The organism is Bacillus sp. PDNC022 (assembly GCF_016919285.1).
In the GTDB taxonomy this organism is placed as follows: Bacteria; Bacillota; Bacilli; order Bacillales; family Bacillaceae; genus Bacillus; species Bacillus safensis.
The window spans coordinates 1,094,548-1,209,890 of record NZ_CP070345.1 but is presented as its reverse complement, the minus strand read 5'-3'; the positions used below and the strand labels follow the sequence as shown (position 1 = coordinate 1,209,890).

The 115,343-nt window shown below is 40.5% G+C and carries 115 protein-coding genes (2 of these 115 only partly in view); 99 read left to right on the top strand and 16 right to left on the bottom strand.

Going from position 1 to position 115,343, the window contains the following annotated elements:
- The 12 genes from nusA to JVX94_RS06275 all read left to right on the top strand — a co-directional run.
- A protein-coding gene (nusA, locus tag JVX94_RS06330) for a transcription termination factor NusA (RefSeq protein ID WP_024424140.1) crosses the window boundary here: on the top strand, positions 1 to 624 show its 3' portion. It extends 492 nt beyond the left edge of the window; only the last 624 of its 1,116 coding nucleotides appear in the window; the start codon falls outside the window, past its left edge; its stop codon occupies positions 622 to 624.
- 15 nt (positions 625 to 639) lie between these two features.
- Positions 640 to 924: an RNase P modulator RnpM gene (gene rnpM / locus JVX94_RS06325; protein ID WP_095408688.1), complete on the top strand. Its 285-nt coding sequence runs from the start codon at positions 640 to 642 to the stop codon at positions 922 to 924.
- Positions 917 to 1,219, top strand: coding sequence for a YlxQ family RNA-binding protein (locus JVX94_RS06320; RefSeq protein ID WP_024424138.1), 303 nt, complete (start codon positions 917 to 919; stop codon positions 1,217 to 1,219). The genes rnpM and JVX94_RS06320 overlap by 8 nt, the downstream gene beginning before the upstream one ends.
- Positions 1,220 to 1,238: 19 nt before the next feature.
- Positions 1,239 to 3,359: a translation initiation factor IF-2 gene (infB, locus tag JVX94_RS06315; RefSeq protein ID WP_095408504.1), complete on the top strand. Its 2,121-nt coding sequence runs from the start codon at positions 1,239 to 1,241 to the stop codon at positions 3,357 to 3,359.
- Complete coding sequence (locus JVX94_RS06310) at positions 3,356 to 3,634, top strand: DUF503 domain-containing protein (protein ID WP_024424137.1); 279 nt, start codon at positions 3,356 to 3,358, stop codon at positions 3,632 to 3,634. Before infB ends, JVX94_RS06310 begins: the two co-directional genes overlap by 4 nt.
- A 17-nt stretch (positions 3,635 to 3,651) precedes the next feature.
- A complete protein-coding gene (gene rbfA / locus JVX94_RS06305) occupies positions 3,652 to 4,002 on the top strand; it encodes a 30S ribosome-binding factor RbfA (RefSeq protein WP_007499525.1) in 351 nt (116 codons plus the stop codon).
- A gap of 68 nt (positions 4,003 to 4,070) precedes the next feature.
- Complete coding sequence (truB, locus tag JVX94_RS06300) at positions 4,071 to 5,000, top strand: tRNA pseudouridine(55) synthase TruB (protein ID WP_205184982.1); 930 nt, start codon at positions 4,071 to 4,073, stop codon at positions 4,998 to 5,000.
- Between the two features lie 17 nt (positions 5,001 to 5,017).
- Positions 5,018 to 5,983: a bifunctional riboflavin kinase/FAD synthetase gene (gene ribF, locus JVX94_RS06295; RefSeq protein ID WP_144485222.1), complete on the top strand. Its 966-nt coding sequence runs from the start codon at positions 5,018 to 5,020 to the stop codon at positions 5,981 to 5,983.
- 140 nt (positions 5,984 to 6,123) lie between these two features.
- A complete protein-coding gene (rpsO, locus tag JVX94_RS06290) occupies positions 6,124 to 6,393 on the top strand; it encodes a 30S ribosomal protein S15 (protein ID WP_008354438.1) in 270 nt (89 codons plus the stop codon).
- A 181-nt stretch (positions 6,394 to 6,574) separates the two neighbouring features.
- The gene (gene pnp / locus JVX94_RS06285; protein ID WP_095408507.1) at positions 6,575 to 8,692 is read left to right on the top strand and encodes a polyribonucleotide nucleotidyltransferase; all 2,118 of its coding nucleotides are present in this window, start codon (positions 6,575 to 6,577) and stop codon (positions 8,690 to 8,692) included.
- A 124-nt stretch (positions 8,693 to 8,816) separates the two neighbouring features.
- Positions 8,817 to 9,770 (top strand): polysaccharide deacetylase family protein, encoded by a 954-nt coding sequence (locus JVX94_RS06280; RefSeq protein ID WP_144470516.1) that lies wholly within the window; start codon positions 8,817 to 8,819, stop codon positions 9,768 to 9,770.
- Between the two features lie 33 nt (positions 9,771 to 9,803).
- Positions 9,804 to 11,036: a M16 family metallopeptidase gene (locus JVX94_RS06275; protein ID WP_205184981.1), complete on the top strand. Its 1,233-nt coding sequence runs from the start codon at positions 9,804 to 9,806 to the stop codon at positions 11,034 to 11,036.
- A 50-nt stretch (positions 11,037 to 11,086) separates the two neighbouring features.
- Here the strand turns inward: JVX94_RS06275 and JVX94_RS06270 are convergent, their stop codons facing one another.
- Positions 11,087 to 11,350, bottom strand: coding sequence for an acyl carrier protein (locus JVX94_RS06270; protein ID WP_048654556.1), 264 nt, complete (start codon positions 11,348 to 11,350; stop codon positions 11,087 to 11,089).
- 169 nt (positions 11,351 to 11,519) lie between these two features.
- Here JVX94_RS06270 and JVX94_RS06265 point away from each other — a divergent pair, with 169 nt between their 5' ends.
- The 3 genes from JVX94_RS06265 to JVX94_RS06255 all read left to right on the top strand — a co-directional run bounded on the left by JVX94_RS06265 (position 11,520) and on the right by JVX94_RS06255 (position 16,098).
- Complete coding sequence (locus JVX94_RS06265; RefSeq protein WP_240193808.1) at positions 11,520 to 12,440, top strand: aminoglycoside phosphotransferase family protein; 921 nt, start codon at positions 11,520 to 11,522, stop codon at positions 12,438 to 12,440.
- Between the two features lie 173 nt (positions 12,441 to 12,613).
- Positions 12,614 to 14,383 carry an ABC transporter ATP-binding protein gene (locus JVX94_RS06260; protein WP_186318635.1) on the top strand — a complete coding sequence of 590 codons (1,770 nt, stop codon included), beginning with the start codon at positions 12,614 to 12,616 and terminating at the stop codon, positions 14,381 to 14,383.
- On the top strand, positions 14,380 to 16,098 hold the full coding sequence (locus JVX94_RS06255) for an ABC transporter ATP-binding protein (RefSeq protein ID WP_205184980.1): 1,719 nt from the start codon (positions 14,380 to 14,382) through the stop codon (positions 16,096 to 16,098). The genes JVX94_RS06260 and JVX94_RS06255 overlap by 4 nt, the downstream gene beginning before the upstream one ends.
- Here the strand turns inward: JVX94_RS06255 and JVX94_RS06250 are convergent.
- Entirely contained in the window at positions 16,095 to 16,346 is a 252-nt protein-coding gene (locus tag JVX94_RS06250; RefSeq protein ID WP_186318636.1) for an acyl carrier protein, read from the bottom strand. The two genes, JVX94_RS06255 and JVX94_RS06250, sit on opposite strands and share 4 nt — an antisense overlap.
- A 101-nt stretch (positions 16,347 to 16,447) precedes the next feature.
- Here JVX94_RS06250 and JVX94_RS06245 point away from each other — a divergent pair, with 101 nt between their 5' ends.
- Genes JVX94_RS06245 through JVX94_RS06230 form a run of 4 tightly spaced genes read left to right on the top strand, consistent with a single transcriptional unit; the run spans position 16,448 to position 20,404 of the window.
- On the top strand, positions 16,448 to 17,461 hold the full coding sequence (locus JVX94_RS06245; protein ID WP_205184979.1) for a hypothetical protein: 1,014 nt from the start codon (positions 16,448 to 16,450) through the stop codon (positions 17,459 to 17,461).
- Between the two features lie 19 nt (positions 17,462 to 17,480).
- Positions 17,481 to 18,059, top strand: coding sequence for a CYTH domain-containing protein (locus JVX94_RS06240; protein ID WP_275891462.1), 579 nt, complete (start codon positions 17,481 to 17,483; stop codon positions 18,057 to 18,059).
- A 6-nt stretch (positions 18,060 to 18,065) separates the two neighbouring features.
- Positions 18,066 to 19,211 carry a nucleotidyltransferase domain-containing protein gene (locus JVX94_RS06235; RefSeq protein ID WP_205184973.1) on the top strand — a complete coding sequence of 382 codons (1,146 nt, stop codon included), beginning with the start codon at positions 18,066 to 18,068 and terminating at the stop codon, positions 19,209 to 19,211.
- Between the two features lie 23 nt (positions 19,212 to 19,234).
- Positions 19,235 to 20,404 carry a phosphoenolpyruvate carboxykinase (ATP) gene (locus JVX94_RS06230; RefSeq protein WP_197197856.1) on the top strand — a complete coding sequence of 390 codons (1,170 nt, stop codon included), beginning with the start codon at positions 19,235 to 19,237 and terminating at the stop codon, positions 20,402 to 20,404.
- On the opposite strand, the gene JVX94_RS06225 is transcribed toward JVX94_RS06230, so the two are convergent.
- Positions 20,401 to 21,483 carry a serine hydrolase domain-containing protein gene (locus JVX94_RS06225; RefSeq protein WP_205184971.1) on the bottom strand — a complete coding sequence of 361 codons (1,083 nt, stop codon included), beginning with the start codon at positions 21,481 to 21,483 and terminating at the stop codon, positions 20,401 to 20,403. The genes JVX94_RS06230 and JVX94_RS06225 overlap by 4 nt on opposite strands.
- A gap of 109 nt (positions 21,484 to 21,592) precedes the next feature.
- On the opposite strand from JVX94_RS06225, the gene JVX94_RS06220 reads away from it, so the two are divergent.
- The 54 genes from JVX94_RS06220 (at position 21,593) to mutL (ending at position 86,184) form a co-directional block, all read left to right on the top strand.
- Entirely contained in the window at positions 21,593 to 22,822 is a 1,230-nt protein-coding gene (locus JVX94_RS06220) for a methionine adenosyltransferase (RefSeq protein WP_205184969.1), read from the top strand.
- Between the two features lie 5 nt (positions 22,823 to 22,827).
- The gene (locus JVX94_RS06215) at positions 22,828 to 23,862 is read left to right on the top strand and encodes a hypothetical protein (protein WP_205184967.1); all 1,035 of its coding nucleotides are present in this window, start codon (positions 22,828 to 22,830) and stop codon (positions 23,860 to 23,862) included.
- A gap of 13 nt (positions 23,863 to 23,875) precedes the next feature.
- Positions 23,876 to 24,031 (top strand): AAA family ATPase, encoded by a 156-nt coding sequence (locus JVX94_RS06210; protein ID WP_205184965.1) that lies wholly within the window; start codon positions 23,876 to 23,878, stop codon positions 24,029 to 24,031.
- A gap of 4 nt (positions 24,032 to 24,035) precedes the next feature.
- Complete coding sequence (locus JVX94_RS06205) at positions 24,036 to 24,428, top strand: P-loop NTPase family protein (RefSeq protein ID WP_205184963.1); 393 nt, start codon at positions 24,036 to 24,038, stop codon at positions 24,426 to 24,428.
- A gap of 4 nt (positions 24,429 to 24,432) precedes the next feature.
- Positions 24,433 to 25,422: a phosphotransferase enzyme family protein gene (locus tag JVX94_RS06200; RefSeq protein WP_205184961.1), complete on the top strand. Its 990-nt coding sequence runs from the start codon at positions 24,433 to 24,435 to the stop codon at positions 25,420 to 25,422.
- Entirely contained in the window at positions 25,419 to 26,147 is a 729-nt protein-coding gene (locus tag JVX94_RS06195; RefSeq protein WP_205184959.1) for an SDR family NAD(P)-dependent oxidoreductase, read from the top strand. Before JVX94_RS06200 ends, JVX94_RS06195 begins: the two co-directional genes overlap by 4 nt.
- A 14-nt stretch (positions 26,148 to 26,161) precedes the next feature.
- The gene (locus tag JVX94_RS06190; RefSeq protein WP_205184955.1) at positions 26,162 to 26,935 is read left to right on the top strand and encodes an SDR family NAD(P)-dependent oxidoreductase; all 774 of its coding nucleotides are present in this window, start codon (positions 26,162 to 26,164) and stop codon (positions 26,933 to 26,935) included.
- Between the two features lie 15 nt (positions 26,936 to 26,950).
- Positions 26,951 to 27,757, top strand: coding sequence for a histidinol-phosphatase (locus tag JVX94_RS06185; protein ID WP_095408523.1), 807 nt, complete (start codon positions 26,951 to 26,953; stop codon positions 27,755 to 27,757).
- A gap of 24 nt (positions 27,758 to 27,781) precedes the next feature.
- Positions 27,782 to 28,864, top strand: a complete 1,083-nt coding sequence (locus JVX94_RS06180; protein ID WP_034281869.1) for an inositol-3-phosphate synthase — start codon at positions 27,782 to 27,784, stop codon at positions 28,862 to 28,864.
- 3 nt (positions 28,865 to 28,867) lie between these two features.
- The gene (locus JVX94_RS06175) at positions 28,868 to 29,719 is read left to right on the top strand and encodes an HAD hydrolase family protein (RefSeq protein ID WP_205184952.1); all 852 of its coding nucleotides are present in this window, start codon (positions 28,868 to 28,870) and stop codon (positions 29,717 to 29,719) included.
- Positions 29,720 to 30,856 (top strand): aminoacyl--tRNA ligase-related protein, encoded by a 1,137-nt coding sequence (locus JVX94_RS06170; RefSeq protein ID WP_205184950.1) that lies wholly within the window; start codon positions 29,720 to 29,722, stop codon positions 30,854 to 30,856.
- Positions 30,843 to 31,973 (top strand): nucleotidyltransferase family protein, encoded by a 1,131-nt coding sequence (locus JVX94_RS06165; RefSeq protein WP_205184947.1) that lies wholly within the window; start codon positions 30,843 to 30,845, stop codon positions 31,971 to 31,973. Before JVX94_RS06170 ends, JVX94_RS06165 begins: the two co-directional genes overlap by 14 nt.
- Positions 31,974 to 31,977: 4 nt before the next feature.
- Positions 31,978 to 33,234, top strand: a complete 1,257-nt coding sequence (locus JVX94_RS06160; RefSeq protein WP_205184946.1) for an ATP-grasp domain-containing protein — start codon at positions 31,978 to 31,980, stop codon at positions 33,232 to 33,234.
- Positions 33,221 to 34,531 (top strand): type III PLP-dependent enzyme domain-containing protein, encoded by a 1,311-nt coding sequence (locus JVX94_RS06155; RefSeq protein WP_205184944.1) that lies wholly within the window; start codon positions 33,221 to 33,223, stop codon positions 34,529 to 34,531. The genes JVX94_RS06160 and JVX94_RS06155 overlap by 14 nt, the downstream gene beginning before the upstream one ends.
- Positions 34,497 to 35,690, top strand: a complete 1,194-nt coding sequence (locus tag JVX94_RS06150; RefSeq protein WP_205184942.1) for an acyl-CoA dehydrogenase family protein — start codon at positions 34,497 to 34,499, stop codon at positions 35,688 to 35,690. Before JVX94_RS06155 ends, JVX94_RS06150 begins: the two co-directional genes overlap by 35 nt.
- A 25-nt stretch (positions 35,691 to 35,715) precedes the next feature.
- Positions 35,716 to 36,711 (top strand): hypothetical protein, encoded by a 996-nt coding sequence (locus JVX94_RS06145; protein ID WP_095408531.1) that lies wholly within the window; start codon positions 35,716 to 35,718, stop codon positions 36,709 to 36,711.
- A complete protein-coding gene (locus JVX94_RS06140) occupies positions 36,680 to 37,234 on the top strand; it encodes a hypothetical protein (RefSeq protein WP_197197865.1) in 555 nt (184 codons plus the stop codon). Before JVX94_RS06145 ends, JVX94_RS06140 begins: the two co-directional genes overlap by 32 nt.
- 12 nt (positions 37,235 to 37,246) lie before the next feature.
- The gene (gene asnB, locus JVX94_RS06135; RefSeq protein ID WP_205184940.1) at positions 37,247 to 39,214 is read left to right on the top strand and encodes an asparagine synthase (glutamine-hydrolyzing); all 1,968 of its coding nucleotides are present in this window, start codon (positions 37,247 to 37,249) and stop codon (positions 39,212 to 39,214) included.
- Between the two features lie 62 nt (positions 39,215 to 39,276).
- Positions 39,277 to 39,549, top strand: coding sequence for a YlmC/YmxH family sporulation protein (locus JVX94_RS06130; protein WP_008344726.1), 273 nt, complete (start codon positions 39,277 to 39,279; stop codon positions 39,547 to 39,549).
- A gap of 123 nt (positions 39,550 to 39,672) precedes the next feature.
- Positions 39,673 to 40,575, top strand: a complete 903-nt coding sequence (gene dpaA, locus JVX94_RS06125; protein WP_205184938.1) for a dipicolinic acid synthetase subunit A — start codon at positions 39,673 to 39,675, stop codon at positions 40,573 to 40,575.
- On the top strand, positions 40,572 to 41,165 hold the full coding sequence (dpaB, locus tag JVX94_RS06120) for a dipicolinate synthase subunit B (RefSeq protein ID WP_048239799.1): 594 nt from the start codon (positions 40,572 to 40,574) through the stop codon (positions 41,163 to 41,165). The genes dpaA and dpaB overlap by 4 nt, the downstream gene beginning before the upstream one ends.
- A 139-nt stretch (positions 41,166 to 41,304) precedes the next feature.
- A complete protein-coding gene (asd, locus tag JVX94_RS06115; RefSeq protein ID WP_024424127.1) occupies positions 41,305 to 42,324 on the top strand; it encodes an aspartate-semialdehyde dehydrogenase in 1,020 nt (339 codons plus the stop codon).
- Positions 42,325 to 42,416: 92 nt separating this feature from the next.
- Positions 42,417 to 43,631 carry an aspartate kinase gene (dapG, locus tag JVX94_RS06110; protein WP_205184936.1) on the top strand — a complete coding sequence of 405 codons (1,215 nt, stop codon included), beginning with the start codon at positions 42,417 to 42,419 and terminating at the stop codon, positions 43,629 to 43,631.
- A gap of 30 nt (positions 43,632 to 43,661) precedes the next feature.
- Positions 43,662 to 44,528: a 4-hydroxy-tetrahydrodipicolinate synthase gene (gene dapA, locus JVX94_RS06105; protein ID WP_024427012.1), complete on the top strand. Its 867-nt coding sequence runs from the start codon at positions 43,662 to 43,664 to the stop codon at positions 44,526 to 44,528.
- 171 nt (positions 44,529 to 44,699) lie between these two features.
- Complete coding sequence (gene rnjB / locus JVX94_RS06100; RefSeq protein ID WP_012010007.1) at positions 44,700 to 46,367, top strand: ribonuclease J2; 1,668 nt, start codon at positions 44,700 to 44,702, stop codon at positions 46,365 to 46,367.
- Positions 46,368 to 46,691: 324 nt separating this feature from the next.
- Entirely contained in the window at positions 46,692 to 47,420 is a 729-nt protein-coding gene (locus tag JVX94_RS06095; RefSeq protein WP_024424124.1) for a ClpP family protease, read from the top strand.
- Positions 47,417 to 47,653, top strand: a complete 237-nt coding sequence (locus JVX94_RS06090) for a YlzJ-like family protein (RefSeq protein WP_008344712.1) — start codon at positions 47,417 to 47,419, stop codon at positions 47,651 to 47,653. Before JVX94_RS06095 ends, JVX94_RS06090 begins: the two co-directional genes overlap by 4 nt.
- Before the next feature lie 110 nt (positions 47,654 to 47,763).
- A complete protein-coding gene (locus tag JVX94_RS06085; protein ID WP_144485259.1) occupies positions 47,764 to 50,136 on the top strand; it encodes an FtsK/SpoIIIE family DNA translocase in 2,373 nt (790 codons plus the stop codon).
- A gap of 164 nt (positions 50,137 to 50,300) precedes the next feature.
- Entirely contained in the window at positions 50,301 to 51,026 is a 726-nt protein-coding gene (locus JVX94_RS06080; RefSeq protein ID WP_095408538.1) for a GntR family transcriptional regulator, read from the top strand.
- Positions 51,027 to 51,128: 102 nt separating this feature from the next.
- The gene (gene bcbE, locus JVX94_RS06075; RefSeq protein WP_240193830.1) at positions 51,129 to 52,358 is read left to right on the top strand and encodes a bacillibactin exporter BcbE; all 1,230 of its coding nucleotides are present in this window, start codon (positions 51,129 to 51,131) and stop codon (positions 52,356 to 52,358) included.
- Between the two features lie 311 nt (positions 52,359 to 52,669).
- The gene (locus JVX94_RS06070) at positions 52,670 to 55,786 is read left to right on the top strand and encodes an MMPL family transporter (RefSeq protein WP_205184930.1); all 3,117 of its coding nucleotides are present in this window, start codon (positions 52,670 to 52,672) and stop codon (positions 55,784 to 55,786) included.
- 145 nt (positions 55,787 to 55,931) lie between these two features.
- A complete protein-coding gene (gene yfmF, locus JVX94_RS06065; protein ID WP_144485263.1) occupies positions 55,932 to 57,212 on the top strand; it encodes an EF-P 5-aminopentanol modification-associated protein YfmF in 1,281 nt (426 codons plus the stop codon).
- Positions 57,209 to 58,501, top strand: coding sequence for an EF-P 5-aminopentanol modification-associated protein YfmH (yfmH, locus tag JVX94_RS06060; protein ID WP_111290998.1), 1,293 nt, complete (start codon positions 57,209 to 57,211; stop codon positions 58,499 to 58,501). The genes yfmF and yfmH overlap by 4 nt, the downstream gene beginning before the upstream one ends.
- Positions 58,502 to 58,652: 151 nt before the next feature.
- Positions 58,653 to 59,129: a MarR family winged helix-turn-helix transcriptional regulator gene (locus JVX94_RS06055; RefSeq protein ID WP_095408543.1), complete on the top strand. Its 477-nt coding sequence runs from the start codon at positions 58,653 to 58,655 to the stop codon at positions 59,127 to 59,129.
- A complete protein-coding gene (locus tag JVX94_RS06050) occupies positions 59,107 to 62,226 on the top strand; it encodes an MMPL family transporter (RefSeq protein WP_111291000.1) in 3,120 nt (1,039 codons plus the stop codon). Before JVX94_RS06055 ends, JVX94_RS06050 begins: the two co-directional genes overlap by 23 nt.
- 28 nt (positions 62,227 to 62,254) lie before the next feature.
- Complete coding sequence (gene ymfI / locus JVX94_RS06045) at positions 62,255 to 62,986, top strand: elongation factor P 5-aminopentanone reductase (protein WP_095408545.1); 732 nt, start codon at positions 62,255 to 62,257, stop codon at positions 62,984 to 62,986.
- A 73-nt stretch (positions 62,987 to 63,059) separates the two neighbouring features.
- Positions 63,060 to 63,317, top strand: coding sequence for a DUF3243 domain-containing protein (locus tag JVX94_RS06040; RefSeq protein WP_095408546.1), 258 nt, complete (start codon positions 63,060 to 63,062; stop codon positions 63,315 to 63,317).
- Positions 63,318 to 63,448: 131 nt separating this feature from the next.
- A complete protein-coding gene (locus JVX94_RS06035; RefSeq protein WP_003211480.1) occupies positions 63,449 to 64,240 on the top strand; it encodes a DUF3388 domain-containing protein in 792 nt (263 codons plus the stop codon).
- A 23-nt stretch (positions 64,241 to 64,263) separates the two neighbouring features.
- Entirely contained in the window at positions 64,264 to 65,163 is a 900-nt protein-coding gene (locus JVX94_RS06030) for a helix-turn-helix domain-containing protein (RefSeq protein WP_205184927.1), read from the top strand.
- A 75-nt stretch (positions 65,164 to 65,238) separates the two neighbouring features.
- Positions 65,239 to 65,820 carry a CDP-diacylglycerol--glycerol-3-phosphate 3-phosphatidyltransferase gene (gene pgsA / locus JVX94_RS06025; protein ID WP_047202208.1) on the top strand — a complete coding sequence of 194 codons (582 nt, stop codon included), beginning with the start codon at positions 65,239 to 65,241 and terminating at the stop codon, positions 65,818 to 65,820.
- A 16-nt stretch (positions 65,821 to 65,836) separates the two neighbouring features.
- Positions 65,837 to 67,087, top strand: coding sequence for a competence/damage-inducible protein A (locus JVX94_RS06020; protein ID WP_144470564.1), 1,251 nt, complete (start codon positions 65,837 to 65,839; stop codon positions 67,085 to 67,087).
- A 178-nt stretch (positions 67,088 to 67,265) separates the two neighbouring features.
- Complete coding sequence (recA, locus tag JVX94_RS06015) at positions 67,266 to 68,309, top strand: recombinase RecA (protein WP_047202210.1); 1,044 nt, start codon at positions 67,266 to 67,268, stop codon at positions 68,307 to 68,309.
- A gap of 143 nt (positions 68,310 to 68,452) precedes the next feature.
- A complete protein-coding gene (locus JVX94_RS06010; protein ID WP_205184925.1) occupies positions 68,453 to 69,628 on the top strand; it encodes a serine hydrolase domain-containing protein in 1,176 nt (391 codons plus the stop codon).
- A gap of 233 nt (positions 69,629 to 69,861) precedes the next feature.
- Positions 69,862 to 71,424: a ribonuclease Y gene (gene rny, locus JVX94_RS06005; RefSeq protein WP_003211958.1), complete on the top strand. Its 1,563-nt coding sequence runs from the start codon at positions 69,862 to 69,864 to the stop codon at positions 71,422 to 71,424.
- 89 nt (positions 71,425 to 71,513) lie between these two features.
- Positions 71,514 to 72,308, top strand: a complete 795-nt coding sequence (locus JVX94_RS06000; RefSeq protein ID WP_048239828.1) for a TIGR00282 family metallophosphoesterase — start codon at positions 71,514 to 71,516, stop codon at positions 72,306 to 72,308.
- Between the two features lie 202 nt (positions 72,309 to 72,510).
- The gene (gene spoVS / locus JVX94_RS05995; RefSeq protein WP_003211281.1) at positions 72,511 to 72,771 is read left to right on the top strand and encodes a stage V sporulation protein SpoVS; all 261 of its coding nucleotides are present in this window, start codon (positions 72,511 to 72,513) and stop codon (positions 72,769 to 72,771) included.
- Between the two features lie 202 nt (positions 72,772 to 72,973).
- The gene (locus JVX94_RS05990) at positions 72,974 to 76,018 is read left to right on the top strand and encodes an efflux RND transporter permease subunit (protein WP_205184923.1); all 3,045 of its coding nucleotides are present in this window, start codon (positions 72,974 to 72,976) and stop codon (positions 76,016 to 76,018) included.
- A 173-nt stretch (positions 76,019 to 76,191) separates the two neighbouring features.
- Positions 76,192 to 77,256 (top strand): L-threonine 3-dehydrogenase, encoded by a 1,065-nt coding sequence (gene tdh, locus JVX94_RS05985; RefSeq protein ID WP_205184920.1) that lies wholly within the window; start codon positions 76,192 to 76,194, stop codon positions 77,254 to 77,256.
- Positions 77,253 to 78,434: a glycine C-acetyltransferase gene (locus JVX94_RS05980; protein ID WP_205184917.1), complete on the top strand. Its 1,182-nt coding sequence runs from the start codon at positions 77,253 to 77,255 to the stop codon at positions 78,432 to 78,434. The genes tdh and JVX94_RS05980 overlap by 4 nt, the downstream gene beginning before the upstream one ends.
- A 149-nt stretch (positions 78,435 to 78,583) precedes the next feature.
- A complete protein-coding gene (gene miaB / locus JVX94_RS05975; RefSeq protein WP_034281907.1) occupies positions 78,584 to 80,110 on the top strand; it encodes a tRNA (N6-isopentenyl adenosine(37)-C2)-methylthiotransferase MiaB in 1,527 nt (508 codons plus the stop codon).
- A 1-nt stretch (position 80,111) separates the two neighbouring features.
- Positions 80,112 to 80,546 (top strand): regulatory iron-sulfur-containing complex subunit RicA, encoded by a 435-nt coding sequence (ricA, locus tag JVX94_RS05970; RefSeq protein ID WP_047202216.1) that lies wholly within the window; start codon positions 80,112 to 80,114, stop codon positions 80,544 to 80,546.
- A gap of 471 nt (positions 80,547 to 81,017) precedes the next feature.
- Positions 81,018 to 81,563: an outer spore coat protein CotE gene (gene cotE / locus JVX94_RS05965; protein WP_003212450.1), complete on the top strand. Its 546-nt coding sequence runs from the start codon at positions 81,018 to 81,020 to the stop codon at positions 81,561 to 81,563.
- Positions 81,564 to 81,687: 124 nt separating this feature from the next.
- Positions 81,688 to 84,267: a DNA mismatch repair protein MutS gene (gene mutS / locus JVX94_RS05960; RefSeq protein ID WP_144470572.1), complete on the top strand. Its 2,580-nt coding sequence runs from the start codon at positions 81,688 to 81,690 to the stop codon at positions 84,265 to 84,267.
- Positions 84,268 to 84,288: 21 nt separating this feature from the next.
- A complete protein-coding gene (gene mutL / locus JVX94_RS05955; RefSeq protein WP_205184915.1) occupies positions 84,289 to 86,184 on the top strand; it encodes a DNA mismatch repair endonuclease MutL in 1,896 nt (631 codons plus the stop codon).
- A 35-nt stretch (positions 86,185 to 86,219) separates the two neighbouring features.
- Here the strand turns inward: mutL and bslA are convergent, their stop codons facing one another.
- Positions 86,220 to 86,744: a biofilm surface layer hydrophobin BslA gene (bslA, locus tag JVX94_RS05950; RefSeq protein WP_095408556.1), complete on the bottom strand. Its 525-nt coding sequence runs from the start codon at positions 86,742 to 86,744 to the stop codon at positions 86,220 to 86,222.
- A 123-nt stretch (positions 86,745 to 86,867) separates the two neighbouring features.
- Positions 86,868 to 87,275, bottom strand: coding sequence for a hypothetical protein (locus JVX94_RS05945; protein WP_205184913.1), 408 nt, complete (start codon positions 87,273 to 87,275; stop codon positions 86,868 to 86,870).
- A gap of 572 nt (positions 87,276 to 87,847) precedes the next feature.
- Between JVX94_RS05945 and JVX94_RS05940 the strand changes: the two genes are divergently transcribed.
- From JVX94_RS05940 to JVX94_RS05930, 3 genes are all read left to right on the top strand, one after another.
- On the top strand, positions 87,848 to 88,321 hold the full coding sequence (locus JVX94_RS05940) for a CarD family transcriptional regulator (RefSeq protein ID WP_048239848.1): 474 nt from the start codon (positions 87,848 to 87,850) through the stop codon (positions 88,319 to 88,321).
- Positions 88,322 to 88,630: 309 nt separating this feature from the next.
- Entirely contained in the window at positions 88,631 to 89,380 is a 750-nt protein-coding gene (locus JVX94_RS05935; RefSeq protein WP_095408559.1) for a poly-gamma-glutamate hydrolase family protein, read from the top strand.
- A gap of 163 nt (positions 89,381 to 89,543) precedes the next feature.
- The gene (locus JVX94_RS05930; protein WP_095408560.1) at positions 89,544 to 90,692 is read left to right on the top strand and encodes a Rap family tetratricopeptide repeat protein; all 1,149 of its coding nucleotides are present in this window, start codon (positions 89,544 to 89,546) and stop codon (positions 90,690 to 90,692) included.
- A 90-nt stretch (positions 90,693 to 90,782) separates the two neighbouring features.
- Here the strand turns inward: JVX94_RS05930 and JVX94_RS05925 are convergent, their stop codons facing one another.
- Positions 90,783 to 92,108 (bottom strand): S8 family peptidase, encoded by a 1,326-nt coding sequence (locus tag JVX94_RS05925; protein ID WP_205184911.1) that lies wholly within the window; start codon positions 92,106 to 92,108, stop codon positions 90,783 to 90,785.
- 584 nt (positions 92,109 to 92,692) lie between these two features.
- On the opposite strand from JVX94_RS05925, the gene JVX94_RS05920 reads away from it, so the two are divergent.
- Positions 92,693 to 93,427, top strand: coding sequence for a poly-gamma-glutamate hydrolase family protein (locus JVX94_RS05920; RefSeq protein WP_144470582.1), 735 nt, complete (start codon positions 92,693 to 92,695; stop codon positions 93,425 to 93,427).
- A gap of 76 nt (positions 93,428 to 93,503) precedes the next feature.
- The gene (locus tag JVX94_RS05915) at positions 93,504 to 93,953 is read left to right on the top strand and encodes an OsmC family protein (protein WP_144470584.1); all 450 of its coding nucleotides are present in this window, start codon (positions 93,504 to 93,506) and stop codon (positions 93,951 to 93,953) included.
- Positions 93,954 to 93,999: 46 nt separating this feature from the next.
- On the opposite strand, the gene erbB is transcribed toward JVX94_RS05915, so the two are convergent.
- From erbB to JVX94_RS05895, 5 genes are all read right to left on the bottom strand, one after another.
- Complete coding sequence (erbB, locus tag JVX94_RS05910) at positions 94,000 to 94,368, bottom strand: SMR family multidrug efflux transporter EbrB (protein WP_048239858.1); 369 nt, start codon at positions 94,366 to 94,368, stop codon at positions 94,000 to 94,002.
- Positions 94,369 to 94,383: 15 nt separating this feature from the next.
- Positions 94,384 to 94,701 carry an SMR family multidrug efflux transporter EbrA gene (gene erbA / locus JVX94_RS05905; RefSeq protein WP_095408565.1) on the bottom strand — a complete coding sequence of 106 codons (318 nt, stop codon included), beginning with the start codon at positions 94,699 to 94,701 and terminating at the stop codon, positions 94,384 to 94,386.
- A 2-nt stretch (positions 94,702 to 94,703) separates the two neighbouring features.
- Complete coding sequence (locus tag JVX94_RS19560) at positions 94,704 to 94,832, bottom strand: hypothetical protein (protein WP_240193829.1); 129 nt, start codon at positions 94,830 to 94,832, stop codon at positions 94,704 to 94,706.
- 57 nt (positions 94,833 to 94,889) lie between these two features.
- Entirely contained in the window at positions 94,890 to 95,246 is a 357-nt protein-coding gene (locus JVX94_RS05900) for a TetR/AcrR family transcriptional regulator (protein ID WP_240193807.1), read from the bottom strand.
- 112 nt (positions 95,247 to 95,358) lie between these two features.
- The gene (locus JVX94_RS05895) at positions 95,359 to 95,637 is read right to left on the bottom strand and encodes a spore coat protein (RefSeq protein ID WP_095408567.1); all 279 of its coding nucleotides are present in this window, start codon (positions 95,635 to 95,637) and stop codon (positions 95,359 to 95,361) included.
- A 104-nt stretch (positions 95,638 to 95,741) separates the two neighbouring features.
- Here JVX94_RS05895 and JVX94_RS05890 point away from each other — a divergent pair, with 104 nt between their 5' ends.
- From JVX94_RS05890 to JVX94_RS05850, 9 genes are all read left to right on the top strand, one after another.
- Complete coding sequence (locus JVX94_RS05890) at positions 95,742 to 96,143, top strand: YmaF family protein (protein WP_095408568.1); 402 nt, start codon at positions 95,742 to 95,744, stop codon at positions 96,141 to 96,143.
- A gap of 70 nt (positions 96,144 to 96,213) precedes the next feature.
- Positions 96,214 to 97,170 (top strand): tRNA (adenosine(37)-N6)-dimethylallyltransferase MiaA, encoded by a 957-nt coding sequence (gene miaA / locus JVX94_RS05885; RefSeq protein ID WP_111292936.1) that lies wholly within the window; start codon positions 96,214 to 96,216, stop codon positions 97,168 to 97,170.
- Between the two features lie 25 nt (positions 97,171 to 97,195).
- The gene (gene hfq / locus JVX94_RS05880) at positions 97,196 to 97,417 is read left to right on the top strand and encodes an RNA chaperone Hfq (protein WP_024424088.1); all 222 of its coding nucleotides are present in this window, start codon (positions 97,196 to 97,198) and stop codon (positions 97,415 to 97,417) included.
- A 162-nt stretch (positions 97,418 to 97,579) separates the two neighbouring features.
- Positions 97,580 to 97,897, top strand: coding sequence for a YmzC family protein (locus tag JVX94_RS05875; protein WP_203129836.1), 318 nt, complete (start codon positions 97,580 to 97,582; stop codon positions 97,895 to 97,897).
- Positions 97,898 to 97,976: 79 nt separating this feature from the next.
- A complete protein-coding gene (locus tag JVX94_RS05870; RefSeq protein WP_003212415.1) occupies positions 97,977 to 98,189 on the top strand; it encodes a hypothetical protein in 213 nt (70 codons plus the stop codon).
- A gap of 265 nt (positions 98,190 to 98,454) precedes the next feature.
- A complete protein-coding gene (gene nrdI, locus JVX94_RS05865; RefSeq protein WP_008360380.1) occupies positions 98,455 to 98,847 on the top strand; it encodes a class Ib ribonucleoside-diphosphate reductase assembly flavoprotein NrdI in 393 nt (130 codons plus the stop codon).
- Positions 98,807 to 100,909, top strand: coding sequence for a class 1b ribonucleoside-diphosphate reductase subunit alpha (gene nrdE, locus JVX94_RS05860; protein ID WP_048239869.1), 2,103 nt, complete (start codon positions 98,807 to 98,809; stop codon positions 100,907 to 100,909). The genes nrdI and nrdE overlap by 41 nt, the downstream gene beginning before the upstream one ends.
- Positions 100,910 to 100,926: 17 nt before the next feature.
- Positions 100,927 to 101,907: a class 1b ribonucleoside-diphosphate reductase subunit beta gene (gene nrdF / locus JVX94_RS05855; protein ID WP_034662137.1), complete on the top strand. Its 981-nt coding sequence runs from the start codon at positions 100,927 to 100,929 to the stop codon at positions 101,905 to 101,907.
- Positions 101,908 to 101,995: 88 nt separating this feature from the next.
- Complete coding sequence (locus JVX94_RS05850; RefSeq protein WP_205184910.1) at positions 101,996 to 102,613, top strand: hypothetical protein; 618 nt, start codon at positions 101,996 to 101,998, stop codon at positions 102,611 to 102,613.
- A gap of 67 nt (positions 102,614 to 102,680) precedes the next feature.
- Here JVX94_RS05850 and JVX94_RS05845 read toward each other — a convergent pair whose 3' ends face one another.
- Complete coding sequence (locus JVX94_RS05845) at positions 102,681 to 103,439, bottom strand: N-acetylmuramoyl-L-alanine amidase (protein ID WP_095408571.1); 759 nt, start codon at positions 103,437 to 103,439, stop codon at positions 102,681 to 102,683.
- A gap of 320 nt (positions 103,440 to 103,759) precedes the next feature.
- On the opposite strand from JVX94_RS05845, the gene spoVK reads away from it, so the two are divergent.
- The 5 genes from spoVK to glnA all read left to right on the top strand — a co-directional run bounded on the left by spoVK (position 103,760) and on the right by glnA (position 109,296).
- Entirely contained in the window at positions 103,760 to 104,719 is a 960-nt protein-coding gene (gene spoVK / locus JVX94_RS05840) for a stage V sporulation protein K (RefSeq protein WP_048239875.1), read from the top strand.
- Positions 104,720 to 104,840: 121 nt separating this feature from the next.
- Positions 104,841 to 106,112 (top strand): GTPase HflX, encoded by a 1,272-nt coding sequence (gene hflX, locus JVX94_RS05835; protein ID WP_144470588.1) that lies wholly within the window; start codon positions 104,841 to 104,843, stop codon positions 106,110 to 106,112.
- A 6-nt stretch (positions 106,113 to 106,118) separates the two neighbouring features.
- Positions 106,119 to 107,399 (top strand): methionine gamma-lyase family protein, encoded by a 1,281-nt coding sequence (locus tag JVX94_RS05830; protein WP_205184908.1) that lies wholly within the window; start codon positions 106,119 to 106,121, stop codon positions 107,397 to 107,399.
- Positions 107,400 to 107,490: 91 nt separating this feature from the next.
- A complete protein-coding gene (locus JVX94_RS05825; protein ID WP_095408575.1) occupies positions 107,491 to 107,901 on the top strand; it encodes a MerR family transcriptional regulator in 411 nt (136 codons plus the stop codon).
- Between the two features lie 60 nt (positions 107,902 to 107,961).
- Positions 107,962 to 109,296 (top strand): type I glutamate--ammonia ligase, encoded by a 1,335-nt coding sequence (glnA, locus tag JVX94_RS05820; protein WP_025093273.1) that lies wholly within the window; start codon positions 107,962 to 107,964, stop codon positions 109,294 to 109,296.
- Between the two features lie 111 nt (positions 109,297 to 109,407).
- Here the strand turns inward: glnA and JVX94_RS05815 are convergent, their stop codons facing one another.
- Genes JVX94_RS05815 through JVX94_RS05805 form a run of 3 tightly spaced genes read right to left on the bottom strand, consistent with a single transcriptional unit; the run spans position 109,408 to position 111,980 of the window.
- Positions 109,408 to 110,562 (bottom strand): site-specific integrase, encoded by a 1,155-nt coding sequence (locus JVX94_RS05815; protein WP_205184906.1) that lies wholly within the window; start codon positions 110,560 to 110,562, stop codon positions 109,408 to 109,410.
- 21 nt (positions 110,563 to 110,583) lie between these two features.
- On the bottom strand, positions 110,584 to 111,642 hold the full coding sequence (locus JVX94_RS05810) for an ImmA/IrrE family metallo-endopeptidase (protein ID WP_202734478.1): 1,059 nt from the start codon (positions 111,640 to 111,642) through the stop codon (positions 110,584 to 110,586).
- On the bottom strand, positions 111,639 to 111,980 hold the full coding sequence (locus JVX94_RS05805) for a helix-turn-helix domain-containing protein (RefSeq protein ID WP_202734477.1): 342 nt from the start codon (positions 111,978 to 111,980) through the stop codon (positions 111,639 to 111,641). The genes JVX94_RS05810 and JVX94_RS05805 overlap by 4 nt, the downstream gene beginning before the upstream one ends.
- Positions 111,981 to 112,075: 95 nt before the next feature.
- Here JVX94_RS05805 and JVX94_RS05800 point away from each other — a divergent pair, with 95 nt between their 5' ends.
- From JVX94_RS05800 to JVX94_RS05780, 4 genes are all read left to right on the top strand, one after another.
- Positions 112,076 to 112,312, top strand: a complete 237-nt coding sequence (locus JVX94_RS05800; RefSeq protein WP_202734476.1) for a helix-turn-helix transcriptional regulator — start codon at positions 112,076 to 112,078, stop codon at positions 112,310 to 112,312.
- Between the two features lie 108 nt (positions 112,313 to 112,420).
- A complete protein-coding gene (locus JVX94_RS19555) occupies positions 112,421 to 113,194 on the top strand; it encodes a phage antirepressor KilAC domain-containing protein (protein WP_240193806.1) in 774 nt (257 codons plus the stop codon).
- A 13-nt stretch (positions 113,195 to 113,207) separates the two neighbouring features.
- Entirely contained in the window at positions 113,208 to 113,519 is a 312-nt protein-coding gene (locus JVX94_RS05785; protein ID WP_106072732.1) for a MerR family transcriptional regulator, read from the top strand.
- A gap of 40 nt (positions 113,520 to 113,559) precedes the next feature.
- Positions 113,560 to 113,805, top strand: coding sequence for a hypothetical protein (locus JVX94_RS05780; protein WP_205184905.1), 246 nt, complete (start codon positions 113,560 to 113,562; stop codon positions 113,803 to 113,805).
- On the opposite strand, the gene JVX94_RS05775 is transcribed toward JVX94_RS05780, so the two are convergent.
- Positions 113,802 to 114,179, bottom strand: a complete 378-nt coding sequence (locus tag JVX94_RS05775; RefSeq protein ID WP_202734474.1) for a DUF2513 domain-containing protein — start codon at positions 114,177 to 114,179, stop codon at positions 113,802 to 113,804. The genes JVX94_RS05780 and JVX94_RS05775 overlap by 4 nt on opposite strands.
- Before the next feature lie 62 nt (positions 114,180 to 114,241).
- On the opposite strand from JVX94_RS05775, the gene JVX94_RS05770 reads away from it, so the two are divergent.
- From JVX94_RS05770 to JVX94_RS05760, 3 genes are all read left to right on the top strand, one after another.
- Complete coding sequence (locus JVX94_RS05770; protein ID WP_202734473.1) at positions 114,242 to 114,511, top strand: YqaH family protein; 270 nt, start codon at positions 114,242 to 114,244, stop codon at positions 114,509 to 114,511.
- 257 nt (positions 114,512 to 114,768) lie between these two features.
- The gene (locus JVX94_RS05765) at positions 114,769 to 115,323 is read left to right on the top strand and encodes a host-nuclease inhibitor Gam family protein (protein WP_205184902.1); all 555 of its coding nucleotides are present in this window, start codon (positions 114,769 to 114,771) and stop codon (positions 115,321 to 115,323) included.
- A 3-nt stretch (positions 115,324 to 115,326) separates the two neighbouring features.
- On the top strand, positions 115,327 to 115,343 hold the start of the coding sequence (locus JVX94_RS05760; RefSeq protein ID WP_205184899.1) for an AAA family ATPase. It continues 922 nt past the right edge of the window; the window shows 17 of its 939 coding nt (coding positions 1-17); the start codon lies at positions 115,327 to 115,329; the stop codon falls past the right edge of the window.

Here is a 115,343-nt window from a genome sequence, read left to right as displayed (position 1 = left end):
GAACAAATGCCAAATGAGGAATACAAACCGCATGACCGCATTAAAGTGTTCATTACAAAAGTGGAAAAAACAACTAAAGGACCGCAAATTTATGTGTCTAGAACACATCCAGGTCTTTTAAAGCGTTTATTTGAAATTGAAGTGCCAGAAATTTATGATGGTACTGTAGAGCTTAAATCGGTTGCTAGAGAAGCTGGGGACCGTTCTAAAATATCTGTTCGTACAGATGATCCTGATGTTGATCCAGTTGGCTCATGTGTTGGACCAAAAGGTCAGCGTGTACAAGCAATTGTCAATGAGCTAAAAGGCGAAAAAATTGACATTGTCCATTGGTCTAATGACCCGGTTGAATTTGTTGCCAATGCGCTGAGTCCATCAAAAGTACTTGATGTCATTGTGAATGAAGAAGACAAGGCGACAACAGTCATTGTCCCTGATTACCAGCTGTCATTAGCGATTGGTAAAAGAGGTCAAAATGCTCGTCTTGCAGCAAAGCTGACTAGCTGGAAAATTGACATTAAAAGCGAAACAGATGCAAGGGAACTCGGTATTTTCCCAAGAACTGAAGACTCTGAATCTCTTTTCTTAGAGGCTGAACCAGTAGCTGAGGAATCTGACGAATAAGAGGTGATGTTAAAGGTGAATAGCCGAAAAAAAATCCCGCTTAGAAAATGTGTCGTGACGGGAGAAATGAAACCAAAGAAAGAACTGATCCGTGTTGTTCGTTCTAAAGAAGGTGAAGTGTCTGTTGACGCAACCGGAAAAAAGAACGGACGCGGAGCTTACCTTTCTCTCGATAAAGAAACCATTCTTGCGGCAAAGAACAAACGCAGTTTACAGCAGCAATTTCAGACACAGATTGACGAACACATATTTGAAGAATTACTAGAACTAGCTGAAAAGGTGAAAAAACCAAATGAATGAATCTGAATGGTATCCTTTGCTTGGTCTAGCAAATCGAGCTCGTAAAGTCGTGTCAGGAGAAGATCTGGTGATCAAAGAAATTAGACATGCGCGTGCTAAGCTGGTTCTTCTTGCAGCAGATGCCTCATCTAACACAGAGAAAAAGGTATCTGACAAATGCAAATTTTATAATGTTCCGGTTAGAAAAGTTGAAGACCGTTCCGTTCTCGGACGTTCTATTGGGAAAGAAGCTCGCGTAGTTGTCGCTGTCACTGACCAAGGCTTCGCTAAGAAGCTCATAAGCTTGCTCGATTAATTTATTTGGGGGTGAACGAATGGCTAAAGTGAGAGTATATGAATACGCAAAAGCCATAGATGTTTCAAGTAAAGATATTATAGCAGCGCTTAAGGATATGAACGTGGAAGTGAACAACCACATGGCGACGCTTGAAGACGACACTGTGAAAAAGCTAGACGCTATCTATAAAAAAGCCAAAGCAAAAGAGACAGCTAACGAGAAACCCGCAGAACAAAAAAAACAATCATCTAACAAAAACAATGATAGAAAGAAGAATGACGTGCAGAATAATCAATTTAATAAAAACAAAAAAAACAACAACCAAAATAAAAACAAAAACAAACGCGGTGGAAATAACAAACCGCAGCATCAGCAAGCTAGACCTGTGAAGCCTAAAAAAGAGCTTCCTGAAAAAATTGAATTTACAAATTCAATGACCGTCGGCCAGCTGGCTGATGAGCTTGGAAAAGAAACAGCTGAAATCATCAAAAAGCTGATGATGCTTGGTGTCATGGCAACGATCAACCAAGAACTTGATAAAGATACAGTTGAATTAATCGCTTCTGAATATGGTGTTCCAGTTGAGGAAGTCATCATTTTAGAAGAAACTGAACTTGAAAAGTATGAAGTTGAAGATAAAGAAGAAGATATGCAAGTACGCCCTCCAGTTGTGACGATCATGGGACACGTTGACCACGGGAAAACAACTCTTCTTGACAGCATTCGTAAGACAAAAGTCGTCGAAGGCGAAGCAGGTGGAATCACGCAGCATATCGGTGCATATCAAATTGAAGAAAACGGCAAAAAAATTACGTTCCTTGATACACCTGGACACGCAGCATTTACAACGATGCGTGCACGTGGTGCCGAAGTAACGGATACGACAATTCTAGTCGTTGCAGCAGATGATGGTGTTATGCCGCAAACAATTGAAGCCATCAACCATGCAAAAGCGGCAGAAGTGCCAATCATTGTCGCTGTCAACAAAATTGACAAACCAACAGCGAACCCTGACCGTGTGATGCAGGAGTTAACTGAGCATGGTCTTGTACCAGAAGCTTGGGGCGGTGAAACGATCTTCGTTCCACTATCTGCAAAAACAGGTGAAGGCATTGACGAATTGATCGAAATGATCCTTCTTGTCAGCGAAGTTGCAGAACTGAAAGCCAACCCAAATCGTGCGGCAAAAGGGACTGTCATCGAGGCTGAGCTTGATAAAGGAAGAGGTTCTGTTGCAACCCTCCTTGTTCAAACAGGTACACTTCATGTAGGTGACCCAATTGTTGTTGGAAATACATTTGGCCGTGTACGTGCAATGGTCAATGACATCGGCCGCCGCGTGAAAACAGCAGGACCATCTACACCTGTTGAAATCACTGGTTTAAATGATGTACCGAATGCAGGGGATCAGTTCCTCGTATTCAAAGATGAAAAAACAGCTCGTCAAGTCGGTGAGGCGCGTGCTTCTAAGCAGCTGGACGAACAACGTTCAGATAAAGCGAAATTATCTCTAGACGACCTATTTGAGCAAATCAAACAAGGTGAAGTAAAAGATATCAACTTAATCGTAAAAGCAGACGTACAAGGTTCTGCTGAAGCATTGACGGCAGCTCTTCAAAAAATTGAAGTAGAAGGCGTAAAAGTGAAAATCATCCATACGGGTGTTGGAGCGATTACAGAATCAGATATCATTTTAGCAAGTGCTTCTAATGCCATCGTGATCGGTTTTAATGTACGCCCTGACGGAAATGCGAAGAGCACAGCTGATACAGAGAACGTAGATATCCGCTTGCACCGCATTATCTATAAAGTCATCGATGAAATTGAAGCTGCGATGAAAGGGATGCTTGACCCTGAATATGAAGAAAAAGTTATCGGTCAAGTTGAAGTTCGTCAAACGTTCAAAGTATCTAAAATCGGTACAATTGCAGGCGGCTATGTGACTGAAGGAACGATTACAAGAGATAGCGGAATCCGCTTAATCCGTGACGGCGTCGTTATTTTTGAAGGCGAAGTTGACGTGTTAAAACGATTTAAAGATGATGTGAAAGAAGTTTCACAAGGCTATGAATGTGGTATTACCATTAAGAAATACAATGATATCCGTGAAGGTGATGTTATGGAATCATTCGTTATGCAAGAAATTGAAAGAAAATGATCGGTTATACCGAATGTGAGTGTATGATCTATGATGCATCCTCACTGAAGGAAAAACGTGCGGTTCTTCAGCGTATATTGACAAGAACGCGTCATAAATTCAATGTAACCATTGCTGAAATGGATTACCAGGATACATGGCAGCGTACATCAATCGGAATCGCCGTGATTTCCTCATCTCGGGTTCAAGTGGAAAAGGAGCTTCAGCGTGTATTAAGCTTTATCGATTCTTTTCCTGAAATTGAACGAACGATCACGAAAACTGAGTGGTTTTAATTAGAGGTGATAAGATCATGAGTATGAGAGCAACCCGTGTGGGTGAGCAAATGAAAAAAGAATTGGGCGACATCTTAGGCAGAAAGCTAAAAGATCCAAGAATCGGCTTTTTGACTGTAACTGATGTCGAAGTATCCGGTGATTTGCAAATTGCCAAAGTCTACATTTCTGTTCTTGGCGACGAGAAGAAAAGGGAGGAAACCTTAAAAGGCCTTGCAAAGGCCAAAGGGTATATCCGCTCTGAAATTGGCAATCGAATCAGACTTCGCAAAACACCAGAACTGCATTTTGAATTCGACGAATCCGTAGATTACGGAAACCGAATTGAAAGCCTGATTGCTGAATTAAACACAAAAGATCACGAATAAGACGTTGAAATAAGGATAGGCGATGATCGTCTGTCCTTTTTCATCGTTTATGAAAGGAGAGAACGCAGATGATAAATGGTGTTCTTTTATTACATAAAGAAAGAGGCATGACCTCTCACGACTGTGTGTTTAAAGTAAGAAAGATCTTGCACACAAAAAAAGTTGGACATACAGGCACCCTTGACCCAGAGGTTTCAGGTGTTCTGCCTATTTGTATCGGAAGAGCAACGAAGATCGTAGAATACTTAACAGATAAATCGAAAACGTATGATGCGGAAATCACGATTGGCTTTTCTACAACAACAGAAGACCAAACAGGTGAGATCGTAGAAGTGAAAAAGGTGGAAAAACCGATCTCAGAAAAAGAAATTGATGCGGCGCTGAAGCAGTTTGAAGGAACCATTGAACAAATTCCTCCCATGTTTTCTGCTGTGAAAATTGGCGGGAAAAAGCTCTATGAATATGCAAGAGAAGGCATTGAAATCGAGCGGCCGAGCCGTGAAATTACCATTCACCGTATCGAGCGGACAACACCTGTCACATATAAGGATGGTAGCGTGTCATTTAGATTCACCGTTCTATGCTCAAAGGGAACGTATGTGAGAACTTTAGCGGTTGATATCGGGAAGAAACTAGGGTTTCCAGCTCACATGTCACATCTCATTCGCACAGGGTCTGGCGATTTTACACTTGATGAATGTATCACGCTGGATGAGCTGCGAGATATAAGTGAGGATGGAACTGTAGATGAGCACCTTGTCCCGATCGAGCGTGCGCTCAATCATTTGCCGAAATGGGAGATAAATGATACATTAGCAAGTAAAGTGGAAAACGGTGCAGTCCTGCCAATGCCTGATGAATTTGCTCATTTCGCAGAGGAGGATCGTGTCGCTGTATTTGCTCCTTCAGGTCGTTGTCTGGCGATATATATGAAGCACCCGACCAAACAGAACCTGATGAAGCCGGCGAAGATCTTATCTCAGGACAAGCAATCTTAAAGAAAAGGTGACATCTCGTGAAGACTATACATATTTCACACCCACATACATTGAATCAAAAGAATCAAGTCCCATCTGTCATGGCTTTGGGCTACTTTGACGGTGTTCACCTCGGGCATCAAAAAGTCATTGATGAAGCAAAAAGCATTGCGAAAAAAGAAGGATTGGTCTTAGCGGTTATGACCTTTCATCCGCACCCATCACATGTTTTGCAAAAGGCACGGGAACCAAAAGACTTAATTACACCGCTTGAGGATAAAATTGATTTCATCGAACAGCTGGGCGCTGACTATTTATACATCGTGCAATTCAGCGAGAGTTTTGCAGCACTATCTCCTCAAGAGTTTGTGGATCAATATTTGGATGAACTGAATGTGAAGCACGCAGTAGCGGGGTTTGATTTTACGTTTGGCCGTTTTGGTGCAGGCACAATGGAAACGTTCGATGAATACGGAAAAGGGCGTATCACGGCAACTATTGTACCTAAGCTTTCCAATCAAGACCGAAAAGTCAGCTCCACTCTCATCCGTTCCGCATTAAAAAATGGGGATGTAGAATATGTGAGCGAGCTATTAGGAAAACCTTATCAGCTTCGTGGTATTGTCATCCATGGAGACAAACGCGGACGGACGATCGGTTTTCCGACAGCTAATGTCGGCTTATCTGCTGAATACATTATTCCGCCAACAGGGGTATATGCAGTAAGAGCAGAAGTGAAAGGCAAAGAATATGACGGCGTTTGTAACGTTGGCTATAAACCAACATTCTATGAAAAGCGTCCTGATCAGCCTGCCATTGAAGTAAACCTTTTTGATTTTAATGAAGAAATATATGGCCAGCCGATTAAATTACAATGGTTCAAGCGCATTCGCAGTGAACGAAAATTTAACGGAATCCAGGAGCTGACGGCTCAAATCAGCCAAGATAAAGAAGAAGCGATTCAGTTTTTTCAAGATCAGCTAAAACAAACAAAAAAATCATAGAAAAACTGCTCTACCATTTGCAAATTCAGCATATTTTTAGTATGATTATTCCTGTAGCTTTAAAACCACTTACTTGGCAAACCGACTTCACCGACGGTTGCGAGGTAGATGGGGCTAACATGATTTGGAGGTGAAACAGGATGGCAATTACTCAAGAGCGTAAAACGCAATTAATTAATGAGTTCAAAACACACGAATCTGATACTGGATCTCCAGAAGTTCAGATCGCTGTCCTAACAGAATCAATTAACAACTTGAACGAGCATTTACGTACTCATAAGAAAGATCACCACTCACGTCGCGGTCTTTTGAAAATGGTAGGTAGACGTCGTAATCTTCTTACGTATCTACGTAATAAAGACGTAACTCGTTACCGTGAGTTAATTAACAAACTAGGCTTACGTCGATAATCGTAAAAAGCGGGAGGATTCCCGCTTTTTTATCGTATAATCACTAATATTTTATGGTTAAAATGTTGAAAGAATGGCAAAAACCCTTCTACATACAGCTTTCACATTGATATGTGAAAATCATTTTGTTCATAATAAGAACTAACTAAAACTTTACGATAAGAGAGGAGTTTATCTCAGAATGGGACAAGAGAAACATGTCTTCACCATAGACTGGGCTGGACGTCAACTGACAGTTGAAACTGGCCAGCTTGCAAAGCAAGCAAACGGAGCGGTCCTCGTACGCTACGGAGATACGGCTGTGCTTAGCTCAGCAACAGCTTCTAAAGAACCAAAACCACTTGATTTCTTCCCGCTCACTGTGAACTACGAAGAAAGACTATACGCAGTAGGTAAAATTCCTGGCGGCTTCATTAAAAGAGAAGGCCGTCCAAGTGAAAAGGCTATCCTTGCGAGCCGCTTAATTGACAGACCAATTCGTCCGCTGTTTGCAGATGGATTTAGAAACGAAGTACAAGTCATTAGTATCGTCATGAGTGTGGATCAAGATTGCTCATCTGAAATGGCTGCAATGTTTGGCTCATCTTTAGCTTTATGTGTGTCTGACATTCCATTTGAGGGACCAATCGCCGGCGTTACAGTAGGACGAGTGGATGGAAAGCTGATCATTAACCCAAATGTGGAGCAGCTTGAACAAAGTGACATCAATCTTGTGGTTGCCGGAACAAAAGATGCGATCAACATGGTAGAAGCTGGTGCTGATGAAGTACCGGAAGAAACAATGCTTGAAGCGATCATGTACGGTCACCAAGAGATCAAACGCTTAATTGAATTCCAAGAAGAAATTGTGAAGGCAGTCGGTAAAGAAAAAATCGATATTCCTTTATATGAAGTTGATCAAACGTTAGCAGACGAAGTAAAAGCACTTGCTGAAGCTGACCTGCTGAAAGCGATTCAAGTACATGAGAAGCATGCGCGTGAGGATGCAATCAGTGCTGTGAAAAAAGCTGTAGTAGAGAAGTTTGAAGCAGAAGAACGTGACGAAGCGACGATTAAACAAGCGAAAGATGTCTTAAACAAGCTTGTCAAAAACGAAGTTCGCCGTTTAATCACTGAAGAGAAAGTACGTCCAGATGGACGCGGCGTAGATCAAATCCGTCCACTTTCTTCAGAAGTAGGACTTCTGCCAAGAACGCACGGTTCAGGCCTATTTACAAGAGGACAAACACAGGCGCTCAGTATTTGTACTTTAGGTGCACTTGGCGATGTGCAAATTCTTGATGGTCTAGGTGTTGAAGAATCAAAACGCTTTATGCACCATTACAACTTCCCGCAATTCAGTGTTGGTGAAACAGGTCCAATGCGCGGTCCAGGCCGTCGTGAGATCGGACATGGCGCACTAGGTGAACGTGCACTAGAACCAGTCATTCCATCCGAAAAAGATTTCCCTTATACGGTTCGCCTCGTTTCAGAGGTATTAGAATCAAACGGATCTACTTCACAAGCAAGTATTTGCGCAAGCACACTTGCGATGATGGATGCGGGTGTTCCAATTAAAGCACCAGTTGCAGGGATTGCAATGGGACTTGTGAAATCTGGTGAATACTACACAGTGTTGACAGACATTCAAGGAATGGAAGATGCACTTGGAGATATGGACTTTAAAGTGGCAGGTACATCAAAAGGTGTAACAGCACTTCAAATGGACATCAAAATCGATGGTCTATCAAAAGACATCTTAGAAGAGGCTCTTCAACAAGCGAAAAAAGGGAGAATGGAAATCTTAGACAGCATGCTGTCAACGCTTCCTGCTTCTAGAGGAGAATTGTCTCGTTATGCACCAAAAATCTTAACGATGACGATCAATCCGGATAAAATTCGCGATGTCATTGGACCAAGCGGTAAACAAATCAATAAAATCATTGAAGATACCGGTGTGAAAATTGATATCGAACAAGATGGTACAATCTTTATTTCTTCTACAGAAGAAGATATGAACCAAAAAGCGAAGAAAATCATTGAAGATCTTGTGAGAGAAGTTGAAGTAGGACAGCTTTATCTAGGTAAAGTAAAACGCATTGAAAAATTCGGTGCCTTCCTTGAAATCTTCAGTGGAAAAGATGGACTTGTTCATATTTCTGAGCTTGCGCTTGAGCGTGTGGGCAAAGTAGAAGATGTCGTGAAAATTGGCGATGAATTACTTGTCAAAGTCACTGAAATCGATAAACAAGGCCGTGTGAACCTTTCTCGCAAAGCTGTTTTACGTGAAGAAAAGGAAAAAGAAGAAAAGCAGTCTTAATGAGATCAAATAAAATGTGTTAGAAGCCAGGTATCCGTGCCAGGCTTCTTTCTTTTCTTGCGCTAACAATAGTTCTAGCTTGTTTCTCCCCATCATAATTTGTGGTAAAGGGGAGGGACAACCATTGAAAAAAACGTTACCATTCATTGTGTTTGTATTTTTACTGCTCGTGTCTTATCAAACGATGAAGCAGCCGGCTGCTGTTACATATATTGAATCAATGAAAGAGCATGCCGAGGTTGCATCTGTTTCAAAAGATATTTTATATCAGGAGATTGAATCGAAGTCTTCTGACTATGAAGTAAAGGCGCAAAATGCTAAGATTGATAAAGTGTGGAAAAAGATGCCTGGCTTAAATGGACAGACAGTCGATATCGATGCTTCTTACGAAAAAATGAAGAAACAAGGAACATTCGATGAAAAGCTGCTTGTGTTGAAAGAAACAAAGCCATCTACTCATTTACATGAGCTTGGTGCTGAGCCCATTTATAAAGGGCATCCAGATAAAAAAATGAACGCATTCTTGATCAATGTGGCTTGGGGTGACGAGCATTTAATCAACATGTTAAAGACGCTCGAAAAGCATCAAGTCAAGGCGACCTTTTTCTTAGAGGGCAAATGGGTGAAAAAAAGCACAGAGCTTGCTAAAAAAATCGTGGCAGATGGTCATGAAATTGGAAATCATTCATACAATCACCCAGATATGCGCACACTGACAAGAGAACGAGCATTAGAGCAGATAACGAAAACAAATCGCCAAATTGAAGAATCCCTTGGGAAGAAACCAAAATGGTTTGCGCCTCCAAGCGGCAGCTTTAAAGATGAAACAGTCAAGCTTGCCAAACAAGAAGGCATGGAAACCATTATGTGGACAGTGGACACGATCGACTGGCAAAAACCATCACCGGCTATTTTACAAAAGCGGGTGCTTGGGAAAATTCACAATGGGGCGATGATATTAATGCATCCAACAGATGCAACGGCGAAAAGTCTTGACGCACTTATCACTCAAATCAAGGAAAGAGGATATGAATTAGGGACGGTTTCAGACCTCCTAAGTGAAAAAAGACATCCGTGATGCGATCTGTTTGTTGAATAGGAGGAGCAAAACTTGGTCAAAACGTATACTTGCCAAAACGGAGTAAGAATTGTACTCGAAAACAATCCCACTGTAAGGTCTGTCGCAATTGGCGTCTGGATTGGAACAGGCTCTAGACATGAGACACCTGAAATTAATGGGATCTCACACTTTTTAGAGCATATGTTCTTTAAAGGGACAAAGACAAGATCTGCACGTGATATCGCAGAATCCTTTGACCGCATTGGTGGTCAGGTGAATGCCTTTACATCAAAAGAATACACTTGCTACTATGCAAAGGTGCTTGATTCACATGCTGGCTATGCCCTCGATGTATTAAGCGACATGTTCTTTCACTCATCTTTTGATGAAGAAGAGCTGAAAAAAGAAAAAAATGTGGTGTACGAAGAAATTAAAATGTATGAGGATACACCTGATGACATCGTTCATGATTTATTAAGCAAAGCCATTTATGGTGATCATTCATTAGGATATCCGATTTTAGGAACAGAGGAAACACTCTCAACCTTTAACGGAGACTCACTTAGAAAATATATGGATGAATTCTATACCCCGGACCGCGTCGTGATCTCTGTTGCAGGGAACGTAGATGAGACCTTTATTCGTGAGGTTGAAAAGCTATTTGGCTCTTATGAAGGAAAAGGGAAAAAGCAGCCTGTAGAAGCTCCAGCATTTCATTATGACAAGCTCACACGCAAAAAGGAAACGGAACAAGCGCACCTCTGCCTGGGCTTTAATGGCCTTCCAGCTGGAGATAAGGGCATCTATGACCTAATCGTCTTAAATAATGTTCTTGGCGGAAGCATGAGCAGCCGGTTATTCCAAGATGTAAGAGAGGACAAAGGACTTGCTTATTCTGTCTTCAGCTATCACAGTTCATTTGCAGACAATGGAATGCTGACGATTTATGGCGGAACTGGAGCGAAGCAGCTTAACCTGCTTTCTGAGACCATCTTACAAACATTAGACGTCTTAAAGCGTGAGGGAATCACGCAGAAAGAACTAGAGAACTCTAAGGAGCAAATGAAAGGCAATCTCATGCTCAGCCTTGAAAGCACAAACAGCAAGATGAGCCGAAACGGTAAAAATGAACTGCTCCTTGGTAAACATCGGACACTCGATGAAATTATTGACGAAATCAACAACGTCACATTAGACGGCGTGAATAACTTATCTAAACGCATATTTACAGAAGATTATGCGCTCTCGCTTATTAGTCCGACGGGTGATGTACCTTCTGCTTAAACAAAAAAGGCATGTCTTTTAAAGAGATGCCTTTTTTTCATGCAAAAAGATTAATCAGCTAACTTGTTTTGCAGCTGATGAACAATTTTATTGATTGTCGAAAAGTGCTCTGTCAGTAATTCCTCATCTGCAAATTGAATATCAAAAACCTCTTCTAATTCCAAAATGAGTGAAACTGCTTTAATCGAATCGAGACCGTGATTTGTTAATTCTTCATCTGCACCAATAGAAACCTTGCTGCTATCATCCAAAGAACGCAGAACCAAATCTTTTACTTGACTTGAAAGTGAAAGGACATCCGTCGTTTCTTTCATCTGCAACGCTCCCTTTTACAAATTTTCTATCATTTACATAAATTAACTATATTAGAATGGAAAAACATTGTAAAGCAGTTTCGACATAAATAGGAATTGTTGATCATTCTATTCAAATGAAATATTTGGTAGAGTGAGAAGAAAAGAGACTGGAAGGATGAATCAATCCATGAATAAAACAGACCTTATGCAGCACATTCCCTTATTAAAAGAAGCAGTCATCATAGACCAGATCGATAAAGGGTATTCTCGGGATGAAAAATGGGTCATGACTACGGTATCAGGTGAAAAATATGTCCTTCGATTCACAGATCAAGACCAGTATGGCAAAATAAAGACGCAGTTTGAGCTGCTATATGAATTAAGACGTCACGGTGTTCAGTGTGCTGATCCAGTGGACATCGGTGTTCTAGAAGCAAAACAGCAAGTGTACTATATTTTATCGTTTATAGAAGGCCAGGAAGCAAAAGAAATCATGAGTCAGTTAACGGAAGAAAAGCAGTATGCTCTCGGGGTAAGTGCAGGTCAGGATTTACGAAATATGCATAAATATCCGGCACCTTCACACATCGAATCTTGGGAAGATCGTGTCATGAAAAAGCATCATCGATATTTAACGGCTTATCGGGAAAGCGGTATCTCCCTTGAAGGGGATGAAAAAGTGGCTCAGTTTATAGCAAAGCACATAGATATTGTGAAAGGCAGGCCTAATCAATTTCAGCACGATGATTTTCATTTAGGGAACATTATTGTAAACAATAATAAATATGCAGGTGTTATAGATTTTAACAATTTTGATTGGGGAGATCCCATTCACGATTTTTATAAAGTAGCTCTTTTCAGCAGAGAAACTAGTGAAGCCTTTTCGGCTGGTCAAATCAATGGATATTTTGATGGGAACATTCCAGATGACTTTTGGCTGCTTTACTCTGTTTATGTCGCAATGAGTATCTTTTCATCGATTATGTGGGTCATTAAATTCGATCCGGGTCAAATGGATGAGATGATTGAAAGACTAGAAAATGTGCTAAAAGATCATGATTATTTTAATCAAATAGAGCCTGAGTGGTATGCGCGTATCACTAGATAACAGTGAAATATAGGACGATTAGGCAGTGATGGAAGTCACTGTCTTTTTTGTTATAATGATACAAATTACACATTGTCATGACTAAAAACATTTTATATAATCCAAACAAGGATCGAAAAAGATGTAAAAAAATTCCGTTTTTTGTTGAAAAAGAGCAAAAGGCTGGTGATGGATTGAAACAAATCGACAAGGGTTCAAAGCAGTTATGGCGTGTTTATTTATGGACACTTTCATTCTTAAAGCCTTATACAGGTAAAGTGATTCTAGTTATTATGAGTGGTTTCGTTATTACCTTGAGCGAGCTCATAATACCGAAATTTATTCAATATTTTATTGAGACCATTTTGCCAGCAAAAGACTTTTCAAAAATGAATGGTTTATTGTTAGGACTGACTGGCTTAATTGTACTTGGTATTATACTGACAGCCGCACGAAATTTATGGCAAAGAAAATTAATTGAACAAGCCTCAAGAGATTCACAATTTGCTGCCTTCCAGCAAATTCGTCAACTTGGTTTCTCATACTACGAACAACATTCTGTTAGTGAAACACTCTCCTTTGTTAACACACAGACACGAGCTGTACAAGAAATTTACAGACGATACTTCCCACAATTTATCAATCAGATATTATTTATCGCCATCTCACTTTACTTTATGATAAACATTTCTATTTTTCTCACACTAATCATCATTCCAAGTTTTATACTCTACTATGTCTTCGGACCATGGCTTGAAAAAAAGGCAACGATCTACGGTAGACAAAGTGCGGAAGGTTTTCGCACGCTGCAAACAAAATTATACGAAAGTCTTGCTTCGATGGAAGAGCTTAGAATTTTAGGCTATATGAAATGGGATATGGAACGGATTCAAACATTACATGAAAAAGTGCGCCAAGATCATGAAAAAAATGTTTTTTTCGCCTATTTACGAGGAAGCAACCGCAGGTTGACTTATTATATTGGTGCTCTTGCCACTTTTGTTATCGGTGTCCACCTTGTAAAGACTGGACAGCTAACGACAGGTGGTTTTGTGGCATATATACTATATTATTTTTCAGCGATGCATATGCTTACTTCCATTGTCACACTTTTAACAGAACAACGAATATTAACCTTTCAAATTGAACCTTTATATCATTTTATGAAAAAAACACCTGATATTAAAGAGCCTCAGCAGCCGGTGCACCTTGATCGTGTAGAAGGCGATATCGTCTTTCATGACGTCGATTTTCATTATCCAAATCATCCTCCTTTATTAAAAGGGATGAATCTACATATTCGGCAGGGGGAAAAAGTAGCGCTGGTCGGTACGAGCGGCGGAGGAAAAACATCGCTTCTTAAGCTAATTGGACGTTTTTATGATCCCTCATCAGGGGTGATTACAATGAATGGAGTCGATTTGCGCCGTTTATCTACTAGTCAAATAAGAGATGCGATGGGATTTGTTTTTCAAGAAACGTTCTTATTTAACATGAGTGTAAAGGACAATATTCGTTTTGGAGATACAAGTCTTTCAGATCAACAGATCATTGAAGCCGCAAAAAAAGCAGACTGTGATTCATTTATAAAAGAATTAGAAGATGGATACGACACCATACTCGGGGAAAGGGGATTAAAACTTTCCGGCGGGCAAAAACAAAAAATAGCGATTGCCAGGCTATTTGCTAAGAATCCAAGTGTTGTATTACTCGACGAAGCCACAGCATCTCTTGATAATGTCAGTGAGCAAAAAGTCCAGCAGGCATTACACCAAACATTTAAGGAATCTACTGTCATTGCAGTTGCGCATCGTTTATCAACGGTCAAACATTTTGACAGAATTATTTTGATAGAAGATGGTTGTGTGTTAGAGGCTGGACAATTTAATGAATTGATGAGGAAAAAGGGGCATTTTTACCAATTAGCGTCTGACCGCTCAGAAAAGGAGGCAGGTGTAACATGAGAAAAAATTGGCTGTTTCTTTTGATCACAAGGCAAAAATGGATGCTCATCCTTGCTCTTTTACTCGTTTTGATTGAAGCAGCAGCTAATTTAGCCATGATAGGACTGCAAAAGTGGCTCATTGATGATGTTCTTTTGCATAGTGGTATCAGTCAGCATTTCTCCCAAATCTTGATGCTGTTTGCCATTATATTTTTTGTATATGTTGTGATGTTTGTTGCCAGCCCATATGTGATGCATAAAAACTATCTGACTATCCACCATTCATTGCAGAAAATGATGTTAGATCAGCTTCAGCAAGTATCCATGAGATCATATAAAACTCACCCTGTTAGTTTTTATTTACACAAGCTGAATCAAGATGTGAAGACAGTTGCTGTTACGGCTGCTTTACATATACCGAAAATTGTACAAACGATTTTTATGGCCGTTGTTTTATCTATCATTTTACTATCTGTGAGTTCTGTCTTATTTTTCTTGCTTCTTTTTGCAAGCGCTTGTTATTTCATAGTCGGTAAAAAAATGGCGAAAACGGCAACAAACATAGCAAAAGATGTGCAGGAGAGAAAATCAGACCTATTCGTGCATGTGGAAGAAGGAATTTCTTCTACAAGGGAAGTTGTCGCATTTGATCGACGCAAGTGGGAAATCGGTTTGTATGAAAAGCTATTTAACAAAATGATGGATCGTGTCATGAAGGAAGGAAAGTTTCAAAACAAGCTTCTTTTTTTAACAGAGCCATTGAAATGGTTTGGGATCCTATCAGTTCTAGTGTTTGGCACATATCAAGTAGCAGCAGGAAGCATGTCCATCGGTTTATTTGTCGTCATTTACCAATACGCATCTCAATTAATGAAGAGTTATCAAGAGTTATTCCAGTATGTATTTGAATTTTTCCAGCAGCGTGCATCTGTTCATCGAATCGCAGAAGTACTGCAAATGGAAAACGAAGAAAAAGGAACAAAACGAATAGATGCTGTAGAAGACGTGGTGTTTGAAAATGTTTGCTTTTCTTATGAACAAACATCTAAAGGCGCTTTAGACGGCTTGAATCTTCATATTCCAAAGGGAAGGAAAGTGGCGATTGTTGGAGCGAGCGGCAGCGGGAAATCGACAATCTCAAAGCTTACACTTGGACTTTACCAGCCAGATAGCGGGGGAATTTTAGTGAATGGGGTTGATCTATCAGAGATAAAGCCATCTCATTTATTAAAGCGAATAGCCGTTGTCCCGCAAGAGCCCTATTTTTTCCCAGACACTATACGCCTGAATTTAATCATGGGATTAAATGATGTGACCGAGGAACAACTTGAACAGGCTTGTGAAGTTGCACAAATTCTTTCCTTCATTAAAGGGCTTGAAAAAGGTTTTGACACAGTCATTGGAGAGAGAGGGATTTCCCTCTCAGGAGGACAAAGACAGCGATTAGCTATCGCCAGAGCACTTTTAAAACAGGCTGATTTACTTATATTAGATGAGGCGACCTCCGCGCTAGATCGGCAGACAGAAAGGAAGGTTCAACAAGGGATAGACGATGCCAAAGGGGGCGGAACCTTGCTTGTTATTGCACACAGATTATCGACCATACAAAATGCAGATATGATCTATGTACTTGAAGGCGGTGCTGTTCAAAGCTGCGGTACTCATGAGGAGCTGATGGAAGCCTCCTCGCATTACCGCTCTTTATTTATGGCCCAGGTGATTACAGCGTCTTAAGTCAGTTTGTTTTTAACCAAAGTGAAGAGTCGATCTAAGGTGCGGAAGTGATCGGGATGTAATTCTTCGTCTTCAAAGGCAATATGAAAGGTGTCCTCTAATGAAATAACAAAAGAGACGATTTGGACAGAATTTAATCCTAAAGCTTTTAAACTATCATCCCGGCCTGGCTGCTCATTGAGAGACAACTTATTCATGACAAGCTGGACAATTTTTTCTTCAACTTCAGTTATTGTCAATTCATTCATGCCGCGGCTCCTTTCTAAGAGATTGATATATGTTACATTTTGGTTGATGTAGGAAAAAAATGCAATTGTTTTTATAAATCTATCATAAGGGGTGGCATCCATTGTCATATGTAAGCTATCAAAAAAATGATGTTCGGGTCGTATTAGGTGCAGATGAATCAGTTCAGAATTTAGTTATAAGTAAAGTGCATCCCTATATTGATTGCAGCAAAATAACAGAAAAACATAAAGGTGACGTTTGGACGATTTTAACCAGTGAATATGCACAAGAAATTCAAAAAGAAATACCGCTTAAAGAAGTCTTTTACGAAACGAAGATGGAGCCCCGCTGCCGTTACCTGTATGACGGAGAGAAAAAAGTCATAGTGATAGATGAACCAAAAGATGTCAGATGGACAGCCCAGCATGCGCTTCGGTTAATAAGAGTTTTGCTTCGCCTTTTGTGTTATCAGGATGGACTCATCTATTTGCATGGGGGCATGATGGAGATGAATAAAAAGGGAATTGCCCTAGTAGGCGGATCAAGGGCAGGGAAAACGTCCACCATTTTATCCTTATTATCATTAACCGATGCCCAGTATATCACCAACGATGATATCGGTGTTTCATATACGAACTCCGAGTACACAGGAACTGGCTGGCCGAGATCTATGAGTATTCGGAAAGATTCGTTTGAAGCCATTGAAAAGCTTGGTACCCCATACAGACTCCAAACATCGAGTCATCCATTTAACGAGGATGATAAAAGCTATCATTTTGTATATCCAGAGGAGTTAGAAAAATGGTTTTCACGTGAAGTCAAAACAATGGGGAAAATCGATGTGATTGTGTTTCCTGAATTTTTACCTCACGGGCAAACTGGTGCAGAACTTTCGAAAATGACTCCAGAGGAAGCAGCGGAACGTTTGAAGCAGCATGCAGTCATTAATCCTGGAAGACATAATGAATTCTTATTACCGTATTTCACATTGCCAACACCCGAAGGGCTAGAGCCATTTCTTAACGCACTAGCGGAAAAGGTGCCTTGTTACTCATTAAAGCAGGCATTTACTTCTTTAGAGAAAGGCACTGCCCTCATTCAAGAGCTTATTGAACAATCCGACATTGTCGTATAAGACTTTTTGGAGGTGAGTTATGGTTGAGCAGGAGTACAAATATTTGTTGTCACAAGCAGATTTTCAGCACATATATGACATGTTCATTCAAAGTCATACCCCTACTTATGTACTTAATTTCAATTACTATTACGACACACCAGATTTTTTATTAAAACGATTTGGTTATACCGTACGTATCCGTCAAATCAGCGGCAAACTAACACTTGAAATCAAACGCCCCAGTCAAACGTCTGGCTATAAAAGAGTAAGAGAAGAAACGTCATTACCTATTGAGGAGTTACCGCAAAAACTAGATATACAGAACATCATGACGTCTTTACCGATAACAATCACTCAACAGCCAGAATTGTTAGGGCTATTAGTCACTGAACGAACAACCTTTTACATTGAGAAAGGCCTCAAAGTCGATTTGGATCAAAGCAGCTATCTTGGCATCACAGATTATGAACTGGAAATTGAATATGACAGTGAAAAAGCATATGAGGCAGATCAATTGTTTCAAACACTAACTGATGATTTGGACATGCCAGACAATCGAAAAGGGAAGCGCTCTCGTTTTATCACTAGATTTCAATCGTTTTACGGGAAGGAGTAGTCAAACATGCGGGCTGTTTTGGATCAATCCACTCTCTCAAACGAGCAGAGGCTGTTATTACTTAGCTCACGTATTCAATTAAATGAACAAGAAGAAGAGTCTATTAGAGCTCTATTGAAAGATGGCATCGATATGCCTAAATTAATTGGGCTGGCATCAAGACATAAGGTGCTTCAGCTGATGACGCCTCATTTGATTCGCCTTGATGATGAAAAAAGCATGACGACAACATACAAATTTTTGCTTCACTATCACTATATAGGGAATCGGCAAAAAAATGTGGAGAGATTCAAAGAATTCAAGCGTCTTTTACAAACATTCCGAAATGCAAAGCTGAAAGCGGTTCCCCTTAAAGGTGCTATTTTAACCCCGCTTGTGTACAAAGATTATGGACTGCGAATGATGTCAGACCTTGATTTCTTAATTCATCCAGATGACCGGAAGAGTGCCTCTTCATTGCTCAAGAAGGAAGGGTTTATCATCGGGAAATATGACTGGGCAGCCGATCAGGAAATACCGATTGAAAGAGAAGAAGAAATGATGTGGAGAATGAATGCCGGGAATCTTTATTCACATATTAAAAGAAGCGGTGAAGATTTTTTAAAGGTACACCGGGTCGATTTCTCATATGATGTTGAGCTGAAAAAAAACTACGAAGCCACAAATGCTTTACTGGATGCCGCTGAAGAAAAATCCTTTTTTCAAACAGATGTCTATTTGCTTCAGCCGTTAGATTTTCTTATCCATCTTGCCTTTCATCTATATAAGGAGGCAACAAACGTACAGTATGTCTACTTACATGCAGATCTTAATTTGATTAAGTTTTGTGATGTAAGGGAGTACGTCATGTTTGCTGAAGAGCAAAATCACCTTGATTGGCATGCTTTGCAAGAAAGAGCGAAGGAATTAGGGGCCGAGAAAGCACTTTTTTACACGTTTACGTTTTTAGATTTATTGTATCAAACGAACTATATTGACCAATTGAATCAGCTAGATATGAGTGACCAATCATTCTTAGAAGCCTATGGAGAGAATGATTTCGGTTCTTTGAAAATATGGAAAAAATCCTTTATGGAACGTTTTTTCAGCTTGGATAATCGCGATGAGCTTGAAGAGGAGCCAGCGATACAGCTATTTCCTGAAAGGCAATAGCAAATTGAAGAGGAGGATTCGATATGGATATAAAAGCGCTTTTTGAAAAGCCGAAGAACGATTTTCCTTATGAAAAATCATTTGTGTTTGCAGGTATTCATTTTCATATTCTATCAATGGAATTGCTGGCGATTGAAGATATTGAACACTATATCCCAAAAGAATTGGATCGCCGTGAGGGAGATATCCCTTCACAGATTGAAATACGGTTTATTATTGATCCGGAGCTTGAACAGTCTGTTCGCAGTGCTTGCTTTCAAAAGGGTGAAACCATTACAGCAAAAAGGAAGTTTACCTACAAACGATTAAAATTAGACGGTCAAGTATTATTTGCCTCACATGAAGGTGACGAGCCGCACAGTGTGGCGGTCAATAAAGGGCGTTATGCTGTGATTGGAAAAAACAATAATGAATCTGCGATACGCTGTCCACTGCGAATCGTTCGAGAAATTGCCCTTAGAACATTAGAAAATCAAGGTGGATGTTTTACACATGCTGCAGCTGTCTCTTTTGAAGATGGCCAAAAAGGAGCGCTCATTATCGGCGATAAAGGTGCCGGGAAGTCAACTACTATGTGGCAGTTTTTGCATCATGGAGGAGCAGATTTTATCACAAACGATCGTTCCATTTCAGTGCTTGAAGATCAGGAACTTACTGTGTATGGATGGCCGATGTGCTTGGCGCTTGGAGTAGGAACTGTTCAAGCCACAACAAATATACAGGAACTGAAAAACAAAAAATTCAGCCGGTCTCAAGATAAAAGAATATGGGATGAAACCATATCAACAGAGGAAGAGGCAAAAGAAAAATGGGCGAGCGGCTGTAAGTTTGAAATTACACCAAAAGAAGCTGCTGAAATGACAGGAACAACGATTAGAAGCTCTACGAAAGTAGATATGGTGATTTTTCCATCACTCAAAATAGGTTCTGGTGAGATTAGGCTTGTGCCGGTAAAAAAAGATGATCAAAGAGCAAAAGACATTATGGCAGCAAATATAAGAGAACCAGAAGATCCCGACTATTTAAAAGGCTGGCTCGGACTTCGGCATGTGTCAGATACCTTTCTGGAGCAAAAGGCATCTGAGCTTATCCATCACTTGTTTAACATGCCATGCTTTTATTTAGAGGGTGATCCGCGTCACCTGCAAGAAGCCATTCCAGATCTGTTAAACAAAAAAGTCAGTTCGATTTAAAGAGACGATTGTCTAAACATTCGTTTGAGCCGGTCTTCACGTTTTTTCATTTGCTCGTGATCTGCTGGCAGCAAAATTTGAAAGAGCATTTCGGCAATTGGCCGTGCGAGCCTTTGGTCAGAGTTCAATAGAATGCAAACACCTAATTTTCTCTTTGGAATGAATCCAATATAGGAGGTGAACCCTTTAATTTCTCCGCTATGTTCAGCTAAGGTGAATCCGTTAAAAGGTCTCAAAAACCATGAAAGACCAACACCTCTGCTGAAATCTTCTTCAACCATAACGGGGCTTTGCATTTCTTTTAGTGAATGCTGATGAAGCAGGCTGTTTGCACCGTATTGAGCTTGAATGAATTGAATCAGATCATCTGCTGTGGAGATTAGTCCGCTTGAACCATCCTCCCAAGATGGTGTTTCAGTACTTGGATAGGATACGCCGGACAGGCCTGAGGAAGAAACTGTATACCCTTTGGCTGTGGATGCTGTTTCAATAAATCCAGTTTGCTTCAAATCGAGCGGTTTTAGTATATGGGTGTGCACTAATTCTCTATATGGCTGATGACTCACCTTTTCTAGCACTTTACTTAATATAGAGTAGCCAAGACTAGAATAATTGATGATAGACCAAGGCGGTGTGAAAATAGTGAGTATTTCAATACACTGAGCTAGAGTCATATCTCGTAAATGAACGGCTTTGTCGAGTGCTTTGGGCAGGCCTGAGATATGAGAGGCAATCATTCGAAAAGTGAGTGGAATTGGTTCAGACAAGTGACTTTTTATGAAAGAAAGTAGTGGTTCGTAAGTATGAATGGGTGCATCGAGTTGAATAGATCCTTCCTCTCGCAATTTCATCATAACCATTGCAGTAAAAGGCTTAGTCACAGAACCAATTCGAAAGGTTGTGTCTTTTGTAACAGGGGTGCCGCTTTCAATATCAGCGAGGCCCGCATGCCATGACCAAATGTGCTCATCTTCATGAGAAATACAAATGGAACAGCCGGGAATTTGATGTTGTTCTAATAATTTCCTTATATCGGTGGTTGTATCTTGCAGACGCTGCACGATCGATTCATTGATCAAAATAGACACCTCTTTCATACAGAATATATATATATTACCAAATGTTTCATGTTGTTTTAAGATGAATGATTAATATTTTTATATTTTAAAAGAGAGCGGGCGATAGATAATGAAAACCATTCAAAAAACCATTCTTGATATTTTAAAAGGTGATGGACAAGATATCGAACAAATTCCATATGAGCTTGTGGAACGTAAAGGTGTAGGACATCCAGATACGATGTGTGACGCTATAGCAGAAAGAGCTTCTCAATACTATTCTCAATATTGCATGGAGCATTTCGGCAGAGTGGCACACCACTGGTTTGACAAAGTCATGCTTCTTGGCGGAGATGCTGATGTTTCGTATGGGAAAGGGACAATGGTCAAACCGTATCAAGTTGTGTTTGCTGGAAAAGGCGCATACGCATACGGCGATGAGCCCATTCCTCTTAAAAAGATTCTTTTCGATGCGGCAAAGGATGTGTTATCAGAGGTGACAACAGGATTTGATCCTGAAGAACATCTCGTCATTGACTGCCGAATCGTTGATCATCAGGGGGCAGGCCGCAAAAATTCACGATATCGTCCGATGGTTGAAACGGACATGATTGAAATCGGTGATCCAAAGCTTGTGTCAAACGACTGTAACTTACTGCATGCTCATGCGCCATTAAGCCGTCTTGAGAAACTGGTTCTTTATACAGAGCGTTATGTGAATGGACCAGAATTTAAAAAGGTCAATCCAGATACCGGCTGGGATGTAAAAATATTTGGAAGCAGACGTCATGAAGATTTTAAACTCATTGTGAACATGCCATTTTTAGCTAAAGATATTCATAGTCTTGAGGAGTATTTTGCCCGCAAAAAAGAATGCCAAGATCAAATCGCTCACTATATTCATGAAACGTTAGGCCTCACGCCTGACCTCATGCTGAACGCTACAGATCGCAATGGGCGTCCGTACTTAACAGCACTAGGTTCTGTAGCAGATACCGGCGATGTAGGAGTTGTTGGAAGAGGAAATCGATTAAATGGACTGATCACCCCAATGCGGTCTATGAGTATAGAAGCGCCGGCTGGGAAAAATCCGCTTGATCATACCGGAAAATTATATGGGGTGCTCGCACAACGGCTGGCAGATCAAATTTTTGAGACCATTCAAAAGCCAACAGAAGTGCATATCTTTACTTCAAAAGAGGCACCGCTCCACAACCCGGATGAAATTTCCGTTCGTATTCAGCAGTGGGATGGAAATGAAGTGGATAGAAAAAGAATTGAAGACCTCGTCATGAATGCGGTTCATTCAATGGGCGATGTGACAACAGATTTAATTTTTAAAGGCGTGACAATGTGGTAAAAAGGATGAAAAAAAGAGTCATTGATGCCGTTCATGCATGTATTCATACAAAAGAACCTTTGGCAGTGACCATTCATCCATATGAAATTGGAAAACAACAACAATTGAACCAGCACCATCTTCTGTTGATGCTAAAGCCTGAATTAACAAGCATCAATAAAGGTGTACAGCTTGATCTAATACTAGATGAACTTCTCCACCGATTAGATGATCGTGATGTAGAAATAGGAGCTGTGCGCGTTATATCATCCTTATATTTGAAAGAAAAGAAAATAATTGAAAACCAATATGGGACGCTAAATAAAATTTCTAAAAACGGTCTGATTGAAGTGTCAGATGCAGCAAAAAAGATGCTCGCTTTGAAATACCCAGAGTTTAAAAAGAAGGAACACTTCATATATGGAGGCCATCAATTTTTACAAAAGTACAAAGAGCTCACGCCATTTGGTTTAGAGCTTTTAACCCGAAACGTCAAGGTAGACAAGCTGGGTGCAGGCACATATGCCATAGAGGCCGAGGTGGATGGAGAAAAAATGCTTCTGCTCAATTCATTCCACCCTTGTCAAATCGAGTGGTTCACTGCACCTGCAAAGTCTATTATCGTCATTGAATGTTTTTCAAAGCAGCCAATGAGGATGTTGAGAGAAGATTTCATCGGTGCGACGGATCCTAAAGAGGCTAAAGCGGGTTCTTTTAAACACATGCTGCTGTCGGAGCAAAAACGGTTTGGTTTATCTAACGTGTGTACTCGGTTTAATGGCATTCACCTGTCACCGGGTCCTGTAGAAGCAATGGCGGGAATGATTCACTATTTTAGTACACCTGATACAAGACTGACTCCCGCGCATACACTTTTTGGCCAGCTGTTAAAGGAAAACGGCTTTTCGGCGGAAGCATTAGATCTATTATGTAAAGATGTGTCCATTCATTCAAGCGAAACGCCCGTATTTGAATTAACAGAAAACCTAAATTGGGATGAAGCACTTGATCTGCTAGTAAAAGTGAGAAACGACATTCAAAAGTATCAATGTGTTCTGTAACGGAGGGAACAACTTGAACAATAAAGGAGCTAGCCAGCGAATTTGGATTGTCGGTCCGCCTGGATCTGGAAAAACAACCCTTGCACATCAATTGAAGCAGGAGTTAACGTTACCTCACTATGAGCTCGATGCCCTATTCTGGCAAGCGAACTGGAAAAAAAACAGATAAGCCGGTGTTTATCGATAACGTCAATGAAATTGTTAAACGAAAGAAATGGGTCGTTGATGGTCAATATTCATCTGTTCACCACATATTGGCTGAATATGCTGATACGATCATTTGGCTTGATATAAAGAGAAGACAGACATTCCCCCGTCTCTTGAAAAGGACATTCAAACGGCTCATCACAAGGGAGAAACTTTGGAATGGAAATAAGGAGCGAATGGGGAACGCGCTCCAATTTTTCTCATATGCATTTCAAGTCTATCCAGAGGTGATTCATCAAAACGAAAAGCTTTTTCACAAATTAAAAGAACAATCTCATGTGAAATGCTTGCGCATAGACAAACGGGACGAGGCAGACCAGGTGATAATGAAAATCAAAAACCTTGAGAAAAAGGGGTGAGGACATGACGACATTAGATGATGCTAATAATGTCCTGAAATATTGGTTTTCGGAACAGCCGATTCGTTTAACACCTTTAAACGGAAGAAGCCCTAATGAAGGATGGCTTGTCGAAACGATCAAAAACCGTTTTGTCTTAAAAAAATGTGCGAGAAATCATGATGCGGAGTGGCTTCAATATTTAGAGGAATTAACAGATGCTCTGCTTGATCATGGCTTCCCGATTCAACCTATGATGGAGGCAGAAGACCGTCGTAAGACCATTTTATTCAAAGAACACTTTTGGCAGCTGCGGCCCTATTTCGAAGGAAGACCATATGAAATGGGAAATCGTTCAGATGAACAAGAAGCCATCCGTGTATTAAAACAGCTCCATTCATTGAAGAACTTACCGAAAGGACCTGTGAATCCAAACTGCGAATTGAAGAACTGGATTACTTCTCCGGACGAAACGCTCGGTAAGACGGCTTACGCCCTAAAAAAGGTTGTTTCTTCTAAAAAGGCTGCTGCTTTGCTCAAAGTATATGAACGGGAACTAATGAATATCATCACGCTGCTAAACCCTAGTATATATGAAGCATTACCTCATGCTGTTACACATGGTGACTTTCATTCTGGCAACCTGTTAATTCGTAACAAAAAGCTTGCCATGGTTCTTGACTTTGATACAGCAGGCTATAGACCGCGAGTATATGATGCAGCCATATCTGCTTTTTTGTTAACGAGAATCAAGAGAGGAACGTTTCAACTAGATATTGTGAAAACGATTCAATTTTTAAAGGCATATGCAGATGACTTATCCGAATATGAATGGCGTTCAATATCTGCTTTTATCAGACTTTTATATATTCCAACAGAGCGGTATTTAACACTGCTGCACACCTATACACCTCACTTACTAAACTGGTATATTGATTGGTCTTTCGAAGCACTAGAATCTGCATCGAACCAGCTGAAGGAAGATTGGTATCTCCAAAAGGAGATGAGAATATGAAGGTCGCTGTTGTTACTGGCGGAAATAGGGGCATAGGCAAAGAAGTATGCAGACAGCTAGCGCAGTGTGGAATGCTTGTTATTTTAACTGCACGGCAGCTTGAAAGTGCCAAAATAGCTGCGTCTGAAATGACTGAGCATGTTGTGCCATTTCAGCTGGATGTAACAAATGAAGAATCGGTTGAACGTTTCTCAGCATTTATGAAGGATTCGTTCGGGAGGGTGGATGTGCTCATTAATAATGCCGGTGTCTTTCATGACAACATAAAGGATCACACATTTCCATCTTTTCTAGATCTTCCTGTATCGACACTCCAAGAAACGATGAATGTGAATGTGTATGGTGCAGTCAGAATGACCAAGGCGGTTTTCCCTTACATGAAAGAGGCTGGATATGGACGAATTGTCAATGTATCTAGCGGTATGGGAAGGCTCTCTGCGATCTACGCTTCAGGCGATGTCAGGCGTGACGGAAAAAGCGGTCCTTACTACCGGATGTCAAAAGCGGCGCTGCATGTTTTCACAAAAGTCACAGCTTTAGAGGGAGCACCCTATTCTATCCTTGCGAACGCAGTATGTCCTGGCTGGGTACAAACGGACATGGGGACATCTGAGGCTGTTAAAACCATACAGGAAGGTGCATCAGGAATCGTGTGGGCGGCACAGCTGCCCCGAGATGGACCAACAGGAGAATTGTTGAGAGACGGGCAAAGACTTCAGTGGTAAGAGGAGGCAGCTACATGCGAGGTATGAAAGGAAAGACGGTTATTGTGACAGGCGGAGCTCAGGGGATTGGATATGCGGTCGCAGAACGAGCCGCACAAGAAGGTGCACAAGTCGCCATTGCTGATCACCATGTAGATTACGGAATTGCAGCAGAAAAACAGCTCAAAGCAAATGGATATGATGTTTTGTTTATAGAGGCTGATATTGCTGATGAAGCATCAATTGTTTCAATGATCGAAAAAACAGCCAATCATTTTGGGGAAATTGACATGCTGGTGAATTGTGCAGCCGTTTTTATCATGCGGGGTCTTGAAGCAACCGTTGAAGAATGGCGGCGCATCATGGACTTGAATATTATGGGACAAGCGCTTTGTGTCAAACATACTGCGCCTTACATGGAGAAAATAGGAAAAGGATCGATTGTAAATATTGCATCCATTTCAGGCCACATTGCCCAGCCAAAATATTTAACATATAACGCGACAAAAGCAGCTGTTGTCAATATGACGCGGTGCATGGCAATGGATTTGGCGGATGCAGGTATTCGTGTAAACGCAGTGAATCCAGGCACGGTGTGGAACAAAAATAACGAGCGGTTCCATTTAGAAGAGCTTGGATTGACAAGAGAGCAAGCAAATCAGCATCCTGATATTGGCGGGATGCACATGTTGAAACGAACTGCTGATCCAGAAGAGATCGCATCTGCTGTCATCTTCCTTCTTTCAGAGGAAGCGAGTTTTATTACAGGAGAAAATTTGATGGTTGACGGCGGCTATACTGCCATGTAGAGGAGTAAAAATTGCATGAAATTTGATCTGCACACACATCATCAACGCTGTGGTCATGCGGAAGGGAACATCAGAGAATATATCGATGAGGCTGTCAAATTAGGTCTGGATTTTATTGGAATATCAGATCACTCCCCGTTCTTTGGTGAAGAGGCTGACCACTTTAAACCCTGGGTAGCGATGGCTAAAAGTGAATTTCAATCATATATAGAGGAAGTCCTGCAGTTGAAAAAGGAATATGACGGAAAAATTCACGTGCTGTTAGGTGTCGAATCTGACTATTTTCCAGAACACGAGGCCCTTTACCGAGACGTGTATCGACATTATCCATTTGATTATATCATTGGCTCGGTTCATGTCAGTAATGGATATGACCTATTTAACCGGAAACGGTGGGAACGAATCACAGAGCAACAAGCCATCATTGAAAAAGAAACGTATTACGAGTTAATTAAAATGTCTGCTGAGAGTCAAATGTTCGACGTTTTAGGCCATATTGACGCCTTAAAAGGTTTTTATCCAGAGATTGCTCATGTCAAAACACAAGCTGTCGATGATGCACTGCAAGCAATTGCGGAGAGTGGTTCTGTCATTGAAGTGAATACCTCTGGCAAAACAAAAGACTGCGGCGGCTGGTATCCATCATTGGATCTATTAGAGCGAGCCAAATTTTACGGTGTGGATGTCACGTTTGGCTCAGATGCACATCAGCCAGCCCGAGTAGCAGATGATTGGCTGAAAGTAAAACAGACTCTGAAGGAACTAGGTTATCAGGAATGGTATATCTTTCAATCTCGTCAAAAGCGAAAATTGGCTCTATAAATTCTAAAAAAAGGGGTTATGAAAATGACAAAAGTTCGCGTAGCAATTGCAGGAGTAGGATCATGCGCTTCAAGTATCGTTCAATTTGTAGAATTGGCAAAGGAAAAGATGGATACGCTCTCCGGTGTTATGCATGATGTCATTGGAGGTTATCACTTGTCTGATGTGGAATTTGTTGCAGCTTTTGAAGTAGATCAAAATAAAGTAGGAAAAGACTTATCAGAGGCTATTTTTACTAAACCAACGGCTGCAGTAAAACATATTGATGTTCCGTTTTTCCAAGTACCCGTTGAAGCAGGTCCTTTATGTGATGGTCTTGAAGGAGATTTGTCCAACTGCATTCAGCCGCATGAACATTCATTAAAAATGAACACACATGATGTGACGCAAAGATTAAAGGACGTTCAGGCAGATGTACTAGTCTGCTTCTTACCGACTGGTTCATTTGAAGCTGTTCGAGTATATGCAGAGGCGTGTGCACACGCGCAAACTGCCTTTATTAATGCGACACCTGAACCGGTGGCAAATGATCCTGAATTTGTCAAAATGTTTGAAGAGTCGAATACACCGCTCCTTGGAGATGACTTAAGAAGTCATTTAGGTGCCACAACACTGCATACAGCGTTAATTGAGCTATTAAAATCCCGAGGGATTGACATTACCAATACGTATCAATTGAATGTCGGAGGCAATACAGACTTTTTAAACCTTGCCAACCCAATGAGATCAACGAGTAAACAAAAATCGAAGAGAAAAGCATTATTTGCCTCTGGTATTGATGCCAGCGAAGTGGCAGCAGGTCCAAATGGCTATGTCAGCTACTTAGGGGATCATAAAGTCTGCTTCCTGCGATTGGAAGGAAATTCTGTTTTAGATTCAGACATTTCGCTTGAAATCCGTTTACAAGTAGAAGATTCTCCGAATTCAGCTGGTGTTATCGCTAACGCAATGCGTGTAGCAAAAGCAGCTAAAGACATGAATCACAGCGGTGTCATACATGACGTCTGCCCGTTCTTATTCAAAAGCCCTCCAATTGGACAAGTAGATTCAGAGTCATTACGTCTATTCAATGAATATGTAGCAAATGCTGAGCTGAAAAAGGTGTGATCAGTGGAAGCAGAACTAAATCTTTGCGAGATAAAATTTGCCGCTTTTGACTTGGATGGAACATTAATTGATGACAGAGGCAGGCTTATTGGTGATGTCCATGGCGCAGTGAACATGCTGCGCCAAAGAGGCATTATTTCAATTATTGTCACAGGCAGAACCTATGATTCTTTCTTCTCTTTGAACTTAGATCCATCTTTACTCGATTTATTTCATCATGATGTTTTGCTAAATGATGGAAATGTGATTTGTCACCATCAAAAGAAAACATTTGACGTGAAACAATATCTAGATGCTGCTATATGCCAGCAGGTCATTTCATCACTTGATGGTCAAGCTGAATTTGTCATTGAATCACACGGGAAGCATGTGGCATCAAGTAAAAGCGCTAAGTTGAAATATTGCATGCTTTACACATTTCCACGAGAAAAAATAGAGGTAGGTCATCAGAAAGAATTCAAATTTGACCGTGTGACAAAACTATTTATTTTACCGAAAGTAAAAATAGATATCGCTCATCTATTAAGAGATTATCATTGTGATGTTGCGGATGCCCAGTTTTTAAATGCACAAGTGATATCCCCGAAAGGAATTTGTAAGGCAGATATGCTTGGGCAACATTTATTAGATTGTTTTGGAGAAAGTGATTTAAATCGTGTGATTGCTTTTGGAAATGGTCATAATGACAGACTGCTGCTGAAGAAGGCGAGGTGGGGGCTGGCAGTTCAAGATAGCCATCCATCGGCGATTGAGTTATGTGATGTACATCTGGGGGAGCCAATTTATGACTATCTTAATAAAGTTTTACAACCATTAGAAGCACCAGAAGTGATCAATGAAAAGGGAGGAATTTAGTTGAGAACCCTTCAGCTGCCTTTACCAGATGCGCTAGAAGATACAATGATACCTGATTTTGTGGAAAGAGTTTCTTTTCTATCAGCCCATATTTTGCACGTTGATCTTCTTGAAGAGGAATCTGTTATTGAAGTAACAGTCGATCATACGGGAGATGCAGAGGCAATATCAGCTGCGTTTTTAAAGTTATCGTCAAATGTAGCTCAACTGCGGAGGTTTCGTGAAAAGGAAATGAAATCAAATATTCATTTAAAAAGTGAGCCTGTTCATTCGAAACTAAGCGGGGATGACCAAAAGAGAACCTTCTACGATGAAATTGAAATGGAACTCGCACACTATTTTGATCAATTATTCTTAAATATGGGGGCTTCACTTGGAGCCAAATTAAGAAGATACCCTTCTACGATGAGTAAAGAATTAATGGAAAAGTGTAAATACCATACGAATTTTCCGCAAAATATTTATTCTGTCTTTGAAATACCTCATGATTACCAGGTTATTGATGACATTCGAGAAAAGCATCATGGTTTTCTTCCTGAACACTTCCAGCAAGCAGGCCGATTTTTACAACCGTGCATTTGTTATCATTGCTACGAGGAATGGGAAGGGAAGACCTATACAGACAATCAAATGATGACAGCAGCGGGGCAGTGTTTTAGACATGAAATTTCTTGGAAAGTAGATCCGCTAAGGAAACTAGAATTCAGTATGCGTGAAATTGTCTTTATCGGTGATAACGAATACATCAACGAAACGAGAAAAACACTTCTTGAACACACATGGCAATGTTTTCATCAGCTTGGCCTTAGTGGAAAGGTCACCACCGCAAATGATCCCTTTTTCTTTTATGATGATATGGATAAAGCGAATTATCAATTAATGGCGAACAGCAAATATGAGTTAGTAGCTGTGACAGAAAAGAAAGACGTTTCGATCGCTTCATTTAACGACTGTGGAGAGATGCTTTGTGAAAGGTTCCAAATCAAGGGAGAAGATGATATGCCGCTTTATTCAGGTTGTGCCGCATTTGGTATCGATCGATGGGTGCAAGTATTTTTACAAACATACGGTCGAAATCGAAAGAATTGGCCGGATGAAATGCTTCATATAAAGGAGGGTCAATATGCTGCAAAGTAATCTGACTCAAGAAGAGCACACAGCCCTCATTTTATCTAATCCTTTTTTAGAAGACAGCCAGATAGAAGAGATGCAGGAGCTTCTATATCAGCAGCAAGACTGGAATGTCATTCTTGGAATGCTGCATGTTCACCGGACAGCCGGTATTGCATGGAAAAATATTAAACGTTACGCCATTCATTTAAGAAAAGATTTTAAAGCAACTTATTTTTTAAAGTCATTAGAGATTATGTATAAGGGGCAATTAGAAACGGCACGAGACAATATCAAGTTAAACGATCAGTTATTCCAAGCACTTGATCAAAAAGGAATTGAGTATGCCATTGTAAAAGGAAGTGTGATTGGTCAGTGGGCATACGGCGATGTAGGGCTTCGCTTATTTGGGGACAACGATCTCTTTATCTCACAAGATCAGCTGCAAGAAACTGGACATGTATTAAAAGAATTAGGCTATATTCAAGGTTCTTGGAATTATGAAACGGAGACAGTCACACCTGCGAAACGAAAAGACATTCTTTACCTCATCATGAACTCACATCAAACCTACACCTACATGAAACCTACACCAGAATGCCGCTTTATTGATTGTCATAAAATCGATGTTCAGTTTTCAGTTGACCTCATGACAGGAAACCGGACAGATTCAATTGTCCAAGAAATGCTGTCTAGACGAATTCAAACGTCTGTTGAGGAGCACCTTGTATGGTCATTAAAAGAAGAGGATATGTTGATTTTCTTATGTATTCATTTTTACAAAGAGGCGATTTATTTAAATGAAGTCGAGTCAATGAAAGATTTACTGCTTTATAAGCTGCTTGATATATATGGGATGTTTATGAGAGAAGGCCTATTGGATGTGGAGTTGTTTGTCCGTCGAACGAAAGCGTATGGCTTTGAAAAGATGGTCTATTTTGCTTTGCATTATGTGAATGAAGTCTTTCCTCATACGATTCCTGATCTTGTCATGGATGCACTTCAGCCTGAATCACTTGCTTATTTATCCGAAGTACTGGATGCAAATGATGTCGTTCATACCTGGAATCAGCCCATTCGCAAACGTTTCTTTCACATTAATCGGTCTTTAGAAATACAAAAGCATTCTGTTCATAAGGAGTAGTGTGATGAAAGATCCGGCAGCGCTATTTGATTTTAAGGGAAGAAACGACGTCATATGGTTTGGGAATATGAATCAAGAACAAAGCTGGGATCAAACAAAGGCTTTACCTGTTATGACAGACCATGTTCAAAATGAACTGGTTCTTCAGCAAGAACAACAACTGCTTTTGATTGCTTCTAAGGATCATCATGTCATCATGCATCATCAGCCTGAACCTGCTTTTTTAGCCTATTTGGAAAGGCAAGGTGTCAAGCTTCCGCATATGGTTCAAAAAGAAGATGGCTTGAAATTAAAGGGACTCATTGTACCTTATCTTTTAGATGAATCTGTTGAACAAGCATCATCGGTTGAAAAAAGAAAGATTTATGGCTCAAATTCAACACTCGTAAAGCGATTCAATCATAAGATTTCGACTAGAAAATGGGCAGAAGAACATCAGTTTACCGTCACGTGTGGTGCTGTTTGTCAAAATACTGACGAGTTAAAAAAGACGTATGAAGAATTAAGGGCGAATCATTTCTCAAAAATGGTTCTGAAAATGCCTTATGGATCATCTGGTAAGGGACTTCGTATTTTAAAAAACGAGAGAGAATTCAAGCAGCTAGTGACCTTTATTGAAAGAAGAAAAATCCAAACAGACCTTCTCTTAGAAGGGTGGCATCCGATTAAGCGATCTTTAAATGCTCAATTGCTCATTCAAGAGGAAGGATCACACTTACTTTCAATTACAGAACAGAAAATTAATGAGGACGGCATCTACTTAGGGACCGATTTTGCGCCTATTTATGAACAGGACAAAAAACGTGAATATGAAGTAAGCATGCATCGAATCATAGAGCTTCTATATGAAGAAGGGTATCGTGGCGTGGTTGGCGTTGATTCGATCATTGATATAAATGAACAGCTCATACCGATCATTGAAATAAATGCCCGGTTCACGCAGGTTACTTATTTACTCCCAATCATTTGTCGTTTTTTTTCAACCTACGAATATATTGAAAGCCGCTTTAAAAGATTCTCATGCAGTGCCGATCTGCCGTTTGAAGATGTGTTAACGGAGGTAACAGAAGCACTCGATCCGGGAGAAGATGGTGGGTTTTTTATTTATACTTTCGGTAAAACGAGAGCGGATGATATGTGGCACTATCGACTGTTTATATTGTTTTACCATATGAAGAAGGACAAGCAGATTCATATGCTGACAAAGTTTGATGATATGGCATTTTCAGCAGAAAGGGGGAGAGAATTTGCCGAAAAATGACTCTACGCTCTTAGAGAAAGCGAATGGTTATGGGACGCCGATGTATGTATACGATGGAGATGCATTGAAAGATCACTATGATCACATTACAGCATGGCTCCATCAATCAGCTGAGGTGTTCTTTTCATTTAAGTCCAATGGAAATGTCTCGATTGCGTCATTGTTACAGTCTTTTGGGGCTGGTATAGAAGTGGCTTCTGCAGGAGAGCTCCTTATGGCTGTAAAAGCAGGTTATTCCCCGGAGCAAATCATTTTTTCTGGCCCTGGTAAGCAGAAGCAAGAGATCGATGTCGCGATCCAGCATGAGATCTATTGTATTATCGCAGAATCAAAGGAAGAGCTTATTTATATCGCTGAGTCTGCAAAGCATCAGGATAAACAGGCATCAGTAGGCATTCGGATTAATCCTGAATCCATTGAGTCACGAGCAAAAATCAAAATGGGCGGAGTCCCAAGTCCATTTGGGATAGATGAATCCAAACTGAAGGACGTATTTGACCTATTTCAGAAGTATGATCATTCGCTCGTATTTAAAGGGGTTCATATGTATTTGGGAACTCAAGTTCTTGATGAAACATCGCTTTTATCATCGTTTGAATACACGCTCAATACAGCTGTTCGAATCAAGAAAGAATATGGACTAACATGCCAGATGGTTGATTTAGGCGGCGGGTTTGGTATTCCGTATTTTCAGCATGAGACACCACTAAATGCCGAACGGTTATTTCAAAACGTAGCGGAATTGATTCGAGCGTACGAAACTGAGCTGGAATCTCCGAGATTTATTATTGAGATGGGGAGATTCCTTTTAGCGGAATGTGGTGTTTATTTAACAACTATACAATATGTAAAAGAATCAAAAGGGCAGACGTTTTTAATTGCAGATGGAGGAATGCATCATCATCAAGCGATGACGTTTAGAGGCAGGCTGCTCCGCAATAATTATCCGATGCGGCTCATTAAACCTTCTAGCAAGCCCTCGGCTGTAGTGAAACAATCGATTGTGGGTCCACTATGTACTCCTGAAGACTTAATTGGCCGGCAGGTAAAGCTTCCGCAAGGCGATGTAGGTGATCTTCTTTGTATTGAGAAATCAGGGGCATATGGACTCTGCTACAGTCCAACCTTATTTTTAGGTCATTCTTCTCCGCTAGAGCTGCTTTTGTTTGATGGAAACGATTATGTCATTCGAGACAGAGGGACCCCGGATGATCTTTTATTGAAACAAAATAGATTATTCTTTAGACAAAGGAGGGATGAATATGACACTGACGGAGCTACGACAAGAAACGATTGATCGTCTTGTTTTGCAATTTTCGGAAAGAGCGCGTCAGCTTGATGATGAATTTCAGTTCCCGCATCAAAATCTAGACGAGCTGATTAATTGTGGATTACATGTCGCCAATATGCCGCAACAAGACGGGGGTCTTGGATATGGATTTGAAGAAACGGTGACTCTTTTGTCACACATATCTAAAGGGTGCGCGTCGACAGGACTCATTATGGCGATGCATTACTATTCGCTCGGCGCATTTTCTGAAGTGCTTACAATTGAGCAGCAGGCCGCAATTTTTGAAGATATTCGGCGTTCAGGAGAACTAATCGCTTCTGTTAGCGATCCGAATGTGATTTTTATTTATCAGCGTAAGCAAATGGACGGGATTCCGACCATTACCGCAGAGAAAACAGATGGCGGATATCTTGTGAGTGGAACTAAATTCACAGTGACTGGAGCACCGCGCATTAAATATTTACCGATTTATTGTCAGTATGCACCGTCGTCATGCACATCTCAATATGGAATGACTGCGCTCTTAATGACATTACCGAGTGAAGGCGCTGCGATTGAGGAATCGTGGAATTATTCGGGTATGAGAGCATCGATGAGTCATCACATTCATTTTGACCAAGTGTTTATACCCGATCATCAGCTCATCGGTCGGGAAGGCTACGCAATAGAAGATACTGAAAATTTAATCTATTGGTTTCGTCTAGCTGTTACAGCTGTTTATTATGGCATTGCAAAATCAGCATATGAACATGCCCTCGGTATGGCATATAAAAGAAATGATCGAATTTCCAAGAAAAAATCAGCCTTTTTACCAGGCCAGCAATTTCGTATTGCAGATATGAAAATTAAATTAGATGTTGCACATTCTCAGCTTATGGCCTGCGCTCAGCAAGCAGATCAAGAAAAGAAACAAAATCATTACACAAGTGATTTGTATACGAAGACGCTGATTACAAAACTTGTTGTTACGCAAGCAGCAGAAGAAATCGTACAGCTAGCTTCTCAGGTCGAGGGTTTTTCTTCATTACAGCAAGGATCTTTGCTTGAGCGTTTAAGCCGAGATGTGAAAGCGGCAAAATTTCATCCGCCTTCTGAAGATTTATTAAAAGAAGTGATTGCGAAAAAAGAGCTGGGCATTATCCCGTTAAAAAATCGCTGGGTATGATGGCCAGAAAAAGGAGGAGACATATGTGGCTACTGCAGCACCTATTTACCGGAACAATTACTTAAACTGTTCTCAATTAACGATTGCAGCCATGCTTCTTAGAAAAGGGATTGAAATTGATAGGGTTTGGAGGCAGGCAGGCCTTGTTTATAGACCTCAAGACAAAGGATTTGTTTTGATCGGTTCCTTTAAACATTTTCGTGAGGATATTCTCCATCATAATGGCATTCATTTAGAAGAAATTTTTTACACGGAAGAGGAATTAGACCTCTATATCAACCGTGTGTTTAAACAGCATCCAAGCGCAGGGACTGTCTCTGTTTCCTTAGATATATTTGAATTACCGTACTGTCCATTTTACGAAAGAGAACATGGGTACCACACATTGGAAGTACTTGAGGTAAATGATGATCATGCAGTGGTCAGTGACCATGCTTACTCCTATCATGGCACATTGAGTAAAGACCATTTGATGAAAGCTGCCCGCTCTGTATATGAACATACACCTCGAACCGAGAATCGTTATAAGTGGATCAAACATGTGGAACTTCAGAAAGAACCGGATGTGCTGGTGATATTAAAGGAGCATGCTGCCATCTTAGAAGGAGCACCGCCGCATTTTGATTTGCCTGGAGCTGTCACAGGGCTAGGTGCTATTTCAGTCATTCAAAAGGATTATATTGATAGTATCAAAGACAATGAAAATGGTAATTTATTAGACAATGTTTATTTTGAAGGACTAAAGGATGTGGCCAACTCCAGAAAACATATGGTGACATTCTTATCTTCTTATGAAAATGAGCTTTTACATCCCCTTATTCAAGCGTTTGAAGATGCTTATCAAAGCTGGACAGTGCTCGCCAATTTTACGGCTAGAGTAGGCCTCAGTAAAAATCCTCGCAGTATGATAGACAGGACGGCGAATCGGTTTCAAAAAACATTAGAAGTGGAGACCAGCCTGCTTACAGAACTAAACGAGGTGATTCAAAATGAAGACCTATCAAACTCTCTCTCTTCATGATTATGTCAATAACAGAGGCATCACATATCAAAATGAATATGAAAAAGGCCAATTAACAATTGGCGGAGCTTCTTTGCCGGCTGAGTTAATCATGAACGTGCAAGATCCTATTATCGAAGGGATTCCTTTTCAGTTCATATATCAAGATCAAGGAGACAATATTGAATTAGAGGGACAGTCTCTTCGTTTTCCGCCACTTGAAGCAGAAGCGCTTCATGTCGTAGGCTGTTCATCCAATGGCAATCTTTACGAAGAGATTTCATTATTACGAGAGGGGAACGTTGTCTGTGAGACTCGGCTTTCATTAACGGATGTGATTGAACGTGAACCAGCATTTCATGATCGAGCGGCATATGCATTTGATTATATTCATACGGTATCCGGCATTAATCATCATTTGACATCAAACCTCTGGCTTGATTCGCTCACCTTTTCGCAAAAAGTAGTTTTTGATGAAATTCGCTTTCAAGATAATCCATTTATGCATATTTTCGCAATGACGATTCAGCAGTCAGATCATTAATGGAAGGGAGCCATGTCTATGTGCGGCATTGCAGGCTATTGTCATTTTAACCAAGCACCACTTGATCCTCACATCTTACTGAAGATGAAAAGCGCACTTGCTGTGCGTGGACCTGATGATAGTGGTGTCTATCAAGATGACTCAGTTGGTCTGGTTCATACGCGGCTTTCAATTATTGATATTCAATCTGGGCCGCAGCCAATAACAAATGAAGATGATTCTATATGTGTGATTCTAAATGGAGAGATTTATAATTTTAAAGAATTAAGAGAGAACTTATGGAATAAAGGCCATTTGTTTCGCACAGAGACAGATACAGAAGTGCTTGTTCATGGCTATGAAGAATACGGAATTTCCTTTGTTGAGCAATTAAACGGAATGTTTGCAGCTGCGATATGGGATAAAAAGAAGAAAGCACTTTATTTGTTTAGAGACCGTTCTGGGATTAAACCGCTGTATGTTTCAGAATGCCGGGGAGGGCTTATTTTTGGATCGGAAATGAAGGCCCTTTTTCAGCATCCAGACATACAAACTGCTATTGAGCCGGACGCTGTTCTTAGTTATTTATCCTTCCGTTATTCGATCGGCGAGCAGACTTTTTTTCAAGGAATTCAAAAATTACCCCCAGGTGTCATCTTGAGAATAGATGAAACAGGCATAACAAAAGAGACCTACTGGCAATATCCGCTCCCAGCTGATGGGATCGATCGGGGAGAACGTTATTATCAAAAGGAATTGTTTGAATTAATTCAAGATAGTGTGCAAAAACAGATGATGTCTGACGTGCCTGTGGGAGCTTTTTTGAGCGGGGGAGTGGATTCGACTTCGATTGTCGCTTTGATGTCCAAATACAAAAACGAGAATATTCATTGTTTTTCGACCAGCTTTGAAGAGGAAGGCTTTTCTGAAGAAAGCTATGCCAAACTCGCGGCAGATCAATACAATGTCAAGCTACACTCACATCGAATGAGTGAAGAAGAGTACTTTCAATTATTGCCTGAAGTTGTGAAGCGAAGAGATCATCCTCTTTCTATTCCTCATGAAGTCGCTTTTTACCATATGTCACGGGAAGCAAAAAAGCACGTGACGGTGGTTCTATGTGGTGAAGGAGCGGATGAATTGTTTGCAGGTTATGGACGTGTCTTTAGGAGTCCAGCAGATTGGCGGAAAATTTTATGGCTTCAAAAAAACCGAAAACTGTCCTCCATTCTTTCGAAGGTATTATTTGAACCATCCTTTCAGCAGCAGGTACATCAATTGATCGACCTTGAAGGTGAGATGGATCATTACAAAAAAAGGTATGCATGGTTTACTGCTGGCGAAAAAGAGCAGCTTTTAAGTCGGCACGCTGGTTCAATTGACCCTCCTGACTCACACATGAACCAGTTTATTGCCCATTGCTTTCAAAAGATGGAGGGTGCGTCGTATGAAAATAAACTGCTCTATTTATTCCAGCAGATTCATTTACCAAATCTGTTAGACCGGCTTGATATGATGACGATGTCACATGGACTAGAGGCGCGTGTTCCATTTCTTGATCATCGCATCATCCAATTTGTCAATGACATGCCCTTCAAATATAAGCTTCCTTATAAAGGACTGCCTAGCAGGCTGCAAGCATTTTTTCAGTCGAGTCTCAAAACGAGTGAGGTACAAGACATTCCGAAATATATGTTAAAAAAGACAATGGAGCAAACAGTGGATAAGCGTATATTATATAGAAGAAAAATGGGTTTTCCGGTTCCAGTGTATCATTGGATGAGCAAACGAATGAAAGAAATCGAAGAGAAGCTTCTTGATCAACAAAGCTTTGCAACAGAACTGTTTCAAAGAAAGCCACTAGAACAATTTTTACGAAATCATTCGAATCAGAAAAACAAAAATGGAGCGGATCAAAAAGTCTGGATGCTGTACAACTTGGAATTATGGCATGATCACTACATGAAAGGGACGCAGCTTTCTCTCCAAACGAGTCATTAAAGAGATCCGGTCTATTCCCTTTGTCTGCTGCATATATGATACGGAAGGGAAGTGATGCGATTTTGAGGCTGAGTGAACTGTCGGGAAAAGAGATTGTCGATATTAAAAGAGCGGAGCGGCTTGGCGTGCTTGGACAAACTGATCTTGAAATCAATGAACAGGACGGTCAAATTACAGCACTCATTATACCTTCCGTGAAGTGGTTTGGCTTTCGAAAACAAGGAAATGACATCCGCGTCCCGTGGAATCACATTCAAAAAATAGGATCAGATATGATCATTCTCGATGTGCCTGAAGAACTTCAGCCGCACGGAGAAAAAGAGCACCCGTCATAAACGGGTGCTCTTTTTCTTTTCTCTCTCTGATTCGTTCACAGGCTGAATCCTCTCCTCATATGCTGAAAGGGAGATTCAGAAAATATTACAGACTTTTTTAAATAAAGAAGGTGAACGGTCAGTATGTTGAGCGGTTTAACGGTTGCGGTGATCGGGGGAGATGCAAGGCAGCTTGAAATTATTCGCAAGTTGTCACAGCAGCATGCCAAAGTGTTTTTAGTCGGATTTGATCAGCTGGACCATGGATTTATTGGCGCTGAAAAGCTGAAAATGTCTGAACTTCCATTCGAACAAGTAGACAGTATGATCCTGCCAGTATCAGGGGCAACGGATGAAGGCGTTGTTGCAACTGTTTTCTCAAATGAGCAGGTCTTGCTGGAAGCAAAATATTTAGAAAGAACCCCTGCCCATTGTACCTTGTACTCAGGTATTTCAAATACGTACTTAGACAATCTGGCAAAGCAGGTGAACCGGAAGCTTGTGAAGCTGTTTGAGCGAGATGATATTGCCATATATAACTCTATTCCAACAGTTGAAGGGATTATCATGATGGCCATTCAGCAAACGGACTATACGATTCACGGTTCTCATGTCGCTGTTCTCGGACTTGGAAGAACAGGACTCACGATTGCCCGTACATTTCGGGGACTAGGGGCAGACGTAAAAGTAGGGGCGGCAGACACAGCACATTTAGCGCGGGCCTTTGAGATGGGGCTTGATCCATTTTCAATGGACCGGTTAAAAGAAGAAGTAACAGACGTTGATATTATCATCAATACCATTCCAAGTCTAGTATTAGATTCATCAGTCATCGTCAGCATGACACCAAAGACACTCATTTTGGATATCGCCTCCCGCCCAGGCGGAACAGACTTTGACTTTGCACAAAAGCACGGAGTAAAGGCACTTCTTGCACCAGGACTCCCGGGGATTGTTGCACCAAAAACAGCAGGACAAATCATTGCAAAAGTGCTTTCCGGGCTTTTATGTGAACTTGCGGAGGAAAAAAGGGGGATGGAATCATGACATCATTAAAAGGAAAAAGAATCGGCTTTGGTTTAACAGGTTCCCACTGTACGTATGAAGCTGTTTTTCCGCAAATCGAAGCGCTTGTAAAAGAAGGGGCAGAGGTGCGTCCAGTGGTGTCGTACACGGTGCAGAGCACGAATACGAGATTTGGAGATGGAGCTGAGTGGATCGAGCGGATTGAGAAGCTGACTGGATTTAAGGCGATTGACTCAATCGTTAAAGCAGAACCGCTCGGACCTAAGCTGCCGCTTGATTGTATGGTCATTGCTCCTTTAACTGGAAACTCAATGGCGAAATTTGCAAATGCCATGACAGACAGTCCTGTTTTAATGGCTGCTAAAGCAACCATTCGAAATCATCGTCCTGTCGTTTTAGGTATCTCAACAAACGATGCGTTAGGCTTAAATGGTACAAATCTGATGAGACTGATGTCGACAAAGAATATTTTCTTTATTCCATTTGGCCAGGACGATCCATTCAAAAAACCGACCTCGATGGTCGCAAACATGGATCTGCTATCTCAAACAGTAGAAGAGGCGCTCCAGCATAGACAAATTCAGCCGATTTTAATTGGACCAAACGAATAATAGTTTCACTAGAAAATCATGAAAGATTCAAAAAAGATGCTTCAAGCCTTGCTTTTCTATGGTAAAATAAAATGTAAAAAGTCATAGGATGGCCATCCGAAAGAAAAGAATCATGGATGGGTCGGAAGGAGTTTTACTGATGGGAAGAGGATTGCATGTAGCTGTAGTTGGAGCGACTGGAGCTGTCGGTCAACAAATGTTAAAAACACTAGCTGACAGAGATTTTGAAATGGATACACTTACTCTACTATCCTCAAAACGTTCTGCTGGAACAAAAGTGACATTCAGAGGTCAGGAGTACACTGTTCAGGAAGCAACACCTGAAAGCTTTGAAGGAGTAAACATTGCATTATTCAGTGCTGGAGGAAATGTTTCCAAGGCGCTAGCTCCTGAAGCAGTCAAACGAGGTGCGATTGTTGTTGACAACACTAGTGCTTTTCGTATGGACGAAAACATCCCTCTTGTCGTACCAGAGGTAAACGAAAAAGATTTGCATGATCATCAAGGGATCATTGCAAACCCTAACTGTTCAACGATTCAAATGGTAGCGGCATTAGAACCGCTTCGTCAGGCGTATGGAATGAAAAAAGTCATTGTCTCTACGTATCAAGCAGTATCAGGTGCGGGACATGAAGCCATTGACGAACTATACAGCCAATCACAAGCTATTTTAAATAAAGAAGATGTAAAACCAGAAGTCATGCCTTATCAAATTGCATTTAATGCGATTCCGCAAATTGATAAATTCCAAGACAATGGTTATACATTCGAAGAAATGAAAATGATCAACGAAACGAAAAAAATCATGCATATGCCAGAGCTGGAAGTAGCGGCAACATGTGTGAGACTTCCAATTGAAACAGGTCATTCAGAATCTGTTTACGTCGAACTAGAATCAAATGATGCAACAGTGGAAGACCTTAAATCAATTCTAAAAGATGCACCGGGAATTACGCTGCAAGATGATCCGTCTCAGCAAATTTATCCAATGCCTGCAGATGCTGTTGGGAAAAACGACGTATTTGTCGGCCGCATTAGGAAAGATTTGGACCGTCCAAACGGGTTCCATATGTGGATTGTATCTGATAACCTGCTTAAAGGTGCTGCATGGAACTCAGTTCAAATTGCAGAAAGCTTAAAAGCATTAAAATTAGTTTAACATTTAATGGATGTTGAGGACGAACAGAAGAGAGTTAGGCATCTTTCGCCTGCTCTCTTCTGTTACGTCAGAATGAACTTGGAGTGAAAACAGTGAAAATAATTGTCCAAAAATTTGGCGGTACATCTGTCAAAGATGATCAAGGTAGAAAAAGGGCACTTGCACATATCTTATCTGCAAAAGAGAAAGGCTATAAGTCGGTTGTCGTCGTTTCTGCAATGGGACGAAAAGGTGATCCCTATGCGACAGATACGCTGCTCGGTCTGCTTTACGGCAGCGCGCAGAACATGACAAATCGAGAAAAAGACTTGCTTGTTTCCTGCGGAGAGAATATATCAGCTGTTGTGTTTTCAAGTATGCTGAATGAAAACGGGCTAAAGGCTGTAGCGATGACTGGAGCTCAGGCGGGCTTTGTGACAGATAAGGAGCATACAAGTGCGAAAATTATTGACATGAAGTGCGAACGTCTGGAGGCAGCACTGTCTGAACATGATGTTGTCGTTGTCGCTGGGTTTCAGGGAGCTGCGAAAAATGGAGACGTGACAACAATCGGACGAGGTGGCAGTGATACGTCCGCAGCTGCTTTAGGCGCTGCATTGCAGGCAGACTTTATTGATATTTTTACAGATGTAGAAGGCGTTATGACAGCAGATCCCCGTATTGTTGAAAATGCAAAACCGCTTAGAGTCGTGACATATACGGAAATTTGCAACCTCGCATATCAAGGGGCAAAAGTCATTCACCCGAGAGCTGTCGAAATTGCGATGCAGGCAAAAGTACCAATGAGGGTGCGTTCAACATACTCTGATGATAAGGGCACACTCGTTACATCACACTACTCAGATAAAATGAGCCATGATGTGTACGACCGCCTCATTACGGGTATTGCACATGTCAATGATGTGACGCAAATCAAAGTTCCTGCAAAAGAAGGTCAGTACAGTGTACAAACAGAGGTCTTCAAAGCAATGGCAAACGCACAAATCAGTGTCGACTTCTTCAACATCACACCGAGTGAAATTGTGTATACAGTGACAGGTGCAATGACTGAAAAGGCAACGTCGATCCTAAAAGATCTTGGCTATACGCCAATTGTGACAACAAATTGTGCGAAAGTATCAGCTGTTGGCGCAGGCATTATGGGTGTACCAGGTGTCACATCTAAAATTGTATCGGCTCTATCCGAGCAAAACATTCCGATTTTACAATCAGCTGACAGTCATACGACCATTTGGGTGTTAGTGAACGAAGAAAACATGAGAGCGGCTGTCAATGCCCTGCATGAAGTGTTTGAACTTTCAAGATAAATGTGATTGAATCATGATGAGGTGAAAAAAATGAATTTCGGAAATATCGCAACAGCTATGATTACACCTTTTGATAAAAAGGGCAACATCGATTTCCAAAAGCTATCAATTCTCATTGATTACTTGTTAAAAAACGGCAGTGACTCTTTAGTCGTTGCAGGGACAACAGGCGAATCGCCAACTTTATCGAATGAAGAAAAAGTTGCTCTTTTTCAGCAATCGGTCAAATTAGCAAATGGTCGTTGTAAAATCATTGCAGGAACAGGCAGTAATAATACAAATGCGTCTATCAAACTAACGAAAAAAGCAGAAGAAGCGGGCGTTGATGCAGTGATGCTTGTCGTACCTTATTACAACAAGCCATCACAGGAAGGCATGTATGCACACTTTAAAGCAATTGCCGAGTCTACATCTCTTCCTGTCATGCTTTACAATGTACCAGGAAGAACGGCTGCGTCATTAGCACCAGAAACAACAATTAAGCTTGCACAAATACCAAACATTGTTGCCATCAAAGAAGCAAGCGGCGATCTTGATGCCATGACAAAAATCATTGCAGAGACGCCAGAAGATTTCGACGTATATTCAGGGGACGACAGCTTAACACTTCCGGCTGTATCTGTTGGTGCAAAAGGAGTTGTCTCTGTTGCGTCTCATATCGTAGGACTGGATATGCAGCAAATGCTGAAAAGCTATGCTTCAGGCCAAACAGCTAATGCAGCATTGATCCATCAAAAGCTGCTTCCAATCATGAAACAGCTTTTCTCAGCGCCAAATCCAACGCCTGTCAAAACAGCCCTTCAGCTGAAAGGACTAGACGTCGGATCTGTTCGTCTTCCGCTTTTGCCTTTGTCAGAAGAAGAGAGACTGGATTTAAGCAGCGTTTTAAACAGCTGATCAAAACAAAAGATTTCGTAAGCGGTCATTCTCAGATGTCCCTGAGTATGACCGTTTTTTATACATAAACACTTTCTTAAAATGTGACTTCATCTTGTTTTCTAAAATTAGATTCAGTTATAATAGCATTAAGCGATGATGGACGGGCTTGAGACTAGGAGGATAAGAATTTTGAAAAAGAAAAATACAGAGAACGTAAGAATTATTGCACTCGGAGGCGTTGGAGAAATCGGGAAAAACCTATATGTCATTGAGATTGATTCGGACATATACGTGGTAGATGCAGGCTTAATGCATCCAGAAAACGAAATGCTAGGCATTGACGTCGTCATTCCTGATATCTCTTATTTAACAGAACGTGCTGATCGGGTGAAAGCAATTTTTCTTACCCACGGACATGATGAAGCAATCGGAGGCGTATTCCATTGCTTGAGCAAATTGTCTGTACCAGTCTACGGAACGAAGCTGACCCTTGCGTTACTTCGAGAAAAATTAAAGCAGTATGGCTTCAATCAAAAAGCTGATTTGCGTGAGGTACATGCGAAATCAGTCATTACTTTTGAAACAACAAAAGTATCATTCTTTAGAACGAATCACAGCATCCCTGATTCAGTTGGGATCAGCTTCAAAACCTCTCTTGGTTCAATCGTATGCACAGGTGATTTTAAATTTGATCAAACCCCAGCGCTTAACCAAGCCTGTGACATCGGAGAGATTGCGAAAATTGGAAACAACGGCGTTTTAGCACTGCTTTCAGACAGTGCAAATGCTGAAAAACCAGGCTATACACCTTCTGAGGCGCTCGTCCAAGACGAAATCTCAAATGCGATGTACAATGCTGAAAATCGTGTGATTGTTGCTGTGTCTTCATCTAATATTAACCGCGTGCAGCAGATCATTAATGCAACAAATCAAAATGGCCGTAAGCTTGCTGTTGCAGGGAAGAATATGATGACAACCCTTCAGCTGGCGATCAAGCTAGGTTATGTTACAGCAGACGAAGAATTATTTGTACCCGTTCAAGAAGTGAAGAAAATGGCGAAAAACGATGTGGTCATCCTGACCGCTGGAAGCCACGGAGAGCCTCTTGCTGCTTTAACAAAAATGGCGAAGCAAAATCACAAACAGCTTCATATTGAAAAAGATGACACGGTTGTGATTGCATCTACACCTCTTCCTGGACAAGAACTCACATACTCTAAAACAGTGGATTTCCTTACAAGAAGCGGAGCACAAGTCATTTTTGCGCAAAAACGAGTACATGTATCTGGACATGGCTGCCAAGAAGAGTTAAAGCTGATGCTGAACTTACTAAAACCGAAGTATTTAATTCCGGTGAATGGCGAATATCGTATGCAAAAAGCCCATTCTCGTATTGCTGAAGAAGTAGGCATGAAACGCAGTGACATTTTCTTGATTGATAAAGGAGATGTTGTTGAGTTTAGAGGGCAGAACGTCAAAATCGGTGAAAAAGTTCATCAAGGAAACATTTTGATCGATGGACTTGGCGTTGGTGATATCGGAAACATTGTGTTACGCGATAGACGCCTATTGTCTCAAGATGGCATCTTGATTGTTGTCATCACGCTTGATAAACAAAAGAAACAATTAATTTCTGGACCTGAAATCATCACAAGAGGATTTGTCTATGTAAGAGAATCCGAAGAGCTGATTGTGAAAGCAACAGAAATGGTCAAAGGGATTGTCAAAGAGCAAACGGAAAACTCAATTGTTGAATGGTCAACACTGAAACAATCCATGCGCGATGTACTAAATCAATTCCTATATGAAAAAACAAAACGTAAGCCGATGATCATTCCAATTATTATGGAAGTGTGATGAGAAAAGCCCAAAGAGTATAAGCTCTTTGGGCTTTAGATTGTTGACAAAGTGCTAAAATGAACTTTATTTTAGCACTTTGTCTTCTTTTTAGCGTGATAGAAAACCTTTGCAGTCTAGAAAGGACGAGCACCGGAGCGGAGCGAATTTGACATTCGTGAGCACCGAAGCGCAGGACTGACAACGAATGCGAGGGTTTGTCTACACGCTAAGCCCAAGGAGCATAAGCTCTTTGGGCTTTTTTGATGTGGCGTGAGGAATGCGGATGGAATATGGCCTACTTGTTCATAATAGGAGAAGAGTTTGAGGAAAGGATGGAGACAAATGGACGAAAAAAATGAACAGCAGCCTGAGCGAAAGCCAGAAGAAAAAGATAGCATTATGAGCAAAATACAGCAGCTTGGTGAAACAGCCGTCCCACAGCTGCCGCAAGATACAAATATCCATTGCCTCACCATTATTGGACAAATTGAAGGCCACATGCAGCTTCCACCGCAAAATAAAACAACCAAATACGAACATGTCATTCCACAAATCGTAGCAGTTGAACAAAACCCGAAAATAGAGGGCCTTTTGATCATCTTAAATACAGTAGGAGGAGATGTTGAAGCGGGACTTGCGATTGCAGAAATGCTTGCTTCTTTATCGAAGCCAACTGTCTCGATTGTGCTTGGCGGCGGCCACTCCATAGGTGTCCCGATTGCTGTATCGTGTGACTATTCGTATATTGCAGAAACAGCCACAATGACGATTCATCCTGTGCGGTTAACAGGTCTTGTGATTGGTGTTCCGCAAACCTTTGAATACTTAGACAAAATGCAGGAAAGAGTCATTAACTTTGTCACAAGCCACTCCAACATTACAGAAGAGAAGTTTAAAGAGCTCATGTTCTCAAAAGGCAATTTGACAAGAGACATCGGAACAAATGTCGTTGGTCATGAGGCAGCGGAATACGGACTCATGAATGAAGTGGGCGGCGTAGGACAAGCGATTAAAAAGTTGAATGAACTTATCGGAGACAGGGCATCTCAAAACGAGGGGCTGATCCAATGATTTTATATACGCCTATGCCATATGAAGCCATTTATGCTGAAGAACAGGGAGAACGTAAACTCCAGCAAGTAAACATTCAAGGTGTGCCTGTGATGGTTGAAATGAAAGAAGATGAAGCAGAAATCGTTCAAGTCATGAGCACCAACCCAATGGATTTTCTCAATCAAGAGCTTGCACCAGGCAAGCGATTGAAGTTACATTTAGGCACCAATCAAACCGACTCATATGAATGATTCTATGCTATAATAAAGGGAAAACTTACAACAAGATGCAGCCAAAACCAGGCTGCTTTCTTTCTGATCTTTCGGTAGGTTATATTTTCTTTCGTAGTAAGGTGATGAGTATGGCTAAAAAAAGAAAACGGAAAACGAGAAAAAAACAAAATAAACAGCTAAAACTGAAATATGAACTAAATGGGTTAGTCTGTATTGCCATCGCGATCATTGCCATTTTACAGCTAGGCGTTGTTGGACAGACCTTTGTACATCTATTCCGATTCTTTGCAGGTGAATGGTTCATTCTCTGCCTTATCGGATTATTTCTTTTTGGTGTGACGATTTTCTGGAAAAAACAAATCCCAGATATTTTGACAAGAAGAAAAGCAGGTCTCTACTGCATCATTGCGAGTATCTTGCTTTTGTCACATGTGAAGCTCTTTCAGCATCTTTCATCTGCTGGTGTCATTGGCTCTCAAAGTGTGATTAGAAATACATTTGAGCTCTTCTTGATGGATATGAAAGGTGAAACAGGGTCGCCTGATTTAGGGGGCGGCATGATCGGCGCCGTCTTGTTTGCTGCTTCTTATTTCTTATTTGCACAAGCAGGCTCGCAAATTATGGCGGTTGTTCTCATGCTGATTGGAATCGTCCTGATTACAAACCGATCCCTTCAGGAAATGGTGAAAAAAGTGACGATTCCTGTATCACAATTTATGGTGAAGCAGTGGAAAGCGTTTGTTGAAGATATGAAAGGAATCAGGCAGGCGAAAAAGACCGCGTCCTCTCAAAAAACAAGTGAAAAGAAAAAACGTTCACGCATTCAAGAAGAAGACGAGGATGATCTGATCGTGATCGAAGAGGAAACGCCGTCTTCTGATAATAGCCAGCCAATTATTTCAAGCTTTGCAGACAGGGATGACATTCTCACACCGCCGGTTCAAAAAAAGCAGGCGGCAAAAGAAACAGATCCTCTTCAAGAGTCTGCGCAAAGTGCAGCAGTTCAATCAGAAACAGCCGATGAACCAAAAGAGGCGCCGCCGATGACGTTTACTGAACTTGAAAACAAAGATTACGAATTGCCGTCACTTGATATTTTGGCAGAGCCCCAGCATTCAGGTCAGCAAACAGATAAGAAAAATATATATGAAAATGCAAGAAAGCTTGAAAAAACATTTCAAAGCTTTGGTGTTAAAGCAAAAGTCACCCAGGTTCATTTAGGTCCAGCTGTGACCAAATATGAAGTATATCCAGATGTCGGTGTGAAGGTCAGCAAGATCGTCAATCTAAGTGATGATTTAGCCCTTGCACTCGCGGCAAAGGACATTCGAATTGAGGCGCCGATTCCTGGTAAATCAGCCATTGGGATTGAAGTTCCGAATGCAGAAATTGCCATGGTTTCATTAAAAGAGGTATTAGAATCGAAGCAAAATGACCGTCCAAATGCTAAGCTCCTCATTGGACTAGGCCGCAATATTTCGGGTGAAGCTGTGCTTGCTGAAATGAACAAAATGCCGCATTTGCTTGTAGCAGGTTCGACTGGAAGCGGAAAAAGTGTGTGTATTAATGGTATTATCACAAGCATTCTCATGAGAGCGAAGCCCCATGAAGTGAAAATGATGATGATTGATCCAAAGATGGTTGAACTAAATGTATATAACGGCATTCCACATCTTTTGGCTCCTGTCGTAACAGATCCTAAGAAAGCCTCGCAGGCACTTAAAAAAGTAGTCAGCGAAATGGAACGCCGCTATGAATTGTTTTCTCATACGGGGACAAGAAATATTGAAGGCTACAATGATTACATTAAACGAATGAATCAAACAGAAGAAGCTAAACAGCCAGAACTGCCTTATATTGTTGTCATTGTAGATGAGCTGGCAGATTTAATGATGGTCGCTTCCTCTGATGTGGAAGATTCTATTACAAGACTTTCTCAAATGGCTCGTGCTGCGGGCATTCATTTGATTATCGCTACACAAAGACCTTCTGTCGATGTCATTACAGGTGTCATTAAAGCCAACATCCCGTCCCGCATTGCCTTTAGCGTATCCTCACAAACAGATTCAAGGACGATCCTTGATATGGGGGGCGCAGAAAAGCTTCTGGGCAGAGGGGACATGCTGTTTTTACCTGTTGGTGCAAACAAGCCGGTTCGTGTGCAAGGCGCCTTTTTATCAGATGAAGAAGTGGAACATGTTGTTGATCATGTGATCACACAGCAAAAAGCACAATACCAAGAGGAAATGATTCCAAGCGAAGAAACGCAGGATCAGCTTGCGGCTGTGGAAGATGATCTATATGATGAAGCAGTTGAATTGATCATCGGTATGCAGACGGCTTCTGTTTCTATGCTGCAAAGAAGATTCCGCATCGGTTATACCCGGGCAGCACGTCTCATTGACGCAATGGAAGAACGAGGCGTTGTAGGACCATATGAAGGTAGTAAACCGAGAGAGGTTCTCCTCTCAAAAGAACAATATGACGAGCTCTCTTCATAAGTTGAAGAGAGCTTTCCTGAAAAATAGTAAACGATAGTATGATTATGTTAACTGGATGTCAGACTATTTATTTATTTGCAAAAACATGATATAGTTATGTTCAACTTATCTCGGAATAGAGATTTCTCATCTTATCATTTGCATTGATTAGACGGAGGGAAAACATGTCGACCAAAACAGACAATCGCCATTTATATTTGAAAGTGATTGACCGTATTAAAGAAGATATTCAAACAGGTGTATATGCCGAAAAAGAAAAGCTGCCTTCGGAGTTTGAGCTCTCAAAGCTTTTAGGTGTGAGCAGAGCGACACTGCGTGAAGCCCTTCGTATACTAGAAGAAGAGAAGTATTTAATTAGAAGGCATGGTGTGGGGACTTTCGTCAATTCAAGACCACTTTTTTCGACAGGCATAGAACAGCTGACAAGTGTCACGAAAATGATTGAGCAGGTCAATATGACGCCTGGTACCATCTTTTTATCCTCGCAAGAAGGGGAGCCAACAGAGAATGATATCATTCGTTTTCAATGTGATGAATCTGATGGGATTTTTTCAATGGAACGCGTTCGAACGGCAGATGGACAGCCAGTTGTTTATTGTTTAGATAAAATTCCAGTCAAACATCTTCCCGCTTCTTTTACACATGAAGAAGAGTCTCTTTTTGAGCTGTTTGGAAGAGAACCGCACAACGGAATTAAATATGCAGTTGCTGACATTGAACCAATTGGCTACCACGATCAAATCTCACCGATTCTAGATTGTGACCCTGAAACGGCGTTATTATTACTGAAACAAATGCACTATGATCAAGATGATCAGCCGGTCTTATACTCCCTCAATTATTTTCGAGCGGATAAATTCAGCTTTCATGTCATACGCAAACGATTTTAATAAGCAGTCGCTTCCATAGGCGGCTGCTTTTTGTTTGCCCATACATAATACTCGTCAAACTTGCCACACTAATACGTAACAGTATATAGAATTGGGTGAATGATGTTGGGCGAGAAAACAGTCAGTAAAAAGAATATCATTGCATTATCATCAGTGCCTCTAATCATGACACTAGGGAACTCGATGTTAATACCAGTATTGCCAGAGATAGAAAAGAAACTCTCGATCACTTCCTTTCAAGTCTCTCTCATTATTACGGTATATTCGGTTGTAGCAATCTTATGTATTCCAATTGCTGGTTACTTATCAGACCGGATTGGGCGAAAAAAGGTACTGCTGCCGTGTCTTTTAATCGCTGGACTTGGAGGGGCTGTGGCGGCAGTCGCCTCAACGATCATGAAAGAACCGTATATGTGGATTCTGTTTGGCAGGGTCCTTCAAGGTGTTGGTTCAGCTGGAGCGGCACCTGTCGTTATGCCATTCATAGGAGATTTGTTTCATGATGATGAAGAGGTAAGTGCAGGACTTGGCGCCATTGAAACCTCTAACACAGCAGGAAAGGTACTAAGCCCAATTATTGGGGCACTTCTTGCTTCATGGTTTTGGTTTATGCCGTTTTGGTTCATTCCGTTCTTTTCGATCATCAGCTTTCTCATGGTACTGTTCATGGTAGAGTCGGCGAAAAAAGAGGAGGACCTGCCTACATTTAAAGAATTTTTAAAATCAACAAAGACCATTTTTAAGCATGAGGGACGCTGGCTTTATGCCATTTTTGCTATTGGCGGTTTTATTATGTTTCTTCTTTTTGGTGTGCTTTTTTACTTATCCGATAACCTAGAGGCGGCTTATCAAATAAAGGGCGTCAAAAAAGGGCTCCTGCTGAGTATTCCGCTCCTTTTTCTATCAATCAGTTCCTACATAGCTGGAAAAACGATTGGAAAAGAAAAAGGAAAAATGAGAATCTTTTTAATCGTAGGGATGGCTTTGTTATCACTTTCTTATATTTTTTTATGGTGGAATCACAGCTTTTACTTATTGTTTATCTGTTTAAGCATTGGCGGAGTTGGCATCGGTATTGTGCTGCCTGCACTTGATGCGCTGATTACAGAAGGAATTGAAAAAGAGCAGTGCGGTACCATTACGTCATTTTATAGCAGTATGCGATTTATCGGTGTTGCTTTAGGACCTCCGATTTTTGCTTATCTTATGGATAAAGGGGACTCCATTGTTTTCATTCTCTCGACCATTTGCAGTCTCATTTCACTATTTATGGTCCTCTTTTTCATCCAGCCAGATGAAGAGGATGAGAGTGAACAATTGAAAACGGTTTAAATATAGAAAAAAGATGGTATTTTGCCATCTTTTTTCTTTTTTATAAATTGACATGTAAAATTTTGATAGTTAAACTAATGTATAGTAATATCTTTTAAATTATCCCAAATCGGAGGTGTTCAAAAACATTCATTTTCTGTCTTTCTTTAGGCAGAAATTGAGCTCGCGTGCTGATGATGGAGATGTGTTTCTTCAACACGTAAGGACAATTGAATAGGTCATCCTGCCATTTGAAGGAGACGCAGTCAGCACTTCAGACACGCTCAAATACAGCAAATTGATTGATGAACTAGAAGGAGCTTGAAGCAGCTATGTTGCAAATAATTAAAGCAAGATGGATTGTATTATTGGTGTGGATGATAACAGCTGTGATTCTGTTTATTACTGCGCCCGATTTAGAGGAATTAACAAGAGAAAAAGGGCAATTAAAGGTTCCGGAGGGGACACCAACAGCTGAGGCACTTCAACTATTGGATAAGCTGTCAGATAAGAACGGGAAAAAAGATACAGGTGTGCTTGTATTCTCCGAACAACATCTGTTCCCTGCGAAAGAGCAGGAATTAAAAAAGGCTTTAGCTGCACTTACGACACATGCCCCAGAACTCCACATTGACGGAATTACTTCGTATTTTCATGTAGATCCGGACATTCAAAAACAACTTTTATCAAAGGATAAAAGTACACTTCTTGTTCCATTCAAATTCGACCACTACGAAACAAAAGCTGTGAAGATTAAAGAACAAATTGAGGAAGTTTTAAAGCCCTATCATGTCTCATATGAAATAACGGGTCAAAAATTTGTGGATTCAGATGTCATTCAAAGCTCTCAACAAGGTCTGAAGAAAACTGAACTTATTACGATGATTTTTATTTTCTTTATTTTAATAATTGTTTTCAGATCGATATTGGCACCTGTTGTTCCGCTCATTACGATAGGCATTTCTTACGCTGTCAGCCGGTGTATTGTGGCTTTTCTCGTAGAATATACACAATTTCCTCTATCTAATTTTACTCAGATTTTTATGGTAGCCATTATGTTCGGTATCGGAACGGATTATTGCATCCTGCTGTTAAGCCGTTTTAAAGAGGAGATCGGTCAAGGCCGTGATGTCAAAGAGTCGATTATCATCACGTATCAATGTGCAGGGAAAACGGTATTTTTCAGCGGCTTAGCCGTGTTAGTCGGTTTCTCAAGTATTGGATTTGCTAAATTCCAATTGTATCAATCAGCCGTTAGTGTTGCCGTTGGAGTAGGCATTCTGCTGATAGCCCTTGTCACCATCGTTCCCTTTTTTATGTCTGTTTTCGGAAAATCTCTATTCTGGCCATCTAAAAGAGAAAACATTCAGCACCCGCAAAGTAAAATGTGGGAATGGGCTGGGCGTTTTTCATTTAAAAGGCCGCTGATCAGCTTAGGGTTAGTCGCTCTTATTACGGTACCTCCTATTCTGATGTACGACGGCACCCTATCTTATAACAGTTTAAATGAAATTGGGAATAAGTATGAGTCGGTGTCTGCATTTAATACGATATCAGAGCAATTTGGCTTTGGTGAAGCGCTGCCGCTGAATGTGCTTGTCGAAAATGATAATAAGCTAGATAATCAAGAAAAGATTGTCATGATTGAAAAACTGACTCGTAAATTAAATGACATTGACGAAGTCAAAACAGTCCGCAGTGTCACGCGTCCTGTTGGGGACGGGCTGAGCCAGCTTTATGTCACCTCTCAAGCGAAAGAGCTGGGAGGAGAACTTGGCAAAGGCCATGAAGGAATCGGGAAAATTTCAGATGGTTTGACCGAAACAAATCTCGCCCTCCTCAAACAAAAACCAAAAATTGAAGAATCCGCTCAAGGCATTGACCAGCTGATTGATGGAACAAAAGCAATCAAAAGCGGTATCGGAGAAGTCAGGGAATCTCTTATCTCTTTAGAAGATGGGGTGAGGCGCAGTAAAGATGGCGTCGGCACCATTCGAAGTAAAATCAAAGAAGCGAAAAAAGAATTAGAGCAAGAATATCGCAGCAGCGAAACGATGATTCAAGAGCTTGAGCGAGTGGTGAATACACTGGAACGCCATGCGAAATCGAATCAGCAGCTGATGACAACCATTAAGAAAGTAAAGGCATCCTATGAAAATCTATCATTTGAAGCATTAGAAAATCGTCTTCCAGAAGTAAAAGACATGGATGAATATAAAGAAATCAAGAAAGTATTCAAAGAAACAAAAGGAATGCTTGATCAAGCAGGGGATCAAATGAGTGTATATGAAAAGGAAGCCGCTCACTTTAAGCAAAAGATCAAGCAGGCAGATCAAGTGATTCAAACCTTATCAAGCAAGCAAAAAGAACTAAAACGCCAAGTGCAAGCGCTCATGGATGGGCTTGATCAAATTTATGACGGTCTTGAACAAACAAATGAGGGCCAAAAACAATTGATTAAAGAAATGCCTAAAATTGAAGATGGTGCAGATCAGCTGACAGACGGTCAAAAATCCATCAAAAAAGGATTTAGCCAGCTTTCATCAAAACTTACTTTATTAACAGATGGATTAGATGAAAGTATTGAAGGGCTTGAGCAGGTCAAAAGCGGCTTCACCGAGGCTGACGGCTACTTAAAGCAGCTTCAGCAAGCGCCAGATGAAGAAGTAACGGGCTGGTTTATTCCAGAAGAAGTACTGAAACGCCAAGAATTTAAGCAAATTTTTCATACGTATATGTCTCCAGATCGTAAATTAACGACTTTTGAAGTCATCTTAAATGTGAATCCATACAGCAATGAAGCGATGAAAGGTGTCGCGAAAATTGAGGAAACCCTTGATCAATATTTACCTGTAAGTGGACTCAAAAATGCCAAATACGGTGTATCTGGTATCTCAAGTTTAAATGTGGATTTAAAAGAAACGTCTGACGGTGACTTTATTCGAACAGTCATCTTCATGTTAATTGGTATTTTTATTATTTTAATTATTTTATTACGGTCAATCGTTATGCCGATATACTTAACACTTTCACTGATATTAACGTATTTTACATCGATCGGGTTAACAGAATGGATCTTTAAAACATTTTTTGGCTACGATGGTGTCAGCTGGGCTGTCCCATTTTTCAGCTTTGTTATACTTGTGACGCTCGGGATCGATTATTCAATCTTCCTCATGGATCGTTTTAATGAATGGAAGGGAGAGCATGTACAAGCATCCATGATATCAGCGATGAGAAATATGGGGTCTGTCATTATTTCTGCAGTGGCTATTTTAGCGGGTACGTTCGCCGCTATGCTGCCATCGGGAGTATTATCACTTGTTGAAATTGCAACGGTCGTACTCATTGGACTTTTATTGTATGCTTTTGTTGTATTGCCGCTCTTTATTCCGGTCATGGTTCGGATTTTTGGTAAATGGAATTGGTGGCCGTTTAGAATGAAATAACGACTGGCGTCTCTGCTATGAGCAGAGGCGTTTTTATTTCCTATCCTTTCCTCTGATTGATATAATGTCTATTAAATGGCTGTTTCACGTATATATCAGCTATGTTCTAATACATAATAAATAGGATGAACAAAGGAGGTTTCTCATGACGTACTTACAAGAGAAGACACTGGACACACCTGGTCTTCATACTCATATTGTCAAAACAGAAAAATTTAAAACCGTGACAATCCTTTTTAAAATGCTTGCACCGCTATCCAAAGATGACGTCACCATGCGTTCTCTTTTCCCGCATGTGCTGTTAAGAGGAACAGAAAAAATGCCGAAAACAGGTGCATTGCGTGCCTATTTTGATGAGCTCTATGGAGCAACCGTTTCTGCCGACATGGCGAAAAAAGGTGAGAATCACATCATTACCTTCCGCCTAGAAATGGCGAATGAAAAATATTTAAAGGATCAAACCCCTTTACTAGAAAAAGGGATTGCCTTACTATCTGACCTACTATTCCACCCGTATGTTGAAGATGGGGTGTTTAGTCAATTATATGTAGATCAAGAAAAACGCACTTTAAAACAGCGAATTCAGGCAGTTTATGATGACAAAATGCGTTATTCGAATTTAAGACTCGTGCAGGAAATGTGTAAAGGTGAACCATATGCATTGCATGTCAATGGTGAAATGGAAGACATCGACGCAATCACACCTCACTCACTCTTTGAAGCTTATGAGCATGCGCTGCAATCAAACCAGCTTGATCTTTATGTTGTCGGAGATGTTGACGAACAAGACATCAGCCGAATGGTCTCCCAATACTTTAAAACAAGTGAAAGAGAACCAGTCCAACAGCAGGCTGAATCAACAAGACCTCAAAATGAACCAAAAGAAGTCATTGATGAAGAGGACGTGAAACAAGGCAAGCTGAATATCGGATTTCGCACACATACAACCATTGCAGATAAAGATTATCCGGCGCTGCATTTGTTTAATGGCATATTCGGCGGTTTCTCGCATTCTAAGCTATTCATCAATGTTCGTGAAAAAGCAAGTCTTGCGTACTACGCTGTGTCTAGACTTGAGAGCTTTAAAGGCTTGATGATGGTCATGTCAGGAATTGAAGTAGGCAACTACCAGCAGGCAGTAGACATCATCAAAGAACAATTTGAAGCAATGCAAAAAGGTGATTTTTCAGATGAAGCAATTGATCAAACAAAAGCAGTCGTCAAAAACCAGCTGCTTGAAACGATCGATACATCTTATGGGACAGCAGAATATTTGTATCAGCATGCCGTTGTGCCAACTGGGGAAACCCTTGATTCCTTTTTAGAAGCATTAGACCGTGTGACAAAAGAGGATATCATCAAAGTGGGTCAGAAAATCGAATGGGATACGACCTATTTTCTTAAAGGAACGGAGGGTGCTTCATGACAGTGAAAACAATTCAATTCGATCAGCTGCAAGAAACGGTCTATCACGAAAAAATGGAAAGCGGACTTGACGTCTATGTGCTGCCAAAGCAAGGGTTTAACAAAACATATGCGACCTTTACAACAAAATATGGCTCTGTCGATAATGAATTTGTGCCGCTTGGCAAAGAAGACATGATTCGAGTGCCTGACGGTATTGCGCATTTCTTAGAGCATAAACTGTTTGAAAAAGAAGATGGAGACGTGTTTCATACATTTAGTAAACAAGGAGCATCCGCAAACGCTTTTACAACGTTTACGAGAACGGCTTATTTATTCTCAAGTACCTCAAATGTCGAACAAAATCTTGAGACACTCATTGATTTTGTTCAGGAGCCTTATTTTACTGAAAAAACAGTCGAAAAAGAAAAGGGCATCATTGGCCAAGAGATTAACATGTATGATGACAATCCGGACTGGCGTTTATTCTTTGGTCTGATTGAAAATTTATATCAAGAGCATCCTGTGAGAATTGATATTGCTGGAACAGTAGAGAGCATTGCCCCTATTACAAAAGATCATTTATATGAATGCTATGAAACGTTCTATCATCCGAGCAATATGCTTCTATTCGTCGTCGGTCCAGTTGATCCGAAGCAGATTTTAGATCAAGTCAGAGCGAATCAGGCGAAAAAGCCATTTACAGACCAGCCAGAGATTAAACGAAAAGACATCAATGAGCCTGAAGGTGTGTACCGGAAAGAATACGAACTTCCAATGAACGTACAAGGCTCTAAATGTATGTTCGGTTTGAAAACAAAGAACCCGCATAAAAAAGGAAATCAGCTGCTAAAGCATGAGCTCGGGATGAATCTCATTTTAGAGACGCTGTTTGGCAAAAGCTCCTTACAATATGAACAGATGTATGAAAAGGGCTTAATTGATGAAACATTCAGCTACGATTATACCGAAGAAGGCGGCTTTGGCTTCACTTCAGTTGGCGGGGATACTAATGATCCTGATCAACTAGCAAAAGTATTAAAAGAAACCCTTCTTCAAGCAAAAAGCCTCATGACAGAAGAGAAAATTGAGCTTGCACGCAAGAAAAAAATCGGCAGCTTTTTAAAAGCCATGAATTCTCCAGAATACATTGCGAACCAATTTACTCGATATGCATTCTTAGATATGAGCTTATTTGATGTCGTCACAGTACTGGAACAAATCCAATTAGACGATATTCAGCAAATTTTAGATGAAGAAATTGATGAAGAACGGATGTCCGTTTTCAAAGTCGTCCCGAAAACAAAATAAAATAAAAAAAGACAAACTCAACGTATAAGAGTTTGTCTTTTTTGTGTCCAACGGAAGAAAGCGCTTTATATGTGAGGATATTGATTGACAATTGTTTTGGTAATTAGTTAAACTCTTTAATAGTTAAACAATCAAACTAAAGGAGAAGCATATGGTACAAAATAAAATTGCACAGCTCATCCAGAGGTATGCGGACGTCTATCTCATGGTGGAGAAAAAAGTATCGAGTATGATCACGGAAAAGCTGGATAAAGAACTGACACTTGATCAATATTACTCGCTTCGATACATCAACTTACACCCAGGATGTACATCAACAGACCTTGCCATCGAATGTAATGTCAATAAAAGTGCTGTGACATCCATGACTAATCGTCTTTTTAATAAAGATTATATTTATCGAGAGCATGATCAAACTGATCGAAGAAACGTTCATCTTTACGTGACACCTGAAGGAAAAGACGTGGTCAGCCGAATGGAGAAGCAGCTTCAGGATCTTGTTCGGTCTTATTTAGAAAAGTTTGATGAAAAGGAAATCGAATCATTTATTCAAACATATGAAAAGATTTATCAAATTATCATCGAAGAGGAGGCACAACATAGTAATGAGAGCAATCATAAAAGGTAGATGGCTGATCACGATCCTCTGGGTCGTACTAGCGGCAGTATTACTCATCACCGCTCCTAATATGGCACAATTAACTAAAGAAAAAGGTCAAATTTCTGTTCCTGATGGTTATCCTTCTTCCTACGCCGATCAATTATTAAAGAACATGTCTAAAAATGGGGATACGGAGAAATCGATCGTCATGGTTTTCCAAAATAAGGATATCGTTAAAGAAAGAGAAACCTCTTTAAAGAAAGCAATGGAGATATTAGAAAAGGATCAAGACCTCCATGTGCAAGACATCACTTCTTATTTTGATGCAAACAAAGATATCAAAAAACAGATGCTCTCTAAAGATCAAACAACACTTCTTGTTCCAGTTACATACGACTCGAACAAAATCAAAGCATCCGATTTTAAAGAAAGAGTCAATGAAAAGCTAAAGAGTCTGAACCTGACATTTGAAATGACAGGGCAACCACTGATCGACGATGATGTCATTACAAGCTCGCAAGAAGGTCTGAAAAAAACGGAATTCATTACAATTGGGTTTATTTTAATTGTTCTTGTGCTTGTCTTCAGATCGGCAGTAGCACCATTCGTTCCTTTAGTGGCAGTGGCGCTTTCTTATTTAATCAGCCAATCGATTGTGGCTTACCTAGTAAAGTATGTTGATTTTCCGCTCTCGACCTTTACTCAAATTTTTATGGTCGCCATCATGTTTGGGATTGGTACCGACTACTGCATCTTATTGCTAAGCCGGTTTAAAGAAGAACTATCTCATGGAAAAGATAAGATTGAGGCCATTATTACAACATATAAGACGGCAGGTAAAACTGTTTTATTCAGCGGAATTGCTGTCCTCATTGGTTTTACGTGTATCGGTTTAGCCCAATTCCAACTGTATAAATCAGCTGTAGCGGTTGCAGTTGGTGTCGCCGTGCTAATTGTGGCACTCCTCACGGTCGTTCCATTCTTTATGGCGGTTTTAGGAAAAGTGTTATTCTGGCCGATTAAAGGAAATATTGCCCACCCGCAATCGAAAATGTGGGAAACAGCAGGTCGTTTTTCATTTAAGAAACCACTTTTGAGCTTGTTAATCGTTGCAATGATTGCCCTTCCGCCGATTCTCATGTATAAAGGGACACTTTCATATAACAACCTTGACGAAATCGGCAATAAATACGAATCCGTCAATGCATTCAATACCATCTCTGACAAATTTGGACCAGGTGAAGCTCTTCCAGCAACAGTTGTGGTAAAATCATCTGATCTTTTAGACAATAATAAAGGCCTGATTGCTGTTGAAAAACTCAGCCGCGCGATCGAACAAACAGATGGCGTGAGTAAAGTGAGAAGTGCCACACGTCCTGTTGGTAAAGGGCTGAATGATCTTTACGTGAAATCTCAAGCCAAAGAGCTAAATAGCGGGCTTGATAAAAGTAATGAAGGGTTGAAAAAGATCCAAGATGGACTTGCGAAAGCGAGTAAATCTATTGAAGATCAAACTCCACAAATCAAATCATCAGGAAAAGGCATCAACCAACTCATTTCGGGTACTGAGTCGGTACAAACGGGTATTCAAAACGTCGAGAAATCGTTGAAAAAACTAAAAGACGGTATCGATCAGAATAAACAAGGTGTTGCTAAAATTAAAAATGAAATAAAGACTGCGAAAAAAGAACTAACGGATCAGGTTGCACAAGTAAACCAGCAAGTGACCTTATATAAAAACATTTCCAAAGAATTAAAAGCAGCATTGGCACAAGTCGATACATCATCCTCTGCTGCAGCGGATGTAAAAGCTTTGATCAGTCAAGCGAATAAACAATTCAGTACACTTGAGAATCAAATTCCGCAAGTAAAAGAAAATCAATCGTATCAAGCCATCAAAGCTTCCTATAATGAACTTTCTGCTACTTTGCAAGAGGGTGCTAAACAGGCAGACAGCTATGCAAAACAAGCAAAAGAAGCCAAAAAGCAGCTTGAAGCAGCAGATGCTTTTATCGCAAAAGCCTCAGAGCAGCAAAAAGTGTTTACAAATAAAATCGATGAGCTGATTGCTGGCTTAGAAGCCATTGAAACTGGACTGAATCAAACATCTAAAGGCCAAGGACAGTTAGCAGATAGTATGCCTCAACTTGAAAATGGTGCAGGTAAAATCATTGATGGTCAAAAACAAATGAAAGAAAAGGTTGGAGGCTTTGGTGATGAGCTCACCAAACTGACAGATGGTCTCAATAAAAGTGTAGATGGACTTGAGAAAATTTCGAGCGGCTTAATGGGTGCAGGAGACTACTTAGATGAACTGAAAAATGCACCAGATCAAGACATGACCGGTTGGTTTATTCCAAAAGATGTCCTGAAAAATAAAGCATTCAAGCAAGTATTTGATTCATACATGTCGGATGACCGCAAGATGACAAAGATTGATGTCATTTTAGAAAACAATCCATATGGGAACGACGCCATGAAAACGATTAAACAAGTAGAAGCTTCGGTAAAACGTGCACTTCCTGAAACAAATCTAAAAGATGTTTCATTTGGCGTATCTGGTGTATCAAGTATGAACGCTGATTTAAAACAGCTGTCAGACCAAGACTTCAATAAGACGGTTCTTTACATGATGATCGGTATTTTCCTGATACTGGTGATTCTGTTCCGTTCTCTCGTTATGCCGCTTTACTTAGTTGGATCGCTGATTTTGACTTACTTCACTGCGATAGGTGTAACAGAATTTATTTTCACCCATTTCTTTGGATATCCGGGCATTAACTGGGCGGTTCCATTCTTTGGCTTTGTTATATTAATGGCGCTCGGAGTCGACTATTCGATTTTCTTAATGGAGCGGTTCAATGAATACAAAACAAAAGACATTCAGTTTGCGATGACCGAATCAATGAAGAATATGGGCTCTGTCATTATGTCTGCTGCTGTTATTTTGGCAGGAACATTTGCAGCCATGCTTCCATCAGGTGTGCTGTCTCTCCTGCAGATTGCAACACTTGTCCTCACAGGACTTTTACTGTACGCACTCGTTGTGCTACCATTGTTCGTACCTGTGATGGTGAAATTGTTCGGATCAGCCAACTGGTTTCCATTTAAACGAAAAGAATAGGTATTCTATATAGAAAGAAGGAATCAATGTGACGAGTCGTTGGGCGCTGATTACGGGTGCCAGTGGCGGGATTGGGCAGGCAGCAGCCAAAAAGCTTGCTCAAGAAGGCTGCAACCTAATGCTCCATTACCATAAAAATGAACAGGCAGCTGTACGTCTTGCCGCTCATTTGGATGAGGCATATCACATTCAGACGCACGTCGTTCAAGCAGATTTAGCTGTAACGGGCGGAGCAGATGAGCTTGTCAGCCGTCTGCCGCTCTTTCCAGATATTCTTGTTTTAAATAGCGGCAAGAGTCATGTCGGATTGGTGACAGACACAGAAAAAGACGTATTAGCCAGTATGGTGCAGCTTCATGTCACAAGTCCATATGAGCTTACCCAATCCCTTTTACCTGCCATGATTCAAAAGAAAGCAGGCCATATCATTGCGGTCAGCTCGATATGGGGAGAAACGGGAGCATCGTGTGAAGTGCTGTACAGCATGGTCAAAGGTGCGCAAAATGCGTTTATTAAAGGATTAGCAAAAGAGCTTGCTCCAAGTGGAATTAGAGCAAATGCTGTCTCACCAGGTGCTGTCAAAACAGATATGATGAATTGTTTTACGCAGGAAGACATTGCAATGCTGGAAGAAGAAATCCCGCTTGGCAGGCTTGCATCGCCTGAGGAAGTTGCAGATGTTATTTGGTTTCTCGCCTCAAAACAGTCAAGTTATATCACTGGTCAAATTTTATCTGTTAATGGCGGCTGGTACTGTTAAAAAACGTGTATAATTCGTCTCTCCATGACAAAAGCTATGGCTGTAATTCATCTTTTCGAATGGAGGAATCGACATGTCTGTACTTGAGAACTGGGACCATTGGAAAAACTTTTTAGGTGATCGCTTAAATCATGCGCAGGATAAAGGTTTAGAAGATGATACCATCAATAACCTTGCGTATGAAATTGGCGGATATTTAGCTAACGAAGTTGAGGCAAAGAACGAGCAGGAAAGAGTACTTGCTGATCTTTGGAGCGTTGCATCAGAAGATGAGCAGCGTGCCATTGCAAATATGATGGTCAAGCTAGTTGAAAATAATAGCTCGCACTAAACAAAAAGAGGGGTCGTTTGTGCCTCTCTTTTTATTTTAACCGTTTCACAACATTGTGCTTTCTAAAAATGTGAAAATGCTTTATGATAAAGGAAGGTAAAAATTTGCCACAATGAAGGGGGTAATATCATTTGGCAAAGCTCGAATGGTATTTTGAATATGAGATACAGGTAAACCGTCCCGGACTTTTAGGAGACATTTCTTCTCTAATGGGGATGCTTTCAATTAATATTGTGACAATCAATGGTGTTGATGTATCAAGACGCGGAATGCTTTTGCGCTGTGACCACACAGATCAAATTAAGCGCCTTGAATCAATTTTAAATACAATGGAAACGATAAAAGTAACGAAATTAAGACAGCCAAAGCTTCGTGACCGCTTAGCTGTTCGTCATGGAAGATACATACAGCGTGATGCGGATGACAAAAAGACGTTCCGTTTTGAAAGAGACGAGCTCGGTCTTCTTGTTGATTTTATGGCTGAACTCTTTAAAAAAGAAGGACATAAATTGATTGGGATTCGCGGAATGCCGCGTGTCGGAAAAACAGAATCAATTGTGGCTTCAAGTGTTTGTGCAAGCAAGAGATGGCTGTTTGTATCGTCTACTCTTTTGAAACAGACGATCCGAAGTCAGCTGATCGCAGATGAATACAGCCCAGATAACGTCTTTATTATTGATGGGATTGTGTCGACAAGAAGAGGTTCTGAGAAGCATTTGCAGCTTTTAAGAGAAATTATGAGACTGCCGGCAACCAAGGTGGTTGAGCATCCAGACATCTTTATTCAAAATTCAGAATATACAATGGATGATTTCGACTATATCATTGAATTGCGTAATAGCGCAGACGAAGAGATTACATATGAACACGCTGAAGAACCACAAGTGTTTGATCATTCTGGTTTTTCTGGCTTCGATTTTTAATATGGTAATGGTAGGTGTTTGTTTTGACTGAATTGGGAAAACGGCTCGTTGAGGCCAGAGAGGAAAAAGGGATGTCGCTGGAGGATCTTCAGACGGTTACCAAGATCCAAAAGCGCTATTTGCTAGCGATCGAACAAGGAAACTATGATATTATTCCAGGTAAATTTTACGTCAGAGCGTTTATTAAGCAATATGCCGAAGCCGTTGGACTGAATCCTGAACAATTGTTCGAAGAATTTCGTAAAGATGTTCCAAGCACGTATAACGATGAAGTATCGGATAAATTATCGAATATTAAGCCGCAAAGAGAGCTGCCAAAGCCTGCCTCAAAAGTGCTTGAACTATTGCCGACAATTTTAATTATTGGAGGCATCCTTGTGGTCATCGCCATCATTTATGTGATCGTGCAGGCGGTCAATCATGATAGTGGACAGAAGAATAATCAGGCGGCCCCTCAGCAATCAGAATCTAAATACGAAGTATCTAAGGATTCATCTCTTGCAAAAGATCAAAAGAAAAAAGAAAAAACTTCGTCAGATGCTAAAGAAAAATCATCTAAAAAAGACGATTCATCAAAAGACGATGAAACTGTATCTTTAAAGGCGACGAATACAGAAGGCTCGACAACAACGTATGAAGTATCAGGTGCAGACGAAATGGAGTTAACCATTTCTGCCTCGCAAGCTTCATGGTTGCGCGTAAGAGACGAATCTGGAAAAGTGCTGAAGATGGGTGAACTAAAAGATGGCGAATCGTTTAAAACAGACCTGTCTGATCTTGCTCAGGTCGACATCCGTCTAGGCAATGCGTCTGGAATTGATATCAAGGTAAATGACGAGAAACTTAAGTACGAATTAGACCCTAAGAACACCATGACACAAAACATTGTGATTGTGAATAAAGGAAAGGAAAAGTCATCTTAAGCAAGTAGATGACTTTTCTTTTGTTCCTACTATTATATATACATAAAAAATTGCATTAATGGAGGATTGGATTTCATGTTTAACTTACCGAATAAAATAACCCTTTCTAGGATCGCCTTGATCCCTGTTTTTATGATCATTATGCTTGCACCGTTTGATTGGGGTGTTGCGCGCTTTGGCGACGTCAGCATCGAAGTGACGCATCTTGTTGGAGCGATCCTGTTTATTGTCGCTTCAACAACTGACTGGATTGATGGGTACTACGCACGTAAGCTTAATTTGGTGACAAACTTTGGTAAATTTTTAGATCCGCTTGCAGATAAATTGCTTGTTTCAGCTGCTTTAATTATACTTGTTCAATACAACCTCACACCGGCATGGATGGCGATTGTAATCATTAGCCGTGAATTTGCTGTAACAGGTCTAAGGCTTGTGTTAGCTGGAGGCGGTGAAGTGGTGGCGGCGAATATGCTTGGAAAAGTGAAGACATGGGCGCAAATCATTGCAATTTCAGCACTTTTACTGCATAACCTTCCATTTGAACTTGTATCATTCCCGTTTGGTGATCTAGCGATGTGGGTAGCGGTGTTCTTCACTGTTGTCTCAGGCTGGGATTACTTTGCAAAAAACTGGGAAGCTTTAAAGAATTCTAACTAAAAAGGACGTGTACGCTTTGAAGTCAGAGAGAAAAGCAGAAATTATTGCAGTCGGTTCCGAACTATTGCTAGGGCAAATTACGAATACGAATGCACAATTCATCAGCAAACAACTAGCTGAAATTGGTGTGAATGTTTATTACCACACAGCAGTTGGTGACAATCCAGAGCGTTTAAAACAGGCCATTCAGGTGGCGCAGGAAAGATCTAATTTTATTATCTTCTCAGGTGGTCTTGGACCAACTAAAGATGACTTAACAAAAGAAACGATTGCGAGCACGCTCGGGAAAGAGCTTGTGCTAAATGAAGAAGCATTTGAATCGATTCAAGACTACTTTCGAAAGACCGGCCGCGATATGTCACCGAACAACCGTAAACAGGCGCTCGTTCTAGAAGGATCTGATGTGCTTGTGAACCGTTTTGGGATGGCCCCAGGTATGTTTGTTCAAGAAGACGATACGTTTTATATGCTTCTTCCTGGACCGCCAAGTGAACTGCACCCGATGTTTGAAAATGAGGCAAAGCCGCTGATCTCTGAGAAACTTGGCTTAAAGGAAAAAATCGTGTCTGTTGTTCTGCGTTTCTTCGGAATCGGTGAATCGCAGCTTGAAACAGACCTAGAAGACTTAATTGATGCTCAAACGAATCCGACGATTGCACCACTCGCATCTGACGGTGAAGTGACGCTAAGGCTAACTGCTAAGCATGAGGATGAAAAAGAAACAGAGCGTCTGTTAAAAGAAACAGAAACGAAAATTTTAGCGCGGGTAGGTGAGTATTTCTACGGATATGGGGATACATCACTTGTCCGCGAAGCGTCCAAAGCCTTGCACGAACACGGAAAAACAGTAGCAGCAGCAGAAAGCCTGACTGGCGGAATGTTCTCCGAATGGCTGACAGATCTCGAAGGAGCGTCATCCATTTTGAACGGAAGTGTGGTTTGTTATACAAACCAAGTCAAACAGCAGGTACTTGGCTGCCGGGAGGAAACATTGTCTTCCCATGGCGCTGTCAGCAAAGAGTGTGCTTTAGAGCTTGCTGAAGGGGTTAGAAAGCTGACCGGAAGTGATATTGGCATTAGCTTTACGGGTGTAGCAGGCCCTGATACCCATGAGGGTCAGCCTGTTGGAAAAGTGTTCATTGGTCTATCGACAAAAGACCAGACGGATGTGTTTGAATGGATGTTTACAGGCAGCCGGTCGGGCATTCGAAAGCGTGCTGTGAAATATGGTCTGCATCACTTACTCAACTTATTAAAAGAGAGTTAATTTTGTTTTTTGTTAGGTTTACTCCTTTATATAAGAGCGTTTTTTCTAATAGAAAACACTCTTTTCTTAAAAGATCTGCCGAGAAAAAAATCGAATATGTGTTCGTTTTTTTCTTGGCAAATGACGTAAAACAAGGTATAGTATAGATAGTGGAATTGATAAAGGAGGAAACAATAGAATGAGTGATCGTCAAGCAGCCTTAGATATGGCTCTTAAACAAATAGAAAAACAGTTTGGTAAAGGCTCTATTATGAAACTAGGAGAGCAAACAGATACACGTATTTCAACAGTACCTAGTGGTTCGTTAGCACTTGATACTGCGCTTGGAATAGGCGGATATCCCCGCGGCCGTATTATCGAAGTATATGGTCCAGAGAGTTCTGGTAAAACGACAGTAGCCCTTCATGCCATTGCTGAAGTTCAGCAGCAGGGAGGACAAGCTGCATTTATTGATGCAGAGCATGCACTCGATCCAGTTTACGCTCAAAAACTAGGTGTCAACATTGATGAACTGTTACTTTCTCAACCGGATACAGGAGAGCAAGCACTTGAAATTGCAGAAGCTCTTGTCCGCAGCGGGGCAGTTGATATTGTTGTTATTGACTCTGTAGCTGCTCTTGTACCAAAAGCAGAGATTGAAGGAGACATGGGTGATTCACACGTTGGTCTTCAAGCACGTTTGATGTCCCAAGCACTTCGTAAACTATCAGGTGCCATCAACAAATCAAAAACAATTGCCATCTTTATTAACCAAATTCGTGAAAAAGTTGGGGTCATGTTCGGTAACCCTGAAACAACGCCTGGTGGACGTGCGCTGAAGTTCTATTCGTCTGTTCGTTTAGAAGTGCGCCGTGCTGAACAGCTGAAACAAGGCAATGACATTATGGGGAATAAAACGAGAATTAAAGTGGTGAAAAACAAAGTAGCACCGCCATTCCGTATTGCGGAAGTAGACATTATGTACGGTGAAGGGATCTCAAAAGAGGGTGAAATCATCGACCTTGGAAGCGAGCTGGATATCGTACAAAAGAGCGGTGCTTGGTATTCTTACCAAGAGGAACGTCTTGGACAAGGCCGTGAAAATGCGAAACAGTTCCTAAAAGAAAATAAAGATATCATGCTGATGATCCAGGAGCAAATTCGCGAGCATTACGGTTTGGATAATAACGGAGTAGCGCAGCCGGAAGCTGAAGAGGCGCTAGAACAATTAGAATTAGAATAAAAATTAAATCAGTATGAAATGATAAAAAAGGCTGGGTGAAAAAACTCAGCCTTTTTTATTTTGCAAAAAACTTTCGACAACTTTTCCAGTACTTCATCCGTCTAAAGTGTACAAAACGGCATTTATTTTGGGAGGAAAAAGTCATGACAAGCCCGACCCGCAGAAGAAATGCAAAACGCAGCCGGAAAAAACCAAGTCAGAGGGGAAAAATTGTGCTTGTTTTTTTAGCAGCGATGATTTGCCTAACGATGTGGAATGTGCTTCATCGAAATAGTGAAGAGAAATACCCTTTTCAAAAAACTGCTGTAGCTTTAGAAAACAGTCAGAAAAAAGAAGTCAAAAGGAAAACCGCCAAAAAATCAGAGGAACAAATCAAAACAGTGGACCGCAATCACAAAATCAGCAGTTATTTAAAGGAGATCGGTTTCAGCGGAACCGCCATGATTGTTAGAAATGGAGAAATCGTAACAAATAAAGGTTTTGGTTATGCAGACCGTAAACGAAAAATTCAAAATAATCCATTGACATCTTTTTATGTCGGTTCGTCACAAAAAGCGCTAATTGCAACCGCTATTTTGCAGCTTGAGGAAAAGGGGAAACTTCAGACAAGTGATCCGGTAAGCACGTATTTACCTCATTTCCCAAACGGTCATACAATTACTTTGAAAAATCTGCTGACACATACATCGGGAATAAACGGACATATTGAAGGAAACGGCGCAATTACTCCGGACGAATTAATAAAAGACATAGAACGTCAGGGAATTAATCGTCAGCCGGGCGTATGGAGCTACAAGGATTCCAACTATTCTGTTCTTGCTTATATTGTGGCTGAAGTAAGCGGTGAGTCCTATGAACAATATATAAAGAATCATATTTTTAAACCGGCGGGAATGACGCATGCAGGCTTTTACAAAACATATAAAAAAGAACCTTATCCTGCTGTCGGGTATAAGCTGAAAGGCAGCAAAGCGGTTACACCGTATATGCCCGATCTATCTCAGCTGTACGGTGCTGGAGATATTTATATGAGTGCTATAGATATGTACAAATTTGACCAAGCCCTGATAGACGGCAAACTGTATTCGCAGAAGAGCTATAAAAAGATGTTTACGCCAGGAAGCAGCTCCACATACGGAATGGGATTTTATGTTGCTCCCGGTAGCTATTCAAGCCATGGTGTCATGCCGGGCTTCAACATTTTGAACAGTTTTAGCAAATCTGGGCAAACCATCGTTGTTTTGTTCTCAAATATACAAAATAACACTAAACTGGGCCAAGTGAACAATAAAGTATATCAGCTGCTGAATCAAGAATAATTCTGATCTGCTTTTGCAAACGCTAAGATAGCTAGCTTGACAAGTATTTCCGACACAATTACAATGGGAATGTATCACTTGTTTTTCTTAACATGATTGATAACTAATTTAAACTTGACAAGGGCAGTGAGGATCTCATTCCCTGTGAAGGCCCTGTATGTTGAGACACAAAACAATGTACATGCCGACACTTTATTTGTAAAACCAAGTTCATAGCAAGAGGAGGTGAAAATATGTCGCCTACGATGTTTACGATCATCTCCATTTTGCTGAGCCTAATCTGTTTAGTTGTTGGCTACTTTGTTCGTAAAACCATTGCAGAAGCAAAAATATCCGGCGCAAGAAACATGGCCGAACAAATTGTTGAGGATGCAAAGCGTGATGCGGAAGCATTGAAGAAAGAAGCGCTCTTGGAAGCGAAAGATGAAATTCATTCGTTTCGTGTAGAGGCGGAGCAAGAAGTTCGTGAAAGACGTAATGAGCTTCAAAGACAAGAAAACCGTTTACTTCAAAAAGAGGAAAATCTTGATCGCAAAGACGAATCTTTAGATAAACGGGAGTCCCTGTTGGAGAAGAGAGATCATTCTCTGAATGAACGACAACAACATATTGAAGAGATGGAAAGCAAAGTGGATGATATGATTCGTTTGCAGAAAGCCGAGTTGGAACGCATTTCAAGTCTAACTCGAGATGAAGCGAAACAAATCATTCTGGATCAAGTTGAAAATGAGCTTTCCCACGACATTGCAGTCATGACGAAAGAATCTGAAAACCGAGCGAAAGAAGAGGCTGACAAAAAGGCGAAAAACATTCTTTCACTTGCGTTACAGCGTTGTGCAGCTGATCATGTGGCTGAAACAACGGTATCTGTAGTCAATCTTCCAAATGATGAGATGAAAGGTCGTATTATCGGACGTGAAGGACGAAATATCCGTACGTTAGAAACGTTAACAGGTATTGACTTGATCATAGATGATACACCTGAAGCTGTCATACTATCGGGCTTTGATCCGATTAGACGTGAAACAGCGAGGATAGCTCTGGACAAGCTAGTCCAGGATGGCCGCATTCATCCTGCACGAATTGAAGAAATGGTGGAAAAATCACGCCGTGAAGTCGATGATTATATCCGCGAGATGGGTGAACAAACGACATTCGAAGTCGGAGTTCACGGTCTGCATCCGGATCTGATCAAAATTCTCGGCCGCTTAAAATTCCGTACAAGTTATGGACAAAATGTCCTGAAGCATTCAATTGAGGTTGCACATCTTGCAGGTCTCATGGCTTCAGAGCTTGGAGAAGATGCAAAGCTTGCAAAACGAGCAGGTCTTCTGCATGACATTGGAAAAGCCATTGATCATGAAGTAGAAGGAAGCCACGTAGAAATTGGCGTTGAGCTTGCGACGAAATATAAAGAGCATCCTGTTGTCATCAACAGTATTGCCTCTCACCACGGTGACCAAGAACCGACATCTATAATCGCTGTTCTTGTTGCGGCAGCTGATGCATTATCTGCAGCACGCCCTGGTGCAAGAAGTGAGACGCTTGAAAATTACATTCGGAGACTTGAGAAATTAGAAGATATCTCTGAATCTTATGAAGGTGTTGAAAAATCGTTTGCGATACAGGCTGGACGTGAAGTACGTATTATGGTGAAGCCAGATTCAATTAATGATCTTGAAGCTCACCGTCTAGCAAGGGATATTCGTAAGCGAATTGAGGACGAGCTCGATTACCCTGGTCACATTAAAGTGACAGTCATTCGAGAAACTCGCGCAGTAGAGTATGCAAAATAGAGCGGTGCGCTTAGCGCCGCTTTATTTTTTTGTGTAAATATGCAACACTGATAAGAAGATCATTCTAAAAGAGAAAGGGTTCAAAGCGCATGAAAATATTATTTGTTGGAGATATCGTCGGTTCACCTGGCAGAGAGACACTGAAAGAATACTTGCCAAAGCTGAAGAGAAAATATCAGCCGCACTTTACCATTGTCAACGGAGAAAATGCTGCTCACGGGAAAGGTCTGACTGAAAAAATCTATCATGAGCTGCTGCAAGCAGGAGCTGATGTGCTCACAATGGGTAACCATACATGGGATAAAAGAGACATTTTCGATTTCATCGATGACGCAGCCAATATGGTCCGTCCTGCTAACTTCCCGGAAGGTACACCTGGAAAAGGTCTCACGTTTATTAAAAAACAAGGAAAAGAACTGGCTGTCATCAACCTGCAAGGACGTACGTTTTTACCGCCAATTGACTGCCCATTTCAAAAAGTAGATGAATTAATTGCGGAAGCATCCAAACGGACACCGTTTATTTTCATTGATTTTCATGGTGAAGCGACAAGTGAAAAGCAAGCGATGGGCTGGTATACAGACGGCCGTGCATCATGTGTCGTTGGAACGCATACACATGTTCAAACGGCAGATAACCGCGTATTGCCAAAAGGAACTGCGTATATTTCAGATGTCGGAATGACAGGACCTTACGATGGCATTTTAGGTGTTGACCGAGAAACGATCATTAAACGATTCAAAACAAGTCTCCCAGTCCGTTTTGAAATTGCAGAAGGCCGCACGACATTAAGTGCAGTGATCGTAGAAATTGACGAACAGTCGAAAAAAGCTGTCAAAATTGATCGAATTTTGATAAATGATGACCATATTTTCTTTGAATAAATGTTCACATATTTATTTCAGAAAAATATTAATCAGAAAGAAGGAATATGCGCCCTCTATAGTGAATATAGTAAAAATGGTAGGTAGCCTGCTATTTTTGAAAAACATTTTGGGGATGGATTTTCAAAAAAATAGCATCATCTAACAAAGATTGTTCTAATGAACACTCACTTATCCATTGTAAATTTAAGGGGGAGCAGAAATGGAAATTTTAAAAGTTTCAGCAAAGTCAAATCCGAATTCAGTAGCAGGAGCATTAGCTGGCGTTTTACGTGAACGCGGTGCAGCGGAAATACAAGCAATCGGCGCTGGAGCACTGAATCAGGCGGTCAAGGCTGTCGCTATTGCAAGGGGATTTGTTGCGCCAAGCGGAGTGGATTTGATATGCATTCCAGCCTTTACTGACATTCTGATCGATGGAGAAGAAAGAACAGCCATCAAATTGATTGTTGAGCCACGATAATTCTAATTTTATTATTTTCAACCTGCTTACATCATGTAAGCGGGTTGTTTTTGTTTACCGCTATACATTTCTTATATAACATATTCAGTTCGTGAAATAGATAAAAATGACATATTAGAGCTTGCATTTTTTCACCATGATGATAAATTAAGACTAAGTTGAATTTACTTCATCAAAAATAAATATTTAAGTAGGTGAAATAATGTTTGAAGCTTTTTTGAAAAGAGGAAAGCTTGTTTTTATTTTATTTTTTATCGTTCTCATTGCTGGCGGCTATTTATTCGCGCAGCTTCCTAAACGAGAACTGCCAGAATTCGAGGCGAATCTCGTCACGATTTCTACCGTTTTTCCTGGTGCGGATGCAAAACAGGTGGAAAGAGATGTTACCAATAAGCTGGAATCCTCTCTATCTGATATCAATGGTATAGAGAAAACGAGCTCAGTTTCTGCTATTGGTTTCTCAAATATTGTGCTTGAAATTGAGGACAAAGCCGACTTTCAAAAGGTGGCAAGTCAAATTAAGAATGAAACGACAAGTGCTGCGTCGTCTTTTCCTGACGGGGTGATGGAGCCGGAAGTAAAGGATGAATTCGGCAGCGTGCCGGTTAGTTCTTATATGATTGTGTCGAGTCAATCATCGGACTTAGCAAAGAGTCAGAAATCGCTGCGTGCATTGAAGAAAAAAGTAGAGGACATCAAAGGGGTAGACAGTGTCGTTATGAAAGGCTTCAATGACAAACAAGCGGTATTAAACTTAGATTCAAATAAGCTGGAGGGTGAAGGGTTCAATGTAACTGATGTCACAAATGCCATCAATCAGGAATTTGACACATCTCCACTAGGCGACATTCGGGCAGGAAAAGAGAAGGTGAAGCTGTCCATCGATACATATGATCGCTTAGACCAAATCAAAAAGATTGAGCTTTTATCAAAAACGAAACGAGAGCCGGTCACAATTAGCCAGCTTGGCAGCTTAAAAGAAGTAGAAAAAGAGAAAAGTGATATTGTGTCGTATAACGGAAAGCCCGCCTATTCATTTACAGTGAATATTAAACCAGGGCTTGATATTCCTAAAATGTATGACAAAGTCAGTGATGTCATTGAGAAAGAAAAGCAGCTGCCAAATGGGGTGGAGTGGGTAGACTACTATTCACAAAAAAGTGAAGTGGATGCCATTTTCAATGATCTAATGAAAGAAGCCATTGTTGCAGTCATTGCGGTTATTATTGTCACCACACTTGGTCTTACAATTGGCGGGGCGTTTATCGTTTCACTAGCCATTCCGCTATCCATAACAATCGGAACGATTCCGCTGCCATTTTTACAAGTGGATCTCAATCAAATTTCGATTATCGGGTTTATCATTGCCTTAGGGATACTTGTCGATGATGCGATTGTCGTCAATGATAATATTTTAAGACAGATGAAAAAATACGAAAGTCCGCTTAAAGGAACAATTGCAGGGGTGAAAGAAGTCGCAGGGTCCATTTTGACATCAACACTAGCTGTTGTGTTTGCCTTCCTGCCGCTTGTTTTCCTATCAGGTGCAAACGGTTCATTTATTCGGGCATTACCGTCTGTTCTAGTAACGACTGTGCTTGCGTCTATGGTGATTTCGCTGACACTTGTGCCAGTCTATCAATATACTGTGAACCGGAAAAGAAAGAGTAAGAAGAGTCAAAAAGAGCCGGGATTCCTAGGGAAACCATTAAAAAGGCTGGCTGATTTCTATGCGGACCGTGTGCTGAAAAACATTGTGAAGCGGCCGCTCGTTATTGGACTAAGTGGTTTGCTCGTTGCAACGCTTGCCTTTTTACTTATTTTCGTCACACCATTTGAATTTTTCCCTGCGGCGAATAAGAAAGAAGTGGTTGTCACTGTCACGCTTCCAAGTGAAACAACATTAGACAAAACAAATGAAACACTAAAGAAAATAGAACAAGAGATTAAGCAGCAAAAAGGCATTGAAGAAACGGCGGTTTTTGCAGGGGGCGGTGTGCCGAACCTGTTTAATGAAAGTATTTCAAATGCAAGTGACCACACCGGTCAGGTTGTTGTGAGAGTAGACAATGATCAGATGACAAGTAAGATATTAATAGATCGTATGACCGAGCCTTTGCGAGAGAAATTCAAAGAGGCTGATCTCTTTATGAAAACCATTGTTCAAGGGCCGCCAACTGGAGCGCCAGTGACAGTAACGGTTGCCGGTGACTCTTTTTCAAAGCTCATTAATGTCAAAGAAACGCTGGCAAATGAAATGAAAGACAAAGGGGCAAGCTTGATCACGGACGATGTCAATAAGCCGGTGAAAACGATCTCCTTTGAATTAAACCGTGAGCGAATGGCAGAGGATGGGCTCAGTGCTCAGTTTGTCAGCAGACAGCTTGGTCTTGTGACAGAAGGGATTCCATTAGGCACCTTTAAACAAGGAACAAATGATATCGATTTAGTGGTGAAACAGGATATAGGCACACATCAAAATGGTTTAAAGCTAAAAGAAATGAAAGTGCCTGTGAATACAAATGAAAGCGGTATGCCTCAACTTGAGCCGCTTAGCCGATATGTAAAAGAAAAAGAAACAGAGCAGTACGAAAGCATTCCACATGAAAATGGAGTTCCGACCATTACGCTGAAGGCGTACCCCGGCGCATCAGATTCTTTTAAAGACGATATGAAAGAAGTCGTCAATCAAGTGGGGAAAAGCGCTGCAGCGAAGGATTTGACCATTTCACAAGGTGGAGAAAATGAAAATCAGACCCAGTTCTTTATTGAAATTAGTCTCTTATTTGCAGTAGTCTTGCTGCTCATTTACGTGACCATCGCATTCCAGTTCAATTCATTGATGCTTCCGCTGTTAGTTCTAGGAACGGTATACTTAGCCGTATCAGGAGCCATTATTGGACTGTTTGTCACACAAACACCATTCAGCTTTATGGCAACAATGGGAATTGTCTCATTGGCCGGTATTGTCGTCCGAAATGCGGTCGTCCTATTCGAATTTATTGAGCAGCGGCGCAAGCAAGGGTTTGATCAACAGACAGCTGTAATCGAAGCAGGAAGAGCGAGGATTAGACCGATTCTCTTAACAGCATTTACGGCACTTGTTGCACTAATGCCTGTTGCATTAAGTCATGATCCACTCTTTAAGCCGCTGGCCATCTGCATTGTATCAGGTGTCTTTTTCTCAACAATACTGACATTATTCATTGTGCCAGCACTATATGTTGCCGTTTCAAAAAAACGCTGACGATGAAAGCAAATCTCCGATCGAAAGGAGATTTGCTTTTTTTTAGAAAAATATCTAAAAAAATATGTGGGGTGTTCATTTGTCTTTTTCTAGTAGACAGTGGTATTTACGGCTAAAATAAGTCGTGTTAAAATCTGATTGGGAGAAGTTTTTTAACAAAGGGGTTGTACGTCATGTGTGGAACGATGAAAGCAATTGTTAAAAAAGAAAGCGCTTACGGAGCGGTGATGATGGAGATGCCGATTCCAGAAATCAAAGATCATGAAGTTTTGATCCAAGTGAAAGCCACTTCGATATGCGGAACAGACGTGCATATTTATAATTGGGATGAATGGGCTAAGGGAAGAGTCAAAGCGCCCTACATTTTTGGACATGAATTTACAGGGGAAGTTGTCAAAGTGGGGAAGCAAGTCTCACGAGCAAAAGTAGGGGAATTTGTATCGGCTGAGACGCATGTTGTATGTAATCAGTGTTATATGTGCTTAACAGGGCAGCAGCATTTGTGCAGTGAAACGAAAATTTTAGGGGTAGACATTGATGGCTGTTTTGCTGAATATGTCAAAGTTCCTGAACAAAATGTGTGGCACAATCCAGCTCAAATGCCAGTTGAGCTTGCCTCTATACAAGAACCGCTTGGAAATGCTGTCCATACTGTACTGCATACACCTGTTTCAGGTAAGTCAGTAGCGATTTTTGGCTGCGGACCAATCGGTTTAATGGCAATTGCTGTCGCAAAAGCCTCCGGGGCTGTTCAAGTGTTCGCTGTTGATAAAAATGAATACAGGCTCGATCTTGCCCGAAAAATGGGTGCAGATCATATCGTGGATATTGGAAAAGATGATCCAGTCGCGATGATTAAGCAGCTCACGCGAATGGAAGGGGCAGATGTGATGTGTGAGATGTCAGGTCATCCAGCTGCCATTAATCAAGCACTCGAAGCTTGTGCAAATGGAGGAAAAGTCAATATACTAAGCTTGCCAGAACGGCCAGTAACAATTGATATTACGAATCAAATTGTTTTTAGGGGATTAACCGTGCAAGGGATCACGGGGAGAAAAATGTTTGAGACGTGGCGTCAAGTATCTGAGCTATTAAGAACGAATACCATTGATGTAAAGCCAGTTGTCACTCATACACTGCCATTTGAAGAGTTCGAAAAGGGATTTGAACTTATGCAAAGCGGTACGTGCGGAAAAGTCGTACTGATGATGCCATCATATCAAAGGGGGAAGAAATGATGAAAGAATTCACGTATTTACAAGATGAATTGGAAACAATGAAGCAGCAAGGCACCCACCAAACTTTGAAAGAGATCGACTCAAAACAATCATCCACTGTTACATTAAATGAACAATCTGTTATACAACTCTCCTCAAATAACTATTTAGGCCTCACCTCACACCCAAGGCTGATGAAAGCAGCAAAAGAGGCAATTGATGAATTCGGTGCGGGTACAGGATCTGTACGTACCATCGCCGGCACAATGACGATGCATGAACGTCTTGAAAAAAAGCTTGCTTCATTTAAAAAGACAGAAGCAGCTCTTGTATTCCAATCGGGCTTTACGACCAACCAAGGGGTCTTATCTAGTATCCTGACAAAAGATGATATTGTCATTTCAGATGAACTGAATCATGCCTCAATTATTGATGGAATCCGATTAACAAAAGCAGATAAAAAGGTATACGGTCATTCCAATATGGAAGAGCTGGAGAAGATTTTGAAAAAATCAATGAATTACCGCGTCCGCCTCATCGTTACAGACGGTGTGTTCTCGATGGATGGAGATATCGCGCCACTTCCTGAGATAGTCAGGCTTGCAGAAGCATATGATGCATTTGTGATGGTAGACGATGCGCATGCTTCGGGCGTGCTTGGTGAGAATGGCCGCGGGACGGTCAACCATTTTAAACTCGACGGCAGAGTGCATATTCAGGTCGGAACACTTAGTAAGGCTATCGGAGTGCTTGGCGGCTATGTGGCTGGTTCAGCGGTTTTAATTGATTATTTAAAACATAAAGCAAGACCGTTTTTATTCAGCACCTCACATCCGCCAGCTGTGACTAGAGCGTGTGAAGAAGCGATTGAAGTGCTGTTAGATGAACCGGAGCGAATCGATACACTTTGGGAGAACGCCGCTTATTTTAAAGAAAAGGTCATCAGCCTTGGATTTCAAGTCGCCCCAACAGAGACACCGATTATCCCAATCATGATTGGAGACGAAGCACTTACTTTTCGTTTCTCAAAGGCTTTAATAGAACGAGGCGTGTTTGCTCAAGGCATCGCCTTCCCAACTGTGGCAAAAGGCAAGGCAAGAATTAGAGCCATCATCACAGCCGAGCACACAAAAGAAGAACTAGACCGGGCACTGACAATCATTGAAGAAGAAGCAAAAAAACTAAACATACTTGATTGAGAGAGCGCAGGCTCTCTTTTTCTTTTTGTGAAAAATGGTTATGACTAATAGGCAATTTTCATAGAAGAACCGTATATGATTTATTTTCAATTCATCACAAAATAGTCTATACTGTAGGGTGGAACTTGGTTTGAAAGGAGTACAAATTCATGAATGAAGAGCAGAGAAAAGCGAGCGGACAAGTAAGTTCATCGGACAAAAAATCCGAGAAGGACTACAGCAAATATTTTGAAGCTGTGTACATTCCGCCTTCCTTAAAAGATGCAAAAAAACGGGGTAAAGAAGAAGTCGAATACAATCAATTTCAAATTGACGAGCAGTTTCAAGGGTTAGGGAACGGCCGCAAGTTTTATATTCGCACATACGGCTGTCAAATGAATGAGCATGACACAGAAGTGATGGCTGGTATTTTTATGGCGCTTGGCTATGAACCAACAAACTCAACGGAAGATGCGAATGTCATCTTATTAAACACTTGTGCGATTCGTGAAAATGCGGAAAACAAAGTGTTTGGAGAGCTTGGTCATTTAAAAGCATTAAAGCGTGAAAAGCCAGATTTAATTTTAGGTGTCTGCGGATGTATGTCCCAAGAAGAATCTGTCGTGAGCCGTATTTTGAAGAAACACCCATTTGTTGACTTGATTTTCGGCACGCACAACATTCACCGCCTGCCAGAGCTGTTATCTGAATGCTACCTTTCAAAAGAAATGGTCATTGAGGTTTGGTCAAAAGAAGGCGACGTGATTGAGAACCTTCCGAGAGCCCGTCAAGGTAAAATCAAAGGCTGGGTGAACATTATGTACGGCTGTGATAAATTCTGTACATACTGTATCGTGCCTTACACGCGCGGCAAGGAAAGAAGCCGCCGCCCAGATGAAATTATTCAAGAGGTCAGACGTTTAGCGGCAGAAGGATATAAGGAAATTACCCTTCTTGGTCAAAACGTGAATGCATATGGAAAAGATTTTGAAGATATGGAATATGGTCTTGGCCACCTGATGGATGAGCTGCGAAAAATTGATATTCCGCGTATCCGTTTTACCACAAGTCACCCGCGTGATTTTGATGATCACTTAATCGAAGTGCTTGCCAAGGGCGGAAACCTTCTCGATCATATTCATCTGCCAGTTCAATCGGGAAGTTCTTCTGTGTTGAAGCTTATGGCGAGAAAATATGACCGTGAGCGTTACCTTGATCTTGTACGCAAAATCAAAGAAGCTATGCCGAATGCTTCATTAACAACGGACATTATTGTTGGGTTCCCAAATGAAACAGATGAGCAGTTTGAAGAAACCCTTTCGCTTTATCGCGAGGTTGAGTTTGATGCCGCTTATACGTTCATTTATTCTCCAAGAGAAGGAACACCGGCAGCAAAAATGAAAGACAACGTGCCAATGCGTGTGAAAAAAGAACGTCTGCAGCGCCTAAATGCACTTGTGAATGAAATTTCTGCGAAAAAAATGAAGGAATATGAAGGGCAGATTGTCGAAGTATTAGTAGAGGGTGAAAGTAAAAACAACCCTGAGATCCTAGCCGGATATACAAGTAAAAGCAAGCTTGTGAATTTTAAAGCACCAAAAGAAGCGATTGGCAACATCGTCAAAGTGAAAATCACACAAGCCAAAACTTGGTCTCTTGACGGAGAAATGGTTGGAGAAGCTATCGAGGTGAATTAAAATGACACTTTATTCAAAGAAAGAGATTGTCGAGCGCGCAAGAGAGCTCGCTAAAATGATTTCTGAAACTGAAGAAGTTGATTTCTTCAAAAAAGCAGAAGCGCAAATCAATGAAAATACAAAAATTTCAACGATTATTAATCAAATTAAGGCGCTTCAAAAACAAGCTGTAAATTTAAAGCATTACGGCAAACATGAAGCATTAAAACAAGTCGAAGAAAAAATCGATGCCCTGCAGGAAGAACTGGATGACATCCCAGTGATTCAAGAATTCAAAGAATCACAAACAGAAGTCAATTCCCTGCTTCAGCTTGTAGCGCACACGATTTCAAATCAAGTAACAGATGAAATCATTCTTTCAACCGGCGGTGACCTCTTATTAGGAGAAACCGGTTCAAAAGTGAAAAATTCATCACCAAGTTGCTCCATTAAATGAGAAACCCCCCGCAGGTGCGGGGGTTTTTTTATTATTTAGAATATATGTAATTTGTATTTTGCTACTGCATCAACAACAAAATGTTGATGCAGTAGCCCTTATATTTCGTAAAAAATAAATATTATATTGAAGTGTTATCAACTAAAAATTAATTGATTTTACAGATTAAAAGATTTGAATTGAAGCTCAATACTTAATCCAAAAATATTTATTATAATATTAAATTGTTTCATAAGATCTCCTCCTTATATAAAGAAGGGCTACTAACTTTATTACATCAAATTACACCATTTCAGTCAACTCCAAATCTCTCACTCTCCAACTTTTCCAATTTTCAAGGCAAGTTTATGGGCGACCATGCATACACTGAAACAGAAATGAATTTAATTGAACATGAAGTTCAAAATCGTGACACACTAGACGAATGCCCAGCATAAGATAAAACGATCAAGAACAAGGAGGCATGCCGGAATGTCTGAATACAGAGAAATTATTACAAAAGCGGTGGTTGCAAAAGGGAGGAAATTCACCCAAAGCACACACACCATTTCTCCATCGCAAAAACCAACCAGCATCCTAGGTGGTTGGATCATTAATCATAAGTATGATGCTGAAAAGGTCGGTAAAACCGTTGAGATCGAAGGAACATTTGATATTAACGTATGGTACTCTTACGCTGACAACACGAAAACAGAAGTCGTCACAGAGCGTGTGAAGTATGTAGACATCATTAAACTGAGATATAAAGATAAGAATTTCCTTGATGATGAGCACGAAGTGATTGCGAAAGTGCTGCAGCAGCCCAACTGCTTAGAAGTGACCATTTCTCCAAATGGCAATAAAATTATCGTTCAGGCAGAGCGTGAATTCATTGCTGAGGTAGTCGGTGAAACAAAAATTGTTGTAGAGGTCAATTCAAGCTGGAAAGAAAAAGATGATCACGAGTGGGAAGAAGAAGTGGATGAGGAGTTAGAGGATATTCATCCAGAATTCCTAGCAGGTGATCCAGAAGAGTAAAGAATGACTAGGGCGCATATCCCCCTAGTTTTTTTGTGCCTGTACTAGGAGAAAAAAGGTGATTTTTTATGCTATAATATTAGATGGTATGAATTCGAAAGTAATATAGTGAGGGATTAGAAATATGGCAAGTTATACGCCCATGATACAGCAATATTTAAAGATCAAGGCAGATTATCAAGATGCCTTTTTATTTTTTCGCTTAGGCGATTTTTATGAGATGTTTTTTGATGATGCAAAAGAAGCCGCGCAAGAACTAGAAATTACGTTAACAAGCAGAGACGGCGGAACAATTCCAATGTGCGGCGTTCCTTATCATTCTGCTTCTGCATACATAGAACAGTTGATTTCAAAGGGCTACAAAGTCGCCATTTGTGAGCAGGTGGAAGACCCTAAAACGGCAAAAGGTGTAGTCAAAAGGGAAGTCGTTCAACTGATTACACCAGGTACCGTCATGGATGGTAAAGGATTAAGTGAAAACGAGAACAACTTTATCGCGTCTGTTACCAGCTTTCAAAATGGGTACGGTCTTGCGCTGTCTGATTTATCAACAGGTGAAAACATGGCGGCTTTCATCGATCGATTAGATGAAGTCGTATCAGAAATTTATTCTGTCGGTGCAAAAGAAATTGTGGTGTCAAAGCAGCTGGATGAGGAAACAGTCAAAACCCTTAAAGAACGCTGCCAAGCGACTATTTCATACGAAGATAGTGATGAATTATTAGATGAAGCTGAACGGCTCGTTTCCCATCTTGACGAAAAGTTGAAAACGTCATTTTTAACACTATATGCCTACTTAAGAAGAACGCAAAAAAGAAGCTTGGATCACCTTCAGAAAGTTCAAGTGTTTGAGCTTGAACAAACGATGAAAATCGATCTTTACTCAAAACGAAACCTTGAATTAACAGAAACCATTCGTTCAAAAAGCAAAAAAGGCTCTTTATTATGGCTGTTAGATGAAACAAAAACAGCGATGGGCGGCAGACTGCTCAAGCAATGGATCGACCGGCCGCTCATCCGTCTTTCGCAAATCAACGAGCGTCAGGAAATGGTGCAGATTTTGATAGATCATTTCTTTGAGCGAGAGGATCTGCGCGAACGATTAAAGCAAGTATACGATCTTGAGCGTCTAGCGGGCCGCGTGGCATTTGGCAACGTGAATGCCCGTGACCTCATTCAGCTCAAGGAATCTTTAAAACAAGTACCGGATATTAAACAACTCGTTCATTCATTACCAGAGGAAATGGCAAAATCAAGAGCGAATGAGATTGATCCTTGTGGCGACTTGCTGGAGTTATTAGAAGATGCACTTTATGAGAATCCGCCGATCACGATAAAAGAAGGTAATTTGATTAAAGATGGCTACAATGAAAAATTAGATGAATACCGTGATGCCAGCCGAAACGGAAAGGACTGGATTGCAAGGCTTGAACAGCAGGAGAGAGAATATACCGGCATTCGCTCCTTAAAAGTCGGGTTTAATAAAGTGTTTGGTTATTATATCGAAGTGACACGCGCAAATACACATCTGCTGGAGGAAGGGCGTTATGAAAGAAAACAAACACTTGCCAATGCAGAGCGGTATATCACACCTGAATTAAAAGAAAAAGAAGCACTGATTCTTGAAGCAGAATCAAATATTAACGAATTGGAATATGAACTATTTGCAGCTCTCAGGGAGCAAGTGAAAGGCTATATTCCTAGATTACAGCTGCTTGCAAAACAAATGAGTGAGCTGGATGCGCTTCAATGCTTTGCGACTGTCAGTGAAAAGCGCCGTTATATCCGTCCGGAATTCTCAGAGGATGACGTGGATGTCAAAGATGGCCGTCACCCTGTCGTTGAAAAAGTGCTGGATCACCAGGAATATGTACCGAATGACTGCCATATGGGAAAAGGCAGACAAACCTTACTCATCACTGGACCGAATATGTCAGGGAAAAGTACGTATATGAGACAAATGGCGCTCATTTCGATTCTTGCGCAGATTGGCTGCTTCGTGCCTGCGTCAAAGGCGACGCTTCCAATCTTCGATCAAATCTTTACGCGTATTGGTGCAGCAGATGATTTGATTTCTGGTCAAAGTACTTTTATGGTAGAGATGCTCGAAGCAAAAAATGCGATGGTGCACGCAACGAAAAACAGCTTGATTTTATTTGATGAAATTGGACGCGGGACAAGCACCTATGATGGAATGGCTCTTGCGCAGGCGATCATTGAATTTGTTCATGATCATATTGGAGCTAAAACCCTATTCTCTACACATTACCATGAGCTCACGGTCCTTGAATCTCAATTAAGCGAGCTGAAAAATGTTCATGTGCGAGCTGAAGAGCATGAAGGCACGGTCGTTTTCTTACATCAAATCAAAGAAGGTGCAGCTGATAAAAGCTATGGTATTCATGTAGCGCAGCTTGCTGAATTGCCTGATGCCATCATTAATAGAGCCCAGACCATCTTAACTGAGCTTGAGAGCGGATCACATGATGTGACCCCGCACGTCGTATCTGCAGCACCAAAAGCAGAAAAGACTGAAGAAAAACAGCAGCTATCTTTCTTTGAAGTAGAAGAAAAACCGCAGCCAAAAGCTGCCTTAAAACAGAAAGATCAAGCGGTCATTGACGAATTAAAGTCATTCAACCTAATGGATATGACGCCGCTTGACGCCATGACAAAGCTGTATGAATTGCAAAAGAAATTATAATGTAAGGTGAGGTGAGCAGAAATGGCAAAGATTATTCAGTTATCCGATGACCTATCCAATAAAATTGCTGCAGGTGAAGTGGTCGAGCGTCCGGCTTCTGTTGTAAAGGAGCTTGTGGAAAATGCGATCGATGCAAAAAGTACAGTGATTGAAATTGATGTAGAAGAAGCAGGTCTTTCTTCTATAAGGATTATTGATAATGGTGTTGGAATCGATGCTGAAGATTGTAAGCTCGCCTTCCAGCGCCATGCAACGAGTAAAATCAAAGATGAAAATGATCTGTTTCGTGTTAGAACGCTCGGATTCAGAGGAGAGGCGCTGCCAAGTATTGCATCCGTCTCTCATCTAGAAATGAAAACAAGTACTGGCGAAGGAGCTGGGACACACTTAGCTTTGCAAGGCGGGAAGATCATTTCAGAGAAAAAAACCTCTGGCCGCCGCGGCACCGAGATTGTGGTCACCAACTTATTTTACAATACGCCAGCCCGTCTAAAATACATGAAAACCGTTCATACGGAACTTGGCAATATATCGGATGTAGTCAATCGAATTGCGCTAGCTCATCCCGAAGTATCGATCCGTTTGCGTCATCAAGGGAAAGTCCTGCTTCAGACAAATGGAAACGGAGATGTGCGTCATGTACTAGCAGCCATTTATGGGACAGCTGTGGCCAAAAAAATGCTGCCGCTTCACGTACAATCACTTGATTTTGAAGTGAAAGGGTATATTTCCTTACCAGAAGTGACGAGGGCATCACGAAATTATATGTCTTCTGTTGTAAACGGTCGATATGTCAAACATTTTCCGCTTGTGAAAGCGATCCATGAAGGATATCACACGCTGCTTCCGATTGGCCGCCATCCAATTACATTTATTGAGATGAAGATGGATCCAATTTTAGTCGACGTGAACGTTCATCCTTCGAAGCTTGAAGTGAGGCTAAGTAAAGAGCAGGAACTTCATGAACTGATTAAACAAGGAATTAAGGAAGTATTTCAAAAGCAGCAGCTCATTCCAAGTGCTTCAGTACCAAAAAAAGCACCAATGCCAGCTGTGAAAAATGAGCAGCAATCCTTAACCTTTGATGCGAAACAAAGGAACTCAAGCCCAGCGGAAACACCAGTAACCTATCAGGCGGAGCCGCACGAGTCGGTCGTATATGAGACAAGTCATACCGATGCATACCGAATGCCTAAACAAGAGAAGACAGAAGCATCATCACCAGTATTTTATGAAGAAACCTCATCTGAGCGTGTTCATTTAGAGGAATCAGCGGCTTCACTTGAAGAGACGGTACTGCACGAAGAAGTGACAGAAACGATTCCTGAAAATGAGCGCGTCCCTGTGATGTATCCAATTGGGCAAATGCATGGCACATATATTTTGGCCCAAAATGAACGAGGGCTTTATATCATCGACCAGCATGCAGCTCAAGAGCGAATCAAGTATGAGTATTATCGTGAGAAGGTGGGAGAGATCGAACAGGAAGTGCAAGAAATGCTCGTCCCCTTAACATTTCACTACTCTAAAAATGATATGCTGATCATTGAAGAGCATAAGGATATTCTAGCGAAAGTGGGGGTCTTCTTAGAGCCCTTTGGTTCAGGAAGCTACATCGTTCGGTCGCATCCGCAGTGGTTTCCAAAAGGTGAAGAAGCTGAACTGATCGAAGAGATTATAGAGCAAGTGCTTAATGAAAAGCGTGTTGATATCAAGAAACTGAGAGAAGAAGCGGCAATTATGATGAGCTGTAAAGGATCAATCAAAGCAAATCGTCATTTGCGTCATGATGAAATCAAAGCTTTATTAGATGAACTCCGGCAAACGAAGGACCCATTCACCTGTCCGCATGGCCGGCCGATCATCATCCACCACTCGACATATGAGATGGAGAAAATGTTTAAACGGGTGATGTGATATAAAAAAGCGCTCTTAAAAGAGCGCTTTTTTATTTAGCATCCGCAAGGATCTGGTGGTGTGACCACAACTGGTCGTGTATTAATATCAATCGTATCTTCTGCATAAAATGTGGAACCGATGCTGATTGCTCGATTTTCTGCACGGAACGTGTATGTACCTGCAGCAGGAAGTACTTTATGTGAAAGCTTTAATGTATATTTGGAAATTCCAAGTAAATCCAGTCTGAGCGGAATACGAACTGTTTGTCCGTTGTTCAAAATATAGCTGTCTTTTAATGCTTTGCCGTTCATAATGTCTTTAGTTGTTGCTTGGAAACCCTTTGGCAGAGTGAACTCAACCGCACCAAGACTTAGAACAGAATTTGGGCTGTACGTCAGCTCAATGTCAGAAAAAGACCATTCCTGCTTACTTGCTCCTGTAATTTTTGCGTAAAGTGCAGCTGGTTTTGCATTGGTTGTTGCTTTGCCGGTTTCCTCAGCAGATGCAGAAAGCGGTACTGACAGCGCCATAACCAATGTGAGCATCCCCATCATAAAAATCGTCCATGTTTTTTTCATTTTTTCCTTCCCCCTTGTTGAATATAGGTAAATAATAGATGATTACACCCATTATTTACCTATAATGTTACCATATTACCATATGGTATTAAATGGGATATTGTACCCTTATTTTGTCATTCTTTAGTAATAGCGGGGAAATAGCGCATTTGGTTGATTCATTCCGTAATAATGGCTTGCCATTTGCTGGTTTGTTGGCATCATCATGTGGTGCATATCTTGATATCCGTATGGATGGTGTGGCATCATCCCATATCCACCATAATGGCCTAGATGATGGTGATCCTTCATTGGAATATGCTTTGAAAAGTAATCATGCTGATTTGGAAACGTTGAATAGGGTGAATGATGATGTGGATGGTGCGCGTTATACACATCTTTTTTGCCGCTATGATAATGGTTTGGCATATTCATATGATCATGCATGTTTGGCGCAATCATATGCTCATGATTGGCTGTATACACATTTTCAAATGTGTGATAGGGATTTTCTTGGTGATAATGATTCATTTGGCTGTTCATATCGTTCATGTATATCTCATCCTTTATGTCAGGTTGCCATATCCTATGAGACAGAACTGCTTCATGAGCCTATCCATATGAAAGAAAAAAAACCGGCTTTTCAGCCGGGAAAAGGAAAAGCAGGTAAAGCGTCAAGCCTTAAATTTCGAAGCGATGTCTTCTTCTACGACGCTTTTTACATCTGCTGCAGACACTTTTAGGAAAATAACAGGGATCGTAGCTTCGAGAGGTATCCCAAAAATCGCTCTCAAACCATTTATCTTTTTTATGATGAAACTTTTTTTCTTTACATGGATCCTCATGGCAATGATCGTCATGCTTTTTATGGCAGTGTGAGTGGGAATGTTTGCACTTGCATTTGCACATTGTCATCCCTCCTAAATGTGACTCAATGCTAGTATATGCAAGAAAGAGTCATGGGGACTGGATGCTCTCGCTTCTTTTGTAAAAAAAGGCTTTTTCTGAAATAATTCAAATAAAAATAATTGACTAGTGCTAAAATAACATGATAAAATATAAATTTTTATCCTCTGATGAAATGTGTTATAATGATATTGTGAATACTTTCGGAGGTGGCGGATTTGTTTCAAATAGGTGATAAAATTGTTTATCCAATGCATGGAGCCGGTGTGATTGAAGGAATGGAAGAAAAAGAGATTTTAGGTAAGACGCAGGAATATTTTCTGATTCAAATGCCGAATATGCAGATGATGGTCCCAAAAGGCAGAATCAATCAACTAGGTATACGTCCGGTTGCAGATCAAGCAACGCTGAAAGTTGTGATGAACAATTTTGCAGAAGAAACAAACGACGACACGCTTACTTGGAAGCAAAGATATGATGAAAATCTGAAGAAGCTAAAAACAGGTGCGATCGAAGATGGTGCAGACGTTGTCAAAGATCTAATGAGACGAAATCAGAAGAAAGCATTGAATTCAAGTGAAAAGAAGATGCTTGAAGATGCAAGAGGCATGTTAGTGAGCGAGATTTCACTTGCACAGGGACTAACGCAAGATGAAGTAATGTCAGCTTTAGAAAATGAATTAAGAATATAATGATGATATACAGAGACTGGCTGTAAATAGAAGGGGACACTCCTTTTGTTTACAGCTTTTTTGTTTGAAAAAAGAGGAATATTGCCATTTTTGTAGGTGGTTTTAACTAAAATTGAAATGAGGTCATACGATTTAGTTTTTATGTGCACAACAAAAATTCAAAGACCTCTGAAATACCTAGGGTGATATGAAAAACAGGTAAGTTCTCCTGATTCATTCAAATGAGCCGTACAACCTTTGAATTTTCTAAGCCATTAATAGTAAAATATTGCGGTAAGATGACACCTAAGAGAAAAAAGGAGCGGTGAAATGAAAAGGCTACTAATATGTGGATTCATCTTTCTAATCCTGTGTGCTCTTTTAATGGTGAAATGTAGCCATTCTGTTCAAGAAAAAAAAGAGCAAAAGCAGCATCATCAAGAGGTAGAAAAGTATCAAAAAGAGCGAAAACAAGGCGATCAATATGAAAACTTTAAACAGCTCATGCGATATGAAAGAGACGGTTATGAAATAGAATTTCACGAAAAGGGCGGAAGTGATTTACTTGTATTTTCTCCTCATGGAGGTGAAATTGAACCAGGAACAAGTGAAATTGTAGAAGCCTTTCAAGAAAGGTACTCTACGTATTTGTTTGAAGGTACGAAGCAAGACAATAACCGGGACCTGCATATCACGAGTACCAATTTTGATGAACCCATTTTGGTTCAAATGATTAAAACGTATCCCTTTTCAATTTCCATCCACGGCTATAAAAGTGATAAAAGACACACGCTCGTTGGCGGCACAAATGAAAAAATGCAAAGAGCGGTAGTGCGAGAACTAAAAGATCGGGGATTTTCCGCAGAAATGGTACAAAAAGGCGAACGGCTTTCTGGTACAGATCCCAAAAATATAAATAATCAAAATGCGAGTGGTGAAAGTGTTCAGCTAGAAATTAGTACAGCGCAAAGAGAAGCTTTTTTTGACAATTTTGATACGAGAAAAGGAAAGAAAAAAGCATTCAGACGTTATACCAATGCGTTAAAAGAAGTACTAAGAGAATTCGATCCGTCTTCTTAAAAAAAGTTTTGATGGGCAAAAGTACTCTATTTAAACTTGGTAAAAAAGATAGGAATATGCGATTTGAACATAAAATATGTAATAACTTACAATTTGCCTTGAAAACATAAATTATGTAAAATAATAGTTATCAGTTTGATATGATAGAATGGGGCTGAAGTGGATGGCACACAAAATACCATCTTCCGAAGTAGGTGTAAAGATCAATCAATGGTACACGCATATTTGCAAATTTGAAGTTGAACAGGCTAACGGCATGAAGCGCCTTGTTGAAGAAGAAATTCATGATATGGAAGAGGATCAAGATTTACTCCTATATTATTCTCTAATGGATTTTCGCCATCAAATGATGCTTCAGCACTTAGCGCCAGTCCATGCAGGGAGTGAAACGCTTCAAGCAGTGTCCTTTCCTAAAGAAATTGACGATGCAGAAGATGAGATGACAGGCTTACTCGGCTATTATTTTCATTTTTTTCATGGAATGTATGCGTTTATCCAGCGCCGGTATATCGAGGCCATTTCATATTACAAGCATGCGGAACATCAACTGATTTTAGTGACAGATGAGATTGAAAAAGCAGAATTTTACTATAAAATCGCAGAAGTATACTATCATATGAAACAAACCTATTTCTCCATGCACTATGCTAAAAAGGCGAGAGACATCTATAAGAAACATCAGCTTTATGGAAAGAGAAGCATTCAATGTGATTTTGTCATGGCAGGTAATTGGATTGATGTCAATCAATATCAAAAAGCGCTTCCTTATTTAGAAAAAGCGTTAAAGGTCTGTGAAGCGATGGAACAAAAAGAATGCACATCTTACTTTAAAGCGATGGCTCTTAATAACTTAGGCACTTGTCATTATAGTATGGGAACATACCATACAGCGACTGTCTTTTTTGAACAAGCCATTTCACTTTATCAGAAAGATCAAGCATCTACGATGATCAAATCGTTGTTTTCACTTGCCCTCACTTGTTTTAAACTCGGAGATATCAAGCGGGCAGGCGAGGCCATATCTACAGGAATGAACGAGGCTTATGTATTGGAAGATGAAATTTATCAATTGAAATTCCAATTTTTGCAAGCTCTCTATATAGAGAAAGACGGCTGTGAGCAATTGAGGTCAGCACTTTTTGGTCTGAGAAATAAAAAAATGTTTGCTGATTTAGAGGAATTAGCACTTGATGCGGCTAATTATTATAAGGAACGCGACATGTACAAGGAATCCTCCACTTTTTTTGAGATTGTGATCGAAGCGCGTACGCACATTCAAAAAGGAGATGAGATGTATGAGAACGAAGCATAACATGTCAGCTGCTCAAGTAGATGAAAGACTTCACACTTAAAAACGAGACAAACAACACCCTTTACGCATAAGCGTAAAGGGCTTTTTTCTTTATTCTTTGATTGCTTTTTCTGCGTCAATTGCACCTGCTCCATAAATCATCGGGTCATCCCCAGACCACTTGCTTGTATTTTCTTTTAACAGGGTTTTGACTTCATCCGGCGTTAAATCTGGTGAATGCTCTAACAGTAGAGCGCAAATACCAGCACAAATCGGTGTTGCCATCGATGTGCCAGATAACGTTGTATAATCATCGTCGACTCTGCTTGATTTATCGAGTTTATCCAGAAAGGATCTTGGTGATCTGAGAGAAACGATGTTTACTCCTGGTGCGAGGATATCAGGTTTTGCTTCACCATAAACAGTTGGCCCTCTGCTTGAAAATGGTGCCACGATATCGTCGCTTGATTCTGGTGTATTCCGGTCATCATAGGCTCCGACCGTAATGACCTTTTGACTGACAGCAGGGCTTGCAATCGTCTGGCTGTTAGGACCGGAGTTTCCAGCAGCGACGCATACAACAATGCCTTGATCCCAAGCAGCATCGACAGCACGCACCATTGGATCGTCTTGTTCATCATCATAACGCTGGGCAGCGCCGCCTAGCGACATACTGATAATATGAATCGGATCATCGGGGTGGTCTTCGTTGAACTGTATGCACCATTCAACCCCTTCTATAATAGTAGAAAGTGATCCAGCCCCTTGTTTATTTAACACTTTCACGCCAATCAGATTTGCTTTTGGGGCAGGCCCTTTGTATAAGCCGTCTGAGGCGGCTCCATCTCCAGCGACATCTCCCGCGCAGTGAGTACCGTGGCCATTATCATCATAAGGCTTCTTTTTTTGTTTGACTAAATCCACAAAATCACGAATTCTTCCATCTAAATCTTCATGCGGATAGATTCCCGTGTCAATGACAGCGACCGTAATACCTTCCCCGGTTAAAGTTGTCCCGTTTCGGATGACTTCTTCAGCATGACTTGCTTGTGTGGCTACATCTAGCAGCGCATGAACTTTCCGGTCTAAATAAATTTTGCGAATATGCTCACCGTTTGCTAATAAATCCTCTAAGGCAGCAGGTGTTAGATCAGCAGCGCAGCAATTGATATGTGAGAAATGTCGTTTTATATTTGTTTTTCTGCTTTTTTTCATGAGCTGTTTTGTGCTTTGAATCCCTGCTTCAGCTGCACCTTCCTTAAATTCAATGATCACACGAAGTTTCTTTTTCTTCTTCAGTCTGCCTTCGAAAAAACGATGAAGAAAGCATGGCGTCCATTTAAAAGGTTTATAAAGGTGAAGAACGGTCTCTCTTAAAGGCTGATCGAGTTTACTAGCATGTGTTCTGACCATTTGCACCATAGAAAATCCAAACATGTGATGCCCTCCATTCTAGCTATCCATTCTCGTACACTCTTACATTATGAGAATGTGAACTGCTTGGTTCGGATTCTTGTCCTTCCTTTTCTTCATATTGGCGGCTTGCTTATGTCTTTCAAAAAAGAAAAGCGCTTACATTTTGTAAAATAATAGAAAAAGGTGGAAATCATGTAGAAACTGCCGATGTTAGGTGAGAGAGTTCTTCTGAGAGAATCAGTGAAACAAAGCATTTTGCAGAAAAAGGAGGGGTGTAGACAGGGTCAATGCTCATATAAATGTGACTCGGTACAGATGAAAAAAATCAAATCCTTATCAAAAAAAGCCGAATTAAAGAAAACAGACTGGATAGGACTAGGTCATATTAAACATAACGTCATTTGTTTGTCATACTATTCTAACTCTGTTTTCAAAGACGACAGGCGTTTCTGTGTATATAAATGCAATTATCTTATTTTTGAGGAATCTCATGATCTAGAGTGTTATGATCAAACGTGAAGAGAAAATGTGGAAAAAATGATAAGAAATGATGATTCAATATAAATCATAGAAACGGCTTAGAAATCTGTTAAAGGAGAACGGGAATGAAGAAGTTTTTTGCTTTGCTTCTCCTGCTTGCGATCGGATGGGGCGTTTATTATACCATGCAAGCACAGGAACATGATGAGCCAGTGTCATCAGGTGGGGAAGACGAAAGCGGTTCAAATGATATTTATCGAAATTTTAAAGAACTGGAAGAAAACGAATCAACAAGCAGCTACAACATTACAGCCAACCCAGTGCCCGGCAGCCGCCTTCTTGTGATGTCGCCTCATGGCGGGAGAATCGAAGGCGGCGTGAGCGAGATCGTCCATTTTTTTGACAACGATTTTTCGACGTATTTATTTGAAGGTCTAAGAGAGAATGCATCAGAACTTCATATTACAAGTACAAACTTTGATGAGCCAATCGGCGTCGCGCAGGCAAAAGCACATGATTACATCTTAGCCGTGCATGGATACAAAGGCGAGGAAGGGATTGACCATACTCTCGTCGGCGGAACAGATTACGACCGAGCAGAGAAAATTGTGAACTCATTAGAGCGGAACGGGTTTTCTGCTGAACTGGCTGTCGCACACGCAACCCTGAGCGGGACAAGCAATCATAATATTAATAATCTTACAAAAACAGGGCAAAGTGTGCAGCTTGAGATTAGTAGAAGTCAGCGTGAAGCTTTATTTGACAGTTTCGACTTTCGGAGGCGGTCAAGTACAAAAAACGAGGCGTTCTATCGTTATGTCAGGGCAATTCGGACAGTGCTGGATGAAGAATATACATAAGGGCTGTGCACATGTTAAGACAAGCAGGGGAAATCTTGTTACACTATGAACAGTGATAACAAAAGGAGAGACGGATATGGCGCGTCATCATTTTCATCTTCAGGCAAGCTGGCCTGGTCTGCGTAACGATGTGGGTACAATCGCATGTGAACAATTAAAAACAAAGATTTCGATTCCAAAGGAAATGGACGGTCCTGGTGTGGGAACCAATCCAGATGAGATGCTCTTAGGTGCAGCGGCTACGTGTTATATCATTACGCTTGCAGCCATGATGGAGCGGAGTCAATTAGAAAAAGAGGATCTGTCGATGAGCTCTGAAGCCATCGTAGATGTGACAAATGGTGTGTTTACTTATGAGGAAATTATTCATCGACCTGTCATCACCCTTAAAGAGTCCGCTTCCGCACATGAAATTGAGCTGGCCCGTAAGCTTGCGCATAAAGCCGAAAGCTCATGTATGATCTCAAGAGCTGTTCAGGGTAATGTGAACATTATCTTAGAAGAAACCATTCAAGTCGGCCGTTAAAACCAAAAAGTCATTTTCTCTTGAAATATGGAGAAAATGACTTTTTTTATGATGTCCATTCGGTTTGATCGAGTTGTGCTTTGGTTTCGTTCTTTTGCTTTTTGGACTGATTTAAGACAATCACGCCGCAGATGACAAGTGCAAGGCCGATGAAGCCTTTCGTGCTGATGGTTTCGTTAAACAGCACAAGTCCTACAAGAGCAGTAAGTGCTGTTCCAACGCCAGACCAGGTTGCATAGGCAGACGAAAGCTCAATGGTTTTAAGTGCCAAACTGAGGAAAGTAAAGGCGCAGCCAAATCCGATCAGTACCCCAATACTCGGCAGCAGCTGCGAAAAGCCTTGAGAAAGCTTCAGCATTGTACTGCCAAAAACCTCCGTTAAAATCGCTCCTGTTAAGTAGAGCATTCCTTTCATGATCTCTCACATCCTTTATGACATATTTAATAGTACGACACCTGAGACAAGCATCGTCATCCCAATGACTGCTTTTTGGTTCAAGGTTTCTTTGAAAAAGAGCACGCCAAAAATAGCCGTGAGGACCGTACCAACCCCAGACCAAGTTGCATAAGACATGCTAAGCGGAATGATGTTCAGTGTCAATGACAGCATATAAAAAGCAAGTGTATAGCCAGCCACAACGACAGCGCTAGGTTTCCAGCGCGTAAAGCCATTTGATAATTTTAACATCGCGGCGCCAATAGCTTCTGAAAAAATGGCAACAGCCAAAAAAAGATATCCGAGGATCATGATCACCCCTCCTCTAATAGGTGTAAAATCCGATGAAGTAAAAGGGTTTTTTCCTCTCTTTTCAGCGGTTCAAGCTGAAACATTTCTGAAAACCATATCCCATCACATACAAGGCGGATCAGCTGACTCAGTGCAGGATCGTTTATTTCCTCAGCTGCTTTTTCTTTGAACTCCGCATAAAAATCACGCTAAGGTTGCAGCAGCGCATCATCAAATGACATGGTAGCCAGCATGCTTGTACATAGCTGGGTTGTATGCTGCATATCTAAATCATGTAATGTGGCCAATATATATGCGCGTACATAAGGCGCTTTTTCGTGTTTGTATGTTTCTTGATACGTCTCGAGCTGCTGACGAAAACAAAGAATCGCGTGCTCATTCATTTGTTGGATGAGCTCTTCCTTGCTTGAAAAATGATAAAGCAGACCAGCTTTGGTCATATTTGCATGCTCTGCAACCTGCTGAAGGGTGAGCTGGCTTAATCCTTCTTTTAAAATTGTGCTGGCAGCTGCATCAAAAATTTGCTCTTTTTTGGTTTTAGACATAAAAAAAACACCTACTTTACTGAACAGTCGGTAAAGTAAATGTTAACCCATGAAAAAAGAGTGTGTCAATCGATTCATTTTATGAACGGATGTTTTCGCTTAAACGTCATATTTAATAATAAGGGTATGGTCCATATGGCGGGTATGGCGGCGGATAAGGGTATCCATATCCATAGCCATATCCTGGCGCAAGTAGAGATCCAGCAAGCAGGCCTCCAGCAAAACCACCTAAAAATGGAGGTCCAAAGAATCCAGGGCGTCCAAAGCCGAATCCAGGTCTCCCAAAGCCGAACCCTGGTCTCCCAAACCCAAAGCCAGGGCGTCCAAATCCAAAACCAAAAGGTCTTCTCATGTCTTCTTCAATAACTGGAGGTGTATCAAAATAATTCATAATAAGAGGCTCCTTTCTCATAAAATCACTGTAACTGAAATCAGTGTATTCCGTTGGCCTACATATGTTTGGGTGAACGCCTAATATAAGGAGGAATGTCAAAAATGGGCCTGTATCCATCTGATTGGGCAAAGTGTCCGCCGCATGCTCATGCATATAAAGCGCGTACGGATGTAACAGAGGAGCATTATCATTTAATAGAAGGTATTTCTCAGCCTGTGAATGGAAGCAGTACCGACGGGCATACTCATTTTTATCGCGGAATCACCTCCTTTGAAAGAGGGCATTTCCACAGGTATTACGGGGTCACAGGGCCTGCAATTCCAAGAGTGGATGGAACACATTATCACGAGATCGAGGAAGTCACCTATTCAGCCTATCTCGATTCTGTACCCATCCCATATGGAGGTGTCGTCTATAGTCCAGATGAGAAGCGGCCAACCCATAAGCATCGTTTAAAAGGAAAAACATATGAAGTGGTTGGAAATGAACCGCTTGGCTGGTGATGGGCAGCATATAGGAGAGTAAGAAAAGTTATGCTATACTGTAGGCAGTTTTGTAAAAGTGAGTGATGTTATGAATAAAGCGAAGCAGCCAGTCATCGTGTTAGTAGGGCCGACGGCTGTCGGCAAAACCAAATTGAGCATTGATATAGCCAAAGCATTTAATGGAGAGATTATCAGCGGGGATTCTATGCAGATTTATAAAGGAATGGACATCGGAACAGCTAAAATCACCCCCGAAGAAATGAATGGCATCCCGCACCATTTAATTGATATTAAACAGCCCGACGAATCTTTTTCGACAGCTGAATTTCAGCAGCTGGTCCGTATGAAAATTAAAGAGATTGCTGCTAGAGGGAAAACGCCAATGATTGTCGGCGGAACTGGCCTCTATATCCAATCTGTTTTATATGATTACACATTTACGGATGAGAAAAGTGATCCTGCTTTTAGAGAAGAAATGGCGCTGTTTGAACAGCAGCATGGTGCGCTTTTGCTGCACGAAAAGCTAAAGGCAGTAGATCCTGATGCTGCAAACGCTATTCATCCGAATAACGTCCGCCGCGTGATCCGGGCGCTTGAAGTGATCCATACAACAGGTCAGAAAATGTCGGAGATGCAAAACGGGCATCAAGAAGTTCCTCTTTATGATACAGCCTTCATTGGGCTGAAAATGGATCGAGAGCTTTTGTACGAGCGCATTCATCAAAGAATTGATATGATGATAGATGAAGGCTTAATTGAAGAAGTGAGAGCACTTTATCAATCTGGCTTGAAGGATTGTCAGTCTGTTCAAGCCATTGGTTATAAAGAGCTGTATGCCTATTTTCAAGGTGACTGCTCACTTGATGAAGCCATCCAGCAATTAAAGCAAAATTCCCGTAGATATGCGAAGCGTCAGTTCACGTGGTTCCGTAATAAAATGGCGGTCACTTGGTTTGATATGACACCGCCTTGCCACTTTTCGGACAAAAAAGAGGAAATTTTCGCATATATAGCAGGAAAGCTTGGACTTAAAGCGAAACTGTAGTTATCAGAATCAAGGAGGACGAAACATGAAACCGATTAATATTCAGGAGCAGTTTTTGAATCAGATCCGCAAAGACAATACATTTGTCACAGTATTCTTACTGAATGGCTTTCAGCTTCGCGGTCAAGTGAAAGGGTTTGACAATTTCACGGTGCTGCTTGAAACAGAAGGGAAGCAGCAGCTTATTTATAAACACGCCATTTCTACATTTGCACCTCAAAAGAATGTAAATCTAGAATTAGAATAGGATATGCTGTATTTAAAATAGCCCCATGCATCTGCGAATAAACCGGCCGGAACCCGCTACGTTTTTTGTCAGTGCAGAGGGGCTATTTTGTATGCAATGAAACTTTTCTGCCAATTTTTCGTATAATTCCTTATTGGATATTAGAAGGGTGAGGGGATTTATATGGAAAATGCAGAGCTTGAATTAAGAAGGATTAGAGTGATCCTCCTTTTGATTGGAATTGTTGTCTTGTTTGGATCGTGCGCTATCTCAAACATTGAAACGAGACAAGAAAGTTGGAATAATCATTCTCATGAAAATGTAGATGGAATTTTATCATCATCTGCTGCACTAAAAAATAATCATTTTGCTGTTGTGAAAGATGATCAAGTACATGTGTACCGGTTTGATGAAAAAGAAGGAGAGCTGACTCTCGTGACAACGAAATACATAGATGAATGGGACGACGAAGAATATGATGGCTCTGATGAAGAAGAGTAAGCACGTAAATTTACAAATGAATGTGAAGCCGCTACACTATAATCATGCATCAGACATCTAGACAGAAAAGGATGAGTTCATGACACATAAAATTAAAATTAATCATTGGGAACAAACTTGTGAAGACGATTCCTGTTTCGAATATGGAACGAGTGTTTCTGTAAATGGGAAAGAATTAGTGAGAGAAGCTTCAATCGTCTCTGCGCTTGAAGCGGTGCTAAAAGAATTAGGTGTTGAAGTGGAAATTACAGAAGTGTCAGAAGATTTACAGTGCGATGCCTACAAAAAATAAAACAAAAAGTCTAGTCTACTAAGCGATTTTTTTTCGTGTTATGATAGATTTCGGTTTCAGTTGAATAGGGAGTAGAGCAGTCTATTTTTAGATCCTGTTCTGCTCTATTTATTTGAACGTACGAGTTCGGCTATGAAGGTTCGGCCGGGTTGGTTGATTTTTTTCGTTTCGAACATCTATATGTTGTGTTTTGAAAAAACATAGTATACTATATATAGTGAATAACGAAATGATCAACAATACTAAAAACTAGGTCGTGATGGAATTGATTCAAATCGTATTTGATTCAAAAACAGGAAATGTTCAACGCTTTTTGGACAAGACCCCTTTTACAGACAAACGAAAATTGACTGGAGAAGAGTTTTTGGATACGCCGTTTATTCTCGTCACCTTTACGACAGGATTTGGACAAGTCCCTAGTACCACTCAGTCCTTTTTAGAGAAAAATGCTCACCTTTTACTAGGTGTTGCGGTGAGTGGCAACAAAGTGTGGGGAGATAATTTTGCAAAAAGCGCCGATACGATTTCTAAACAATATCAAGTTCCTATTTTGCACACCTTTGAACTAAGCGGAACAAAAAGGGATGTTGAATTGTTTACACAGGAGGTAGAAAGAATTGTCACAAAATCAGGTTCCAAAGTGGATACAATTAAATAACGAGATTATGATTCAAAAAGAAGGAAAGTTTCAGTTCGATAAGGACAAAGAAGCTGTACATAGTTATTTCGTAGATTACATTAATCAAAACACGGTCTTTTTTCACAATCTAGAAGAGAAGATTGATTACTTAATAGAAAACGACTACTATGAGGAAGAATTTTTAAGACAATACAGCATGGCAGATATTAAAGAAGTCTTTGAAGCTGCATATGCCAAAAAATTTAGATTCCCATCATTTATGAGTGCCTTTAAGTTTTACAATGACTATGCACTGAAAACAAATGATAAAAAGAAAATCCTTGAACGCTATGAAGACCGCATTTCAGTTGTAGCACTATTCTTTGCGGGTGGAGATAAAGAAAAAGCACTTGAGTTTGTAGAACTGATGATCAATCAAGAGTACCAGCCAAGTACACCAACCTTCTTGAACGCTGGACGTAAAAGACGCGGTGAGCTTGTGAGCTGCTTCTTGCTTGAAGTAAATGACTCACTAAACGATATTTCAAGAGCGATTGATATTTCAATGCAGCTGTCAAAACTAGGCGGCGGCGTCAGTTTGAACCTGTCAAAACTTCGTGCAAAAGGCGAAGCAATCAAAGATGTAGAAAACGCGACAAAAGGTGTCGTCGGCGTGATGAAGCTTCTTGATAATGCATTCAGATATGCAGATCAAATGGGGCAAAGACAAGGATCAGGCAGTGCCTACCTGAATATTTTCCACAGAGATATCAATGATTTCTTAGATACGAAAAAAATCTCTGCCGATGAAGATGTTCGCGTGAAAACTCTGTCCATTGGAGTCGTCATCCCGGATAAATTTATCGAGCTTGCTAGAGAAGATAAAACAGCTTACACCTTCTATCCGCACACAGTCTATAAAGAATATGGACAGCATCTTGATGAGATGGATATGGAAGAAATGTATGACGAGCTTGTTGAAAACCCGAAAGTCAAAAAAGAAAAAGTCAATCCGAGAAAGCTTCTTGAAAAATTGGCTGTTCTACGCTCAGAATCAGGCTATCCATATATCATGTTCCAAGACAATGTAAATAGAGAGCATGCCTTGAACCATATTTCACGAGTGAAATTCTCAAACCTTTGCTCAGAAGTGCTTCAGGCTTCAGAAGTTTCTTCTTACACGGACTATGATCAAGATGATGAAATCGGTCTTGATATTTCTTGTAACCTTGGTTCATTAAATATCATGAATGTCATGAAAAACAAATCGATCGAAAAAACAGTCAAACTTGCAACAGACTCACTAACGCTTGTGTCTGAAACAACAGACATTCGCAATGCACCAGCTGTACGTAAAGCGAACAAGGCGATGAAGTCAATCGGACTTGGCGCGATGAACCTTCACGGGTATTTAGCTCAAAACCAAATTGCCTATGAAAGTGAAGAAGCAAGAGATTTTGCAAATACGTTCTTTATGATGGTGAACTATTATTCAATTAAACGCTCAAGTGAGATTGCAAAAGAAAAAGGAGAAACATTCCATCGTTATGAAGGCTCTGGCTACGCAACTGGTGAGTACTTCAATAAATACGTGGAGAATGATTTCACACCAAAAACAGAAAAAGCAGCAGCACTATTTGAAGGCATGCACATTCCAACAAAAGAAGATTGGGCCGCACTCAAAGAATTTGTAGCGGAAAACGGCATGTATCACAGCTATCGTTTATGTATTGCACCAACAGGTTCCATTTCTTATGTTCAATCGGCAACAGCCTCTGTTATGCCAATTATGGAACGTATCGAAGAAAGAACATACGGCAATAGCAAAACCTATTACCCAATGCCAGGTCTTTCAGCACAAAACTGGTTCTTCTATAAAGAAGCGTACGATATGGACATGTTTAAAGTGGTCGATATGATCGCAACAATTCAACAGCACGTCGATCAAGGAATCAGCTTTACACTATTCCTGAAAGATACGATGACAACGCGTGATTTAAACCGCATCGATCTTTATGCACACCATAAAGGCATTAAGACACTTTATTATGCAAGAACGAAGGATACAGGGCAGGAAGGCTGTCTTTCTTGTGTTGTTTGATTAAAGGAGAGTTTAACGTGACAAAAATTTATGATGCAGCCAACTGGTCAAAACACGAAGACGATTTTACACAAATGTTTTACAACCAAAATGTGAAGCAGTTCTGGCTTCCAGAAGAGATTTCCTTAAACGGAGATCTCTTAACATGGAAATATTTAGGTGAAAAAGAGCGAGATACGTACATGAAGGTACTTGCTGGACTGACTTTACTTGATACAGAACAAGGAAATACAGGGATGCCGATTGTTGCTGAACATGTGGACGGCCATCAGCGTAAAGCTGTACTCAACTTTATGGCAATGATGGAAAATGCGGTGCATGCGAAATCATACTCAAATATCTTCATGACACTCGCACCAACTGAAACGATCAGTGAAGTGTTTGAATGGGTCAAGAAGAATAAATTCCTGCAAAAGAAAGCAGATATGATTGTCAGTTTATACCGTTCGATTCAAAAGGACGATCCTATTTCTCTCTTTAAAGCAATGGTTGCTTCTGTCTATTTAGAAAGCTTCCTATTTTATAGTGGTTTTTACTACCCGCTTTATTTCTATGGGCAAGGAAAGCTCATGCAAAGTGGTGAAATCATCAACTTAATTTTGCGTGATGAAGCGATTCACGGTGTGTACGTTGGATTATTAGCACAAGAAATTTACAACAAACAAACACCTGAAGTGCAAAAAGAGCTATATGATTTCTCTATTGACCTTTTAAACGAGCTTTATGAAAATGAACTTCATTACACTGAAGATATTTATGACCAAGTCAATTTATCGCATGATGTGAAAAAGTTCATTCGTTACAATGCCAATAAAGCGTTAATGAACCTTGGATTTGCCCCTTACTTTGAAGAAGAAGAGATCAACCCAATTGTATTGAATGGACTCAATACAAAAACAAAGTCGCATGACTTCTTCTCAATGAAAGGGAACGGCTACAAAAAAGCAACAGTTGAGCCATTAAAAGATGACGACTTCTTCTTTGGAGATGAATCATAAGGAAAGCATAAAAGTCAAAACGCATCACTCGTTTTGGCTTTTTGCCATTTCTAACAATGTGTTAGTTACATACTGGAGGTTACCGAACATGGGAAAAATGGACGAAATTATTTTAGTTGCACCACGCGCACGCGTGTTCCAAAACGAAACACTTGCGTTTAATGGTGTGAACAGTGAAGAGAAAGCAATCAGCACAATTATGAAAGAAATCGAAGAGCACTTCGAGCAAATGCGAAGAGGCGATGCAGAAGAAAACCCTGACTTCAAGCAGCCAATTCCTTATGTCGTGATTAAGCGTGAGGACGAAGTGTATGTATACGAAAGACTTCAAGGCGGAGGAGAGACTCGCTTACATCATAAGTTATCTCTTGGCTTTGGGGGGCATATGAATTTCATCGAAGGAAAAAACTTTGCTGAGATTCTAAAAGAAAATACGGATCGTGAGCTGGACGAAGAACTTTCTATTCAAGAAGAAGACAAACTTGAAATGAAAACCCTTGGATTAATCAATGACGATGACAACAGTGTCGGCCGTGTGCACATCGGGCTGTTATCAGCGCTTGAGCTATCTCCGGGTGCTCATGTGGAAGTAAAAGAAACAGATCAAATCTCAGGAAAATGGATGAAAGCAGCCGATTTGAAAAAGCCTGAATACTTCGATCGTCTTGAAACATGGTCTCAATTTGTCGTCAACATCCTAGCGTAAATGAATACACAACAAACCGGCTCAGCGAAAGACTTGAGCCGGTTTGTTTCGTTACAACAGCTTTAGCTTATTGGAAAACAAATGCGTCGTGACCGGCCTGCTTCAATCTTGCGACGAGGTCATCTGCATTTTGTTTTGTACGGAAAGCCCCGGCTTGTACTCGGAACATGCCGCCGTCTAATACAACAAACGCGTCAAAGCCTTTGGATTTAAGTGTGGCTGCTAATTCATCCGCATTGGCTTTCACCTTGAAAGCTCCTGCCTGCACTTTATAAAGATTACTTGCTTTTTTTTTCAATTGAAAGGCTTCTTCAAGACCAGTTGCATGAGCGCGAGCGATGCCTTGAAGGAAGGTTGCGTTACGGAGCTTATTAGCATCAGCTGCCGTATCAATGAAACCATTCTCTGTTAAAATAGCGGACATAGAAGTTTCTCGAAGAACGTGGAAGTTCGCAGTTTTCTTGCCGCGGTTAGCAAAATCAACCGAGCGGACAATTTCATCATGAAGGGCGTTGCGATACGTGGTGGTCGGTGCTGAAACGCCTGGATACACATAGCTTTCAAACCCTGTGCCCCCGCCAGCATTAATATGAATAGACACGAAATAGTCAGCTCCCCAGCTGTTTGCCGCATTCGTACGCTGGGACAAAGTGACGGATTGGTCAGTTGAACGACTTAAGCGGACAGAAACCCCATCATATTCACTAATCAAAATGTCTCTCAATAAAAGCGCGATTTGAAGTGTTATATTTTTCTCCAAAAGTCCATTAGCACTAGCTCCAGAATCTGTTCCTCCGTGGCCAGGATCAATAAAAATTTTCACCATCTATTCATCACCTCGTCTTTATTTTATGAGAAAATAGAAGAATTGCCTGTACAAAATGCGGAAATCATTGAGACTCTTTTCTGCATGATTTGTGATCAAAAAGCTACATTTTTCTAAGAAAAAGCAAATTGTTGGTTTGTCCGCCCAAAAGGGATGAATACAATGGAAATAGCACATCATTTCCTGGGAAACCGCAGAAATCCCTACAATATTCGGTATCTCGGGTCATTTTGACAGCAAACTTGGGCTTAGGCGGGCGATTGTCACGATTACAGCTCCACCCGAATAGAATAAAGAGAGAAGAGCGAGAGGTGAATACGTTGGAGCGAGCTGTCACATATAAAAACAACGGCCAAATCAATATTATACTTAACGGACAAAAGCAAGTATTGGTTGATGCAGACTCAGAGGCAGAATACCTAGAAGCCTTGCAGAAAAATGAGGCAAAACACAGCATCTTACGGGAAATAGAGCGTGAAATGAACAGCCTTGTCGGTATGGATGAAATGAAACGAAACATAAAAGAGATTTATGCTTGGATTTTTGTTAATCAAAAACGGCAGGAACAAGGGTTAAAGGTAGGGAAACAAGCGCTTCATATGATGTTCAAAGGAAATCCAGGCACAGGGAAAACCACAGTTGCAAGACTTGTCGGGAAGCTTTTCTTTGAAATGAATGTGCTCTCAAAGGGTCACTTAATTGAAGCAGAACGCGGTGATCTTGTTGGGGAGTACATTGGTCATACAGCGCAAAAAACAAGGGATTTAATTAAAAAATCACTAGGTGGTATTTTATTCATTGACGAAGCCTATTCTCTTGCGCGCGGAGGAGAAAAGGATTTTGGAAAAGAGGCGATAGATACCCTTGTAAAACATATGGAGGACAAACAGCACGAATTTATTCTCATTCTTGCAGGTTACTCCAAGGAAATGGAACATTTTCTTTCTTTAAATCCCGGCTTGCAATCAAGATTTCCAATCAACATCAGCTTTCCTGATTATACAGTCGATCAGCTCATGGATATTGCTAAACGAATGATGGCGGACAGGGAATATGTTTTTACCCAAGAAGCTGAATGGAAGCTGCGGGATTATTTAATGCACATTAAAAGTACCACGAGCCCGGCAAAATTCAGCAACGGCCGGTTTGTGCGAAACACCATTGAAAAAGCCATACGAACCCAGGCGATGAGACTGCTTCTTGTGGATCATTATGATAAAAAAGATCTGCTGACCATTAAAAGTCACGATCTTCAAATGAAAGAGGATACGCCTTCTTGAAATGGCGTATCCTTTTTATAAAGAGATACTAAAATAAACCATCCGAATAGTGGTATACGTGTGATGTGTTTGGTATGATGGTACTACTGAAAACTTAAGTACAGAAAGGAAACAACTGACGTTGAATGAACATGAAATGACTGAAAAAGCGATCCTAGTCGGCTGCCAATTGCCGCATGTAACGGATGAACGCTTTCAATACTCAATGGAAGAATTAGCTTCCTTAACTAAAACGGCTGGCGGTGAAGCTGTCAGCGTGATGACGCAGAAGAGAAATAGACAAGACAGTGCAACGTATATCGGTAAAGGGAAAGTAGAAGAACTTGAAGTGCTTTGCGAGGAATTCGAATGCGATGTCATTATTTTTAACGACGAGCTTTCTCCAAGCCAGCTAAAAGCTTTGGCGACTGCTTTAGATGTGAAAATTATTGACCGTACGCAATTGATTTTAGATATCTTTGCGAAAAGAGCCCGTACAAGAGAGGGGAAGCTGCAAATAGAGCTTGCCCAGCTTCAGTATGCCCTGCCGAGACTAAGTGGACAAGGGATCAGCCTCTCAAGACAAGGGGGCGGAATTGGCGCAAGAGGTCCAGGTGAAACAAAACTGGAAACAGATAGACGTCATATTCGAAACCGCATTCACGAAATTAACGGGCAGTTATCTGCAGTCAAAGAACACCGAACAAGATACCGGGAACGCCGAAAGAAAAATGGTGTGTTCCAAATTGCCATTGTCGGGTATACGAATGCCGGAAAATCAACTTTGTTTAATCAATTAACAGAAGCGGATAGTCATGAAGAGGATTTGCTATTTGCGACACTTGATCCAATGACACGTAAGATGACATTAGAATCTGGCTACAGTGTGCTGATTTCAGATACAGTTGGCTTTATCCAAGACCTTCCGACCACACTGATTGCCGCATTTCGTTCCACCCTTGAAGAAGTGAAGGAAGCCGATTATTTGCTTCATGTCATCGACTCTTCTAATGAGGATTATGAAGGGCACGAACGAACGGTTCATGAGCTTTTAGAAGAATTAGAAGCGGACCGTATTCCGATGTTGACTGTTTATAACAAGGAAGATCAAATCAGACCAGATTTCATCCCATCTACAAAGCATCGCCACATAATAATCAGTGCTAGACGCAAAGAAGATGTGAAAAGGTTAAAAGCGGATATTATGGCTGAGCTGAAAAAAGCCTTTTTAAAGCCATATCATGTGAAGATTCCAGCGTATGAAGGGAAGCTCATCTCCGCATTAAAATCAGAAACGCTTGTGGAATCACTAGAATTTCAAAAAGAAGCAGAGATTTATGATATCACCGGATTTAGTGGTGAGGATCAGACCATTTTAGGTCAAATCAAGAAGTATATGTTGGAAAGGAATTAAATCAAGATGTTTCACACATTAAAACACGGCAGTATTTTAGAAAAAGCAGCAGCAGAAACAGAACAAGAGATTTTACACGTGCATCAGCAAATTGATCAAAAGAGTGAACAAAATGAGTGGCGGGTGCTTGAAAGCTATCGAAAGCACAAAGTCAGTGACTCTCACTTTAATCCGACGACTGGATATGGCTACGATGATATGGGAAGAGACACATTAGAAAAGATTTATGCGGATGTTTTCGGAGGAGAAAGCGGCCTTGTGCGTCCGCAAATTATTTCCGGGACACACGCAATTTCTATTGCCTTATTTGGTGTGCTGAGACCTGGCGATGAACTGATCTACATGACGGGAAAACCATACGATACGCTAGAAGAAATTGTCGGGATTCGCGGCAAAGAAGGGACAGGCTCATTAAAAGACTTCCAGATTGACTACAAAGCCATTGATTTGCGTCAAGATGGATCCGTCGATTACGACAAAGTAAAAGAGGCGATTTCCACTAAAACAAAAGTGATCGGTATCCAGCGTTCAAAAGGCTATGCGTCAAGACCATCCTTTACTATAGAAGAAATTGAGCAAATGATTTCATTTGTGAAAGAGATTAATGAAGAAATCATTGTATTTGTAGATAACTGTTATGGTGAATTTACTGAATTGCAAGAGCCATGTCATGTCGGAGCTGATCTCATGGCCGGTTCACTAATTAAAAACCCAGGCGGAGGCCTTGCCAAAACAGGCGGCTACATCGTTGGAAAAGAAAAATGGGTAGAAGCTTGCTCTTATCGAATGACTTCTCCAGGCATCGGCAGTGAAGCGGGTGCATCGCTGTATGCGCTCCAAGAAATGTATCAAGGCTTTTTCTTGGCGCCGCATGTTGTAGCTCAAAGCTTAAAAGGCGCAGTATTTACGGCTCGTTTTCTTGAGAAGCTCGGATTCCAAACAAACCCAGCGTGGAATGCGAAAAGAACGGATTTGATTCAATCAGTCGAATTTGGAGATCCTAAAAAAATGATTGCGTTCTGTCAGGCAATCCAGTATGCATCTCCGATTAACAGTCACGTCACACCACATGCAAGCTATATGCCGGGCTACGAGGACGATGTCATTATGGCAGCGGGCACGTTTGTACAAGGAGCCAGTATCGAATTATCAGCCGATGGTCCGATCAGACCGCCTTATACTGCCTATGTTCAAGGCGGACTCACGTATGCCCATGTGAAAAATGCGATTTGCAGTGCTGTCGATGCCTTATTGGAACAAGGTTTTATTGAAGTGCCTGCTCGATAAAAAATTCCATGTTAATATTCCTAACATCTTGTTGACACATAATATAACATGACATATAATAAATTTAAGCAAAGAGGAGGAGACAGTTGAGATGAGTGATAACATTCGCCGCTCAATGCCTTTATTCCCAATTGGGATTGTCATGCAGCTAACAGAATTATCTGCAAGACAAATTCGCTATTATGAGGAAAATGGTTTAGTATTTCCAGCAAGAAGTGATGGAAACCGCCGATTATTTTCTTTTCATGATGTTGATAAATTACTAGAAATTAAAAACCTCATCGAACAAGGTGTAAACATGGCAGGGATCAAAAAGCTCTTTGCCAAAGCTGAGGCAGAAAATCCATCGTCTGATACAAAGACGGATGAAAAAGCTGCAGCTAAGCACAACTTGACAGATGATGAACTCAGGAAGCTACTGAAGAAGGAACTCATTCAGGCTGGACGTTTCCAACAAGGAACGACCTTTAGGCAGGGGGATATGTCAAGGTTCTTCCGTTAACCAATTAGCAAAAGCATTGCTATACACATTTTACCTTTTGTAGGGGAGGAGTTTTACGAAATGGCAAAGTACACAAGAGAAGATATCGTAAAATTAGTAAATGAGGAAAACGTAAAGTACATCCGTCTGCAATTTACAGACATTCTCGGAACGATTAAAAATGTTGAGATTCCTGTGAGCCAGTTAGAAAAAGCTCTCGATAACAAATGTATGTTTGACGGTTCATCTATTGAAGGATTCGTACGTATCGAAGAATCAGATATGTACCTATACCCAGATCTAAACACATTTGTTATTTTCCCTTGGACAGCAGAAAAAGGTAAAGTTGCACGCTTTATTTGTGACATTTATAAGCCAGACGGGACACCATTTGATGGAGACCCGCGTAACAACTTAAAGCGTATTTTAAAGGAAATGGAAGAACTAGGATTTAGTGATTTCAACCTTGGACCTGAGCCAGAATTCTTCTTATTTAAATTAGATGAAAAAGGCGAGCCAACGCTTGAACTAAACGATAAAGGCGGATACTTTGATCTTGCACCAACAGATCTAGGCGAAAACTGCCGTCGTGATATCGTACTTGAGCTTGAAGAAATGGGCTTTGAAATTGAAGCATCTCACCACGAAGTAGCACCAGGGCAGCATGAAATTGACTTCAAATATGCAGGCGCGATCCGTTCTTGTGATGACATTCAAACGTTCAAACTCGTTGTCAAAACCATCGCGAGAAAGCATGGTCTTCATGCGACATTCATGCCAAAACCATTGTTCGGTGTAAACGGATCTGGTATGCACTGTAACCTATCATTATTCAAAAATGGCAAAAACGCATTCTTTGATGAAAAAGCAGATTTACAATTAAGCGAGACTGCTAGACACTTTATCGCAGGTATCGTCAAGCACGCAACAAGCTTTACAGCGGTCACAAACCCAACTGTAAACTCTTACAAGCGTCTTGTACCTGGCTATGAAGCACCTTGCTATGTGGCATGGAGTGCACAAAACCGCAGCCCATTGATCCGTATCCCAGCATCACGCGGCATCAGCACACGCGTAGAAGTGCGCAGCGTAGACCCATCTGCAAACCCATACCTTGCACTAAGCGTATTACTTGCAGCAGGTCTAGACGGAATCAAAAACAAACTAGAAGCACCAGCACCAATCGACAGAAACATCTATGTCATGGACAAAGAAGAGCGCCTTGAAAACGGCATCGCTGACCTTCCTGCAACACTTGCAGAAGCACTCGAGCTGCTAAAATCAAACGAAGTCATGATTAACGCACTAGGCGATCACCTATTCGAGCACTTCATCGAATCAAAAGAAATCGAATGGGATATGTTCCGCACCCAAGTACACCCATGGGAACGCGATCAGTATATGTCTCAGTACTAATAAAGAAAACCCCTTGGAGCCAATGGTTTCAGGGGGTTTTTATTTTGGTCAAAAAATGAACGGAACAATATTTTTGGTCCTTGACCAAAATATGACCAAAAAAATTTGAAGTTATGAATTTAACTCCACAATTGATGAGACGTAATTCTCGTAATCCTTAATTCGATTTTGGTCAAGTTTCTTACTAATGTGTGAATAAACATCTGCTGTCACCATCATGCTTTTGTGACCTAATCGTTCTTGGATGTATTTCATGTCAGCCCCTGACTCTAAAAGGAGAACAGCATGTGTATGGCGTAAAGCATGAATTGGCATTTTATCAATATTAGATCTTTTTAAGATACGATTAAAAGCATTAAAAAGAGTAGACTTTGGCAGAAAGTTTCCGTCAACTCTGCAAAACACCAAATTGAGATCATGCTTATAATTATCCTGTAACATTTGTTTGTTTTCAAATTGCCACTTCTTATGTTTTTGCAAAGCAGCGGAGAGGGAAGAGCTAATTAATATTCTTCGTTTGGATTCATATGTTTTAGTTTCTCCAAATAGTTCCTCAGATGATTTTGCAGAGAAATCTAAGGTGTTAGTAATGTCTATGTAATTTTCTCTTAGATTAATATTTGTCCATTGTAGAGCAGCAGCTTCACCTTTACGCATACCGGTTTCTATGAGTGATCTAAAAAAGATATAGTAAATATAGTTGTATTTATATGCTTCCTGAAGAAATTTTGGAATATCCTCAGAAAGCATATATTCCAGAACGTTTTTTTTCTTGCTATTTTTATTAGACACAGTTGCCCCATAGCAAGGGTTTTTTGTGAGTTTACCTATAATGACAGCCTTGCTGAAAGCATTAAACATCGTACCGTGTATGATTTCCACAGTACGCTTGCTATAACCTTGACTGGTTAAATAGTTTAAGAATTTTTGATACATAATCGGCTTAATATCTGTAATTTTGATATTTTTGAAGTAGGGAAGGATATGATTCATGATGTTTCGTTCGTGGAGTTCATATGTATTCTTTCTAACGGTGTCTTTTTTGTATTCATGTAGCCAATTGATCAGAAATTTTTCGAGTGACATGGTGCTTGTGTCCAACTCGAATCCTGCTGCTATTTGCTTTTCTTGTTCTGTTGCAGCTTGCTGAGCTTCTTTTTTTGTTTTAAAACCACTTTTTGATTTTACTTTGTATTTGAGTGTGAAAGGATCCTTAAAGGAAATACGATATTCCCACTTGTCTCCTCTCTTTCTGAATGTGGCCATAGTTTACCTCCCAAATATGTTTTAGGAATTTTTATAAGTAACTGTAAAAGGAAATGGGTTTTGATTATTTTGGTGATTTTGTTTTTCTATATTCCAGTCTTGCAGTAGTCCTTGACGATAGAATGTAGATTCGTTACCACACTTTGAACAATACCGAGCATTACCGTCAAGTATTGATTCACAACTTTTTTGAGAAAAATTCCATCCACTGTCGTCTGTATGATATGTCTCGATACATTTGTTAATTAAATATGTATTACAAATTTTACATATATCACCTTCGTGATTTACTTGTTCGTTTTCGCATTTAGGACAAATAATTGATCTTCCGTTTTTGTCTAATTGATAACCACTATATATCAATTCTGTATTCTCCTTTTTATTTATAATTTTGTTATTTCCGCAAATAGGACAATGTTTTGATGATTTATTAACAAAAGAATGAGTACAATTACGACAAAACATTGAATTTTTTATAGTTGAGATAAACTTACTAAAACATTTTAATTGAAGATTAATCATTGGCATAAATGTATTGTATAAATCAAAACTTAATGATTTTAATCTTACTTTTGCAGCTCCCTTAGATATTTTGAAATAGTTAATTAATTCAGTTTCTGTTTTTATGTCTAAGTGTTTAATTAATACAGCAGGGGCTAGTACATTTCTAGCAAATGAGTTCACCTCGTTTTCTAATACTCTATACTTTGATTCAGTCATTTTACTTCTTCTAAGTATAGTTTCTTCGAGTTCAACAAGGTGATTCATATATATATGGCCTATTTCATGCATTAAAGTAAAACGGATTCTTCCTGGTATCATAATTGTATCGTTATAAGCAATTGTGTGGTTTACCCCATCATAAATAGTGTAACCATCCTTACTTTGAAATGCCTCTATAATTTCAGGAATGCTCATTTCATGTATTTCAGCTAATTCAGAATACGAAATTAATCCCCATTTATTTCTTTTAATTATTTGGAATGGATCTATTGGAAAGTCAGAGATATTTTCATTAGCAAAAAAATAACTGACTTTCTGCATCACTTTAGTGTACCGAGCTTTTTTAGGGAATTTCATTCATCCATCGCTTCTTTTCCACGTTGTTGCATTGTTTTTATTAGTGCTTTTAAAGCATCCTTTTGTCCGTTATTCAAACTGTTTATATCTCTCGCGATTGTTCTTACTTCTTCATCAAATTCATTTAATGTGGGTTCATTTTTTTCTATGTCAAGAAGAAAATCAACACCTACATTATAAAAATCAGCTATCTTCTTTAACATTTCAACACTAGGTTTTGCTATATCATTCTCCCATGAATTATATCTCCCACGTTGAATATCTAACTTATCTGCAACTTGGTACTGGCTCAATCCTCTTTGTGATCTAAGCTTTTTTAGATTTGTACCTAAACTCATAATCGCCCTCCAGAAAAAAATTTTCCAATCGGGGTTGACGGATAATTAAATTATCCATTATAATCAGAACTACCGAAAGGAAGGTGGTGGATAAAGTGACCAAAAAACGCCAATACTTTTCTAAGTGCCGCAAAGCAAAAGGCACACAAGAGTATGTGGCAAAAGAAAACGGTATTTCAACTGTCTATCTGCGTATGATTGAAAATGGAACATTTACTCCTGGCAGAGATCTAATGTTTAGATTATGTTATTATTTTGATCAACCGGCAGAGGAATTATTTCCGGATTACTTTTGTAATACGTCTCTTAAGTATGTCGATAGCGATAATTAAATTATCCATATTTGGATTATAGATAATTTAATCGCACTAGTCAATGAGTTTCTATTTTTTTATCATTTTGGATAATTAAATTATCCGTTATGGAGGAGGGAGTAAAAAATGGATTTATCAATATTGGTTAAAAACAATCAAAGAGTCTTAACTACAGCACAAATAGCTAAAGCTTATGGAACGAGTCATAGAAGAATATCTGAAAATTTCAATTCAAATAAACAGCGTTACAAAGAAGGGAAGCACTTTTTCTTACTTCAAGGAAACGAGTTAAAGTCATTTGGACAGCAATACGGAAATACCGTATCAGTCGAAAGAGTATCTAAACTATACCTTTGGACAGAAAAAGGTGCTTGGCTACATGCAAAGTCTTTAAATTCTAATCTAGCTTGGGATGCTTATGAAATTCTTGTAGACGATTATTATTCTTTGAAAGATATATATAGACTGCCAACTAGTTATAAAGAAGCTTTGTTGCAATTAGTCAGTCAAGTTGAGAAAAATGAACAACTAGAAACACAAAACTTAATTCTTATGCAACAGGTTAATGAATGTCAGCCCAAAGCATCTTATTACGATATGGTTCTGCAAAATAAGTCACTTCTTTCAGTTTCCAAAATTGCAAAGGACTATGGTATGAGTGCTATAAAATTGAACAAGTTGCTTCATGAATTAGGCGTGCAGTACAAGCAGGGGGACATATGGCTCTTGTATGCAAAGCATCAAGATAAGGGGTACACACAAACTCATACTCACGTTATTGATGCTGAAAAATCTAAAGTACAAACAAAGTGGACTCAAAAAGGAAGATTGTTCATTTACGAACTTTTAAAGCAACAAAGCATTCTGCCAATAATTGAACGAGAAGAGCGTGCTTCGTAAGGGGGAACAAGAATTGTTTGAATTAACAATGAAAGCAGATTCTGATTCATTTAGAAATAATCTCTATGATTTGCTTCAGGAAGTTGCTGCTTCAATTATAGAAGACCATAAACAAGAAAATGAACTTCCTTACATGATCAGTAAAGCTCAGCTAGCTAAACATATATTTAATGTCAGCTCTCAAACGCTTGATGTTCACGTGATTAATAGACCAGACTTTCCAAAGTTCAAAGTTGGCGAAAGAATATTGTTTCCACGAGACATGGTGCTTGATTGGATTAAAAAGCATATTGAGGTCGTTGAAAAAATCAAACTAAACAATTAAAGGGAGAGAAGGAAATTGTAGATCAAAAGGAGGTGACGAAATGAGCGACAAACAAAATAAAACAACCCCTGCGGCAACAGAGGTTGAGTCTAAACTTTTTCGACGTATTGGTATTTCTAGTTATGGAATTAAACAGCAAAGAATCAGTGAAAATCCAACTGATAATCTAAAAAGCACACTGAGTGTTGAATTCTTATTTATCAGTCGGAATTCAGGTGTTGAAAAATTCGATAAGTTTTTGAAAGACTTAGCCCTATTCATTGAAGAACAGAACAAGCAAACCTAGAGGCCAATTCTAGACTTAATAAACGCAGCTGCGACTTGAGACACAGTAGGTAATGACACACTAGCAAGTTGGGAAATTTTCGCTTTAGTGTCTTTCCAAATACCATCGTCTCTTATATTGTCCAAAAATTCATGTCCGGAGAAGGAAATTGAAGAAACAACAATGTCCCATATCTCACCATCGCCTCTTTGGATAGAACCTATAAGGTATTCATTTTCAATTAGTTTAGTGACACAGTAAATTGTTTCATCTTGACCAAACTTGTCTGCGATTTTAGAAGATTTAATATCTCTTAAACAGATATCATCATTGAGACCTAGGTTTTCTTCAAATTCAAGCATTAGCAATCTAACACAATCATGATTCAGTTTCATAGTTTCACCACCTATTTAAACAGATAATAACATTATACCAATGATTGGAAAGGAGAAGAAATATGGATCTAAATCAATTTTTAAAAGCTGACTGTGAAAAGTCAGTAAGGTTGATTAAATCAACACAATTTCTTGTTGATGAATTACTAAGCGATGCCATCAAGGATCAAGATTTTGACGGATGTGTTGAGATAGCTGGATCAGTTATTACGAATTGTAAGGAACTTAAACGGATTGAGCAGTCGGAAAATATAGTCCCGCTACACAAAATCGCATCAAAATTTGAAGATAGAGGTTTAAAGATTTCAAATGTAACGAGACCTATGAAATAAATTTAAAGCACAAAAAGTATTGAATGATATAAATTTTGCTTAAAAATTTTTTGTTTTATGGTTGATTCACCATAAAAAACATAATTTTTACCCCAAAAACCACATAAGTTAGGAACTATTTTTATGCATTATTTACAGAATAAAATATATATAGAACCAAAAAAGCCCACACTGCAATGTGGACTTTAAAAAAAACAAAAGCAAGTTCCATTTTAAATGGAACCTTTAACAAAATCAATTAGAGGAAGGTGTCTCATTTGAATCCATTACAGGATTTTGAACTAAATGAAATTAATAACGGCGAACTGCCGGGAGACCGTCCACAGTTTGAAATTACTGATATGAACAGCCTTAATTGGGCTTTCCGGAAAATAGTTGCTCTCAAGTCGCAGGAAAAGGAAATCAAAGTGCTGGCAGCAACAGAAAAGCAACGTATTGAAGAATGGGAAAGGCAGGAGCTTAAGCCTTTAAGTGACAGTCTTTCTTTCTTTGAAAACCTAGTGAGTGTCTATCATACAAAGCAGTTGCAAGAAGACCCGAAGGCAAAAACACTTTCCACACCTTATGGGAAATCTAAAAGCCGGACAACCAAAGCATCGCCTAAAGAAGTGGACAAGGAAAAACTTCTGCATCATGTGAAAGATGCTGGCATGACTGAATTTATAAAAGAGTCTGTGGCATGGGGTGATCTCAAAAAGACACTGACTGTCACTGAGCTTGATGGGAAACCGATCGTAATTGATTTAAATGGACAAGCTGTCCCAGGCGTAGAAGTGCAGCCGGAAACAGTCAGCTTCAAAGTGGAGGTGTAAGTGATGTTTCAAGTAACAGA

Bases quoted from the DNA above. Each gene is read 5' to 3' on its own strand.
- JVX94_RS06050 (WP_111291000.1), top strand. From the start codon at position 59,107: ATGAGAGCAATCATAAAAGGTAGATGGCTGATCACGATCCTCTGGGTC.
- JVX94_RS06270 (WP_048654556.1), bottom strand. From the start codon at position 11,350: ATGAAAGAAACGACGGATGTCCTTTCACTTTCAAGTCAAGTAAAAGAT.
- JVX94_RS06090 (WP_008344712.1), top strand. From the start codon at position 47,417: ATGATTTTATATACGCCTATGCCATATGAAGCCATTTATGCTGAAGAA.
- JVX94_RS05990 (WP_205184923.1), top strand. From the start codon at position 72,974: ATGTTTGAAGCTTTTTTGAAAAGAGGAAAGCTTGTTTTTATTTTATTT.
- JVX94_RS05925 (WP_205184911.1), bottom strand. From the start codon at position 92,108: ATGTTTGGATTTTCTATGGTGCAAATGGTCAGAACACATGCTAGTAAA.
- JVX94_RS05890 (WP_095408568.1), top strand. From the start codon at position 95,742: ATGGGCCTGTATCCATCTGATTGGGCAAAGTGTCCGCCGCATGCTCAT.
- JVX94_RS06235 (WP_205184973.1), top strand. From the start codon at position 18,066: ATGCGGGCTGTTTTGGATCAATCCACTCTCTCAAACGAGCAGAGGCTG.
- JVX94_RS06080 (WP_095408538.1), top strand. From the start codon at position 50,301: ATGTCGACCAAAACAGACAATCGCCATTTATATTTGAAAGTGATTGAC.
- JVX94_RS05775 (WP_202734474.1), bottom strand. From the start codon at position 114,179: ATGAAACTGAATCATGATTGTGTTAGATTGCTAATGCTTGAATTTGAA.
- JVX94_RS06240 (WP_275891462.1), top strand. From the start codon at position 17,481: ATGGTTGAGCAGGAGTACAAATATTTGTTGTCACAAGCAGATTTTCAG.
- JVX94_RS05935 (WP_095408559.1), top strand. From the start codon at position 88,631: ATGAAAAGGCTACTAATATGTGGATTCATCTTTCTAATCCTGTGTGCT.
- JVX94_RS05895 (WP_095408567.1), bottom strand. From the start codon at position 95,637: ATGAATTATTTTGATACACCTCCAGTTATTGAAGAAGACATGAGAAGA.
- dpaB (WP_048239799.1), top strand. From the start codon at position 40,572: ATGACATCATTAAAAGGAAAAAGAATCGGCTTTGGTTTAACAGGTTCC.
- JVX94_RS06150 (WP_205184942.1), top strand. From the start codon at position 34,497: ATGACACTGACGGAGCTACGACAAGAAACGATTGATCGTCTTGTTTTG.
- JVX94_RS06010 (WP_205184925.1), top strand. From the start codon at position 68,453: ATGACAAGCCCGACCCGCAGAAGAAATGCAAAACGCAGCCGGAAAAAA.
- JVX94_RS06220 (WP_205184969.1), top strand. From the start codon at position 21,593: ATGAAAACCATTCAAAAAACCATTCTTGATATTTTAAAAGGTGATGGA.
- JVX94_RS05870 (WP_003212415.1), top strand. From the start codon at position 97,977: ATGACACATAAAATTAAAATTAATCATTGGGAACAAACTTGTGAAGAC.
- JVX94_RS19555 (WP_240193806.1), top strand. From the start codon at position 112,421: ATGGATTTATCAATATTGGTTAAAAACAATCAAAGAGTCTTAACTACA.
- tdh (WP_205184920.1), top strand. From the start codon at position 76,192: ATGTGTGGAACGATGAAAGCAATTGTTAAAAAAGAAAGCGCTTACGGA.
- JVX94_RS05875 (WP_203129836.1), top strand. From the start codon at position 97,580: ATGGAAAATGCAGAGCTTGAATTAAGAAGGATTAGAGTGATCCTCCTT.
- JVX94_RS05850 (WP_205184910.1), top strand. From the start codon at position 101,996: ATGGGAAAAATGGACGAAATTATTTTAGTTGCACCACGCGCACGCGTG.
- pnp (WP_095408507.1), top strand. From the start codon at position 6,575: ATGGGACAAGAGAAACATGTCTTCACCATAGACTGGGCTGGACGTCAA.
- JVX94_RS05915 (WP_144470584.1), top strand. From the start codon at position 93,504: ATGGCGCGTCATCATTTTCATCTTCAGGCAAGCTGGCCTGGTCTGCGT.
- rny (WP_003211958.1), top strand. From the start codon at position 69,862: ATGTCGCCTACGATGTTTACGATCATCTCCATTTTGCTGAGCCTAATC.
- JVX94_RS06265 (WP_240193808.1), top strand. From the start codon at position 11,520: ATGAATAAAACAGACCTTATGCAGCACATTCCCTTATTAAAAGAAGCA.
- JVX94_RS06320 (WP_024424138.1), top strand. From the start codon at position 917: ATGAATGAATCTGAATGGTATCCTTTGCTTGGTCTAGCAAATCGAGCT.
- JVX94_RS06190 (WP_205184955.1), top strand. From the start codon at position 26,162: ATGCGAGGTATGAAAGGAAAGACGGTTATTGTGACAGGCGGAGCTCAG.
- JVX94_RS05930 (WP_095408560.1), top strand. From the start codon at position 89,544: ATGGCACACAAAATACCATCTTCCGAAGTAGGTGTAAAGATCAATCAA.
- JVX94_RS05825 (WP_095408575.1), top strand. From the start codon at position 107,491: ATGAGTGATAACATTCGCCGCTCAATGCCTTTATTCCCAATTGGGATT.
- JVX94_RS06310 (WP_024424137.1), top strand. From the start codon at position 3,356: ATGATCGGTTATACCGAATGTGAGTGTATGATCTATGATGCATCCTCA.
- dapA (WP_024427012.1), top strand. From the start codon at position 43,662: ATGAATTTCGGAAATATCGCAACAGCTATGATTACACCTTTTGATAAA.
- JVX94_RS06230 (WP_197197856.1), top strand. From the start codon at position 19,235: ATGGATATAAAAGCGCTTTTTGAAAAGCCGAAGAACGATTTTCCTTAT.
- JVX94_RS05815 (WP_205184906.1), bottom strand. From the start codon at position 110,562: ATGGCCACATTCAGAAAGAGAGGAGACAAGTGGGAATATCGTATTTCC.
- JVX94_RS06255 (WP_205184980.1), top strand. From the start codon at position 14,380: ATGAGAAAAAATTGGCTGTTTCTTTTGATCACAAGGCAAAAATGGATG.
- mutS (WP_144470572.1), top strand. From the start codon at position 81,688: ATGGCAAGTTATACGCCCATGATACAGCAATATTTAAAGATCAAGGCA.
- JVX94_RS05920 (WP_144470582.1), top strand. From the start codon at position 92,693: ATGAAGAAGTTTTTTGCTTTGCTTCTCCTGCTTGCGATCGGATGGGGC.
- yfmH (WP_111290998.1), top strand. From the start codon at position 57,209: ATGACAGTGAAAACAATTCAATTCGATCAGCTGCAAGAAACGGTCTAT.
- yfmF (WP_144485263.1), top strand. From the start codon at position 55,932: ATGACGTACTTACAAGAGAAGACACTGGACACACCTGGTCTTCATACT.
- spoVS (WP_003211281.1), top strand. From the start codon at position 72,511: ATGGAAATTTTAAAAGTTTCAGCAAAGTCAAATCCGAATTCAGTAGCA.
- JVX94_RS05945 (WP_205184913.1), bottom strand. From the start codon at position 87,275: ATGAACGATATGAACAGCCAAATGAATCATTATCACCAAGAAAATCCC.
- miaA (WP_111292936.1), top strand. From the start codon at position 96,214: ATGAATAAAGCGAAGCAGCCAGTCATCGTGTTAGTAGGGCCGACGGCT.
- JVX94_RS05845 (WP_095408571.1), bottom strand. From the start codon at position 103,439: ATGGTGAAAATTTTTATTGATCCTGGCCACGGAGGAACAGATTCTGGA.
- recA (WP_047202210.1), top strand. From the start codon at position 67,266: ATGAGTGATCGTCAAGCAGCCTTAGATATGGCTCTTAAACAAATAGAA.
- asd (WP_024424127.1), top strand. From the start codon at position 41,305: ATGGGAAGAGGATTGCATGTAGCTGTAGTTGGAGCGACTGGAGCTGTC.
- JVX94_RS06095 (WP_024424124.1), top strand. From the start codon at position 46,692: ATGGACGAAAAAAATGAACAGCAGCCTGAGCGAAAGCCAGAAGAAAAA.
- cotE (WP_003212450.1), top strand. From the start codon at position 81,018: ATGTCTGAATACAGAGAAATTATTACAAAAGCGGTGGTTGCAAAAGGG.
- JVX94_RS06160 (WP_205184946.1), top strand. From the start codon at position 31,978: ATGAAAGATCCGGCAGCGCTATTTGATTTTAAGGGAAGAAACGACGTC.
- JVX94_RS06185 (WP_095408523.1), top strand. From the start codon at position 26,951: ATGAAATTTGATCTGCACACACATCATCAACGCTGTGGTCATGCGGAA.
- JVX94_RS06250 (WP_186318636.1), bottom strand. From the start codon at position 16,346: ATGAATGAATTGACAATAACTGAAGTTGAAGAAAAAATTGTCCAGCTT.
- JVX94_RS06085 (WP_144485259.1), top strand. From the start codon at position 47,764: ATGGCTAAAAAAAGAAAACGGAAAACGAGAAAAAAACAAAATAAACAG.
- JVX94_RS05830 (WP_205184908.1), top strand. From the start codon at position 106,119: ATGTTTCACACATTAAAACACGGCAGTATTTTAGAAAAAGCAGCAGCA.
- dpaA (WP_205184938.1), top strand. From the start codon at position 39,673: ATGTTGAGCGGTTTAACGGTTGCGGTGATCGGGGGAGATGCAAGGCAG.
- miaB (WP_034281907.1), top strand. From the start codon at position 78,584: ATGAATGAAGAGCAGAGAAAAGCGAGCGGACAAGTAAGTTCATCGGAC.
- JVX94_RS06215 (WP_205184967.1), top strand. From the start codon at position 22,828: ATGAAAAAAAGAGTCATTGATGCCGTTCATGCATGTATTCATACAAAA.
- erbB (WP_048239858.1), bottom strand. From the start codon at position 94,368: ATGAAAGGAATGCTCTACTTAACAGGAGCGATTTTAACGGAGGTTTTT.
- JVX94_RS06040 (WP_095408546.1), top strand. From the start codon at position 63,060: ATGTCTGTACTTGAGAACTGGGACCATTGGAAAAACTTTTTAGGTGAT.
- JVX94_RS06195 (WP_205184959.1), top strand. From the start codon at position 25,419: ATGAAGGTCGCTGTTGTTACTGGCGGAAATAGGGGCATAGGCAAAGAA.
- pgsA (WP_047202208.1), top strand. From the start codon at position 65,239: ATGTTTAACTTACCGAATAAAATAACCCTTTCTAGGATCGCCTTGATC.
- bcbE (WP_240193830.1), top strand. From the start codon at position 51,129: ATGTTGGGCGAGAAAACAGTCAGTAAAAAGAATATCATTGCATTATCA.
- truB (WP_205184982.1), top strand. From the start codon at position 4,071: ATGATAAATGGTGTTCTTTTATTACATAAAGAAAGAGGCATGACCTCT.
- JVX94_RS06000 (WP_048239828.1), top strand. From the start codon at position 71,514: ATGAAAATATTATTTGTTGGAGATATCGTCGGTTCACCTGGCAGAGAG.
- rpsO (WP_008354438.1), top strand. From the start codon at position 6,124: ATGGCAATTACTCAAGAGCGTAAAACGCAATTAATTAATGAGTTCAAA.
- JVX94_RS05810 (WP_202734478.1), bottom strand. From the start codon at position 111,642: ATGAAATTCCCTAAAAAAGCTCGGTACACTAAAGTGATGCAGAAAGTC.
- JVX94_RS05980 (WP_205184917.1), top strand. From the start codon at position 77,253: ATGATGAAAGAATTCACGTATTTACAAGATGAATTGGAAACAATGAAG.
- JVX94_RS06165 (WP_205184947.1), top strand. From the start codon at position 30,843: ATGCTGCAAAGTAATCTGACTCAAGAAGAGCACACAGCCCTCATTTTA.
- rbfA (WP_007499525.1), top strand. From the start codon at position 3,652: ATGAGTATGAGAGCAACCCGTGTGGGTGAGCAAATGAAAAAAGAATTG.
- erbA (WP_095408565.1), bottom strand. From the start codon at position 94,701: ATGATCCTCGGATATCTTTTTTTGGCTGTTGCCATTTTTTCAGAAGCT.
- ricA (WP_047202216.1), top strand. From the start codon at position 80,112: ATGACACTTTATTCAAAGAAAGAGATTGTCGAGCGCGCAAGAGAGCTC.
- glnA (WP_025093273.1), top strand. From the start codon at position 107,962: ATGGCAAAGTACACAAGAGAAGATATCGTAAAATTAGTAAATGAGGAA.
- JVX94_RS05805 (WP_202734477.1), bottom strand. From the start codon at position 111,980: ATGAGTTTAGGTACAAATCTAAAAAAGCTTAGATCACAAAGAGGATTG.
- bslA (WP_095408556.1), bottom strand. From the start codon at position 86,744: ATGAAAAAAACATGGACGATTTTTATGATGGGGATGCTCACATTGGTT.
- JVX94_RS06140 (WP_197197865.1), top strand. From the start codon at position 36,680: ATGAAGACCTATCAAACTCTCTCTCTTCATGATTATGTCAATAACAGA.
- JVX94_RS05770 (WP_202734473.1), top strand. From the start codon at position 114,242: ATGGATCTAAATCAATTTTTAAAAGCTGACTGTGAAAAGTCAGTAAGG.
- JVX94_RS06070 (WP_205184930.1), top strand. From the start codon at position 52,670: ATGTTGCAAATAATTAAAGCAAGATGGATTGTATTATTGGTGTGGATG.
- mutL (WP_205184915.1), top strand. From the start codon at position 84,289: ATGGCAAAGATTATTCAGTTATCCGATGACCTATCCAATAAAATTGCT.
- hfq (WP_024424088.1), top strand. From the start codon at position 97,196: ATGAAACCGATTAATATTCAGGAGCAGTTTTTGAATCAGATCCGCAAA.
- JVX94_RS05900 (WP_240193807.1), bottom strand. From the start codon at position 95,246: ATGTCTAAAACCAAAAAAGAGCAAATTTTTGATGCAGCTGCCAGCACA.
- JVX94_RS06200 (WP_205184961.1), top strand. From the start codon at position 24,433: ATGACGACATTAGATGATGCTAATAATGTCCTGAAATATTGGTTTTCG.
- JVX94_RS06055 (WP_095408543.1), top strand. From the start codon at position 58,653: ATGGTACAAAATAAAATTGCACAGCTCATCCAGAGGTATGCGGACGTC.
- JVX94_RS05780 (WP_205184905.1), top strand. From the start codon at position 113,560: ATGAGCGACAAACAAAATAAAACAACCCCTGCGGCAACAGAGGTTGAG.
- JVX94_RS06180 (WP_034281869.1), top strand. From the start codon at position 27,782: ATGACAAAAGTTCGCGTAGCAATTGCAGGAGTAGGATCATGCGCTTCA.
- infB (WP_095408504.1), top strand. From the start codon at position 1,239: ATGGCTAAAGTGAGAGTATATGAATACGCAAAAGCCATAGATGTTTCA.
- asnB (WP_205184940.1), top strand. From the start codon at position 37,247: ATGTCTATGTGCGGCATTGCAGGCTATTGTCATTTTAACCAAGCACCA.